The sequence below is a fragment of the Pluralibacter gergoviae ATCC 33028 = NBRC 105706 genome, from assembly GCF_001598855.1.
GTDB classification, from domain to species: Bacteria; Pseudomonadota; Gammaproteobacteria; order Enterobacterales; family Enterobacteriaceae; genus Pluralibacter; species Pluralibacter gergoviae.
Genome location: NZ_BCZS01000008.1, coordinates 1 through 113,590, shown reverse-complemented (window position 1 = coordinate 113,590; position 113,590 = coordinate 1). Strand labels below are relative to the sequence as shown.

At 59.7% G+C, this 113,590-nt stretch carries 110 protein-coding genes and 1 pseudogene (1 of these 111 cut by a window edge); 38 read left to right on the top strand and 73 right to left on the bottom strand.

Annotation, left to right across the window (positions count from 1 at the left end; translation table 11 throughout):
- From clpX to bolA, 4 genes are all read right to left on the bottom strand, one after another.
- Positions 1-357, bottom strand: partial view of an ATP-dependent protease ATP-binding subunit ClpX gene (gene clpX / locus ENGE1_RS10595; protein ID WP_043085623.1) — the 5' portion only. It extends 918 nt beyond the left edge of the window; only the first 357 of its 1,275 coding nucleotides appear in the window; it begins with the start codon at positions 355-357; its stop codon lies beyond the left edge, outside the window.
- 105 nt (positions 358-462) lie between these two features.
- A complete protein-coding gene (clpP, locus tag ENGE1_RS10590) occupies positions 463-1,083 on the bottom strand; it encodes an ATP-dependent Clp endopeptidase proteolytic subunit ClpP (protein ID WP_043085625.1) in 621 nt (206 codons plus the stop codon).
- A 256-nt stretch (positions 1,084-1,339) separates the two neighbouring features.
- Positions 1,340-2,638, bottom strand: coding sequence for a trigger factor (gene tig, locus ENGE1_RS10585; RefSeq protein ID WP_048253686.1), 1,299 nt, complete (start codon positions 2,636-2,638; stop codon positions 1,340-1,342).
- Positions 2,639-2,963: 325 nt separating this feature from the next.
- Complete coding sequence (bolA, locus tag ENGE1_RS10580) at positions 2,964-3,281, bottom strand: transcriptional regulator BolA (RefSeq protein WP_043085627.1); 318 nt, start codon at positions 3,279-3,281, stop codon at positions 2,964-2,966.
- A gap of 298 nt (positions 3,282-3,579) precedes the next feature.
- Here bolA and ENGE1_RS10575 point away from each other — a divergent pair, with 298 nt between their 5' ends.
- From ENGE1_RS10575 to ENGE1_RS10540, 8 genes are all read left to right on the top strand, one after another.
- Positions 3,580-4,158, top strand: a complete 579-nt coding sequence (locus ENGE1_RS10575; RefSeq protein WP_043085628.1) for a lipoprotein — start codon at positions 3,580-3,582, stop codon at positions 4,156-4,158.
- A gap of 45 nt (positions 4,159-4,203) precedes the next feature.
- Positions 4,204-5,685, top strand: a complete 1,482-nt coding sequence (gene ampG, locus ENGE1_RS10570; RefSeq protein ID WP_048253687.1) for a muropeptide MFS transporter AmpG — start codon at positions 4,204-4,206, stop codon at positions 5,683-5,685.
- A gap of 458 nt (positions 5,686-6,143) precedes the next feature.
- Positions 6,144-7,088, top strand: coding sequence for a cytochrome o ubiquinol oxidase subunit II (gene cyoA / locus ENGE1_RS10565; protein ID WP_045288190.1), 945 nt, complete (start codon positions 6,144-6,146; stop codon positions 7,086-7,088).
- A 19-nt stretch (positions 7,089-7,107) separates the two neighbouring features.
- Positions 7,108-9,099: a cytochrome o ubiquinol oxidase subunit I gene (cyoB, locus tag ENGE1_RS10560; RefSeq protein WP_043085631.1), complete on the top strand. Its 1,992-nt coding sequence runs from the start codon at positions 7,108-7,110 to the stop codon at positions 9,097-9,099.
- Positions 9,089-9,706, top strand: coding sequence for a cytochrome o ubiquinol oxidase subunit III (locus tag ENGE1_RS10555; RefSeq protein ID WP_043085632.1), 618 nt, complete (start codon positions 9,089-9,091; stop codon positions 9,704-9,706). Before cyoB ends, ENGE1_RS10555 begins: the two co-directional genes overlap by 11 nt.
- A complete protein-coding gene (locus ENGE1_RS10550) occupies positions 9,706-10,032 on the top strand; it encodes a cytochrome o ubiquinol oxidase subunit IV (RefSeq protein ID WP_043085633.1) in 327 nt (108 codons plus the stop codon). Before ENGE1_RS10555 ends, ENGE1_RS10550 begins: the two co-directional genes overlap by 1 nt.
- 11 nt (positions 10,033-10,043) lie before the next feature.
- Positions 10,044-10,931 carry a heme o synthase gene (cyoE, locus tag ENGE1_RS10545; protein ID WP_048253688.1) on the top strand — a complete coding sequence of 296 codons (888 nt, stop codon included), beginning with the start codon at positions 10,044-10,046 and terminating at the stop codon, positions 10,929-10,931.
- A 147-nt stretch (positions 10,932-11,078) separates the two neighbouring features.
- On the top strand, positions 11,079-12,443 hold the full coding sequence (locus tag ENGE1_RS10540; RefSeq protein ID WP_048253689.1) for an MFS transporter: 1,365 nt from the start codon (positions 11,079-11,081) through the stop codon (positions 12,441-12,443).
- A gap of 45 nt (positions 12,444-12,488) precedes the next feature.
- On the opposite strand, the gene ENGE1_RS10535 is transcribed toward ENGE1_RS10540, so the two are convergent.
- Positions 12,489-12,980 carry a YajQ family cyclic di-GMP-binding protein gene (locus ENGE1_RS10535; RefSeq protein WP_043085637.1) on the bottom strand — a complete coding sequence of 164 codons (492 nt, stop codon included), beginning with the start codon at positions 12,978-12,980 and terminating at the stop codon, positions 12,489-12,491.
- A 143-nt stretch (positions 12,981-13,123) separates the two neighbouring features.
- Between ENGE1_RS10535 and panE the strand changes: the two genes are divergently transcribed.
- Together panE and yajL are read left to right on the top strand one after the other, a co-directional pair.
- Positions 13,124-14,035 carry a 2-dehydropantoate 2-reductase gene (panE, locus tag ENGE1_RS10530; protein ID WP_048253690.1) on the top strand — a complete coding sequence of 304 codons (912 nt, stop codon included), beginning with the start codon at positions 13,124-13,126 and terminating at the stop codon, positions 14,033-14,035.
- Positions 13,998-14,588: a protein deglycase YajL gene (gene yajL, locus ENGE1_RS10525; RefSeq protein WP_043085639.1), complete on the top strand. Its 591-nt coding sequence runs from the start codon at positions 13,998-14,000 to the stop codon at positions 14,586-14,588. Before panE ends, yajL begins: the two co-directional genes overlap by 38 nt.
- Positions 14,589-14,717: 129 nt before the next feature.
- Here yajL and inaA read toward each other — a convergent pair whose 3' ends face one another.
- Both inaA and thiI read right to left on the bottom strand, forming a co-directional pair.
- Positions 14,718-15,368: a lipopolysaccharide kinase InaA gene (inaA, locus tag ENGE1_RS10520; protein ID WP_048253691.1), complete on the bottom strand. Its 651-nt coding sequence runs from the start codon at positions 15,366-15,368 to the stop codon at positions 14,718-14,720.
- A 124-nt stretch (positions 15,369-15,492) separates the two neighbouring features.
- Positions 15,493-16,941: a tRNA uracil 4-sulfurtransferase ThiI gene (gene thiI, locus ENGE1_RS10515; RefSeq protein ID WP_045288197.1), complete on the bottom strand. Its 1,449-nt coding sequence runs from the start codon at positions 16,939-16,941 to the stop codon at positions 15,493-15,495.
- A 196-nt stretch (positions 16,942-17,137) separates the two neighbouring features.
- On the opposite strand from thiI, the gene xseB reads away from it, so the two are divergent.
- The 4 genes from xseB to ENGE1_RS10495 are packed head-to-tail and all read left to right on the top strand — an operon-like array spanning position 17,138 to position 21,194.
- Positions 17,138-17,380, top strand: a complete 243-nt coding sequence (xseB, locus tag ENGE1_RS10510; protein WP_043085644.1) for an exodeoxyribonuclease VII small subunit — start codon at positions 17,138-17,140, stop codon at positions 17,378-17,380.
- Complete coding sequence (gene ispA, locus ENGE1_RS10505) at positions 17,381-18,280, top strand: (2E,6E)-farnesyl diphosphate synthase (RefSeq protein ID WP_043085646.1); 900 nt, start codon at positions 17,381-17,383, stop codon at positions 18,278-18,280.
- A gap of 21 nt (positions 18,281-18,301) precedes the next feature.
- The gene (gene dxs, locus ENGE1_RS10500) at positions 18,302-20,164 is read left to right on the top strand and encodes a 1-deoxy-D-xylulose-5-phosphate synthase (RefSeq protein WP_048253692.1); all 1,863 of its coding nucleotides are present in this window, start codon (positions 18,302-18,304) and stop codon (positions 20,162-20,164) included.
- A gap of 55 nt (positions 20,165-20,219) precedes the next feature.
- On the top strand, positions 20,220-21,194 hold the full coding sequence (locus tag ENGE1_RS10495) for an aldo/keto reductase (RefSeq protein WP_048253693.1): 975 nt from the start codon (positions 20,220-20,222) through the stop codon (positions 21,192-21,194).
- 23 nt (positions 21,195-21,217) lie between these two features.
- Here the strand turns inward: ENGE1_RS10495 and pgpA are convergent, their stop codons facing one another.
- From pgpA to nrdR, 6 genes are all read right to left on the bottom strand, one after another.
- Complete coding sequence (gene pgpA, locus ENGE1_RS10490) at positions 21,218-21,739, bottom strand: phosphatidylglycerophosphatase A (protein WP_043085652.1); 522 nt, start codon at positions 21,737-21,739, stop codon at positions 21,218-21,220.
- Positions 21,723-22,694, bottom strand: coding sequence for a thiamine-phosphate kinase (gene thiL / locus ENGE1_RS10485; RefSeq protein ID WP_048253694.1), 972 nt, complete (start codon positions 22,692-22,694; stop codon positions 21,723-21,725). Before thiL ends, pgpA begins: the two co-directional genes overlap by 17 nt.
- Positions 22,695-22,766: 72 nt before the next feature.
- Complete coding sequence (gene nusB / locus ENGE1_RS10480) at positions 22,767-23,186, bottom strand: transcription antitermination factor NusB (RefSeq protein ID WP_043085654.1); 420 nt, start codon at positions 23,184-23,186, stop codon at positions 22,767-22,769.
- Between the two features lie 21 nt (positions 23,187-23,207).
- Positions 23,208-23,678, bottom strand: a complete 471-nt coding sequence (gene ribH / locus ENGE1_RS10475; protein ID WP_043085656.1) for a 6,7-dimethyl-8-ribityllumazine synthase — start codon at positions 23,676-23,678, stop codon at positions 23,208-23,210.
- Positions 23,679-23,765: 87 nt separating this feature from the next.
- Positions 23,766-24,869 (bottom strand): bifunctional diaminohydroxyphosphoribosylaminopyrimidine deaminase/5-amino-6-(5-phosphoribosylamino)uracil reductase RibD, encoded by a 1,104-nt coding sequence (gene ribD, locus ENGE1_RS10470; RefSeq protein ID WP_048253695.1) that lies wholly within the window; start codon positions 24,867-24,869, stop codon positions 23,766-23,768.
- A gap of 3 nt (positions 24,870-24,872) precedes the next feature.
- Positions 24,873-25,322 carry a transcriptional regulator NrdR gene (gene nrdR, locus ENGE1_RS10465; protein WP_043085659.1) on the bottom strand — a complete coding sequence of 150 codons (450 nt, stop codon included), beginning with the start codon at positions 25,320-25,322 and terminating at the stop codon, positions 24,873-24,875.
- A 144-nt stretch (positions 25,323-25,466) separates the two neighbouring features.
- On the opposite strand from nrdR, the gene ENGE1_RS10460 reads away from it, so the two are divergent.
- Together ENGE1_RS10460 and ENGE1_RS10455 are read left to right on the top strand one after the other, a co-directional pair.
- Positions 25,467-26,009, top strand: a complete 543-nt coding sequence (locus ENGE1_RS10460; protein WP_043085661.1) for a SadB/YajI family lipoprotein — start codon at positions 25,467-25,469, stop codon at positions 26,007-26,009.
- 274 nt (positions 26,010-26,283) lie between these two features.
- Positions 26,284-27,177, top strand: a complete 894-nt coding sequence (locus ENGE1_RS10455; RefSeq protein WP_043085662.1) for a nucleoside-specific channel-forming protein Tsx — start codon at positions 26,284-26,286, stop codon at positions 27,175-27,177.
- Positions 27,178-27,314: 137 nt separating this feature from the next.
- Here the strand turns inward: ENGE1_RS10455 and secF are convergent, their stop codons facing one another.
- The 5 genes from secF to queA are packed head-to-tail and all read right to left on the bottom strand — an operon-like array spanning position 27,315 to position 32,778.
- The gene (gene secF, locus ENGE1_RS10450; protein WP_043085665.1) at positions 27,315-28,286 is read right to left on the bottom strand and encodes a protein translocase subunit SecF; all 972 of its coding nucleotides are present in this window, start codon (positions 28,284-28,286) and stop codon (positions 27,315-27,317) included.
- Positions 28,287-28,296: 10 nt separating this feature from the next.
- A complete protein-coding gene (gene secD, locus ENGE1_RS10445; RefSeq protein WP_071883428.1) occupies positions 28,297-30,144 on the bottom strand; it encodes a protein translocase subunit SecD in 1,848 nt (615 codons plus the stop codon).
- Between the two features lie 27 nt (positions 30,145-30,171).
- Positions 30,172-30,504 carry a preprotein translocase subunit YajC gene (gene yajC / locus ENGE1_RS10440; protein ID WP_043085668.1) on the bottom strand — a complete coding sequence of 111 codons (333 nt, stop codon included), beginning with the start codon at positions 30,502-30,504 and terminating at the stop codon, positions 30,172-30,174.
- 22 nt (positions 30,505-30,526) lie between these two features.
- The gene (gene tgt, locus ENGE1_RS10435) at positions 30,527-31,654 is read right to left on the bottom strand and encodes a tRNA guanosine(34) transglycosylase Tgt (RefSeq protein ID WP_043085671.1); all 1,128 of its coding nucleotides are present in this window, start codon (positions 31,652-31,654) and stop codon (positions 30,527-30,529) included.
- 53 nt (positions 31,655-31,707) lie between these two features.
- A complete protein-coding gene (queA, locus tag ENGE1_RS10430) occupies positions 31,708-32,778 on the bottom strand; it encodes a tRNA preQ1(34) S-adenosylmethionine ribosyltransferase-isomerase QueA (protein ID WP_043085673.1) in 1,071 nt (356 codons plus the stop codon).
- Positions 32,779-32,869: 91 nt separating this feature from the next.
- Between queA and acpH the strand changes: the two genes are divergently transcribed.
- Entirely contained in the window at positions 32,870-33,451 is a 582-nt protein-coding gene (acpH, locus tag ENGE1_RS10425; protein WP_048253696.1) for an ACP phosphodiesterase, read from the top strand.
- A 179-nt stretch (positions 33,452-33,630) separates the two neighbouring features.
- Positions 33,631-34,233, top strand: a complete 603-nt coding sequence (locus ENGE1_RS10420) for a peroxiredoxin C (RefSeq protein WP_043085677.1) — start codon at positions 33,631-33,633, stop codon at positions 34,231-34,233.
- Positions 34,234-34,292: 59 nt separating this feature from the next.
- Here the strand turns inward: ENGE1_RS10420 and ENGE1_RS10415 are convergent, their stop codons facing one another.
- The 12 genes from ENGE1_RS10415 to ENGE1_RS10360 form a co-directional block, all read right to left on the bottom strand.
- Positions 34,293-34,619 carry a hypothetical protein gene (locus ENGE1_RS10415; RefSeq protein ID WP_048253697.1) on the bottom strand — a complete coding sequence of 109 codons (327 nt, stop codon included), beginning with the start codon at positions 34,617-34,619 and terminating at the stop codon, positions 34,293-34,295.
- 157 nt (positions 34,620-34,776) lie between these two features.
- On the bottom strand, positions 34,777-36,174 hold the full coding sequence (locus ENGE1_RS10410) for a DUF3999 family protein (protein ID WP_048253698.1): 1,398 nt from the start codon (positions 36,172-36,174) through the stop codon (positions 34,777-34,779).
- A complete protein-coding gene (locus ENGE1_RS10405; protein ID WP_048273145.1) occupies positions 36,171-38,798 on the bottom strand; it encodes a DUF2339 domain-containing protein in 2,628 nt (875 codons plus the stop codon). Before ENGE1_RS10405 ends, ENGE1_RS10410 begins: the two co-directional genes overlap by 4 nt.
- An 81-nt stretch (positions 38,799-38,879) precedes the next feature.
- Positions 38,880-39,275 (bottom strand): nickel-responsive transcriptional regulator NikR, encoded by a 396-nt coding sequence (nikR, locus tag ENGE1_RS10400; protein WP_048253700.1) that lies wholly within the window; start codon positions 39,273-39,275, stop codon positions 38,880-38,882.
- 8 nt (positions 39,276-39,283) lie between these two features.
- Positions 39,284-40,057: a nickel import ATP-binding protein NikE gene (gene nikE, locus ENGE1_RS10395; protein WP_048253701.1), complete on the bottom strand. Its 774-nt coding sequence runs from the start codon at positions 40,055-40,057 to the stop codon at positions 39,284-39,286.
- Complete coding sequence (nikD, locus tag ENGE1_RS10390; protein ID WP_048253702.1) at positions 40,054-40,818, bottom strand: nickel import ATP-binding protein NikD; 765 nt, start codon at positions 40,816-40,818, stop codon at positions 40,054-40,056. The genes nikE and nikD overlap by 4 nt, the downstream gene beginning before the upstream one ends.
- The gene (gene nikC / locus ENGE1_RS10385; protein WP_048253703.1) at positions 40,818-41,651 is read right to left on the bottom strand and encodes a nickel ABC transporter permease subunit NikC; all 834 of its coding nucleotides are present in this window, start codon (positions 41,649-41,651) and stop codon (positions 40,818-40,820) included. The genes nikD and nikC overlap by 1 nt, the downstream gene beginning before the upstream one ends.
- A complete protein-coding gene (gene nikB / locus ENGE1_RS10380) occupies positions 41,648-42,592 on the bottom strand; it encodes a nickel ABC transporter permease subunit NikB (protein ID WP_043085689.1) in 945 nt (314 codons plus the stop codon). The genes nikC and nikB overlap by 4 nt, the downstream gene beginning before the upstream one ends.
- Entirely contained in the window at positions 42,592-44,169 is a 1,578-nt protein-coding gene (gene nikA, locus ENGE1_RS10375; protein ID WP_048253704.1) for a nickel ABC transporter substrate-binding protein, read from the bottom strand. Before nikA ends, nikB begins: the two co-directional genes overlap by 1 nt.
- Positions 44,170-44,312: 143 nt before the next feature.
- The gene (locus ENGE1_RS10370; protein ID WP_048253705.1) at positions 44,313-46,181 is read right to left on the bottom strand and encodes an amidohydrolase; all 1,869 of its coding nucleotides are present in this window, start codon (positions 46,179-46,181) and stop codon (positions 44,313-44,315) included.
- 23 nt (positions 46,182-46,204) lie between these two features.
- Positions 46,205-46,750: an antibiotic biosynthesis monooxygenase gene (locus ENGE1_RS10365; RefSeq protein ID WP_048253706.1), complete on the bottom strand. Its 546-nt coding sequence runs from the start codon at positions 46,748-46,750 to the stop codon at positions 46,205-46,207.
- Between the two features lie 47 nt (positions 46,751-46,797).
- Positions 46,798-47,439: a hydrolase gene (locus tag ENGE1_RS10360; RefSeq protein ID WP_043085696.1), complete on the bottom strand. Its 642-nt coding sequence runs from the start codon at positions 47,437-47,439 to the stop codon at positions 46,798-46,800.
- A 256-nt stretch (positions 47,440-47,695) separates the two neighbouring features.
- Between ENGE1_RS10360 and ENGE1_RS10355 the strand changes: the two genes are divergently transcribed.
- Entirely contained in the window at positions 47,696-48,598 is a 903-nt protein-coding gene (locus tag ENGE1_RS10355) for a LysR substrate-binding domain-containing protein (RefSeq protein ID WP_048253764.1), read from the top strand.
- Here ENGE1_RS10355 and malZ read toward each other — a convergent pair.
- A complete protein-coding gene (malZ, locus tag ENGE1_RS10350; RefSeq protein ID WP_048253707.1) occupies positions 48,595-50,412 on the bottom strand; it encodes a maltodextrin glucosidase in 1,818 nt (605 codons plus the stop codon). The genes ENGE1_RS10355 and malZ overlap by 4 nt on opposite strands.
- 361 nt (positions 50,413-50,773) lie before the next feature.
- Here malZ and ENGE1_RS10345 point away from each other — a divergent pair, with 361 nt between their 5' ends.
- Positions 50,774-51,904, top strand: a complete 1,131-nt coding sequence (locus tag ENGE1_RS10345) for a porin (RefSeq protein WP_043085699.1) — start codon at positions 50,774-50,776, stop codon at positions 51,902-51,904.
- Between the two features lie 4 nt (positions 51,905-51,908).
- Here the strand turns inward: ENGE1_RS10345 and proY are convergent, their stop codons facing one another.
- The 4 genes from proY to phoB form a co-directional block, all read right to left on the bottom strand.
- Positions 51,909-53,285 carry a proline-specific permease ProY gene (gene proY / locus ENGE1_RS10340; RefSeq protein ID WP_043085700.1) on the bottom strand — a complete coding sequence of 459 codons (1,377 nt, stop codon included), beginning with the start codon at positions 53,283-53,285 and terminating at the stop codon, positions 51,909-51,911.
- A gap of 82 nt (positions 53,286-53,367) precedes the next feature.
- Positions 53,368-54,687 carry a branched-chain amino acid transporter carrier protein BrnQ gene (brnQ, locus tag ENGE1_RS10335; RefSeq protein ID WP_043085701.1) on the bottom strand — a complete coding sequence of 440 codons (1,320 nt, stop codon included), beginning with the start codon at positions 54,685-54,687 and terminating at the stop codon, positions 53,368-53,370.
- A gap of 415 nt (positions 54,688-55,102) precedes the next feature.
- On the bottom strand, positions 55,103-56,380 hold the full coding sequence (gene phoR / locus ENGE1_RS10330; RefSeq protein WP_048253708.1) for a phosphate regulon sensor histidine kinase PhoR: 1,278 nt from the start codon (positions 56,378-56,380) through the stop codon (positions 55,103-55,105).
- Between the two features lie 22 nt (positions 56,381-56,402).
- Positions 56,403-57,092 carry a phosphate response regulator transcription factor PhoB gene (gene phoB / locus ENGE1_RS10325; protein ID WP_043085703.1) on the bottom strand — a complete coding sequence of 230 codons (690 nt, stop codon included), beginning with the start codon at positions 57,090-57,092 and terminating at the stop codon, positions 56,403-56,405.
- A 182-nt stretch (positions 57,093-57,274) separates the two neighbouring features.
- Between phoB and sbcD the strand changes: the two genes are divergently transcribed.
- Positions 57,275-58,477: an exonuclease subunit SbcD gene (gene sbcD / locus ENGE1_RS10320; protein WP_048253709.1), complete on the top strand. Its 1,203-nt coding sequence runs from the start codon at positions 57,275-57,277 to the stop codon at positions 58,475-58,477.
- Positions 58,474-61,617, top strand: a complete 3,144-nt coding sequence (gene sbcC / locus ENGE1_RS10315; RefSeq protein WP_048253710.1) for an exonuclease subunit SbcC — start codon at positions 58,474-58,476, stop codon at positions 61,615-61,617. The genes sbcD and sbcC overlap by 4 nt, the downstream gene beginning before the upstream one ends.
- A 394-nt stretch (positions 61,618-62,011) precedes the next feature.
- Here sbcC and mak read toward each other — a convergent pair whose 3' ends face one another.
- A complete protein-coding gene (gene mak, locus ENGE1_RS10310; protein WP_048253711.1) occupies positions 62,012-62,917 on the bottom strand; it encodes a fructokinase in 906 nt (301 codons plus the stop codon).
- A 94-nt stretch (positions 62,918-63,011) separates the two neighbouring features.
- On the opposite strand from mak, the gene rdgC reads away from it, so the two are divergent.
- Complete coding sequence (rdgC, locus tag ENGE1_RS10305; RefSeq protein WP_048253766.1) at positions 63,012-63,923, top strand: recombination-associated protein RdgC; 912 nt, start codon at positions 63,012-63,014, stop codon at positions 63,921-63,923.
- A gap of 39 nt (positions 63,924-63,962) precedes the next feature.
- On the opposite strand, the gene ppnP is transcribed toward rdgC, so the two are convergent.
- From ppnP to aroL, 4 genes are all read right to left on the bottom strand, one after another.
- Entirely contained in the window at positions 63,963-64,247 is a 285-nt protein-coding gene (gene ppnP, locus ENGE1_RS10300) for a pyrimidine/purine nucleoside phosphorylase (protein WP_043085708.1), read from the bottom strand.
- A 78-nt stretch (positions 64,248-64,325) separates the two neighbouring features.
- Positions 64,326-65,003, bottom strand: coding sequence for an AroM family protein (locus ENGE1_RS10295; protein ID WP_048253713.1), 678 nt, complete (start codon positions 65,001-65,003; stop codon positions 64,326-64,328).
- 183 nt (positions 65,004-65,186) lie between these two features.
- Positions 65,187-65,378, bottom strand: coding sequence for a YaiA family protein (locus ENGE1_RS10290; RefSeq protein WP_045288238.1), 192 nt, complete (start codon positions 65,376-65,378; stop codon positions 65,187-65,189).
- 31 nt (positions 65,379-65,409) lie between these two features.
- Positions 65,410-65,976: a shikimate kinase AroL gene (aroL, locus tag ENGE1_RS10285; RefSeq protein WP_043085714.1), complete on the bottom strand. Its 567-nt coding sequence runs from the start codon at positions 65,974-65,976 to the stop codon at positions 65,410-65,412.
- 336 nt (positions 65,977-66,312) lie between these two features.
- Between aroL and ENGE1_RS10280 the strand changes: the two genes are divergently transcribed.
- The gene (locus ENGE1_RS10280) at positions 66,313-67,050 is read left to right on the top strand and encodes a DUF2076 domain-containing protein (protein WP_048253715.1); all 738 of its coding nucleotides are present in this window, start codon (positions 66,313-66,315) and stop codon (positions 67,048-67,050) included.
- Here the strand turns inward: ENGE1_RS10280 and ENGE1_RS10275 are convergent.
- Positions 67,047-67,505, bottom strand: a complete 459-nt coding sequence (locus ENGE1_RS10275) for a YaiI/YqxD family protein (RefSeq protein ID WP_043085717.1) — start codon at positions 67,503-67,505, stop codon at positions 67,047-67,049. The two genes, ENGE1_RS10280 and ENGE1_RS10275, sit on opposite strands and share 4 nt — an antisense overlap.
- Positions 67,506-67,618: 113 nt before the next feature.
- Between ENGE1_RS10275 and proC the strand changes: the two genes are divergently transcribed.
- Entirely contained in the window at positions 67,619-68,428 is an 810-nt protein-coding gene (gene proC, locus ENGE1_RS10270; RefSeq protein WP_043085719.1) for a pyrroline-5-carboxylate reductase, read from the top strand.
- 35 nt (positions 68,429-68,463) lie between these two features.
- Here the strand turns inward: proC and psiF are convergent, their stop codons facing one another.
- The 4 genes from psiF to ENGE1_RS10250 form a co-directional block, all read right to left on the bottom strand.
- Positions 68,464-68,778, bottom strand: coding sequence for a phosphate starvation-inducible protein PsiF (psiF, locus tag ENGE1_RS10265; protein ID WP_048253768.1), 315 nt, complete (start codon positions 68,776-68,778; stop codon positions 68,464-68,466).
- Between the two features lie 165 nt (positions 68,779-68,943).
- On the bottom strand, positions 68,944-69,204 hold the full coding sequence (locus ENGE1_RS10260; protein WP_043085721.1) for a sigma-S stabilization anti-adapter protein IraP: 261 nt from the start codon (positions 69,202-69,204) through the stop codon (positions 68,944-68,946).
- Between the two features lie 221 nt (positions 69,205-69,425).
- The gene (locus tag ENGE1_RS10255; protein ID WP_043085723.1) at positions 69,426-70,631 is read right to left on the bottom strand and encodes a multidrug efflux MFS transporter; all 1,206 of its coding nucleotides are present in this window, start codon (positions 70,629-70,631) and stop codon (positions 69,426-69,428) included.
- A gap of 167 nt (positions 70,632-70,798) precedes the next feature.
- Positions 70,799-71,482, bottom strand: a complete 684-nt coding sequence (locus tag ENGE1_RS10250; RefSeq protein WP_043085725.1) for an extensin-like domain-containing protein — start codon at positions 71,480-71,482, stop codon at positions 70,799-70,801.
- A gap of 96 nt (positions 71,483-71,578) precedes the next feature.
- Between ENGE1_RS10250 and ddlA the strand changes: the two genes are divergently transcribed.
- On the top strand, positions 71,579-72,673 hold the full coding sequence (gene ddlA, locus ENGE1_RS10245; protein ID WP_048253718.1) for a D-alanine--D-alanine ligase: 1,095 nt from the start codon (positions 71,579-71,581) through the stop codon (positions 72,671-72,673).
- A 30-nt stretch (positions 72,674-72,703) separates the two neighbouring features.
- On the opposite strand, the gene ENGE1_RS10240 is transcribed toward ddlA, so the two are convergent.
- Positions 72,704-72,913 (bottom strand): DUF2754 family protein, encoded by a 210-nt coding sequence (locus ENGE1_RS10240; RefSeq protein WP_043085730.1) that lies wholly within the window; start codon positions 72,911-72,913, stop codon positions 72,704-72,706.
- Between the two features lie 253 nt (positions 72,914-73,166).
- Here ENGE1_RS10240 and ENGE1_RS10235 point away from each other — a divergent pair, with 253 nt between their 5' ends.
- Positions 73,167-73,469, top strand: coding sequence for a DUF2755 family protein (locus ENGE1_RS10235; RefSeq protein ID WP_048253719.1), 303 nt, complete (start codon positions 73,167-73,169; stop codon positions 73,467-73,469).
- Here the strand turns inward: ENGE1_RS10235 and ENGE1_RS10230 are convergent.
- The 3 genes from ENGE1_RS10230 to ENGE1_RS10220 form a co-directional block, all read right to left on the bottom strand.
- Complete coding sequence (locus tag ENGE1_RS10230; RefSeq protein ID WP_048253721.1) at positions 73,460-74,557, bottom strand: DUF1615 domain-containing protein; 1,098 nt, start codon at positions 74,555-74,557, stop codon at positions 73,460-73,462. The genes ENGE1_RS10235 and ENGE1_RS10230 overlap by 10 nt on opposite strands.
- Before the next feature lie 15 nt (positions 74,558-74,572).
- Positions 74,573-75,793 carry a peptide antibiotic transporter SbmA gene (gene sbmA / locus ENGE1_RS10225; protein WP_043085735.1) on the bottom strand — a complete coding sequence of 407 codons (1,221 nt, stop codon included), beginning with the start codon at positions 75,791-75,793 and terminating at the stop codon, positions 74,573-74,575.
- Positions 75,794-75,913: 120 nt separating this feature from the next.
- Positions 75,914-76,447 (bottom strand): isochorismatase family protein, encoded by a 534-nt coding sequence (locus tag ENGE1_RS10220; protein ID WP_048253725.1) that lies wholly within the window; start codon positions 76,445-76,447, stop codon positions 75,914-75,916.
- 199 nt (positions 76,448-76,646) lie between these two features.
- On the opposite strand from ENGE1_RS10220, the gene ampH reads away from it, so the two are divergent.
- Positions 76,647-77,801, top strand: coding sequence for a D-alanyl-D-alanine-carboxypeptidase/endopeptidase AmpH (ampH, locus tag ENGE1_RS10215; protein ID WP_048253726.1), 1,155 nt, complete (start codon positions 76,647-76,649; stop codon positions 77,799-77,801).
- Between the two features lie 5 nt (positions 77,802-77,806).
- Here ampH and ENGE1_RS10210 read toward each other — a convergent pair whose 3' ends face one another.
- On the bottom strand, positions 77,807-78,424 hold the full coding sequence (locus ENGE1_RS10210; protein ID WP_043085739.1) for a helix-turn-helix domain-containing protein: 618 nt from the start codon (positions 78,422-78,424) through the stop codon (positions 77,807-77,809).
- Between the two features lie 74 nt (positions 78,425-78,498).
- Positions 78,499-81,327: an autotransporter outer membrane beta-barrel domain-containing protein gene (locus ENGE1_RS10205; protein WP_048253727.1), complete on the bottom strand. Its 2,829-nt coding sequence runs from the start codon at positions 81,325-81,327 to the stop codon at positions 78,499-78,501.
- A gap of 471 nt (positions 81,328-81,798) precedes the next feature.
- Between ENGE1_RS10205 and hemB the strand changes: the two genes are divergently transcribed.
- Positions 81,799-82,773: a porphobilinogen synthase gene (hemB, locus tag ENGE1_RS10200; RefSeq protein WP_043085742.1), complete on the top strand. Its 975-nt coding sequence runs from the start codon at positions 81,799-81,801 to the stop codon at positions 82,771-82,773.
- Between the two features lie 39 nt (positions 82,774-82,812).
- Here the strand turns inward: hemB and tauD are convergent, their stop codons facing one another.
- The 7 genes from tauD to idnO form a co-directional block, all read right to left on the bottom strand.
- Positions 82,813-83,664: a taurine dioxygenase gene (gene tauD / locus ENGE1_RS10195; protein ID WP_048253728.1), complete on the bottom strand. Its 852-nt coding sequence runs from the start codon at positions 83,662-83,664 to the stop codon at positions 82,813-82,815.
- Positions 83,661-84,488, bottom strand: coding sequence for a taurine ABC transporter permease TauC (gene tauC / locus ENGE1_RS10190; protein ID WP_048253729.1), 828 nt, complete (start codon positions 84,486-84,488; stop codon positions 83,661-83,663). The genes tauD and tauC overlap by 4 nt, the downstream gene beginning before the upstream one ends.
- Positions 84,485-85,252: a taurine ABC transporter ATP-binding subunit gene (tauB, locus tag ENGE1_RS10185; protein ID WP_048253730.1), complete on the bottom strand. Its 768-nt coding sequence runs from the start codon at positions 85,250-85,252 to the stop codon at positions 84,485-84,487. Before tauB ends, tauC begins: the two co-directional genes overlap by 4 nt.
- 12 nt (positions 85,253-85,264) lie before the next feature.
- Entirely contained in the window at positions 85,265-86,227 is a 963-nt protein-coding gene (gene tauA, locus ENGE1_RS10180) for a taurine ABC transporter substrate-binding protein (RefSeq protein ID WP_043085747.1), read from the bottom strand.
- 153 nt (positions 86,228-86,380) lie between these two features.
- On the bottom strand, positions 86,381-87,373 hold the full coding sequence (gene idnR, locus ENGE1_RS10175; protein ID WP_048253732.1) for a DNA-binding transcriptional regulator IdnR: 993 nt from the start codon (positions 87,371-87,373) through the stop codon (positions 86,381-86,383).
- A 61-nt stretch (positions 87,374-87,434) separates the two neighbouring features.
- Positions 87,435-88,724 carry an MFS transporter gene (locus ENGE1_RS10170; RefSeq protein ID WP_043085750.1) on the bottom strand — a complete coding sequence of 430 codons (1,290 nt, stop codon included), beginning with the start codon at positions 88,722-88,724 and terminating at the stop codon, positions 87,435-87,437.
- 77 nt (positions 88,725-88,801) lie between these two features.
- Positions 88,802-89,566, bottom strand: a complete 765-nt coding sequence (gene idnO, locus ENGE1_RS10165) for a gluconate 5-dehydrogenase (RefSeq protein WP_048253734.1) — start codon at positions 89,564-89,566, stop codon at positions 88,802-88,804.
- Positions 89,567-90,602: 1,036 nt separating this feature from the next.
- On the opposite strand from idnO, the gene ENGE1_RS10160 reads away from it, so the two are divergent.
- Both ENGE1_RS10160 and ENGE1_RS10155 read left to right on the top strand, forming a co-directional pair.
- The gene (locus tag ENGE1_RS10160; RefSeq protein ID WP_048253769.1) at positions 90,603-91,547 is read left to right on the top strand and encodes a transcriptional regulator; all 945 of its coding nucleotides are present in this window, start codon (positions 90,603-90,605) and stop codon (positions 91,545-91,547) included.
- Positions 91,519-92,040, top strand: coding sequence for a hypothetical protein (locus ENGE1_RS10155; RefSeq protein ID WP_048253736.1), 522 nt, complete (start codon positions 91,519-91,521; stop codon positions 92,038-92,040). The genes ENGE1_RS10160 and ENGE1_RS10155 overlap by 29 nt, the downstream gene beginning before the upstream one ends.
- Before the next feature lie 42 nt (positions 92,041-92,082).
- On the opposite strand, the pseudogene ENGE1_RS26930 reads toward ENGE1_RS10155, so the two are convergent.
- The 5 genes and pseudogenes from ENGE1_RS26930 to ENGE1_RS10135 form a co-directional block, all read right to left on the bottom strand.
- Positions 92,083-92,181 (bottom strand): annotated as a pseudogene (locus tag ENGE1_RS26930) (LysE family translocator); the annotation flags it as partial.
- 107 nt (positions 92,182-92,288) lie between these two features.
- On the bottom strand, positions 92,289-93,059 hold the full coding sequence (locus ENGE1_RS10150; protein ID WP_048253737.1) for a DeoR/GlpR family DNA-binding transcription regulator: 771 nt from the start codon (positions 93,057-93,059) through the stop codon (positions 92,289-92,291).
- Between the two features lie 13 nt (positions 93,060-93,072).
- Positions 93,073-94,719 (bottom strand): ABC transporter permease subunit, encoded by a 1,647-nt coding sequence (locus ENGE1_RS10145; protein ID WP_048253739.1) that lies wholly within the window; start codon positions 94,717-94,719, stop codon positions 93,073-93,075.
- Positions 94,716-95,714, bottom strand: a complete 999-nt coding sequence (locus ENGE1_RS10140) for an ABC transporter ATP-binding protein (RefSeq protein WP_048253740.1) — start codon at positions 95,712-95,714, stop codon at positions 94,716-94,718. The genes ENGE1_RS10145 and ENGE1_RS10140 overlap by 4 nt, the downstream gene beginning before the upstream one ends.
- Positions 95,715-95,733: 19 nt before the next feature.
- Positions 95,734-96,750, bottom strand: coding sequence for an ABC transporter substrate-binding protein (locus ENGE1_RS10135; protein ID WP_043085760.1), 1,017 nt, complete (start codon positions 96,748-96,750; stop codon positions 95,734-95,736).
- A gap of 381 nt (positions 96,751-97,131) precedes the next feature.
- On the opposite strand from ENGE1_RS10135, the gene ENGE1_RS10130 reads away from it, so the two are divergent.
- The 3 genes from ENGE1_RS10130 (at position 97,132) to ENGE1_RS10120 (ending at position 99,846) form a co-directional block, all read left to right on the top strand.
- Complete coding sequence (locus ENGE1_RS10130; protein WP_048253741.1) at positions 97,132-98,475, top strand: aspartate aminotransferase family protein; 1,344 nt, start codon at positions 97,132-97,134, stop codon at positions 98,473-98,475.
- A gap of 252 nt (positions 98,476-98,727) precedes the next feature.
- Positions 98,728-99,486, top strand: coding sequence for an aspartyl/asparaginyl beta-hydroxylase domain-containing protein (locus ENGE1_RS10125; RefSeq protein ID WP_043085763.1), 759 nt, complete (start codon positions 98,728-98,730; stop codon positions 99,484-99,486).
- A 99-nt stretch (positions 99,487-99,585) separates the two neighbouring features.
- Entirely contained in the window at positions 99,586-99,846 is a 261-nt protein-coding gene (locus ENGE1_RS10120) for a hypothetical protein (protein WP_043085765.1), read from the top strand.
- 72 nt (positions 99,847-99,918) lie between these two features.
- Here ENGE1_RS10120 and betI read toward each other — a convergent pair whose 3' ends face one another.
- Positions 99,919-100,518: a transcriptional regulator BetI gene (gene betI, locus ENGE1_RS10115; protein ID WP_043085766.1), complete on the bottom strand. Its 600-nt coding sequence runs from the start codon at positions 100,516-100,518 to the stop codon at positions 99,919-99,921.
- Between the two features lie 162 nt (positions 100,519-100,680).
- Here betI and ENGE1_RS10110 point away from each other — a divergent pair, with 162 nt between their 5' ends.
- Together ENGE1_RS10110 and ENGE1_RS10105 are read left to right on the top strand one after the other, a co-directional pair.
- The gene (locus ENGE1_RS10110) at positions 100,681-102,303 is read left to right on the top strand and encodes a BCCT family transporter (protein WP_230682739.1); all 1,623 of its coding nucleotides are present in this window, start codon (positions 100,681-100,683) and stop codon (positions 102,301-102,303) included.
- A 356-nt stretch (positions 102,304-102,659) separates the two neighbouring features.
- Positions 102,660-103,565 carry a hypothetical protein gene (locus tag ENGE1_RS10105; protein ID WP_225823499.1) on the top strand — a complete coding sequence of 302 codons (906 nt, stop codon included), beginning with the start codon at positions 102,660-102,662 and terminating at the stop codon, positions 103,563-103,565.
- 34 nt (positions 103,566-103,599) lie between these two features.
- On the opposite strand, the gene ENGE1_RS10100 is transcribed toward ENGE1_RS10105, so the two are convergent.
- Both ENGE1_RS10100 and ENGE1_RS10095 read right to left on the bottom strand, forming a co-directional pair.
- Positions 103,600-104,778 carry an amidohydrolase gene (locus ENGE1_RS10100; protein WP_048253742.1) on the bottom strand — a complete coding sequence of 393 codons (1,179 nt, stop codon included), beginning with the start codon at positions 104,776-104,778 and terminating at the stop codon, positions 103,600-103,602.
- A gap of 11 nt (positions 104,779-104,789) precedes the next feature.
- The gene (locus tag ENGE1_RS10095) at positions 104,790-105,980 is read right to left on the bottom strand and encodes an MFS transporter (RefSeq protein ID WP_043085784.1); all 1,191 of its coding nucleotides are present in this window, start codon (positions 105,978-105,980) and stop codon (positions 104,790-104,792) included.
- A gap of 125 nt (positions 105,981-106,105) precedes the next feature.
- Between ENGE1_RS10095 and ENGE1_RS10090 the strand changes: the two genes are divergently transcribed.
- Positions 106,106-107,014: a LysR substrate-binding domain-containing protein gene (locus ENGE1_RS10090; RefSeq protein ID WP_048253744.1), complete on the top strand. Its 909-nt coding sequence runs from the start codon at positions 106,106-106,108 to the stop codon at positions 107,012-107,014.
- Positions 107,015-107,089: 75 nt separating this feature from the next.
- Positions 107,090-107,521, top strand: coding sequence for a hypothetical protein (locus tag ENGE1_RS10085; RefSeq protein ID WP_043085786.1), 432 nt, complete (start codon positions 107,090-107,092; stop codon positions 107,519-107,521).
- 163 nt (positions 107,522-107,684) lie between these two features.
- Here the strand turns inward: ENGE1_RS10085 and ENGE1_RS28420 are convergent, their stop codons facing one another.
- The 7 genes from ENGE1_RS28420 to ENGE1_RS10060 all read right to left on the bottom strand — a co-directional run.
- Positions 107,685-107,945: a hypothetical protein gene (locus ENGE1_RS28420; protein WP_131632088.1), complete on the bottom strand. Its 261-nt coding sequence runs from the start codon at positions 107,943-107,945 to the stop codon at positions 107,685-107,687.
- Positions 107,935-108,237 (bottom strand): tlde1 domain-containing protein, encoded by a 303-nt coding sequence (locus ENGE1_RS26925; RefSeq protein ID WP_072065287.1) that lies wholly within the window; start codon positions 108,235-108,237, stop codon positions 107,935-107,937. The genes ENGE1_RS28420 and ENGE1_RS26925 overlap by 11 nt, the downstream gene beginning before the upstream one ends.
- A 101-nt stretch (positions 108,238-108,338) precedes the next feature.
- Positions 108,339-108,902 carry an invasion associated locus B family protein gene (locus ENGE1_RS10080; RefSeq protein ID WP_045290308.1) on the bottom strand — a complete coding sequence of 188 codons (564 nt, stop codon included), beginning with the start codon at positions 108,900-108,902 and terminating at the stop codon, positions 108,339-108,341.
- The gene (locus tag ENGE1_RS10075; RefSeq protein WP_043085792.1) at positions 108,899-109,444 is read right to left on the bottom strand and encodes an invasion associated locus B family protein; all 546 of its coding nucleotides are present in this window, start codon (positions 109,442-109,444) and stop codon (positions 108,899-108,901) included. Before ENGE1_RS10075 ends, ENGE1_RS10080 begins: the two co-directional genes overlap by 4 nt.
- 73 nt (positions 109,445-109,517) lie before the next feature.
- Positions 109,518-110,051, bottom strand: a complete 534-nt coding sequence (locus ENGE1_RS10070) for a DUF4019 domain-containing protein (RefSeq protein ID WP_048253745.1) — start codon at positions 110,049-110,051, stop codon at positions 109,518-109,520.
- 117 nt (positions 110,052-110,168) lie between these two features.
- On the bottom strand, positions 110,169-110,588 hold the full coding sequence (locus tag ENGE1_RS10065; protein ID WP_052097973.1) for an outer membrane protein assembly factor BamE: 420 nt from the start codon (positions 110,586-110,588) through the stop codon (positions 110,169-110,171).
- Positions 110,589-110,619: 31 nt separating this feature from the next.
- The coding region (locus ENGE1_RS10060; protein WP_064360614.1) for a YadA family autotransporter adhesin at positions 110,620-113,590 on the bottom strand (2,971 nt) is incomplete at its 5' end.

Here is a 113,590-nt window from a genome sequence, read left to right as displayed (position 1 = left end):
GCCAATCAGCAGAATGTTGCTTTTACCCAGCTCGACGCCGTTGCTGGTATCGCCGTTGCGCAGGCGCTTGTAGTGGTTATATACCGCAACCGCCAGCACTTTTTTCGCCCGCTCCTGGCCGATGACGTAGTCATCCAGGTGGTGGCGAATTTCGTGCGGCGTCGGCAGCGCGCTGCGCTCGCGGTGCGGCGCGACCTCTTTAATCTCTTCGCGAATGATGTCGTTACATAAGTCAACGCATTCGTCGCAGATATACACGGATGGGCCGGCGATGAGCTTACGCACTTCATGCTGGCTTTTGCCGCAAAAAGAGCAGTACAACAGTTTGCCCGAACCATCTTTGCGTTTATCTGTCATGACCAAACCTCTTTCTAAGTTCTTTGTGCCGCATATGACGACGCAAATGCCAGTCGTATAACGTGCCGCCCAATAGACAGTATAGCGGCACCCCACTCACCGGCATTAATTACGATGGGTCAAAATCGAGTCTACCAGACCGTACTCAACCGCCTCTGGTGCAGAGAGGAAGCGATCGCGCTCGGTATCGCGCTCAATCTGCTCAAGGGATTGACCCGTGTGCTGCGCCATAAGTTCATTCATGCGCGCTTTAACTTTCAGGATCTCTTTGGCGTGGATTTCGATGTCCGTCGCCTGTCCCTGATAGCCGCCCAGCGGCTGGTGAATCATCACCCGGGAGTTCGGCAGGCAGAAACGCTTGCCCTTAGCCCCCGCCGTCAGCAGGAATGCGCCCATGGAAGCCGCCTGCCCCATACAAATCGTGCTGACGTCCGGCTTGATAAACTGCATGGTGTCGTAGATGGACATTCCCGCGGTGATCACGCCGCCCGGCGAGTTGATGTACAGGTAAATATCTTTTTCCGGGTTTTCCGCTTCCAGAAACAGCATCTGCGCGACGATCAGGTTTGCCATGTGGTCTTCCACCTGGCCGGTCAGAAAGATAACGCGCTCCTTGAGCAGACGGGAGTAGATATCAAAAGAGCGCTCACCGCGTGAGGTCTGCTCAATAACCATCGGCACCAGGGCCATATGGGGTGCATTTTCTCGTTCGCCACTGTATGACATATCCGTCTCCTGGATAAGAATTAAAATACCTGCTGTACTGATTGTAACCTTGCGGACGGAGTATCAGCCAGTCTGAATGTTCATCCCCTTCATATGGGGACGACCATGCTCTGGTTCAAGCATAACAATCTTTTGCTGTTACGCTAACCCCGAAACGCCGTTTTGGCACGCTTCGTCACCAGGTTATGCAATAAAAAAACCCGTTGCCGGAGGGCAACGGGTTTTTTGCTCAAACTTTAAACGCGCGGGGCGATAATTACGCCTGCTGGTTCATCAGTTCGTTGAAGGAGGTTGCTTTTTCAGACACTTTCGCCTGGTTGAGAACGGCTTCAACCGCCTGTTCTTCCAGAGCGACATTGCGCATGTTGTCCATCAGCTCTTTGTTTTTGCCGTAGAACTCAACAACTTCTTTCGGATCTTCGTAAGCGGAAGCCATCTCTTCGATCAGCGCTTTCACGCGATCTTCGTCAGCTTTCAGCTCGTTGGTGCGGATCACTTCGCCCAGCAGCAGGCCGACAACCACGCGGCGCTTAGCCTGCTCTTCGAACAGTTCGCGCGGCAGCTCCATTGCCTGCTTGGCGTTGCCGCCGAAGCGCTGAGCCGCCTGCTGGCGCAGAACGTCGATTTCGCTGTCGATCAGGGCAGCCGGCACGTCGATGTCATTGGCATTCACCAGACCGTCGATAGCCTGAGCTTTGATGCGGTTACGTACCGCGCCTTTCAGCTCGCGCTCCATGTTTTTACGCACTTCTGCGCGCAGGCCGTCAACGGAGCCATCTTCAACGCCAAAGCGGCTGATGAATTCAGCGGTCAGTTCCGGCAGTTCGCGCTCTTCCACTTTCTTCAGGTTGATAGCGAACTTAGCGGCTTTACCCTTCAGGTTTTCAGCGTGGTAGTCTTCCGGGAAGGTCACGTCGATGGTGAACTCTTCGCCCGCTTTGTGACCTTTGATACCGTCTTCGAAGCCCGGGATCATGCGGCCCTGGCCCATGGCCAGAACGAAATCAGTGGCTTTGCCGCCTTCGAACTCTTCGCCGTCGATAGAGCCGGTGAAGTCCACGGTCACGCGATCTTCTGCGTCAACGGCGCCTTCTTTATCTTTCCAGGTCGCCTGCTGCTTGCGCAGGGTGTCCAGCATGCCGTCAACGTCAGCGTCGGTGACTTCAACAACCGGCTTTTCCACTTCGATGGTGTCGAGGCCTTTCAGCTCGACTTCCGGGTAAACTTCAAACTCTACTGCGTAGGTGAAATCTTCACCCAGCTTGTATTCGCCCGGAACGTAGTTCGGGGCACCGGCCGGATTGATTTTCTCTTTGATGATCGCGTCAACGAAGTTGCGGCTCATCAGGTCGCCCAGCACGTCCTGGCGAACAGAGGCGCCATAACGCTGAGCAACAACATTCATTGGTACTTTGCCCTTACGGAAACCGTCGATGCGAACTTTTTTCGCAACGTTGACCAGCTCGCTTTTTACAGCGTTTTCGATGCTGTCAGCAGCGATAGTAATCGTTACACGGCGGCCAAGGCCCTGAGTGGTTTCAACTGAAACTTGCATCTTGTTACCTCAAAAAAATCACAATGCCCGGTCAACTCTGAATTCGACTGCGCGGTCGCGGGATGTGGCAAAATCACCGTCCCTGTCGCCAGAATCATCCCGAAGACGTTCCTAAATAAGACGCAGCATTATAGCGGCATCACTGTGGTGAGTCGAGAACGGGAATGGTGCATCGGTGCGCCACTTTTCACAACTCTGAGGCAATTCTGAGCTGAAAATCGCCTTTACTGCTCAAATTCCGCGCAAAACAAAACGGCCCGCAGGCCGTTTTCACATAATCGGTACGCAACATACTGGAAAAGCTCCGGCTGTTGCAAATGTCAATTCACGCCAGGCTTCCGGCACCTCGACAGGGCGGCGAGGCGAAGACCGTGTCCTGCAGGCCTTCCCACTCCTTTACGGTATAAGTGTGCAGCGCCAGAGCGTGTACGGTTGTGGACAACTCTGCAGTTAACGTGCTGTAAATCATACGATGGCGGTTGAGAAAACGTTCTCCGGCAAAGCGATCGCTGACCAGCACAACCTTGAAATGGCTTTCAGAGCCTGCCGGGACGTTATGGCGATAGCTTTCATCGGTGACTTCGAGGAATAAGGGTTCAAACGCGGCCCTTAATTTTTCTTCTATCTGTTCACGTATCATCATGAATTTACTCCTCCGACAACGCTAAGATGCCGTCTTCCCTTTAGATATTAGCCGCTTTTACCGTTTCTATTACATAAAAACAACAAAAAATTAGCTTTTGTTGCGATTTATTGCTTGAGGCAGGACTTTATAACATTTGCCATCCGAATTGTCGGAAATGGCCGGTAAGCGCCTCTGCCAGGAAAAAGCCTCAAGATGATGAATTTACCTGCGCCGCCTACTTCCCCTCGCCGTTGGCGATGATATGATGGCGGGAATTTTTCGCTTACTGAATACCAGGAACGTTGAGAGCCTCACCATGCTAAAGAAAATTCTCTTCCCGTTGGTTGCGATGTTTATGCTGGCAGGCTGCGCCAAGCCGCAGACGACCATTGAGGTGTCGCCCAAAATTACGCTGCCGTCTCAGGATCCGAGCCTGATGGGCGTCACCGTCAGCATTAACGGCGCCGACCAGCGTCAGGATCAGGCGCTGGCAAAAGTGACCCGTGATAATGAACTGGTCACACTGACCGCCTCCCGCGACCTGCGCTTCCTGCTGCAGGAAGTGCTTGAGAAACAGATGACCGCGCGCGGCTACATGATTGGCCCGAACGGCGCTGTCGATCTGCAGATCATTGTAAACAACCTCTATGCCGACGTGTCTCAGGGCAGCGTGCGCTACAACATTGCTACGAAGGCCGATATCGCCATCATCGCTACCGCTCAGAGCGGCAACAAGATGACCAAAAACTATCGCGCCAGCTACTCGGTTGAAGGCGCCTTCCAGGCCTCTAATAAAAACATTGCCGATGCGGTTAACAGCGTGCTGACGGATACCATCGCCGACATGGCGCAGGACACCAGCATTCACGACTTCATTAAACAGAACGCCCGTTAAGGCAGTGGGACCCGGCCAAACCGCCGGGTCCGCGACTTATTGTCTATGCCCAACCGCTACCTGCAATTTTTCCAGCAGCCAAAGTCCTTCATTCTCCTGATGCTGGGCTTTGCCTCCGGCCTGCCGCTGGCCCTGACATCGGGCACGCTGCAGGCGTGGATGACCGTCGAAAATATCGATCTCAAAACTATCGGCTTCTTTTCGCTGGTCGGCCAGGCCTACGTCTTTAAGTTCCTCTGGTCGCCGATGATGGACCGCTATACACCGCCGTTTCTCGGCCGCCGCCGGGGCTGGCTGCTGACGACGCAGATACTCCTGCTGGCGGCTATCGCGGCAATGGGCTTCCTGGAGCCGACGTCGCAGCTGCGCTGGATGGCAGCGCTGGCGGTGATTATCGCCTTCTGCTCAGCCTCGCAGGATATCGTTTTTGACGCCTGGAAAACCGACGTCCTGCCGCCGGAAGAGCGCGGCAGCGGCGCGGCGATCAGCGTGCTCGGCTACCGGCTGGCGATGCTGGTCTCCGGCGGGCTGGCGCTGTGGCTGGCAGACCGGTGGCTCGGCTGGCAGGGCATGTACTGGCTGATGGCGGCGCTGATGGTGCCGTGCATTATCGCTACCCTACTGGCGCCGGAGCCCAGCGATGCCATACCGGTGCCGAAGACCCTCGAGCAGGCGGTGGTCGCGCCGCTGCGCGACTTTTTTGGCCGCAACAACGCGTGGCTTATTCTGCTGCTCATCGTGCTTTATAAGCTGGGCGATGCTTTCGCCATGAGTCTGACCACCACCTTTCTTATCCGCGGCGTTGGCTTTGACGCCGGCGACGTCGGGGTGGTGAACAAAACGCTCGGCCTGTTTGCCACTATTATCGGCGCGCTGTACGGCGGCGTGCTGATGCAGCGGCTGTCGCTGTTCCGCGCTCTGCTCATCTTCGGCATTCTGCAGGGGGCGTCGAACGCCGGCTACTGGCTGCTGTCGGTAAGTGACAAAAATATTCTGACGATGGGCGCGGCGGTCTTCTTCGAGAATCTCTGCGGCGGCATGGGAACCTCGGCATTTGTTGCCCTGCTGATGACGCTGTGCAACAAGTCCTTTTCCGCCACCCAGTTTGCCCTGCTGTCGGCGCTTTCGGCCGTTGGCCGCGTCTACGTTGGCCCGGTAGCGGGCTGGTTTGTCGAAGCCCACGGCTGGCCAACTTTCTATTTATTTTCCGTATTTGCCGCCGTCCCCGGTATTCTGCTGCTGTTGCTATGCCGGCAAACGCTGGAGTACAGTTGGCAGAGCGAGGACTTTATGCCGCGGGTGCATTACCGGAACGCCTATTCGCTGGCGATAAAAATTCTCGGGGCGGGTGTCCTGCTGCTGGGGATCTGGCTGGTGCTGCTCATCCTTAATGCGCTGAGCCTTGCCCACTTCGGCTTCCTCAACGCGCTGCTGGAATGCGGTGCGCTTATCGCTATCGCCGGAGTGCTGCTGGGCGCACTGCTGGACGCCCTGGCGACGCGCAAAGCCATCTTCAGGCAGACTTAAATGTCACACAGGGTGCTAATTACTATTCGCAATTATTTCTTCTGTTGTTTATTCATGTTTTTCGATTGATCATTTGTGCTTTACAATTTATCGGAAATTATAGGTAACCGCCGAAAATATCATTTCGCTGTTAACCGATTCAGCTATGCTTAAATATTTTAATATTGTTCCAATTGTCTCTTTATTGATACTTAATTGTTAATTTTTTGTACCTTTTACTTTTCAGTTATACCTCTTTTCGGCTATCCCCTCCTATGGCACACGGTTTTGTTATAAAACTGCTGCAAAAGCCGCCACCCCTGACTTTCGATACAATCCGCAACATCTGAGACATCAGCCGCCGGACCCGGTAACAGCACAAAGACACTTCTGTATTCATGTTTACAGTAATGTAACCTTACCGTAAAATGCCCCCACACTTTAAACGCCACCCGATCCCGTGGAATTGAGGTCGTTACATGAGACTCAGGAAATACAATAAAAGTTTGGGATGGATGTCATTAATCGCAGGATCTGTATTACTCAGCGGCTGTGATTCGGCACTCCTTGACCCCAAAGGACAGATTGGACTGGAGCAACGTTCTTTGATTCTGACGGCCTTTGGCCTGATGATGATTGTCGTTATTCCCGCCATCTTGATGGCTGTTGGTTTCGCCTGGAAGTATCGTGCGAGCAATAAAGATGCGAAGTATAGCCCCAACTGGTCACACTCCAATAAAGTGGAAGCTGTGGTCTGGACGGTGCCGATTCTGATCATCCTGTTCCTTGCCGTTCTCACCTGGAAAACTACCCACGCTCTCGAACCCAGCAAACCGCTGGTCCATGACGAGAAGCCAGTGACCATAGAAGTTGTTTCTATGGACTGGAAGTGGTTCTTCATCTATCCGGAGCAGGGCATTGCTACCGTTAACGAAATTGCCTTCCCGGCAAACGTTCCGGTGCACTTCAAAGTGACCTCCAACTCCGTGATGAACTCGTTGTTTATTCCGCGTCTGGGCAGTCAGATTTACGCGATGGCTGGTATGCAAACCAACCTGAACCTGATCGCCAACGAAGCGGGCACCTACGACGGTATCTCCGCCAGCTATAGCGGCCCGGGCTTCTCCGGCATGAAATTCAAAGCTATTGCTACTCCGGATCGCGCCACCTTTGATCAGTGGGTCGCTAAGGTTAAACAGTCGCAGAGCAGCATCAGCGATATGGCAGCCTACGACAAGCTGGCCGCGCCTAGCGAGTACAACAAGGTGGAATACTTCTCCAGCGTGAAACCCAATTTGTTTACCGATGTTATCAACAAATTTATGGGTCATGGCCACATGAACATGAGCCAGCCTGCCGGCGAGCACAGCTCGCATGACGGGATGGAAGGCATGGACATGAGCCACGCGGAAACCGCTCACTAAGGGGCCGAGGAAGAAAACGATGTTCGGAAAATTAACACTGGATGCAGTGCCCTACCATGAACCGATTGTCATGGTTACGGTGGGCGCGATTATCGTCGGGGGTCTGGCGCTGCTGGCGCTTATCACTTACCTCGGTAAGTGGGGCTACCTGTGGAAAGAGTGGCTGACTTCGGTTGACCACAAAAAGCTGGGCGTCATGTACTGCATCGTCGGTATCGTGATGCTGGTTCGTGGCTTCTCTGATGCCATTATGATGCGTAGCCAGCAGGCGCTGGCATCCGCCGGTGAAGCAGGCTACCTGCCGCCGCACCACTACGACCAGATCTTTACCGCACACGGCGTTATCATGATCTTCTTCGTGGCGATGCCGCTGGTAATCGGCCTGATGAACGTGGTGATCCCGCTGCAGATCGGCGCACGCGACGTTGCGTTCCCGTTCCTCAATAACCTGAGCTTCTGGTTCACCGTTGTCGGCGTGATTCTGGTAAACCTGTCTCTCGGCGTGGGCGAGTTTGCCCAGACCGGCTGGCTGGCCTATCCGCCGCTATCGGGCATTGAGTACAGTCCCGGCGTCGGGGTCGATTACTGGATATGGGCGCTTCAGCTCTCCGGTATCGGTACTACCCTGACCGGTATTAACTTCTTTGTGACCATTATCAAGATGCGTGCGCCTGGCATGACCATGTTCAAGATGCCGGTTTTCACCTGGGCCTCTCTGTGCGCTAACATCCTGATTATCGCTTCGTTCCCGATCCTGACCGTCACTATCGCGCTGCTGACCCTTGACCGCTACCTGGGTACCCATTTCTTCACCAACGAAATGGGCGGCAACATGATGATGTACATCAACCTGATCTGGGCCTGGGGCCATCCGGAAGTTTACATCCTGGTACTGCCGGTGTTCGGCGTGTTCTCAGAAATTTCGGCGACCTTCTCCCGCAAGCGCCTGTTTGGCTATACCTCGCTGGTGTGGGCGACCGTGTGTATTACCGTCCTGTCGTTTATCGTCTGGCTGCACCACTTCTTCACCATGGGTGCCGGCGCGAACGTTAACGCCTTCTTCGGTATTGCCACCATGATTATCGCCATCCCGACCGGGGTGAAGATCTTCAACTGGCTGTTCACCATGTACCAGGGCCGCATTGTCTTCCACTCAGCAATGCTGTGGACCATCGGCTTTATCGTCACCTTCTCGGTTGGCGGGATGACCGGCGTACTGCTGGCGGTACCGGGCGCTGACTTCGTGCTGCACAACAGCCTGTTCCTGATCGCCCACTTCCACAACGTTATCATCGGCGGCGTGGTCTTCGGCTGCTTCGCAGGCGTGACCTACTGGTGGCCGAAAGCGTTTGGCTTCACCCTGAATGAAAAATGGGGCAAGCGCGCGTTCTGGTTCTGGATCATCGGCTTCTTCGTGGCGTTTATGCCGCTGTATGTCCTGGGCTTCATGGGTATGACCCGTCGCCTGAGCCAGCACATCGATCCGCAGTTCCATCCGATGCTGATGATTGCTGCTGGCGGTGCGGTGCTGATTGCCTGCGGTATTGCCTGCCAGTTCATTCAGTACTACGTCTCTATCCGCGACCGTCACCTGAATCGCGACCTGACCGGTGACCCGTGGGGTGGCCGTACGCTGGAGTGGTCAACTTCCTCTCCTGCGCCGTTCTACAACTTTGCCCACGTGCCGCACGTTCACGAGCGTGATGCCTTCTGGGAAATGAAAGAGAAAGGCGAAGCGTATAAAAAGCCGGCCAGCTATGAAGAGATCCACATGCCGAAGAACAGCGGCGCGGGCATCATCATTGCGGCGTTCGCCACGGTCTTTGGTTTCGCCATGATCTGGCATATCTGGTGGATGGCGATTGTCGGCTTCGGCGGCATGATCATCTCCTGGATTGTGAAGAGCTTCGACGAGGACGTGGATTACTACGTGCCGGTGGCCGAAGTCGAAAAACTGGAAAACCAGCATTTCGATGAGATTTCTAAAGCAGGGCTGAAAAATGGCAACTGATACTCTGACTAACGCGCACGCCCACGACGCGCATGACCATGGGCATCACGATACCGGACCGATGAAAGTCTTCGGCTTCTGGATCTACCTGATGAGCGACTGCATTCTGTTCTCGATCCTGTTCGCAACCTACGCGGTGCTGGTAAACAACACCGCAGGTGGCCCGTCAGGTAAGGACATTTTTGAGCTGCCGTTCGTGCTGGTGGAAACCGCGCTGCTGCTGTTCAGCTCCATCACCTACGGCATGGCGGCGATCGCCATGTACAAAAACAACAAGAGCCAGGTTGTCTCCTGGCTCGCCCTGACCTGGCTGTTCGGTGCAGGGTTCATCGCGATGGAAGTCTATGAGTTCCATCACCTGATTGCTGAAGGTATGGGTCCGGATCGCAGCGGCTTCCTGTCATCGTTCTTTGCGCTGGTAGGAACACACGGTCTGCACGTAACTTCTGGTCTTATCTGGATGGCGGTACTGATGTTCCAGATTAGCCGTCGCGGCCTGACCAGCACCAACCGCACCCGTATCCTGTGCCTGAGCCTGTTCTGGCACTTCCTGGACGTAGTGTGGATCTGCGTGTTCTCTGTAGTCTATCTGATGGGGGCGATGTAATGAGTCATTCAACCGATCACGGCGCTTCCCACGGTAGCGTAAAAACCTACATGACAGGTTTTATCCTGTCGATCATCCTGACGGTGATCCCGTTCTGGATGGTGATGAACGGTTCAGCCTCTCATGCAGCACTGATTGGAACAGTACTGGTGACGGCGGTGGTACAGATTCTGGTTCACCTGGTGTGCTTCCTGCACATGAACAGTAAATCAGATGAAGGATGGAACTTGACTGCATTCGTCTTTACCGTCCTGATCATCGCGATCGTAGTGATAGGTTCTATCTGGATTATGTGGAACCTCAACTACAACATGATGATTCGATAAGAGCGGCGAGTATGTTTAAGCAATACCTGCAAGTGACAAAACCGGGCATCATCTTCGGTAACCTGATCTCGGTAATCGGCGGTTTCCTGCTGGCTTCTAAAGGCAGCATCGATTATCTGTTGTTCCTGTATACGCTGATCGGCGTGTCGCTGGTCGTCGCAAGCGGCTGCGTATTCAACAACTATATCGACCGGGATATCGATAAAAAGATGGAGCGGACCAAGAATCGGGTGCTGGTTAAAGGCCTGATTTCCCCAACCGTTTCGCTGGTGTACGCCACCCTGCTGGGTATTGCTGGCTTCATGCTGCTGTGGTTCGGCGCCAACCCGCTGGCCTGCTGGCTGAGCGTGATGGGCTTCGTGGTTTACGTGGGCATCTACAGCCTGTACATGAAGCGCCACTCGGTTTACGGCACGCTGATTGGCTCTCTCTCCGGCGCAGCGCCGCCGGTGATTGGCTACTGCGCGGTGACCAACGAGTTTGATAGCGGCGCACTGATCCTGCTGGCAATTTTCAGCCTCTGGCAGATGCCCCACTCCTACGCCATCGCGATTTTCCGCTTTAAGGATTATCAGGCGGCAAACATCCCGGTTCTGCCGGTGGTGAAGGGGATCTCGGTGGCCAAGAACCACATTACGCTCTACATCATCGCCTTTGCCGTGGCGACCCTGATGCTCTCCCTTGGCGGCTACGCCGGATATAAATATCTGGTGGTCGCGGCGGCGGTCAGCGTCTGGTGGCTCGGCATGGCCCTGCGCGGCTATAAAGTGGAAGATGATAAAGTGTGGGCGCGCAAGCTGTTCGTCTTCTCTATCGTCGCCATTACCTCGCTGTCGGTGATGATGTCCGTCGATTTTATGGTGCCGGACTCACATAATCTGATGGCCGCTATCTGGTAAACTACCGAATGGCTAAAAGGGTGCTTCGGCACCCTTTTTTATTTGTGTTATCAGCGCGATAGCAATGTAATATTTGTTAAAAAACTGCATGTTTACCCTGCCCTCCCCCGCCTTTACACTGTACGCGGCTTTTAATTTGAGGTGGCAATGAACGATTTTAAAATGACGCCGGGCGAGCTGCGCGCCACCTGGGGTCTGGGGACGGTTTTCTCCCTGCGCATGCTCGGCATGTTTATGGTTCTGCCCGTTCTGACCACGTACGGCATGGCGCTGCAGGGCGCCAGCGAAGCGCTTATTGGTCTGGCGATCGGCATTTACGGCCTGGCGCAGGCCATATTTCAAATTCCTTTCGGGCTGCTCTCTGACCGCATCGGCCGCAAGCCGCTGATCGTCGGCGGCCTGCTGGTGTTTGTGCTCGGCAGCGTTATCGCCGCGCTGTCCGACTCTATCTGGGGCATTATCCTCGGCCGCGCGCTGCAGGGCTCCGGGGCGATTGCCGCCGCCGTGATGGCGCTCCTGTCTGATCTTACCCGCGAGCAGAACCGCACCAAGGCAATGGCCTTTATCGGCGTCAGCTTTGGCGTTACGTTTGCTATTGCGATGGTGCTGGGCCCGATTATTACCCACCGGCTCGGCCTGCACGCCCTGTTCTGGATGATTGCCGGCCTGGCAACGCTCGGCATCCTGATTACCCTGCTGGTGGTGCCGGACAGCAAAAGCCACGTGCTCAACCGCGACTCTGGCATGGTCAGGGGCTGCTTTAGTAAGGTGCTGATGGCGCCGCGCCTGCTGAAGCTCAACTTCGGCATCATGTGCCTGCACATCCTGCTGATGTCCACCTTCGTTGCCCTGCCCGGCCAGCTGGAATCCGCCGGCTTTGCGGCGGCGCAGCACTGGAAAATCTATCTGGTGACCATGCTGGTCTCTTTTGTCTCCGTCATTCCCTTCATTATTTACGCCGAAGCGAAGCGGCGCATGAAGCAGGTCTTTATTCTCTGCGTCGCGCTGCTGGTGATCGCCGAAATCGTCCTCTGGGGCGCCGGGCCGCACTTCTGGGAGCTGGTCATCGGCGTGCAGATCTTCTTCCTCGCCTTTAATCTGATGGAGGCCCTGCTGCCGTCGCTGATCAGTAAAGAGGCCCCGGCGGGCTATAAAGGCACGGCGATGGGCATCTACTCCACCAGCCAGTTTCTCGGCGTGGCGATTGGCGGTTCGCTCGGCGGCTGGCTGGACGGCTACTTTGATTCGCAGACGGTCTTTCTGATGGGTGCGCTACTGGCTACCATCTGGCTGCTGGTGGCGATGACCATGCAGGAGCCGCCCTACCTGCGCAGCCTGCGCATCGAACTGCCTGACGATATTGCTGCCGATGAGCGCCTCAGGACGCGGCTGCTGGCAGAGGAAGGGATTCAGGAGGTGCTGGTGGTGCCGGAGGAGCGCTCCGCCTATGTCAAAATCGACAGCAAAGTCACCAACCGCGTCAACGTCGAACAGGCCATCGCGCGGGCGTAAAAAAAGCGGAGAATCTCCGCTTTTTGTGTCGGGGCGGCGCTGCTCTCAGTCGCGGAAGTTCTTAAACTGGAACGGCTGCCCCAGATTACCGCCGCGCACCAGCGCCATGACCGCCTGCAGGTCGTCGCGGGATTTTCCGGTCACGCGGATCTCTTCGCCCTGGATCTGCGCCTGCACCTTCAGCTTGCTGTCTTTAATCAGCTTAACGATTTTCTTCTGCACCGCGCTTTCGATGCCGGTTTTCAGCTTCGCTTCCACAAACCAGGTTTTTCCGCTGTGGACAAACTCCTCCGGCACCTCGATAGAGTTACCTTCAATGCCGCGCTTGAGCAGCTTGGCGCGCAGGATATCCAGCAGCTGGTTGACCTGGAAATCTGACTCGCTGAGCACCTTGATGGTCTCATTTTTGTCGTTCAGCTCAATGGTGGCCTCAACGCCGCGAAAATCGAAGCGTGACTCGACTTCGCGGGCCGCATTGTCGACGGCATTCTTCGCTTCCTGAAGATCGACCTCAGAGACGATATCGAAAGATGGCATAGTTTATTCTCCCTCGCGTTATGTTGCGTTGCATAATACCGCCAGCGCCAGAGAACACAACCCGTTATGCCTTAACGGAGTTCGGGCAGTCAGGGCTATAATAGGCAGATAACGCCCAATCCCCCAGCAGGTGAGGAAAAAGAATGAAAGTTACCGTGCTCGGATGCGGCGCTCTTGGACAATTATGGCTGACGGCGCTGCATCGACAAGGACATGAAGTACAGGGATGGCTGCGCGTGCCCCAGCCGTGGTGCAGCGTTAACCTGCAGGAGACCGACGGCGCCATCTACAATGAGCTGCTCACCGCCAACGATCCGCAGTTTCTCGCCCACAGCGATCTGCTGCTGGTGACGCTCAAGGCCTGGCAGGTCTCCGGCGCCGTCAAAAACCTGGCGGAGATGCTGCCGGTCGGTAGTCCGGTACTGCTGATCCACAACGGCATGGGCACCCTCGATGAGCTGCAGTCGCTGCGCCAGCCGCTGCTGATGGGCATGACGACCCAGGCCGCGCGCCGAGACGGTAATCTGATTATTCACGTCGCCAACGGCACGACCCACATCGGCCCCGCGCGCCCGCTTAACGCGGACTACAGCGGGCTTGCCGACGCGCTCCACGCCGTGCTGCCCGACGTGGCCTGGCATAACAATATGGGCGCATCCAGCTGGCGCAAGCTGGCGGTTAACTGCGTCATCAACCCGCTGACGGCGATTTACAACTGCCCTAACGGCGCGCTTCGCCTCTATCCGCGCCAGGTGGAGCTTATCTGCGGCGAGGTGGCCGCGGTGATGCAGCGCGAGGGCTACCACTCCTCGCCGGAGGATCTGCTCGCCTACGTCTGGGAGATAGTGGACTCCACCGCCGCCAACATCTCATCCATGCTGCAGGACGTCCGCGCCGTGCGTCACACCGAAATCGACTACATCAACGGCTACCTGCTGCGGCGCGCCCGCGCCCACGGCATCAACGTGCCGGAAAACGCCCGGCTGTATGAACTGATTAAGAATAAGGAGAATGAGTATGAGCGCATCGGCGCTGGTTTGTCTCGCCCCTGGTAGTGAAGAAACGGAAGCGGTCACCACCATCGATCTGCTGGTGCGCGGCGGTATTCGCGTCACCACCGCCAGCGTCGCCAGCGACGGCGGGCTGACCATCACCTGCTCGCGCGGCGTGAAGCTGCTGGCCGATGCGCCGCTGGTGCAGGTGGCCGACGGCGACTTCGACATTATCGTCCTGCCCGGTGGCCTGAAGGGCGCGGAGTGCTTTCGCGACAGCCCGCTGCTGGTCGAGACGGTGAAGCAGTTTCACCGTTCCGGACGCATCGTCGCCGCCATCTGCGCGGCGGCCGGCACGGTGCTGGTGCCGCACGATATCTTTCCGATCGGCAACATGACCGGCTTTCCCGGCCTCAAGGATACTATCCCGGAAAATCAGTGGCAGGACAGGCGCGTGGTGTGGGATCCGCGGGTTAACCTGCTGACCAGCCAGGGACCGGGAACCAGCATCGACTTCGGACTGAAGATTATCGACCTGCTGGTCGGGCGCGAGAAAGCGCACGAAGTGGCATCGCAGCTGGTGATGGCGGCGGGGATTTATAACTTTTACGAGTAGCTTTGCGCCGGAGGCCCGGCTCGGCGGTTGCGCCCGGCGGCGCTTCGCTTGCACGGGCCTACGCATGACGCCGGCTCCGCCGGGAGCGTAGGCCGGGCAAGGCGCAGCCGCCGCCCGGCATGAAAGCGGCTACAGCGCGCGATAATACTGTTTCACCTTCTCCCAGTCCGCCTTCGGGATCGGATCGAGATACTTCTCCAGCTGGCGGAAGTCGTGGCTGACGGCCTTCTCGCGCACCCAGCGGCGGCGGCTCTTCTCCAGATCGAGGAACCCCGCCAGCTCCTGGCCGTCGGTGCGCACGTAGATGTGGCGCACGTAGCAGCAGCCGTGCTGGCGGTTAATGCTGTGCATCGCCTTAAACGCCTTCGCCACCGCCCGCAGCATACCTTCGCGCTGGGCGTCCGGGAACGGCGTCTGCTGGTGCAGCTTGTACCAGTCGGCGATGCAGATAAAGCCGGACATATCCTCCGTCACCAGCAGGGCGCGCCATTCGCCGTCGATCTTCATCGCCTTACCGTAGACGATTTTCGGTACGATAACGCCCGCCTTCGCCATCTCATTGATGACCTGGATTTCGCGCACGATGGTCGGACGGCCAAGCGGATAGCGCAGCGAGTGGAACAGATGCTGCGTCATCCGTTTGACATACAGGACTTTACCGTCGCGTTCAATTCGCTGCACGCCGCTCATGCCCTTGCGGCGCTGGTTCGGCTCCTCAACCCAGTCGCCTTCCGTTGCCCACCAGCGGTCAAACTGCTCTCTCTCCTGTCGGGATGCCATTGCTTACCTTAATTTTATGCAAATGAGTGTATGGTAACGATTTTAAAGCCTGCGGGGCGGAATGCTTACTGTTTCGTGGTAAAAATGCGGGATTGAACGCGCCGCCGGACGGCGGCGCGGGCGATTACGGACGATAAACCTTCACATTACTGAAGCCCTGCTCGCGCAGGTAGAGCGCCTGCAGGCGGCTCATGACGCCGCGCTCGCACCACAGCAGCCAGGTTTTGCTCTGGTCGAGGTTGCCGAACTGGGTGCTCAGCTTGTAGAACGGCAGCGATACCACTTCAACGCCGTCAAGCTTCAGCGGGCGGTCGTCCTGCTCGTCCACCGAACGAATATCGAGGACGGCGTCGTTGGCGCCAAAGCCGCTGACGGTCTCAACTTCCACCACATCCTGCTGCGTCTGCTGGGCGATATCGCGGATATCAATGTTGTTCGCCTCGGCAACCACCTTATCGAGGATTGCAAAGTCGAAATGGCTCTCTTCCTCTTCGATCTTCGCCTTCACCGCCTTCACGGTCGGGCTCTTCGAGATCACGCCGCAGTACTCCGGCATGGTGCGGGCGAAGTCTTCGGTGCCAATTTCGCGCGCCAGATCGATAATGTGCTCCTTGTCCCAAGAGATAAGCGGGCGCAGCACCAGGGTATCGGAGACGTTGTCGATCAGCCGCAGGTTAGTCAGCGTCTGGCTGGAGACCTGGCCCAATGCTTCACCGGTGACCAGCGCCTGCACGCCGTAGCGCTCGGCAATCTGCGAAGCGGCGCGCACCATCATGCGCTTGAGCACCACGCCCATCTGACCGTCGTCCACTTTTTCGAGGATCTCGCCGACCACCGGCTCGAAGTTGATCGCCACAAAGCGCACCCGGTGCGAGCTGCCGAAGCGGTTCCACAGATAGTGGGCCACCTGGCGTACGCCGATTTCGTGCGCCGCGCCGCCGAGGTTGAAGAAGCAGTAGTGCACGCGGCAGCCGCGGCGCAGCAGCATATAGCTGGAAACGCCGGAATCGAAGCCGCCGGAAATCAGCGACAGCACGTCTTCCTGGGTGCCTATCGGATAGCCGCCAATACCCTCATAGCGCCCCTTCACCAGCAGCAGCCTGTCGTTCTCAATCTCCAGATTGACCGTCACGTCAGGGTTGGTCAGCTTCACTTTCGCCGTTTCGATGTGCTGATTCAGGCCGCCGCCCACGTAGCGTTCAACTTCAATTGAGGTGAACTCGTGCTTGCCGCGGCGCTTGACGCGCACGCAGAAGGTTTTGCCTTCAAGCGTTTCCCGCCACAGCGGCAGCGTCTGCTCAAAGATATCGTGCAGCGAGGTGAACGGCACGTCCTCTACTTCCAGGATGTGGTGAATACCCGGAATGCGGGTCAGCGCGTCGCGAATAATCGGCCCCTGGCTCTCATCCTTGGCGCGCACTTCGATATTATCCCAGTGGCGGACGATGGCGATGGTTTCGCTGTACTCTTTAAGGACGTTGCGAATGTTACCGGTGAGCATTTTTATAAAGCGCAACCGCACAGATTGGCTTTTGATGGTGATTTCCGGGAACAATTTAATGATAAACTTCATGGCGGCAATGGTTCGTTGGCGGACCCGCAGAGGTCGCTGGACAAAAATTTGCCGCCGGATAAACCCGACGGCACCAGGCGCGGGAGTATACCATCATCGCGCTCAGCCTGCGCGTTACCATTGTGCGTTATTTGCTTCACGGTCCGACTCCGCTACCATAGATGGGTCGCGACACAACAAGAGCCAGACATTCACTATGCCAAAAAAAAATGAAGCGCCAGCCAGTTTCGAGAGCGCCCTGACCGAGCTTGAACAAATTGTATCCCGCCTCGAAAACGGCGACCTGCCGCTGGAAGCGGCGCTGGGCGAATTCGAGCGCGGCGTACAGCTCGCCCGTCAGGGGCAGCAGAAACTGCAGCAGGCCGAACAGCGGGTACAGATCCTGCTTGCCGATAACGAAGATGCCCCGCTGACCCCACTCACGCCGGACGCCGAGTAAATGGATTTTAGCCAACAGCTACAGGCCTGCGTTACCCAGGCCAACGAGGCCCTGCGCCGCTTTATCGAGCCGCAGCCCTTTCAGAACACTCCGCTGGTTGAGGCGATGCACTACGGGGCATTATTAGGCGGTAAGCGCCTGCGCCCGTTTCTGGTATACGCAACCGGGCGCATGTTCAGCGTCAGCCAGAGCACGCTGGACGCGCCGGCGGCAGCGGTGGAGTGCATTCACGCCTATTCGCTGATCCACGACGATCTGCCGGCGATGGACGATGACGACCTGCGCCGCGGTCAGCCTACCTGCCACATTAAGTACGGTGAGGCCAATGCGATCCTCGCCGGCGACGCGCTGCAGACGCTGGCTTTCTCTATTTTAAGCGAAGCGCCGATGCCGGAAGTCTCTGACCGCGATCGGCTGGCGATGATCGCCGAGCTGGCCCAGGCCAGCGGCGTTGCCGGCATGTGCGGCGGCCAGGCGCTGGACCTGGAGGCCGAAGGCCAGCAGGTTGATTTGGCGGCCCTTGAGCGGATCCACCGCCACAAAACCGGGGCGCTCATCCGCGCCGCCGTGCGGCTGGGCGCGCTGAGCGCCGGCGAGCGCGGCCGCGCGGCGCTGCCGGTTCTGGATAATTACGCCCAGTGCATAGGTCTTGCCTTTCAGGTGCAGGATGACATCCTGGATGTGGTGGGCGATACTGCCACTCTTGGCAAACGCCAGGGTGCCGACCAGCAGCTCGGCAAAAGTACCTATCCTGCCCTGCTGGGACTCGAACAAGCGCGTATAAAAGCGCATGATTTAATTGATGATGCCCACCGCTCGCTGTCCCTGCTGGCCGCGCAGTCCCTGGACACCTCTGCCCTTGTAGCGCTGGCGAACTATATTATTCAGCGCGATAAATAGAACACCTTAAATGAGTCTCTGATGAGTTTTGATATTGCCAAATACCCGACGCTGGCGCTGGTGGAATCCACCCAGGAGCTGCGTCAGCTGCCGAAAGAGAGCCTGCCGAAGCTGTGCGACGAACTGCGTCGCTACCTGCTCGACAGCGTGAGCCGCTCCAGCGGACACTTCGCCTCCGGACTTGGCACGGTGGAACTCACCGTGGCGCTGCACTACGTCTACAACACCCCGTTTGACCAGCTCATCTGGGACGTTGGCCACCAGGCCTATCCGCACAAAATCCTCACCGGCCGCCGGGACCGCATCGACACCATCCGGCAAAAGGGCGGCCTGCATCCGTTCCCGTGGCGCGGCGAGAGCGAGTACGACGTGCTGAGCGTTGGCCACTCATCCACCTCCATCTCAGCCGGGATCGGCATCGCCGTCGCCGCTGAAAAAGAGGACAAGCAGCGCCGCACGGTCTGCGTGATTGGCGACGGCGCGATTACCGCCGGGATGGCCTTTGAGGCGATGAACCACGCGGGCGATATTCGTCCCGATATGCTGGTAGTGCTCAACGACAACGAAATGTCGATCTCCGAGAACGTCGGCGCGCTGAACAACCATCTGGCCCAGCTGCTGTCGGGCAAGCTCTACTCAACCCTGCGCGAAGGCGGCAAGAAGGTCTTCTCCGGCGTGCCGCCTATCAAGGAGCTGCTCAAGCGCACCGAAGAACACATTAAAGGCATGGTAGTGCCGGGCACGCTGTTTGAAGAGCTGGGCTTTAACTATATCGGCCCGGTGGACGGCCACGATGTGCTCGGGCTGGTTAACACGCTGAAGAACATGCGCGACCTGAAGGGCCCGCAGTTTCTGCACATCATGACTAAGAAGGGCCGCGGCTACGAGCCGGCGGAAAAAGATCCGATCACCTTTCACGCGGTACCGAAGTTCGACCACACCAGCGGCGTGCTGCCGAAGAGCAGCGGCGGTCTGCCGAGCTATTCAAAAATCTTCGGCGACTGGCTGTGCGAAACGGCGGCAAAAGACGGCAAGCTGATGGGCATCACGCCGGCGATGCGCGAAGGCTCCGGGATGGTCGAGTTCTCGAAAAAATATCCGGACCAGTATTTCGACGTGGCGATCGCCGAACAGCACGCGGTAACCTTCGCGGCGGGCCTCGCCATCGGCGGCTATAAGCCGGTAGTGGCCATCTACTCCACCTTCCTGCAGCGCGCCTACGATCAGGTTATTCACGACGTGGCGATCCAGAAGCTGCCGGTGCTGTTCGCCATCGACCGCGCCGGCATCGTCGGCGCCGACGGGCAGACGCACCAGGGCGCGTTCGACCTCTCCTTCCTGCGCTGCGTGCCGGATCTGGTTATTATGGCACCGAGCGACGAAAACGAATGCCGCCAGATGCTCTACACCGGCTACCACTACGCCGACGGCCCCAGCGCCGTGCGCTACCCGCGCGGTACCGGAACCGGCGCAGCGCTCGAACCGCTGGCCTCGCTGCCGATCGGTAAGGGCGTGGTGAAACGCCGGGGCGAGAAAATCGCTATCCTCAGCTTCGGCACCCTGCTGGCGGACGCCGCCATCGTGGCGGACAAGCTCAACGCCACGCTGGTGGATATGCGCTTCGTCAAGCCGCTGGATGAGGCGCTGATCCTCGAGCTGGCCGCCGGCCACGACGCGCTGGTGACCGTGGAAGAGAACGCCGTCATGGGCGGCGCGGGCAGCGGCGTTAACGAAGTGCTGATGGCCAATCGTCGCCCGGTGCCGGTGCTTAACCTCGGCCTGCCTGATAGGTTTATCCCGCAGGGCACTCAGGAAGAGGCCCGGGCCGAAATCGGCCTCGACGCCGCGGGCATAGAAGCACGTATTACCACCTGGCTTGCCTGATCCCCCTTTCGCTCCTGCTATGCTTAGAGTAGTCAGCCACTAGCAGGAGCGAAACGTGCAATATACAACACTTGGCACTACCGACCTTACGATCTCCCGCCTGAGCCTGGGGTGTATGACCTTCGGCGAACCGGACCGGGGCAATCACGCCTGGACGCTGCCCGAAGAGAGCAGCCGACCGCTGATCCAGCGCGCCCTTGAGGGCGGCATTACCTTTTTCGACACCGCCAACAGCTACTCCGACGGCAGCAGCGAAGAGATCGTCGGCCGCGCCCTGCGCGACTTTGCCCGCCGCGATGAGGTGGTGGTCGCCACCAAGGTTTATCATCAGACGCAGGGATTATCCCAGGGTCTCTCCCGGGCGCAGATCCTGCAGTCCATCGACGACAGCCTGCGCCGCCTCGGCATGGAGTATGTCGATCTCCTGCAGATCCACCGCTGGGACTATGAAACGCCGATAGAAGAAACCCTTGAAGCGCTCAACGACGTGGTGAAATCCGGCAAGGCCCGCTACATCGGCGCCTCCTCAATGCACGCCGCGCAGTTTGCCCAGGCGCTCAGCCTGCAGAAGCAGCACGGCTGGGCGCGTTTCGTCACCATGCAGGATCACTACAATCTGATCTATCGCGAAGAGGAGCGGGAGATGCTGCCGCTCTGCTGGCAGGAAGAGGTGGCGGTCATTCCCTGGAGCCCGCTGGCGCGCGGCCGCCTGACCCGTCCCTGGGGCGAGACCACCGCCCGGGTGGTGTCCGATGAGTTTGGCAAAACCCTCTACAGCACTACCGAAGAGAACGACGCGCAGATAGCCGAACGGCTGGCGGGCGTCGCCGAAGAGCTGGGCGCCACCCGCGCCCAGACCGCGCTGGCGTGGCTGCTCGGCAAGCGTGGCGTTGCGGCGCCTATCATCGGCGCATCCCGCGAAGAACAGCTCGACGAGCTGCTGGCGGCAGTCGATCTTACCCTCACGCCGGAGCAGGCAGCCGAGCTGGAAACCCCCTACCAGCCGCACCCGGTGGTGGGCTTTAAGTAATTTGCAGACAACCAGGCCGGATCCTATCCGGCCTGGATAATCCCCAGCGGCCAGTGGTTGCCTACCAGATACAGCACCCCGGCGGAGATCACGCCGGCGACGATATCGTCGATCATGATCCCCATGCCGCCGTGGACGTTGCGATCGAACCAGCGGATTGGCCACGGCTTCCACATATCGAAAAAGCGGAAAATCACGAAGCCCACCAGCACCCACTGCCAGTCGTCGGTCGGGATCGCCATCAGGGTGATCCACATACCGATAAACTCGTCCCAGACGATGCTGCCGTGATCGTGAACGCCCATATCTTTGGCGGTGCGGTGGCAGAGATACACCCCGATGCAGATGCCCAGCAGCACCACCAGATAATAGAGCTGCAGCGGCAGAAAGGTCATCAGGTACCAGAACGGGATCGCCGCCAGGGAGCCCATGGTTCCCGGAACAACCGGGCTCAGGCCGCTGCCGAAGCCGGTCGCCAGCAGGTGCCACGGATTGAGCATGCTCAGGCGGGCTTTCGCCTCATCTTTTTTACGCAAAATGGTCATATCCCTTCATGTCGAGCGTAACCGGCTTGCCGCCGCGCGTAAATTGCATCCCTTGTACATCGGCCGCGATCTGTCCGATGCAGGTACAGGCCATATTCAGGTGCCCCACCGCCACCTCCAGCGCACCGCGGTTGAGCTCCGGTACGGTGAAGCATAGCTCATAGTCCTCGCCGCCGGAGAGCGCCCAGACCAGCGCCTGCTCGGGATCCGCGCTGCGGCGCAGGGCATCGGAGCGCGGCAGCAGATCAAGATCGATACGCGCCCCGTAGCCGCTGGCAGCGAGAATATGGCCAAGATCGGAAATCAGGCCGTCGGAAAGATCGATAGCCGCGTGGGCCAGTCCGCGTATCGCCTGCCCGGTAAGCAGCCGCGGCGACGGATTGAGGTGGCGCTTAACCAGGTATTCCGCGTCAGCGCTGTCGCGCACCTGCAGACGCTGCTGCAAAATAGCCAGCCCCGCCGCGCTGTCGCCAGGCGTGCCGGTGACAAAGATCCAGTCTCCCGGCTTCGCCCCCGAGCGCTTAAGCGCCCGGCCGTGCGGCACGAAGCCGTGAATGCCGAGCGTCATCGACAGCGGCCCTTTGGTGGTATCGCCGCCGATAAGCTGCATATCGTAGTAGTTGAGCCGCTCAAACAGGCTGTCGCTAAACGCCTGCAGCCACGTCTCGTCCGCCGAGGGCAGCGTCAGGGCCAGCGTCAGCCAGGCCGGCTCCGCGCCCATCGCCGCCAGATCGCTTAAGTTGACCGCCAGCGCCTTGCGGGCCAGATCGGCAGGATCGATATCGGGGAGGAAGTGGGTGCCGCAGACCAGCGTATCGGTGCTGATGGCGAGGGTTTGCTTATCCGGCACGTTGAGCAAGGCGCAGTCATCGCCGATGCCGGTCTCCACGTCACGGCGGGAGCTTCTGACGCGATCGAAATAACGGGAAATGAGAGAAAATTCGCCGCATGCCATAGGTTATGCCTCGAATTAAAAAAGAGAAGGCCGCGGCGGGCGAACGGGTTCGCCAGCGCCCCGGCCAGCAGATTACTTCTTGCGGGGACGGATAACCGGCGCGGCTTTGTCCAGCACGCCGTTGACGAATTTGTGGCTGTCTTCAGCGCCGAAGGTTTTCGCCAGTTCGATACCTTCGTTGATGGCAACTTTGTACGGCACGTCGTCACGCTTTGAAAGCTCGAACAGCGCGATGCGCAGGACGGCTTTCTCTACCTGGCCCAGCTCTTCGAGCTGGCGGGACAGGTACGGCTTCATCAGACCGTCGAGGTACGCGCTGTTGGTCGCCACTCCCGACAGCAGTTCACGGAAGTACGGGACGTCGACGTCTTTGACGTCCTGTTCCGCCAGGAACTGGTATTCGACATCGGCAATGTCGTTATGGGACAACTGCCAGGAGTAGAGCGCCTGGACGGCGCACTCGCGGGCGCGGCGACGAGCAGCAGGTTTCACGGAATTCCCCTTACTAAAAAATCAGGCCTTGATGGCTTTCAATACATTGATCATTTCAAGCGCGGTCAGGGCAGCTTCCGCCCCTTTATTACCGGCTTTGGTGCCAGCGCGTTCGATGGCTTGTTCGATGCTTTCGGTGGTCAGTACGCCGAAGGCAACCGGGATTTCGCTCTCCTGAGCGACGTGCGCAAGACCATTGCTTGCGCCACCGGCGACGTATTCAAAGTGCGCAGTGCCGCCGCGGATCACCGTACCCAGCGCGATAACCGCGTCATATTTGCCGGTTTTCGCCAGCGCGCCTGCCGCCAGCGGCAGCTCATAGGCGCCCGGCACCCAGACTACGGTGATGTTCTCGTCTTTCACCTGGCCCACGCGCTTGAGGGCGTCAATCGCGCCGTTCAGCAGGCTGTCGTTGATGAAGTTGTTGAAGCGCGCAATGGTGATGGCAACGCGGGCGTCCGGGGCAGCAACGTTAGCTTCGATAATGTTCATACTCTTCCTTTTGGGATCTGACTTACCCCGAGGGGGGCGGATTTTATCATAATAATTCGCGCACGGCTTACCTATTTCAGGAATGCCTCACGCGGGTGTTAAATGCAGGCAGAGATCCGGCCCAACGCGCCGCACCTCGCCGAAGTTAAGTTGGGGAGCCTCGGCCAGTTTCTCAAGCCCCGGCAGCGTACAGAGTCCCCGGGCGGCGTCACCTAACAGTTTAGGCGCAAGATAGACAATAAGCTCATCCACCAGCCCCGCATGCAGCAGCGCGCCGGCAAGCGTCGGCCCGGCCTCAACCCAGAGGCTGTTAATCTGCTGCTTACCCAGCTGCATCATCAGCAGCACCAGATCGAGATGGCCGTTATGAGCCGGAATGTTAATCGTGCGCACGCTCTCCGGCCACTGGCGCCCGTCTTCGGCGGTGCGGGCAAACCACGTCTCTCCGGGTTGCTGCACGATGCGGTGCGCCGGCGTCACCCGGTTCTGGCTGTCGATAACGATGCGCACCGGCTGGCGCAGGTTCTCCTGCGGGTAGCGCGCCTGCACGTCGGGAGAGAGTTCCTCCCAGCGCACGGTGAGCGCCGGATCGTCGGCCAGCACCGTGGCGCTGCTGGTTAAAATAGCGTGGCTCTGCGCGCGCAGACGCTGCACGTCGCGCCGCGCCTGCGGCGAAGTTATCCACTGGCTTTCACCGCTGGCCATCGCCGTGCGGCCGTCCAGCGAGGCGCCGAGCTTGAGCTGAATATACGGAAAGCCGGTGCGCATTCGCTTGAGAAAGCCTTTATTAATGGCCTCCGCTTCGGCCATCATCACGCCGTGGCTGACCTCGATACCGTGCTGCTGAAGATGGTACAGGCCGCGCCCCGCCACCTGCGGGTTCGGATCCTGCATTGCGGCCACCACGCGGCTGACGCCCGCGCGGCTCAGGGCCTCGCAGCAGGGCGGCGTGCGCCCGTGGTGGCTGCACGGCTCAAGGGTAACGTAGGCGGTGGCGCCACGGGCGTTCTCACCCGCCATGCGCAGGGCGTGCACTTCGGCGTGCGGCTCCCCGGCGCGGTAGTGAAAACCTTCGCCAACGATAACGCCGTCTTTCACGATGACGCAGCCGACGCGGGGATTGGGATGCGTGGTAAAGCGCCCACGCTTCGCCAGGGTCAGCGCGCGGGCCATGTAGATTTCATCTTGCATCAATCAGTCCTGTAGGCGGGCGATCTCTTCGCCGAACTCTTTAATATCCTCGAAGCTGCGGTAGACGGAGGCGAAGCGGATATAGGCTACCTTATCCAGCTTCTTCAGCTGCTCCATCACCAGGTTGCCGATCATTTTGCTCGGCACTTCGCGCTCGCCGGTGGCGCGCAGCTGGGACTTGATGTGGCTCAGGGCCATCTCCACGTCGTCAGAGCTGACCGGCCGCTTCTCCAGCGCCCGCTGCATACCGCTGCGCAGCTTGTCTTCATTGAACGGCTCGCGGACATCGTTGCTCTTCACCACTCGCGGCATTACCAGCTCGGCCACTTCAAAGGTGGTGAAGCGCTCATGACAGACCAGGCACTGGCGGCGGCGGCGTACGGAAGAGCCTTCGCTGACCAGGCGGGAGTCGATCACTTTGGTATCTACGGCGAAACAGAATGGGCAATGCATGGCGCGTCCTGATGGTGAAAAGTCACATGCCACTACTTTACCATGACACGTAAGGCGGCGTCATTTTGAGACAATGCCTCAGTGGCGCGATGTGCAATACTGTTAGCATTAAACGCCTCTGGAACCAGTAAGGAAAAACCCGCCATGACAAGACGTTATCTGCGCCTGCTGGCGCTCGGCAGTGCGCTGACCCTCAGCGCCTGCGCCCAGCAGGGTGAAGTAAAACAGATGAAGCAGGACGTGCGCACGCTGAACAAGGCGATGAGCCAGCTGAATCAGGAAACGGTGAAAATAACCCAGCAGAACGCGCTGAATGCAAAATCCGCCAGCGGCGTTTATCTGCTGCCCAGCGCCAATACCCCGGCGCGGCTGCAGAGCCAAATCGGCATGCTGCGCATGTCGCTGGTGAACATCAGCAAATCCGACGACGGCATGCGGGCGACGCTGCGTATCGAAGGCGAGTCCAGCGCCCCCCTGCCGGCGTTCAGCGCCACCGTCGAGTGGGGCCGCATTGTCGGTACGACCCGCAGCTATGAAGAGGTTGACGTTCAGCGCCGGCTGATTAACGCCCCGAAAAGCGCGCTGTCGCCGTCCGACATCAGCATCCCGCTGCAGCTGAGCGGCATCGATCCCGCCCAGCACGTATTCGTTCGCGTGCACGATATCCAGCCCACCGACGCGCCTTAACCCTCTTCCCTGGAGCGGGCCGCCGCGGTCCGCACCGCAATCTCTCGCTGTAGCAAAAGTTCATCTTCTTAGCCTGCTTTTTCAGCATTATTACCATTAAATGCGCTAAAGCGTGAACGCAATCGATTACGCGAATGATAAAAATGCGACAAAATGCGTATTTTTGTGAGCATTGATTCTTATAATAGGCTCCGCATAAAACATACAGATACCCAAAAATGCGCCCGTGCGTCCTTTTACGCAATTTCGTGACTTTTAATCAGTGGCAAAGAACATGAAAAAAACGCTTCTTGCAGCCGGTGCTGCACTGACTTTTGCAACTTCTTTTACGGCAGGCGCTGCCGAAACGGCCAAAGCGGACGGCCCGCAGTACCTCTCCGACTGGTGGCACCAGAGCGTCAACGTCGTGGGCAGCTATCACACCCGCTTCGGGCCGCTGCTGCGCAACGACACCTATCTTGAGTACGAAGCCTTTGCCAAAAAGGACTGGTTTGATTTTTACGGCTATATGGACGCCCCGGTGTTCTTCGGCGGTAACACCGACGCCAAGGGTATCTGGAACCACGGTTCACCCATGTTTATGGAAATCGAGCCGCGCTTCTCTATCGACAAGCTGACCAACACCAGCCTGGCGTTTGGCCCGTTCAAAGAGTGGTACTTCGCCAACAACTACATCTACGACATGGGCCGTAACAAAGACGGCCGCCAGAGCACCTGGTATATGGGTCTGGGTACCGACGTCGATACCGGCCTGCCGATGAGCCTCTCCCTCAACGTCTATGCCAAATACCAGTGGCAGAACTACGGCGCGGCGAACGAGAACGAGTGGGACGGCTACCGCTTTAAGGTGAAATACTTTGTGCCAATTACCTCCCTGTGGGGCGGCCAGCTGGGCTACATCGGCTTCACCAACTTTGACTGGGGCTCGGATCTCGATAACAAAGACTTCCGCGATAACAGCGGCCGCAAGGCGCGTACCGATAACTCCATCACCTCCACGCACATTCTGTCGCTCAACTACGACCACTGGCACTACGCGCTGGTCGCCCGTTACTGGCACAACGGCGGCCAGTGGCGCGATGACGCCAGCCTCAACTTCGGCGACGGCGACTTCAACGCCCGCACCACCGGCTGGGGCGGCTATGCGATTATCGGCTATAACTTCTGATAAGCCCTATCTGTAACAACGAAAGCCAGCTTTAACGCTGGCTTTTTTATGCGCCGGGAATGGCTTTGCGGACGTGCGACAGGCAAAAAAAATCCCGACCAGCAGATCGGGATTTCTGTTTTGGACGCGCTATCCGCTTACGGCAGAATCGAAGGCTGGTCGGCCCCCTCTTTCTCCACCTTCTGCTGGATCAGATGCTCGCGCTTCATCCCGAGCTTCAGCGCCAGCGCCGAGGCTACGTAGATAGACGAACCGGTACCGATGGTGACACCGATAAGCATGGTCAGCGAGAAGCCTTCCAGCACCGGACCGCCGAAGAGGTACAGCATCAGGATCACCAGCAAGGTGGTACCTGAGGTTATCAGGGTACGGTGCAGCGTCTGGGTCAGGGAGACGTTAAAGATTTCGTAAGGCGTGCCGCGGCGAATTTTGCGGAAGTTCTCACGAATACGGTCCGAGACCACGATACTGTCGTTGAGCGAGTAGCCGATAACCGACATCAGCGAGGCGACAATGGTCAGATCGATTTCGATACGGAACAGCGACAGCACGCCCATGGTGATCACCACGTCGTGCGCCAGGGCGATAACCACCCCCGCCGCCAGGCGCCACTCGAAGCGGAAGCCAACGTAAACCAGAATCGAGATCAGCGCCGCCAGCAGCGCCATCGCGCCGCTGGTCGCCAGATCGGCACCGACGCTTGGCCCGACGAACTCAATACGCTTCACTGCCGCGTGCTGGTTGGTCGATTCATTAATGACGTTCAGTACCTTGCTGCCCAGCTCCTGGCCGCCGGTTTCGCCCTCCGCGGGCGGCATGCGTACCATGATGTCGTGGCTGCTGCCGAAGTTCTGCAGCTGCGGCTCGTCAAAGCCCGCCTTCTGCAGCGCCTCGCGCATCTGGTCCAGATTGGCGGTTTTTTCAAGGGTGATTTCAATGACGGTACCGCCGGTGAAGTCCAGACCCCAGTTAAAGCCGCGCACGCCGATAACGATAATGGACAGCACCAGCAGCAGGCCCGAGATGCCGAAGGCCCAGTAGTCCCAGCGCATAAAGTCGTAGACTTTACGGCCGTGGTTCAATTGTTCAACACTATATTCCTGTGCCACAACGCACTCCTCAGATAGACAGCTTGTTGATGCGTTTGCCGCCGTACAACAGGTTTACGATGGCGCGGGTGCCGACGATTGCGGTAAACATGGACGTTGCAACGCCGATACCGGTAGTGATAGCGAAGCCTTTAATGGCGCCGGTACCGACCGCGTACAGAATGATAACTTTAATCAGCGTGGTGATGTTGGCATCGAAGATGGAGCTGAACGCCCCGCGATAGCCTTCATCGATCGACTGCTGAACGGAGCGCCCGTTGCTGAGCTCTTCCTTAATACGTTCGTTTATCAGTACGTTGGCGTCCACCGCCACCGCAAGGCTCAGCACGATACCGGCGATACCCGGCATACTGAGCGTCGCGCCCGGCAGCAGCGACATGATGCCGACAATCAGCACCAGGTTCGCCAGCAGCGCCGTGGTGGCGATCAGGCCGAACTTCTTATAGAAGAAGATCATAAACAGGATGGAGATACCGAGACCCGCGAGACAGGCTTCCAGACCCTGCTTGATGTTCTGCATACCCAGGGTCGGGCCGATGGTGCGCTCTTCAACAATCTGAATCGGCGCAATCAGCGCACCGGCGCGCAGCAGCAGCGACAGCTGGCGGGCTTCGTTGGGGTTGCCGATACCGGTAATGCGGAAGCTGTTGCCGAGGCGAGACTGGATGTTGGCAATGTTAATTACCTCTTCCTGCTTCACCAGCACCGCGCGATCGTTGGCGTCTTTCTTACCGCTGTCCTTGTACTCCACAAACAGGGTCGCCATCGGCTTACCGATGTTGTCCTTGGTGAAGTTGGACATGATGTTACCGCCCGCGCTGTCCAGCGAGATATTGACCTGCGGCTGGTTGTACTCATCCTGGCTGGAGGTGGAGTCGGTGATGTGGTCCCCGGTGAGGATCACGCGCTTATAAAGCGCGACCGGCTGCCCTTCGCGGGTCGGCTTCACTTCCGTGTCGCCCGGCACGCGGCCAGCGGCAATCGCGGAGGGATCGACATTAGTGTTGACCAGGCGGAACTCCAGCGTCGCCGTCGCGCCGAGGATCTCTTTGGCACGCGCTGTATCCTGGATACCCGGCAGCTCAACCACGATGCGATCGGCACCCTGACGCTGCACCACCGGCTCGGCAACGCCCAGCTGGTTAACGCGGTTACGCAGGATGTTGATGTTCTGCTGCACCGCATACTCGCGCGCCTCTTTCATGCGCTCGTCGCTCATCACGGCGCGCAGCTGATTGCTGCCCTGACCGGAAAGCACCAGATCGCGATGGCGCGGCGCGAGATAGTCCAGCGCCTGCTTGCGTGCGGCTTCGTCGCGGAAGGTGATGCTCAGGCCGTAGTTGGCCTCTTTACGTACGGTAGTATACGGAATGCCTTTTTCACGCAGATCGCTGCGCAGGCTATCAATGTTCTGTTCCTGGAGTTTGCCAAGGGCGGTGTCCATATCCACTTCCATCAGGAAGTGAACGCCGCCGCGCAGGTCGAGGCCGAGCTTCATTGGTTCGGCATTGAGCGCCGCGAGCCAGCGAGGCGTAGCCGGAGCAAGGTTTAACGCCACGACGAACTTGTCACCCAGCTGGCTGACCAGCGCTTCGCGCGCGTGCAGCTGCGTGTCGGTGGAGTCGAAGCGAGCAAGAATTGCGCCCTCTTCCAGTGCCACAGACTTCGCGTTAATTTTTTCTTCTTTTAAGGTGTTCTGGACCTGGATCAGCGTTTGCTCACTGGCGGCGACGCCGCGCACGCCAGTGATTTGAACAGCCGGATCCTCACCATAGAGGTTGGGAAGTGCGTAAAGCAGGCCGACGAGAATCACGACGACCAGCATAATGTACTTCCACAAAGGATAACGGTTTAACACGGCAGTTCCCTTTGGGAAAACGAAAAATTACAGCGCCTTCATGGTGCCTTTCGGCAGAACGGCGGCTACGAAGTCACGTTTGATAACCACTTCAGTGGTGTCGTTCAGGGCGATAGCAATGTAGCCGGTTTCCGCTACTTTGGTTACGCGACCTACCAGGCCACCGTTCGTCAGCACTTCATCGCCTTTGGCGATGGAGTTCATCAGGTTCTTATGCTCTTTGGTACGCTTCTGCTGCGGGCGCAGGATCATAAAATAGAAAATCAGACCGAACACCACCAGCATCAGGATCAGCGACATCGGGCTGCTCTGTCCGGCTGCACCAGGGGCGGCAATCGCATCAGAAATAAAAAAGCTCATTCAAATTCCCTCATTATTAAAATTAATCAACGTTTAACGGCGGAACAGGTCGACCCTGACGTTGGTAAAACTCCGTCACGAAGCCCTCTAATTTACCCTCTTCGATAGCCTTGCGTAAACCAGCCATTAAGCGCTGATAGTAGCGAAGGTTATGAATCGTGTTGAGACGGGCGCCCAGAATCTCATTACAGCGATCAAGATGATGCAAATAGGCGCGCGAATAGTGCTTACAGGTATAGCAGTCGCACTCCGCATCCAGCGGAGCGGTATCGCTCTTGTGCTTCGCGTTGCGGATTTTCACTACGCCGTCGGTGACAAAAAGGTGTCCATTGCGGGCGTTGCGCGTCGGCATCACGCAGTCAAACATATCAATGCCGCGGCGCACGCCTTCCACCAGGTCTTCCGGTTTGCCCACGCCCATCAGGTAGCGCGGTTTATCTGCCGGGATCTGCGGGCAGACGTGCTCCAGAATGCGGTGCATATCTTCTTTCGGCTCGCCGACAGCCAAACCGCCGACAGCGTAGCCATCAAAGCCTATCTCTACCAGACCTTTGACCGAGATATCACGTAAATCTTCGTAAACGCTGCCCTGGATAATGCCGAACAGCGCGTTTTTGTTGCCCAGCCCGTCAAAGCGGTCGCGGCTGCGCTTCGCCCAGCGCAGGGACATCTCCATCGAGCGCCTGGCGTAGTCCCAGTCCGCCGGGTACGGCGTACATTCGTCGAAGATCATCACGATGTCGGAGCCGAGGTCGTACTGGATCTCCATCGACTTTTCCGGATCGAGGAAAATCGGATCGCCGTTGATCGGGTTGCGGAAGTGCACGCCCTGTTCGGTAATTTTGCGGATATCGCCGAGGCTGAACACCTGGAAACCGCCGGAATCGGTGAGGATCGGCCCTTTCCACTGCATAAAGTCGTGGAGATCGCCGTGCAGCTTCATGATCTCCTGCCCCGGACGCAGCCACAGGTGGAAGGTATTGCCGAGAATAATTTGCGCGCCGGTGGCTTCAACCTCTTCCGGGGTCATGCCTTTAACGGTGCCGTAGGTGCCCACAGGCATAAAAGCCGGCGTTTCCACTACGCCGCGGTCAAACACCAGCCGGCCGCGGCGGGCGCGTCCGTCGGTGGTATCCAGTTCGAATTTCATTTTTACTCCTGCGTCAGAAAGACAGTCTGACGTCAAAAACCAGCGCCGCGGACCTACTCCCCGACGCGCTCACAAATTGCCGCCGGATTGTACGTGATGAACATGGCATCCCCGTAGCTAAAAAAGCGATATTTTTGCTCTACCGCAGACTTATAGGCGTTCATGGTGTGCTGATAGCCGGCAAAGGCCGACACCAGCATAATCAGCGTCGATTCCGGCAGGTGGAAGTTGGTCACCAGGCAGTCGATAACCTGATATTTATAGCCCGGATAGATAAAGATCTGCGTGTCGCCAAAGAACGGCGCAATCAGCGCGTTTTTCGCCGCCTGCGCCGCGCTCTCCAGCGAGCGCACGGACGTCGTGCCCACCGCAATCACGCGGTTGCCGCGCGCCTTCGCCGCCAGCACCGCATCGACCACCTCCTGCGGCACTTCGGCATATTCGGAATGCATAATATGATCTTCGATGCTGTCCACCCGCACCGGCTGGAAAGTGCCCGCCCCGACGTGCAGGGTGACGAACGCCATCTCAATACCTTTCTCGCGCAGGCGCGCCAGCAGCGGATCGTCGAAGTGAAGGCCCGCCGTCGGCGCGGCCACGGCGCCCGGCTTTTCGCTGTAGACGGTCTGGTACAGCTCGCGGTCAGCGTCTTCATCCGGGCGGTCGATGTACGGCGGCAGCGGCATGTGGCCGATGGCGTTGAGAATGTCCAGCACGCTGCGCTCGTCGTTAAACTGTACTTCGAACAGCGCGTCGTGGCGGGCCACCATCGTGGCGTTAATGCTCTCATCGTCGCCCAGCAGCAGTTCGGCACCCGGCTTCGGCGCTTTGGAGGCGCGGATGTGGGCCAGAATGCGCTTGTCGTCGAGCATTCGCTCCACCAGCACTTCAATCTTGCCGCCGCTGGCTTTGCGGCCAAACAGGCGGGCCGGGATCACCCGGGTATTATTAAAGACCAGAAGGTCGCCGGGGTTGAGCTTATCGAGCAGATCGGTGAAAGTACCGTGCGTCAGCGCGCCCGTCGGTCCGTCCAGCGACAGCAGGCGGCAGCTGCTGCGCTCCGGCTGCGGATAGTGGGCTATCAGGGATTCGGGTAGTTCAAAAGAGAAATCGGCAACGCGCATGGCAGAGACTCGTGACGTAAAAACAGGCGGCTTAGTCTAGTGCTGACGCCCCTTCGCTGCAACAACTAGCCGTATCGGGAACCCAAAACGCATGAATTTCCTTGCCCATCTTCATCTGGCCCACCTCGCCGACAGCTCGCTGGCGGGCAATTTGCTGGCCGACTTTGTGCGCGGTAACCCGGAAGAGCACTACGCGCCCGAGGTGGTCTCCGGCATCCATATGCACCGCCGCGTTGACGTGATGACTGATAAGCTGCCGCAGGTCAGGACCGCCCTCGGCTGGTTCCGGCCCGAGACCCGCCGCGTCGCCCCGATAACCCTCGACGTGATGTGGGACCACTTTCTCTCCCGCCACTGGCAGACGCTCTCCCCCGACCAGCCGCTGGCCGATTTCGTCGGCTACGCCCGCCGGCAGGTCGCGCCGATCCTGCCGGCCTCGCCGGCGGGTTTTCAGGAACTCAACGATCACCTGTGGCCGGAGCGCTGGCTGGAGCGCTACCGGGAGATGGATTTTATCCGGCGCGTGCTGGGCGGTATGGCCAATCGCCGCCCGCGCCTCGGCTCCCTGCGCGACTCGTGGCAGGATCTGGACAGCCACTATCCGGCGCTTGAGGAGCTCTTCTGGCAGTTCTATCCGCAGATGATGGCCCGGGCACAGGCCCAGGAACTGTAAAAAACTTGCGCGGTTTGGCGTTTTGGCTAATCTGATAGAGCTACAGTGATAAAAATCGATAGGTAAAACCTTTAATATTAATTATCAGATTGTCAGACCCTTTTGGTGTTATCCTCTGCCTCTACCTAAACTGGTCCGCATTGCGCTCCATTCACTGATCCTATTCAGAGGAGAACCTCATGGTTCTGGTCACTCGTCCGGCCCCGGATTTCACAGCGGCAGCCGTACTCGGCAGCGGCGAAATCGTTGAAAAATTCAACTTCAAACAGCACACCAGCGGTAAACCTGCCGTCATCTTCTTCTGGCCGATGGACTTCACCTTCGTCTGCCCGTCCGAACTTATCGCTTTCGATCACCGCTATGAAGAGTTTCAGAAGCGCGGCGTAGAAGTGGTCGGCGTCTCCTTCGACTCTGAGTTTGTCCACAACGCGTGGCGCAACACCCCGGTGGAAAAAGGCGGTATCGGCCCGGTGAAATACGCCATGGTCGCCGACGTTAAGCGCGAAATTCAGAAGGCATACGGTATTGAGCACCCGGATGAGGGCGTTGCCCTGCGCGGCTCTTTCCTGATTGACGCCAACGGCATCGTGCGCCACCAGGTGGTTAACGATCTGGCGCTGGGCCGCAACATCGATGAGATGCTGCGCATGGTTGACGCCCTGCAGTTTACCGAAGAGCACGGCGAAGTCTGCCCGGCCCAGTGGGAAAAAGGTCAGGAAGGCATGAATGCCTCTCCGGACGGCGTTGCTAAGTATCTGACCGATAACGCGTCTAAGCTGTAATCAGCGCGCTATTCGCCGCAGAAAAGACAAAACCCCACGACCGCGTGGGGTTTCTTTTTTCAGCCTACCTTCAGATACTCAGGCCCGCTTTTGAGCGACAGCAGGTAATCCATCTCCTGCAGACGCGCCGCCTGGCGAATCACCTGCTCCTGCGTTTTGCGCAGCTCATCGAGCAGGGTTTCAATCGCGACTGAGGCGCTGCTTGCCACCTCGGTGATAGCTTGGGTGGTCTTAATCTGGACACCATCACCGTAGGATGAGGTGATTGAAAACGCGTCGTTCTCAATCTGGCTATCCGCCAGCTGGCGCAGTTGATGTGCAGCATCTTCAGAAATCGCCAGCAAAAGCTCGTTGCTCTCAAGTGAAAAGGTCGTATACGTGGTCATGCGGCATCTCCTCTCGCAAGAATCTTTCTTGGATTTACTGAATCTTGTTATCTATTGTGCCTGTCATTTCTTACCGTTTTCTTAAACCTTATCGCGTAGCGCTCATATTCAGGTGATAAAGATCATAAATTTTGCTGAACTCCGGTTTTAGCGCGACTTAATGTGACGACGCTCCACTCTTCGCTTCGCGCCACAGCCGCCAGGCCATCCCCGCCAGCGCCAGAACGCCAGTAATCAATATGGCCCAAACCAGCAGGGTTTGCCACCGGCTGCGCTGCGCCTCTTCTGAGGTTGCACCCAGCCGCGCTTCGCCGCCGAGGGTAACCGGCGCCACCGGCGCGGCCTCGGGCAGAGCCTCGATGTCGTGAGATTGACGCAGCGACTCGGGGATCAGCTCGTCCAGCGGCAGCGACGCCGGGCGGGCGGCGCCGTTGCCCCACGCCAGAATATACGGCCCTTTACCCTGGGCATTGAATATCAGCTGATAGCCATCGCGCAGGCCCAGCACCTTTGGCAGGACCGCAGGCAAGCGGGCGCTTATCGGCACCATGCGGATCGCCTGCACCCGCTGCCCTGACATCGCAATGGTGCCGGAAGCCTGTCCGTTAAGCTGATATATCAGCGTTCTTGTCAGCGTCTGCCACGCGGCGTCCGCATCCGGTCGCCACGCAACGATAACCGGCAACGTCCCCTCCTCAGCCAACGCAATCTGCAAAGCGGTCAATGGCTGAGGCCGCGCCCATGACCAGATCGCCTCTTTATCGGAAACGCGCCGGGCGTCAGGCGTAATACTCACCGGCGCGACCCGCGCCTCCTCCTCGCCGGGCACGGCGGACACGCCGGTTAAGCGGGGGGCTTTTCCTTTGACGTTAAGCAGCAGATAGCGCGTCCCGTCCCGGGACAGCGTCGCATTCAGCTGAATCCTGTCAATTTTAAGACGATCGTCTCCGCTTCTCAGGTCCATCAGCGGAACATCCTCTTTTAGCGAATACCAGGTCTGAGAACGTTCAGGATTATTGATAGCCCATATCGATACGCGTCCCTGCCAGCTGCTCTGCGGCTTCTCCCAGGTAAACTGTAGCTGCCTGATATCCGTCATCTCCGCCAGCGACTCGGGAAGGGCCAGCAGATAACTGCTGCCCAGACCGTCCACCATCTCTCCTTCAAGGCGGATCTCAACGCCGTTTTTCGACTGCAGCAGCAGGCGCCCCGTCCAGCCATCGTCCATTACCGCACCGGGAACGGGCGATATATCCATCGGGAAGATCCGCAGCGCCACCGGCGCATTAACCGGCGGCGTAACCTTACGCAGTTCAAGACTGAACGGGACACTCTCCCCCTGGCGATCGAATACCCGTACATCGCGCAAATCACCTGAAGTTGCCTGCCGGTAAACCGCCTCCGGCAGCGCCAGGCGATACCAGGGAGAATGCCCTGGCGCATCCAGCGTCTCGCCAAAAGCGTAATCCTGGATTGATTCCGCCCTTAGCTCGCCGCCGAACGTCGCTGATGCGATACATACCAGCGCCAGCAGCGCCCCTTTCATCCCTCTCATTTCTCTTCTCCCGGTTGCGCTGCCGGAGTCTCTTTCGGCGGCAGCGGCGAAAAATAACCAATAATCAGAACCAGTACCGCGACGCCGATAAAGGCCACCGCCCGCGCCAGGCCGCCGCCCCCGGCGCTGTCCACCAGCATTAGCTTGACAATAACCGCGCCGAGCAGCGCCGCGCCGGCAAACCACTGCCGCCGCGATGCGGCCTTCGTCGCCCGCAGCATCAGGGCCAGGGCCGCCAGCATCCAGAACAGCGCGAAGCTGGTCTGCACCAGCCGGGAGTGCCACAGCGCCTGCGCGCTCCAGACAATATCGCCGTACCAGGCCAGCGCGCGCATCAGCATGCCGTTAAGCCACCAGAACAGCAGCCCGCCCAGCGCCAGCGGCCGACACGGGCGAAGCCGCAGTCCGACCCGCGGCAGCGCGCGGCCGAAGAAGTACCACAGCGCCAGCAGCGCAAAGCCGGCGCCCTCCTCCAGCGGATTGACCAGCGGCAGATAGCCCCAGCCCGCCGTCGCCCCCTCTTCGAGGTTGGCAAACAGCAGCATCAGCGCCAGCACCGGCACCACCGGCGCGACGCCGATCGCGTTGTACAGCGCGGGCCAGCGGCTGAAGGGCCACAGGCCGCGCGCGCAGAACAGCGAGGTCGCGCCGATAGCCGCTGCGCCGGCGGCCATCACCAGCCCGCTGCGCCAGGCCTCCATGCCCCACGGCAGGGCGGCCACGAACCACCACAGCTCCGCGCCCAGCGCCAGCAGGATCAGCCAGAACAGCGTCAGGTGCAGGCCCTGCTCCGCCCGCCGGGCCAGTCCGCCGCTCTCCCGGCGCAGCAGCAGCAGCGCGGAGGGCAGCGCCGCGCACCAGGCCAGGTTATCCAGCCCGGCGGCAAACAGGCGGCCATCGGCAATCTGCATCAGCAGCACCAGCGCCATCGCGGGCCACAGCAGCCAAGCCGCGTGGCCCACTTCCGGCCACGCCAGCCGGCGGGCGGCGTAGCGCCAGCTCCACGCCGACAGCGCCAGCAGACCCAGGACGACAAACGGCGTATGGCGATTATCGCCCGCTAACAGCAGCGCCGCGCCGTGCAGCGCCGCCAGCCAGAACACGATCCCGCCGCACAGCAGCGGCAGGCTCAGCGGCAGCGCATCGCCGCGCCACAGCCGCCCGGCGGCCAGCCAGCACAGGCTGAGCACGGCAGAAACCATCAGCTGGGTCAAAGGATCTGCGGCATCGCTGTACGCCCAGCCGCCGCCGGCCACCGCCAGCAGCAGGAGCGCCGTGCCGCTGTAGCGCATCCGCCGCTGCTGCTGCTGCACGCCGAGCCAGAGCACGCCCAGCCCCTCCACGGCCCAGGCCATCGCCGTCCAGCGGGCGGAGAGCGCCAGCGGAATAGCAAGCGTGGTAAAGGCGCCGCCCAGCGCCAGGCTCGCCAGCATCGCCGTGCGGCCAAGGGAGGGGAAGCGCCGCAATGCCAGCCAGGCAAGCGCGATATAGAAGGCGCCGTAGCCCAGCGCGCTGAGCGCCGGTCCCCAGGGCATATCGCGGGTTATCGCATACTGCATGGCGAAGCCCGCCAGCGGCGGGGCAAAGAGCAGCACGCCGTCCACGATGCGCCTGCCTTTCTCCTGCGCCCGCAGCGACAGCGCCACGCTGAGGACGCCGAACAGGATGATGTTGGCGACCAGAAACAGCTGGCAGCTGAGATAGTACTCCGGCCGGTAGTCGTCGAGTCCCCACAGGGCGCCAACGCCGAAGGTGAACACCAGGCCGAGCAGATTCAGTTCGCGCCAGTGCTGGCGGGCGCTGACGGCGAGGATGCCGACGGAGAGCAGCAGATAAAAGGAGAACAGCGCCACGTGGCTGCCGCCGCCGGTGGCGAGCAGCAGCGGCGCCAGATAGCCGCCGAGGCTCGCCAGCATTGCCAGGCTGAGCGCCTTTTGCAGCACCGCCAGCCCGACGCTGGCCGCGCAGATAGCCACCAGCAGCGCAAAAGCGAGGCCCGGCGGCAGCATCTGCCACAGCCGGAAGGCGCCGAACACCGTCAGGTAGAGTACGCCGGTAGCGCCGCCCTGCAGGATCAGGGCGTACACCCGCTGGCGGTGGCGCAGCCGCCAGCCCACGGCGAGCAGCACTATGGCCGCGATGCCGGCGGCGGCCAGCCTCAGCTCCAGCGGCAGCAGGGCGTGCTCGACGCTATAGCGCAGCAGGAAAGAGAGACCGAGGAACAGCAGCAGAATGCCGAGCTTCGCCAGCGGATTGCCCTGCATAAACCAGCGCACCAGCGAGGAGATAACGCCGCCGAAAGCGGATGGCTCCGAAGTGGCCGCGGGTTTGCGGGCGGTTTTAGTTTTGGCCGGACGCGGGCGCCAGCCGTTGTCCACGGCGAGAGGCTGCTGTACCGGAGCCGCTAGCGGCGGCGGCTCAACCTTCGTCACCTCCGGCGCAGGTGCGGCGACGGCCGGTTCAGGCTGCACCGCCCGCGCCTCAAGCGCCTCAAGCCGCAGGCGCAGCCGCGCCAACTCGTCGCGCAGCGATGCGGTGCGGTTAATTGCCACGATGGCAAGGATCGGCACTACCACCAGCGCCAGGAAAAGAACTATGCAGCCAAAGACCAGCAGCTCATCCATGTGTTCACCTGTATTAACGATACGTTAAACAGATTGACACAAATTGAAGCAATTGCGGTATGACTTTTACGTACTCTTCTCCTAAAGCGGCAGACACTGCAGGTGGCCGTGCCGCACGCCGCGCTGGGCGGTAACGCCGTCGGCGAAGTGGCGGATCTCGTGCATGTTGCCCTTCAGCACGGCGACCTCCAGGCAGTCGTCGCGATTGATGTGTACGTGCAGGGTGGAGACCGACAGGTCGTGATGGTGGTGCTGGGTCGCCACGATGCGGCTCGCCAGATCGCGCTTTTCATGCTCGTAGACGTAGGAGAGCACGGCAAACCCTTCGCTCTCCTGCGCCTGCGCCGTTTCCAGGGCGAGGGCGTCGCGCAGCGTATCGCGGATCGCCTCCGAGCGGTTGTGGTAGCCCCGGCGCTGGCTCAGTTGGTCGAGGGCATCGAGTAAATCATCATCAAGGGTGATGGTAATGCGCTGCATGTCAGATCCTATTCTCTGCCGCGCCGGGGCGCGGGATACGCGGGAAGTACCGCCTGTTGTAGCACACGACCGGCCGCCGAGGAAAACTGCAGCGGTCCGCGGATATCGCAGGTTTCGACCAGCCTGCCCTCCTCCATCACCATCACCCGCTGGCAGAAGCGCTCCACCAGCCTTAAGTCGTGGGTGATAAACAGGCAGGCGGTGCCGAACTGCTGCTGGAGCCGGGCCAGCAGCCGCATAACGCCGGCCTGCAGTACCAGATCGAGATTCGATACCGCCTCGTCGAGGATCAGCAGCGACGGCTCAACCACCAGCGCCCGCGCCAGGCAGACCCGCTGCAGCTGCCCGCCGCTGAGCTGCGCGGGCAGCTTGTCCAGCACGTCCTCGTCCAGTTCGACGGCCCGCAGCATCTCTGCGGCGCGGGCCACCTGCTGCGCTTTCGTCAGCGACAGCAGGTGGCGCATCGGCTCGCGCAGGATCGCCAGCACGGTCCTGCGGCCGTTGACGGCGCTGGCGGCGTCCTGAAATACCATCTGAATATCGCGGCGAAAGGCCTTTTTCTTCGCCCGACAGAGGCCGGAGATCGCCTCGCCGCGCCAGCTCACGCGGCCTTCGGCAGGCGTTTCAAGCCCCACCAGCAGGCGCGCAAGCGTACTTTTCCCGCAGCCGCTGCGCCCCAGCAGCGCCGCCGTCTCGCCGGGATTGAGCTGCAGCGAGATGTCCTGCAGCACCGCATGCTGCGCGTAATGATGGGAGACGCCGGTCACGCTGAGCAGGTTCACAGGCTGAGCTCCTCGCCGTAGAGCGCCAGATGGGCGGCAATCAGGCTGCGCGTTACCGGATGCTGCGGCGTGCGAAACAGCGCCGCGACGTCGCGCTGTTCGACGATGCGGCCTTCGTGCATCACCGCCACATCGTCCGCCAGCCGGGCGACCACGCCCATATCGTGGGTCACCAGCAGCAGGCCGGGGCGCTGCCTGTGCATAATGGCGTCCAGCAGGTCGAGGATCCGCGCCTGCGCCACCGCGTCCAGATCGGTGGTCGGCTCATCGGCAATCATAAAGGGCGCCTCCGCCAGCAGGGCAACGGCAATCATCACCCGCTGCAGCATGCCGCCGCTCATCTCGAATGGGTAGCACTTCAGCACCCGGCCGGCCTGCTCCAGCCCGACCGCCGCCAGCGCGTGCCGTAAGGTAGCGTCATCCGCCGGTCGCCCCAGCGCCCGGCAGGTTTCCCGCAGGTGGGCGGCCATGGTCAGCAGCGGATTAAAGGCGCTGCGCGGGTTCTGCATAATGGTCGCTATCGCCGTCCCGCGAAGACGCTGCGGGCTGGCTGCCGCGCCGTCGGCCAGGATCTGGCCGCCGGTCTGGCGAACCCCGGCGGGCAGCGTGCCGGTCAGCGCGGCGCAGGTCAGCGACTTGCCGCTGCCGCTGCCGCCCACCAGCGCCAGCGTCCGGCCGCGCCTCAGGGTCAGCGACACGCCGTGCACCAGCGGGCGCCCGGCCTCCAGAATAATGTTGTCCAGTGCTATCTGCCGGATCATCAGTGGGCGTGCTCCGCAATCAGGTGGGGATCGAGGCGATCGCGCAGGGCGTCGCCGATCAGGTTAAAGGCCATGACGCTGATAAACAGCGCCAGCCCCGGCCACAGCATCTGCAGCGGCTGGGTCCAGATCAGCTGCCGGGCGTCGCTTATCATCACGCCCCACTCCGGGGTCGGCGCGGTGACGCCGAGGCCGAGGAACGACATCCCGGCGACGTGCAGCATCATGTGGCCGATATCGAGCGTCGCCAGCACCAGCAGCGGCGGCACGGCGGCGCCGGCCAGGTGGTCGGTAAAGACCCGCAGGTGGCTGGCGCCGCTGAGACGGGCGGCGTGAATAAACTCCCGCTGGCGCAGGGAGATCACCAGGCTGCGCACCATCCGCGCGTACCACGCCCAGTGGGAGAGCGCGATAGCGATAATGACGTTGGTCAGCCCGGTGCCGAGCACCCCGACCATAAAGAACGACAGTACCGAGGTGGGAAACGTCATAAAGATGTCCGCCAGCCGCATGGTGGCCCGATCGACGCGGCCGCCGAGCAGCCCGGCGCTGCCGCCGATCAAAAGCCCGAGGGTCAGCACCAGCAGCAGGCAGAGCATCACCGAGCCAAGCGACACCGAGGTGGCCGCCAGCAGGCGGGAGAAGATATCCCGCCCCAGATGATCGGTGCCCAGCCAGTGCCGCGCGCCGGGCGGCTGCAGGCGCGCGGCGAGATCGACCGCCAGCGGATCCCAGGGCAGCCACCAGCGGCTGGTCAACGCGATCAGCAGCAGCAGCGCCAGGATGACCATCGCCAGCCGCACCGGCCAGCGGCAGCTCAGAAAGAAGCTCATAGCGACACCTCTTCATGGCGGCGGATGCGCGGATCGAGGGCCGCGTTAACCAGATCCACCAGCAGGTTACAGAGCGCGAAGACCACCACCATGATCAGCGTAAAGCACTGAATCACCGGATAGTCGCGGTTGAAGATCGCCGATACCGCGTAGCGCCCGACGCCGGGCCAGGCGAAGATATTTTCGATAATCATCGTGCCGCCAATCAGCTCCCCGACGTGCATGCCGATTGCCGTCACCACCGGCAGGGAGGCGTTGCGTAAAATGTGGCGACGTTCGACCTGCCGGGCGCTCAGGCCGCGCAGCCGCGCCCAGGTGACGTGGCGCTGCCCGGCCACCTCCAGCATACTGGCGCGCAGCAGGCGGGCATTGATGGCCAGCGACATAAAGGCGATCGACACCGCGGGCAGGATCAGGTGGGCAAAGGTGCCGTAGCCCATCGCCGGCAGCCACTGCAGCCACACCGAAAAGCACATCACCAGCAGAAAGGCGAGCCAGAAGTTGGGCATCGAGACGCCGAGAAAAGCAATCAGCCGCACGATAAAGTCCGGCAGGCGGTCGCGGTGGCGGGCGGCCCAAACGCCGAGCGGCACCGAGGTGACCAGGATCAGCACCAGCGCGCTGCCCGCCAGCAGCAGCGTGGCGGGCAGGAAGCTGAGAATGTCGTCGAGCACCGGCCGCTGAGTGGCAAACGAGATGCCGAAATCCAGGTGCAGGGCGCGCCACAGCCAGTGCCCATACTGCACCGCCAGCGGCCTGTCGAGGCCGAGCAGGGTCCGGGTGGAGGCAATCATCTCCGATGTCGGCGGCAGGTTCGAGAGCCGCAGGTAGTCGAGGGCCGGATCGCCGGTGCCGAGGCGCAGCAGCAGGAAGATTATCAGCGACGCGGCCAGCACCATCGGCACCAGCAGCAGCACGCGCCGCAGAGCGTAGGTCAGCATCAGGGGGTTACCGGTACAATCTGTTCAAAAGGAATATCCGAGGCTATCGGCGCGAACGGAATGCGCCCCAGCCGCGGCGTCGCTACCGCCATCGTCGAGACGTAGCTTATCGGCAGGTAGACCGCCTCGCGGTGCAGGCGGGTAAGGATATCGCGATACAGCGCCCGGCGGCGGGTAACGTCAACGGTAGTCAACACCTCGCCAATCTCTTTGTCGATGAGCGGCTTATCCGCCAGCCCCTGCTGGGCCTGAAAATCGGCGTGCGACGGCACGCGCATCGAACTCATAAAAGCGTGCGGATCGTAGGGCGCGCCCCAGGTGCGGCTGAAGATCATGCCGAAGCGGCCGTCGCGCTGGCGGGCATAGATGCTGCTCTCCTCCTCGCCCTGCAGGGCAACGTCGACGCCAACCCTGCGCGCGTCGGCCTGAATCACCTCCGCCATCGACTTGCTCAGGGCGTCGGTGCCGATAAACGACAGCGCCACCCGCAGCGGCTGGCCGTTCTTCTCGCGAATGGCCTTCCCGGCGGGCAGCGTCCAGCCCGCCTTCTCCAGCAGGGCGGCGGCGCGGGCGGGATCGTAGCCGCGCGCTTCAAGGCCAATGTCGGCGTAGGGCACCGACGGCGCAAACAGGGTATCGGCCACCTGCTGGGTGCCGTAGAGCACGTTATCAATCAGCGATTTTTTATCCACGGCGTAGTTCAGCGCCTCGCGCACCGCCAGCTCATCGGTGGGCGCCTTGCCGGTGTTCAGGGCCAGCATCACGGTTTCCACCGGGCGCGACAGTTCGGTGTGCAGCGCCGGATTGTGGCTGAAGCGCTCGAAGGTATCCAGCGGCAGCAGGCCTTCGTTGCCGTAGAGCAAATCCAGTTCGCCGGTCTCAAAGGCCACCGCCCGGGTGGTCGGGTCCGGAATAACCTTGATGGTTATCTGCCGGATAGCCGGCTTATCGCCCCAGTAGCGCTCGTTGCGCACCAGCACGTCGTCCTGGTTCAGCCGGCTGCTTTTCAGCACCCACGGCCCGGTACCGATCGGCGCCTTAATACCGCGCATCGTTCCGCCGTCCTTAAACTGCGACGGGGCGATAAAGCGGAACGGGCGCGGCAGCGCCAGCTCCTGCAGGAACGGATAGTAGGCGCTTTTCAGCACCACCTGCAGCTGATACGGGCCGGGCGCGGTGACGCTGACTATCTGATTGGTCAGCTCAAGCCAGGCGTGGCGCTGGCGGTTGTCCAGCACGGCGCGGAAGTTCTCCACCGCAGCTTCGGCGTTGAAGGGCTCGCCGTTGGAGAAGGTGACATCGTCGCGGAGCGTAAATAGCCAGGTTTTACCCTCGGCGGAATGGGTCCAGCTTTTCGCCAGCCACGGCGCTACCGAACCGTCCTGCCGGTACTTGACCAGCGGCTCATAAACCATGCTCTGGGCGAACATCTGGTTTGGCGTATAGAGGTGGGGATTGAGGGGGCCGACGTTAACCGGCCATGCGGTAGTGATTTCATCGCCGGCTGCTGCGGCCTGCGCCAGAAACGGGGCGCAGGCCAGCAGGGCGAATAGCGTACTGCGGAGTGTGAACAAAATAGCCGTCCGTAAGAATAAAGTATGATGATTTTATAAAATCATCATACTTTTGCCCTGCCCTGGATCAAAGGAAGGCGGACGCGGCGTGCCAAAGTAGATGAAAATCCTATGGTTTAAATTTCAACCATAGGATTAACCCGGCATCAGAAGGCGAAGCAGGAGCAGCCCAGCACGCCCCAGAAGGCCTGTTCGTCGGAGACGGGAATCGACGATTTGCGCGCAATATCATGCTGATGACCGTGCACGCCGCAGCTGCCGCAGCACTGGTGCATCTGCACCATCGCACCGACTTTCGCTGCGGCCGGCGGCGCTGCGCGGTAGTGGCCGGGCACCTTCACCACCGGAGACCAGTCCGGCAGCACGGGGATCGCCGGCGGGGCGAAAGGCGTGAAGTGTCCGGCCGCGTAGACCACTTTGCCGTCAACCACCGTCAGCACCGACTCAATGCCCTTGATCTCCTCTTCCGCCACGCGGAAGTAGTCTTTCGACAGTACGACCAGGTCAGCGAGCTGTCCGGCGGCCAGGCGGCCTTTCTTGCCCTGCTCGCTGGAGAACCAGGCGCTGCCCGCCGTCCACAGCTCCAGGGCGACATCGCGCGGCAGGCGGTTGCTGTCGTCATACATCGCCATACCGCCCACGGTGCGCCCGGAAACCAGCCAGTAGAGCGCGGTCCACGGGTTGTAGCTGGCGACGCGGGTGGCGTCGGTGCCCAGCCCTACCGGAAGCTCCATCTCCAGCATTTTCGCCACCGGCGGCGTGTGCTTGACGGCCTCTTTGCCGTAGCGGTCAACAAAGTATTCTCCCTGAAACGCCATCCGGTGCTGCACCGCGATCCCGCCGCCCAGCGCCTTGACGCGCTCAATGTTGCGCTCGGTGATGGTCTCCGCGTGGTCAAAGAACCAGTGCAGGCCGTTAAAGGGAATATCGCGGTTCACCTTCTCGAAGACGTCCAGCATCCGGCTAATTGATTCATTGTAGGTGGCGTGCAGGCGGAACGGCCAGCGGTGCTCCACCAGGTGGCGCACGACGCGCTCCAGCTCATCCTCCATGCCTTCCGGCAGGTCCGGGCGCGGCTGCAGAAAATCTTCAAAGTCCGCCGCCGAGAAGACCAGCATCTCTCCGGCGCCGTTGGCGCGGTAGAAGTCGGTACCCTGCCCCGGCTTGAGCATGTCGGTCCAGCGCTCGAAATCCTCCAGCTCGTGGGCCGGGCGCTGGGTAAAGAGGTTATAGGCGATGCGCACGGTCATCTGGCCGCTGGCGTGCAGCCTCTCCACCACTTCGTAGTCGTCGGGATAGTTCTGGAAGCCGCCGCCCGCGTCGATAGCGCTGGTCAGCCCCAGGCGATTGAGCTCGCGCATAAACTGCCGGGTCGAGTTGACCTGCATCTCCAGGGGCAGCTTCGGCCCTTTCGCCAGAGTAGCGTAGAGGATCATGGCGTTAGGTTTGGCGATCAGCATCCCGGTCGGGTTGCCGAACTTGTCGCGAACGATCTCGCCGCCGGCGGGATCGGGGGTCTCTTTGGTATAACCTACCGCCTTCAGCGCCGCGCGGTTCAGCAGGGCGCGATCGTAGAGGTGCAGAACAAACACCGGCGTATCCGGCGCCGCCTCGTTCAGCTCCTCAACGGTCGGCATTCTGCGCTCGGCGAACTGAAACTCGCTCCAGCCGCCCACCACCCGCACCCACTGCGGCGACGGCGTGCGGTCGGCCTGGGCCTTCAGCATTCTCAGGGCATCGGCCAGGGAGGGCACGCCCTCCCAGCGCAGTTCGAGGTTGTAGTTCAGGCCGCCGCGGATCAGGTGCAGGTGGGAGTCGTTGAGTCCCGGGATGACCGTGTGCCCTTTTAAATCAATAATCTGCGTACCTTCAGCGGCGTAGCGCATAACGTCATCGTGACTGCCCGCAGCCAGGATCTTACCGTCGGCAACGGCAACGGCCTGGGCGAGCGGATTTTGCTTATCCAGCGTGTGAATATCACCGTGGGTCAGGATCAGTGTGGCATGTTGAGACATAGGAACTCCTCGACAGGAGAGGGTCAGGCTTTTTTCAGCCAGCCCGCGAAAATTTGGGTAACTATTGGCATCCAGAGCCAGACCACCAGCGCTACCACGCAGGCATCATTGATCAGATGCAGCAGCAGGCTTCCCTTCAGCATCGGCAGCAGCGCGCCCGTGACCGCCGGGACAAGGTTGGTGCTGGGAAAGATAACCATCAGCGTTATCAGAAACTGCTTCCAGCGCGCGGGCTGGCGAACGTGCGGCTCCGCAGGCGTGAACCAGAAGGCGGACTCCGTGTGGACCTCGGTTCTGTCACCTTCGCTGAGCAGCGGCGTGATTTCCACCATCAGCTGCTTGCGGACCTCAGACTGCATCCAGCCGTACAGATGCTCCAGGGAATCAAAGCGAATAATCACATTCCAGTTGCCCTGGCCGTGAACCGGGCGGATGACGCTGGCGCCGAGATGACCCGGAGAGGCCGCAGCAACCGGCATGATCCTGCTAAGCCAGGCCTCGTAAATATCACCGTCCTCAGGCCTGAGCACGTGGGAAATCACCAGCGTTACATGTTTTTGCTGCGCCATCTCAGGGGCTCCTTGGGGCGGCGTCGGGGGGACGACGCCGCCGGGGGTTATGCTTTGCGCGCAGGGGCACCGTGAACCATAGTATAGGCGTAGTCCACGCCAATGCCGTATGCGCCGCTGTGCTCGCGCACCAGATCCATCACCGCGTCATAGGTTTCTTTGCGGGCCCAGTCGCGCTGGTACTCCAGCAGCACCTGCTGCCAGGTCACCGGCACCGCACCCGCCTGCACCATGCGCTCAACGGCGCGCTCGTGGGCATCTGCCGACGTGCCGCCGGAGGTATCCGTTACCACATACACCTCAAAACCTTCGTCGAGGGCCATCAGCGCCGGGAAAGTCAGGCAGACTTCGGTCCACAACGCGGAGATGATCAGTTTCTTACGCCCGGTCGCTTTCACGGCCTTGACGAAGGCCGCATCTTCCCAGGAGTTCATCGAGGTGCGTTCAATCGGCGTAACGTCCGGATGCACGGCCAGCAGCTCGGGCCAGATGTAGCCGCTGAAGCTCCTGGTTTCCACGGAGGTATAGATCACCGGCACCGAGAAAATTTTGCCCGCTTTCGCCAGGGCGACGGTGTTGTTTTTCAACGTCTGACGATCGATGTTCGCCACGCCGAATGCCATTTGCGGCTGATGATCGATAAAAATGAGCGCTGAGTTGGAGGGGTCAAGCAGTTCGCGGATAGCCATATCGCACCTTCAGGGTTGGTTAAATAAGCAGCAACGTGCTGCCATTGATGGCCCGCATAGTGAAGGGAGATATCCGTTAAAGATAGGCGGTTATTTCTAATAACTCATTTAAGAAATTTACCTTCAGAAATGCTTACCGATCGCGGTGAAATAAGTCAGTCAAAATCTTGCACCGTGGCGTTCTAATTATTTCGCTGTTCGCCGTCGGTGCCTTTCGGTACAACGTACGCACACAACTCAACGGGGTATTATGCCTGTGCGATTAAATCTTGAAGCGCTCCAGATCCTCGATGCGCTGGAAAAACACGGATCCTTTGCGACCGCAGCAGCATCGCTTTTTAAAACACCCGCGGCGCTGAGCTATATGATCCAGAAGCTGGAGAGCGATCTGAATATCGTCATTCTCGACCGCTCCGGGCATCGGGCAAAATTTACCGAAACCGGGCGCATGGTGCTGAAAAAGGGGCGGCTGCTGCTGAGCGCCGCCCGGGACCTGGAAAAGCAGGCCGAGCAGGTCCAGGCGGGCTGGGAAAAAGAGCTGACCATCGTGCTGGATGCCGCCTTTCCTTTCGAAACGCTGCTGCCCGCCGTCGGCCGGTTCCACGAACTCAATACCCCTACCCGGCTCAACTTCAGCCACCATACGCTGGCGGGCGCCTGGGAGGCGCTGACCCACTGCGGCGCCGATATTGTCCTGGGCGCCATTGATACCCCGCCAACCTCGGCGGCGTGGTCCTATAAAATGCTGGGAACCCTGGACAATATCTTTGTGGTGGCGCCCGGGCATCCGCTGGCGGCCGCGCAGGGGCCGCTGAGCAATGAGCAGATCTGCCGGCACCGCGGCGTGGTCATTAAAGACAGCGCCCGCAGCTGTCCGCCCATCAACAGCAACCTGCTGGAAGAACAGCCGCAGATGGTGGTCGATAACTTTCACGCCAAGGTCGCCCTGCTGCGCGCCGGGCTGGCCTGCGGCTTTCTGCCGCGCCACATTGCCCGGCAGTGGCTCAGCCGCGGCGAGCTGGTAGAAAAAGCCGTCTCGTCATGCCGCGAGAAAGATGTTGCCTACATGGCCTGGCGCGATAATCACGAGGGCCTGGCGCTGCGCTGGTGGCGCGAAGCGCTGCTCAGCAGCCACGCCTCCTGCGACCTCTACCGCTAGCGGCCAAACCACACGGACGCAGAAACGCCGGGCAGTGTCAGGACGTTATCCTGCAGCGTCGCGCTCCCCACTTTCCGCGTCCAGCGCGCCACATTCAGCAGCACCGTATCCTCCAGCACCGCTTCGCAGGCCTCGCTGCGGTTGATGGCCACCAGCACGCGCTGCTGCCCCAGCCCCCGCACAAAGACCACTACGTTATCTTCGGCGTAGATAACCTGACAGCCGCCGCGCCTCAGGGCCTGGCTGCGCTTGCGCAGCGCCGCCATCTGCCGGTACAGCGCGAGGAGCGCCCTATCCTGCAGCTCTTCGCGCCACGGAAAGGGCTTGCGGCAGAAGGGATCGTTGGCGCCGTCGAGTCCCACTTCGTCGCCATAATAAATGCAGGGCACGCCCGGCCAGCAGAACAGCCACACCACCGCCAGAGGCAGCCGGGCAACGTCTTTGCCCAGCAGGGTTTTAAAGCGCGCGGTGTCGTGGCTGTCGAGCTGGTTAAACATCCTCAGCTGCTGCTGGTGGGAGAGCCCGGCGCGGTAGTTGTCCATCCACGCCGCGCAGGTTTGCGCATCAATGCGCTGCGGATCGTATGAAATATCGGTATTGGCGAGGAAGCCCCACAGCGGGAAGGTAAAGCCGCGATAGTTCATCGCCGCATCCTCCGCGTCCGCCTGCAGCCACTGGCGGGCGTCGCCGAAGTGCTCACCGAGGATATAGGCCTCCGGCTGCGTCTCCTTCGCCGCGCGGGTCATGCCGCCCACGTGCTGTAAATTGTTCTTCGCCCCGCCCTCCTCGCCGAGCATGTGCACCACGTCCAGCCGCCAGCCGTCCATGCTCCACGGCGCCTTCAGCCAGTGGCGCACGATGCTCTGCTCGCCGCGGTAGATCTCGTCCACCAGCGCACCGGCGCGGAAGTCGAGCTTCGGCAGGCTGGCATAGCCGAGCCAGTCCAGCGCCTGCCCCTCGGGCGAGAAGCTGTACCACGTCCGCCAGCGGGAGTCCGGATTATGGCAGGCGCCGCCCTCTCCGCGCCGGTGCCTGTCGAACCAGGCGTGGGAGTCGCCGCTGTGGTTGAACACCCCGTCGAGGATCAGGCGCATGTCCAGCTGCCGGGTGGCCTGGCGCAGGCGCAGCAGCGCGGCGTCGCCGCCGAACTGCGGATCGACGCGGCGGTAGTCTTCGGTGTCGTACTTGTGCACGCTGGGGGCGACGAATACCGGATTGAGGTACAGCGCGGTGACGCCGAGCTTTTTGAGATACGGCAGTTTCTCACAGATGCCGTCGAGATCGCCGCCGTAAAAGGTCGAACCGCCCGCCTCGGCGGTCAGCGGTTCGTCCCAGCCTTTGCGCACGATATCGCGACCGGCGGCGTGATGGTGGTAAATACTGTCCTGCTCCGGCGCGCGGCGGGCGCTGCGGGCAAAGCGGTCGGGAAAGATCTGGTAAAAGATCTGGTCCGCCACCCACGCGGGCCCGCCGTCGGGGGCATCGACCGCGAACTGCTCCAGTCGGGCGGGCGGAAAGTCGCAGAGGCCCTGAGGCGTAAACCAGCGCTGGCGGTCCTGCCACAGCAGCTTAAAGGCATAGCGGCGGCGCGGCTGGCCGCCGTCCAGAGCGATCTCCGCCCGCCAGGCCCGGACGCCCGGCGCAGGCGCGGCCCGCAGGCGGCGCATCGCCAGGGAGATCTCTTCGTTATCCCGCTCCGCCCGCAGCGTCACGCGCGCAGGCGGCGCCTCGCTCTTTACCCACAGCGTAATGATGAGATTGTCATCCTGCTGCCTGACGAATGGCGCAGCCGGAAGGTGCCAGACTTTCAACATGGTAATGCTCCCCCGCAAAGTTTCCGTCACCATGCCACAGCGCGCCCGGGGATGGCTCATCATTTTTCACCGCCAAGGGGGAGGAGCCAGGGGGAGGAGCGGACTTGTTTAATATGATTATTTTATGTTCATATTTAGACAAAAAGGAATATCCTATGAAATATGTTGATATACAAATATTTACATTTAATTATTTAATAAAAACGCTAATTAACATTACTCTCGGGATATCAAGCCTGCAGCCATATATTCGACAGGTATTGCTTTTAAGCACTTTAATTATTACTTTTTATCAGATTGAACACACTTATTAAAAAACCATAAAAAACAATAGCAAAACACATACATCACGAGGGAAACAATGCGATACGCTTATTTAGCGGCAATCGGCAGCGGATTATTTTCCGCTATCGCCCCAGGCCTGGCTCACGCCGAAATAACCATTCTCGATAAAGACAAACAGGGTGACAGACTGTTAGCACCGCTTAGCGTCAGCGTCGGTGGCAGTATTCGTCCGGAGTGGATCTGGACCAACGGCCCTAATCCAAATAAGTCCGACAGCCGCGGCCACGACGGTGGAACGCGCTTTCGTTTTAATACCGATTATGCGCTCAGCGACCGGACGTCGATTATTGCCCAGTACGAGTGGGGCGTCGATATCGCCCACGCCCTGGGGATGCGCGGCAACTATGTGCCCGGCAGCGACCGGGACCGCCAGCGCAAGCTGTGGGCGGGGATTAAGGATGCGCGCTACGGCACCCTGACCTACGGCCACCAGTACGGGGTCTACTATTCGGTTGTCGGGATCAAGAGCGACGTCTGGGATAACGACGGCCACGCGGGGGCTACGGCTATCGGCTTCAACGGCGACTACGACGGCGCCAACCGGCCGAAGAACAGCATCATGTATAAGAATACCTTCGGGCCGGTGACGCTGTACGCCAACTACCTGCTGCCGGAGGACGATGCCCACGACGGCAGCGGCTACGACTACCGCCGCAACCACGGAGCGGGTATCGGCTTTGACTACGCCATCACGCCAACGCTGGTGTGGGGCGCCGCCTTCAGCAATACCGAAGCGACCATCAAGCGCGATCCCGAGCAGAAAAAGTCGCAGCAGCAGGTGTCGGGCACGGCGCTGACCTGGCAGCCGGGCAACTGGTATCTGAACAGTACCGCCAGCTACTATAAGGACTTCGTGCCCTCAACCCGGGAACGCAGCGTGGATCGCTATTTTGCCGGCAGCGGCTACGGCCTGGAGGCCTTCGGCGGCTATACCTTCAATATTGATAAGCCGTTCCTGAAGGCCATTCAGCCCTACGTGGCGGCGGATACGCTGCGCCTGAAAAGCGACGAGAACTACCAGGTTAACCACGTTTATCTCGGCGCCGGGACGACGATCACTAAGCGCCTGTCGGTCTACATCGAGCGGACAATTGCCTCCAGCGAAGAGGCCGACAGCACCTGGATGACCTTCTTCTACGACTTCTGAGTCTCTACCGGCCGGTCTGCGCGCGCAGGCCGGCCCGCCTTCCCTTCACCCACCAGCCGATCAGCAGCAGGGCTATCCACGCAAAGCCGACGTACAGCGAGATGCGGGTCTCCGGATGCCAGCCGATAAGCGCAATGATAAAGACCAGGAACAACAGGCCCACGGTGGTGGTCGCCACGCCGCCCGGCACTTTAAACTTCAGCGCCTTCGCCTCTTCCGGCGGCAGACGGCGGCGGAAGGCTATCTGCGACAGCAGGATCATGATCCACACCCAGACGGTGGCGAAGGTCGCCAGCGAGGCGATCACCAGGAAGACGTTTTCCGGCATGATGTAGTTGAGATAAACGGCAAACAGCAGCGCCACGGTCATCACCACCACGGTAACCCACGGAATGCCCCGCTTCGAGGTTCTGGCGAAGATCTTCGGCGCGCTCCCCTGCTCCGCCATGCCGTGCAGCATCCGGCCAACGCCGAACACGTCGGAGTTAATGGCGGACAGCGAGGCGGTCAGCACCACGAAGTTGAGGATGCTGGCGGCAAAGGTAATGCCCAGATGCTGGAAGGTCAGCACGAACGGGCTGCCGGCGGTGCCCACCTGGTTCCACGGGTAGATAGACATGATCACAAACAGCGTGCCGACGTAGAACACCAGGATACGCATCGGCACCGAATTGATGGCGCGCGGAATGGACTTCTCCGGATCCTTTGCCTCGCCGGCGGTGATGCCGATAATTTCAATGCCGCCGTAGGCGAACATCACCATCTGCAGCGACATGACCATCCCCAGCCAGCCGTGGCTGAAGAAGCCGCCGTTGCTCCACAGGTTATGAATTCCCGTCGGCTCTCCGCCGTTGCCGATGCCCCAGATAATGATGCCGAAACCGGCGACGATCATAATGATGATGGTGGCTACTTTAAAGAACGAGAACCAGAACTCCAGCTCTCCGAACACCTTGACGCTCATCAGGTTAATGGCGCAGATGAGCAGCACCACACTCAGCACCCAGATCCAGTGCGGCACGGTCGGAAACCAGACGCCCATGTAAATGCCGAAGGCGGTGACGTCGGCGATGGCGACAATCAGGATCTCAAAGCAGTAGGTCCAGCCGGTAATGTAGCCCGCCAGCGGCCCGAGGTTCTCCTGGGCATAGCGCGAAAAGGAGCTGGCGGAGGGGTTGTGCACCGACATCTCGCCCAGCGCGCGCATGATGATATAGGCGACGGCGCCGCCGATGATGTAGGCCAGCAGCACGCTCGGGCCGGCCATTTTGATGGCGTCTGCCGAGCCATAAAAAAGGCCCGTGCCGATGGCCGACCCCAGCGCCATAAAGCGAATGTGGCGGGCGCTCAGGCCACGCTTCAGCTTATTTGTCGTTTCCATTAATTAACATCTTTCCCGTGCCATACAAAAAACAAAACCACGGGGCCCAGCGGCCCCGTGGTTAAAAACCTGTTCGCGTCGATTAATGCGCGTTAGAGGTGACCTGACGGCCCGCCGCGCGATCCCAGACGACCGCCAGCACGGTGGCAATGACGGTTGGCATCAGCCAGGCCAGACCCTGCTCCGCAAGCGGCAGGTGGGTGCTCCAGGCCGGAAGTATACCAGCGAAGGCCGAGGCTTTAATACCGTCCAGCAGGCCAAATACCAGGCTGATGAACATCGCCGGGGCGATAATCCGCGACGAGTTGTGCCACCAGCCGCGGGTAAAGCTCAGCAGCACCAGCACGATACACGGCGGATAGATAGCGGTCAGCACCGGGATCGACACCTGAATCAGATGGCTCAGACCGAGGTTGGAGACCACCATCGAGAACAGGCCGAGGATAAAGACCAGCGTGCGATAGGAGAGCGGCAGGTACTGGGAGAAGAACTCGGCGCAGGCGGTGGTCAGGCCCACGGCGGTCACCATGCAGGCGATAAAGATCAGCGCCGCCAGCATAAAGCTGCCCGCACCGCCGAAGGTGTGCTGGACGTAGGCGTGGAGGATCGCCGCACCGTTAGCGCTCTGCTCAATCAGCGAACCGCTGTCGGAGCCGAGGCGGAACAGCGCCAGGTAAAGCAGCGTCAGGCCGACGCCCGCCATCAGTCCGGCCCACACGGTATAGCGGGTCAGCAGACGCGCTTCGGTCACGCCGCGGGAGCGGGCGGCGTTGACGATAACGATGCCGAATACCATCGCGCCGAGGGTATCCATCGTCAGGTAACCGTTGACGAAGCCGTTGGAGAACGGCGCGGTCCGGTAGGCCTCAAGCGCATTGCTGAGCGTGCCGGCAGGCCACATGATGGCCGCCACCGACAGCACGGTCAGGGCCAGAATTTTCAGCGGCGCAAGGAAGTTGCCGACGGTATCCAGCAGCTTGCCTGGGTAGAGCGAGACGAGGATAACCAGCGCAAAGTAGACCAGGCTGTAGATAAACAGCGGCAGCGGGCCCTCGCCGGTCAGCGGCGCAATGCCCATTTCAAAAGAGACGGTCGCGGTACGCGGGGTAGCGAACAGCGGCCCCACGGCCAGGTAGCACACCACCGCCAGCAGAAGACCGGCCACTTTGCCAATCGGCGTGCTCAGGCTATCCACGCCGCCGCCGACTTTCGCCAGCGCGACGACCGTCAGCACCGGCAGACCGACTGCGGTGATAAGAAAGCCGACCGCCGCCGTCCAGACGTGCTCACCGGCCTGCAGGCCAACCATGGGAGGGAATATGATGTTACCGGCGCCAACGAACAGCGCAAAGGTCATAAAGCCCAGAGCGATGATGTCGCGAGATTTCAACTGATGGGTCATAAACGCTTTACTGCCTGTGGATGTGGTGTTGAAAACAAAACGTCGCGTAGCGCATTGTAAAATCGGGCTATCGCTTGCGTACTTATGAAGCAGGAAATGCTTCGTTTGTTTGCGTGCAAAGAATTGTTATTGGGTTTGTCACGCATATGCAGATTTTATGTGGCTGCATGGGGGGCAATTTAAACGCTTATAACGTTTCAAAGCAACAAGGGATCGTAAAACCAGAGGAATATTCTGGTAATCAGTTTTGCTCAGGAGTTATCAACCGGCCATTAGAAAAATGAATGGATAATAATGCGAACAAAAAAGCATCAGACGTTGGATTGTTATTCGGCCGCACATTGACATTAGCGCCCAAAAACCCGCCAGAGCGGGCTGTTGTCAAGCTGGCATTACAGCCGGCGGCCAAACGCGCCTAACCGGCAAGCAAACGTTCCGGCAGCAGAAAGCTAAAGCGCGTGTGCCCCGGCTCGCTGCTTATCTCCAGGCGGCTATCGTGGTGGCTGACGGCGTGCTTGACGATAGCCAGCCCCAGCCCGCTGCCGCCGGTCTGCCGCGATCGCGCTTTGTCCACGCGATAGAAGCGTTCTGTGAGGCGCGGAATGTGCTGCGGCGCAATCCCCGGCCCGTCGTCCTCGACGCTGAACAGCGCTCCGCCGGGGGCGCGCTGCCAGCGCACCGTAATGGCGGTTCCTTCCGGCGTGTGGTTGACTGCGTTGTACACCAGATTGGACACCGCGCTGCGCAGCTGCTCTTCGCTGCCGAAGACCTTTAATCCCTGCTCCACCTCAAAGTGCAGCGGCTGCCGGCCGCGGCTCAGGGCCAGCGCCTCCTGCTCAACGACCCGCAGCATCAGCGGCACATCCACCGTCTCGCGCAGCGGCCCCTGCGGCGAAGCCTCGATCCGCGACAGCGTCAGCAGCTGATTGACCAGGCTCTCCATGCGCTGGGTCTGCTCGCGCATGGTGTGCAGCGCCTTCTCCTGGGCGCTGCCCTCCAGCTGATCCATCATCTCCATATAGCCCTTCAGCACCGTCAGCGGCGTGCGCAGCTCGTGGCTGACGTTAGCAAAAAAGCTGCGCCGCGCCCCCTCAAGCTGGTGCATCTGGGTCACGTCGCGGGCCACCATCAGCAGCTGCTTTTTGCTGTAGGGCATCACCCGCAGTTCAAGATGGCGACCGCTGTTGAGCACCAGGTTGAGCGGGCGGCTGAAGTCGCGGACGCTAAGATAGTGGGAAAATTCGGGATAGCGCAGCAGGTTGAGGATATTCTGCCCGTTATCGTCCGGCCAGCGCAGGTTCAGCAGCTGCTGGGCCAGGCCGTTGCACCAGAAAATCGCCCCCTCTTCGGTAATAAGCACCACCGCGTCCGGCAGCGACTCCGCGCCGCTGCGAAAGCGCTTAATGAGGTTGCCCAGCTCTTTGCGGCGCTTTTTATTGCGCATCTGCATCTGGTGCAGGCCGTAAAGCAGCGGCTCCCAGCTGCCGCGGCCGGGCGGCGGCGTCATACTGCGGTCAACCCACAGCCACCAGGAGAGGCGCAGTAAATTCCAGAAGTGCCAGGCCAGCAGCCCGGTCACGGCGGCCAGTAAAAACCACGGCAGCCGGCCAAAGATAAGCCCGAGGATCAGGGCCGGAATACAGCAGAGGATCAGCTCAAAAACCAGTCTTTTCCACGACAGCCGTTCAAGCACGCGGTGATACTCCAGTCAGTTGTCAGAAGCGGGCCGAAAAACGGTAGCCCGTACCGCGCACGGTTTGCACCATCCGGTCATGCCCGCTGTGCTCCAGCGCCTTGCGCAGGCGACGGATATGCACATCTACCGTCCGGTCCTCGACGTAGACGTTGGTGCCCCAGACGTTGTTCAGCAGCTGCTCCCGGCTGTAGACCCGCTCCGGGTGGGTCATAAAGAAGTGCAGCAGCTTAAACTCCGTCGGTCCCATATCCAGCGGCGCTTCGCCGGTCATCACCCGGTGTGAAGAGGGATCGAGGCTCAGCCCCTGCATCTCTATCACCTCCTCCACCGCCATCGGCGAGATGCGGCGCATCACGGCCTTAATGCGCGCCACCAGCTCTTTTGGCGAGAAGGGTTTGGTAATGTAGTCGTCCGCGCCGGTCTCCAGACCGCGCACCCGGTCTTCCTCTTCGCCGCGCGCCGTCAGCATCACCACCGGAATATCGCGGGTCAGCGCTTCGCGCTTGAGATGCTTGATAAACTGCAGTCCCGAACCGCCGGGCAGCATCCAGTCGAGCAGGATAAGCTCGGGCCAGGGCTCGTTGAGCTGATTCACGGCGCTGTCATAATCTTCCGCCTCAATCGGCTGAAAGCCATTTTGCTCCAGAACAAAGCACACCATTTCGCGAATGGGTGCTTCATCCTCTACCACCAGAATGCGTCTCGCCATGCGTAGTCCCGTTAAACTGTTACCCAAAGATGAGGCGTCGCCATTATGCGTCAGTTTTATGACAAATTTATGAAAAAACTGACGCTTTGTTGCACTGCCGTAACGCGGTAAAAATCCGGCCATCGCCCTGTTATCTTTAAGCGTTTATACTGGTCGCCTTCTTTTACCGCCGCGGAAATCCTATGCGCATTCTCCACACCTCCGACTGGCACCTCGGCCAGAACTTTTACAGCAAGAGCCGGGCCGCCGAACATGAAGCCTTTCTCGACTGGCTGCTGGCAACGGCGGACGCGCAGCGGGTCGATGCCATCATTGTGGCGGGTGACATTTTCGATACCGGCGCGCCGCCGAGCTACGCCCGCGAGCTGTACAACCGTTTTGTTGTCAAATTACAGCAAACCGGCTGTCATCTGGTAGTGCTGGCGGGCAACCACGACTCGGTGGCAACCCTGAATGAGTCCCGCGATATTCTGGCGTTTCTTAACACCACCGTGGTGGCGGGCAGCGGCGCGCAGCCCTGCGAGCTGAAGCAGCGCGACGGCGCGCCCGGCGCCATTTTCTGTCCGGTGCCCTTCCTGCGCCCGCGCGACGTTACGGTCAGCCAGGCGGGCGCCTCGGCGGGCGAGAAGCAGCAAACGCTGCTGCAGGCCATTACCGATTACTATCAGCAGCAGTACCGGCAGGCTCTGACCCTGCGCGGCGAGCGGGCGCTGCCGATTATTGCCAGCGGCCACCTCACTACCGTCGGCGCCAGCAAAAGCGACGCGGTGCGCGATATCTATATTGGCACGCTCGACGCGTTCCCGGCGCAAAATTTTCCCCCGGCGGACTATATCGCCCTCGGCCACATCCACCGGGCGCAGAAAGTCGGCGGCAGCGAGCATATCCGCTACTGCGGATCGCCGATTGCGCTCAGCTTTGATGAGACCGGCAGGGAGAAGATCGTCAATCTGGTGACCTTTGCCGACGGAAAGTTACAGGAGGTGACGCCGCTGGCTGTGCCGGTAACCCGGCCGCTGGCGGTGCTCAAGGGCAACTTTGCCGCCATCAGCGAACAGCTGGCGCAGTGGCGGGATGCCCCGGCCGACCCCGTTACCTGGCTCGATATCGAAATAACCAGCGACGAGTACCTGCACGATATCCAGCGTAAAATTCAGACCCTGACCGAAGACCTCCCCGTCGAGGTGCTGCTGGTGCGCCGCAGCCGCGAACAGAGGCAGCGCATCATGGCCAGCAGCCGGCGGGAAACCCTCAGCGAACTAAAAGTGGAAGAGGTATTTGCGCGCCGGCTGGCGCTGGAGACGCTCGAAGAGCCGCATCAGCAGCGGCTCAGGCAGCTATTTAATCAAGCCATTCAGGCGCTGGCCGAGGAGAAGCCGTCGTGAAAATTCTGAGCCTGCGCTTAAAAAACCTTAACTCGCTGAAGGGCGAGTGGAAAATTGACTTCACCGCCGAGCCGTTCGCCAGCAGCGGGCTGTTCGCTATTACCGGTCCTACGGGGGCGGGCAAAACCACCCTGCTCGACGCCATCTGTCTCGCCCTGTACCACGAAACACCGCGCCTGAGCACCCTTTCGCAGTCGCAGAACGATCTGATGACCCGCGACACCGCCGAGTGCCTGGCGGAGGTGGAGTTTGAAGTCAGGGGCGTGGCCTACCGTGCCTTCTGGAGCCAGAATCGCGCCCGCAACCAGCCGGACGGCAATCTGCAGGCGCCGCGCGTGGAGCTGGCCCGCTGCGAGGATGGCAAAATCCTCGCCGAGAAGGTGAAGGATAAGCTGGAGCTGACGGCCTCCCTCACCGGGCTGGACTACGGCCGCTTTACGCGATCCATGCTGCTGTCGCAGGGGCAATTTGCCGCCTTCCTCAACGCCAAGCCGAAAGAGCGCGCCGAACTGCTGGAGGAGCTCACCGGCACTGAAATTTACGGCCACATCTCGGCGATGGTGTTTGAAAAACATAAAGAGGCCAAAGCCGCCCTCGACGCGCTGCAGGCGCAGGCCTCCGGCGTGCTGCTGCTCGACGACGCCCAGCAGCAGGCGCTGCGCGAGCGTTTGCAGGCGCTCACTGACGAAGAGAAGCGGCTGCTTGAGGAGCAAGCACAAGCGCAGGCCTGGCAGCAGTGGCTGCAGCAGGATGGCGAAAAATCTGCCGCCCAGACCCGGGCGCACAGCGCGCAGGCCGCGGCGCGGCAGGCGCTTACCGACTCCGGACCAACGCTGGCGGCGCTGGCGCTGGCCGCGCCCGCCGACAGGCTGCGCCCGCTGTGGCTGCGCCTGCAGGACCAGACGGCGACGCTGGCGCAAACCGACGCGCAGGTAGAAAAAGTAAATACTCGCTTACGCCAGCAGCTGGCCCTGCGCGACCGGGTGCGCCTCAGCGCCCTGGCGGAACATCGGCGGCTCACCGCCGGACAGCAGCAGATTGACAGCTGGCTGGCGGCGCATCCGCACTACCGGCAGTGGCAGCAGGAGCTGGCGGGCTGGCGGGCACTGTTCACCCAGCAGCGCCGGGACCGGTCGCAGCTCGATAACCTCGGCAAACGCCGCGCCACCCTCGCGGCCGAGCTGGCGGCGCTGCCCGCCACCGGTCTCTCGCTCGATGCCGCGGCGGTGGCGCAGGCCATCGAACAGCACGACGCCCGCCGCCCGCTGCGCCAGCAGCTTAACCAACTGCAGGGCCGCTTTCAGCCGCTGCGCGCCAGGCGAAACCAGCTGCAGACGCTGGCGGTCAGCCGCCAGCGGGAGCTTGCGGAAAGCGAGGCGTCGCTTGCCGCTCTGCGGCTGCGCTATAAGGAGAAGCAGCAGCAATTTACCGACGTCAGCACGCTGTGCGAGCAGGAGAAGATCATTGCCGGCCTGAGCGCCGAGCGCGACCGCCTGCAGCCCGGCGCACCCTGCCCGCTGTGCGGCGCCACGGAGCATCCTGCGGTAGCGGCCTATCAGGCGCTGAAGCCGGGAGCCAACGAGGCCCGCCGCGAGGCGCTGAAAAAAGAGGTCGAACAGCTGGCCGAATCCGGCGCCGCCCTGCGCGGCCAGCGGGAGGCGCTGAACCGGCAGCACCAGACCGAACAGAGCGAGCTCGCAGGCCTGTCTGCGCAGGAGCAAGCGCTCACCCTCGACTGGCAGCGCGTTGCGCAAAGCCTGCAGATAAACCTGACGCCGGACGATGACATCAGCGGCTGGCTCGACGAGCAGGAAAACATCGGACAGCGGCTGTGGCAGCACGGCCAGCGGCTCGGCCTGGAGGCGCAGACAGCGGCGCTGGACGCCGAAGTAAAAACGCTGGAGCAGGAGCTTGCCGACCGCCAGCGGACGCTGGCCGACGCGCTGGCGTCTCTGGGCCTGACCGCCCCGGCGCCGGACGAAGAGCAGGCGTGGCTCAGGCAGCGCGAAACCGAAAGTCAACAGTGGCAGGCGCACAGCGACGAACAGCTGCAGGTGCAGCAGCAGCTTGCCCGACTGCAGCCGCTGCTGGATACCCTGCCGGAAGCGTCGCCCGACGCCGATCCCGGCCCGGCGCCGCTTGAGGGCTGGCAGCCGCTGCACGACGAGTGCGTGTCACTGCAAAGCCAGTGGCAGACCCTGGCTCATCAGCAGGCCCGGGAGCGCGAGCGCCTCGACGCGGCCGGGCGGGCGTTCAGCGACGGCCTGAGCGCCAGCGAGTTCAGCACCCGGGAAGCATTTCTCGCCGCCCTGCTGGACGACGATACCCGCCGCCGGCTCGAGGCGCTGAAGCAGGAACTGGAAAATCAGTGCCAGCAGCAGCAGGCCCTGGCCGCTCAGGCCGACGCCGCGCTGGCGCAGCATCGCGAAAACAGGCCCGGCGCGCTTGCGCCGACGGCTGAACTTAGCGCTATCGCAGAGCAGCTGGCGTCGATCACCCGCCGCCTGCGCGACGGCAGCGCCGCCCAGGGCGAAATCCACCAGCAGCTCAGGCAGGACGGCGAAAACCGCCTGCGCCAGCAGGCGCTCGCGGCGCAGATAGCGCGCGCCGCGCAGACCCTGGAGGACTGGAGCTGGCTCAACGGGCTGATCGGCTCGAAAGAGGGCGACAAGTTCCGCAAGTTCGCCCAGGGGCTGACGCTGGATAATCTGGTGTGGTTGGCGAACGAGCAGCTCTCGCGCCTGCACGGCCGCTATCTGCTGCAGCGCAAGGCCAGCGAAGCGCTCGAGCTGGAGGTGGTCGATACCTGGCAGGCCGACGCGGTGCGCGATACCCGCACCCTCTCCGGCGGCGAGAGCTTCCTCGTCAGCCTCGCGCTGGCGCTGGCGCTGTCGGACCTGGTGAGCCACCGCACGCGCATTGACTCCCTGTTCCTCGACGAGGGCTTCGGCACGCTGGACAGCGAAACGCTGGACACCGCCCTGGATGCGCTGGACGCGCTTAACGCCAGCGGCAAAATCATCGGCGTCATCAGCCACGTGGAGGCGATGAAAGAGCGTATTCCGGTGCAGATCCGGGTGCGCAAAATCAACGGCCTGGGCTACAGCAGGCTGGATAAAGGGTTTGCGGTGACAGGTTAACGTCAGTGGAAAATGCCCGGCGGCGCTTCGCTTGCCGGGCCTACGTTATCTCTATCTATTCGCACAATATCCATACACTCTGAGGGTGTTAACGTCCGGCTAAAAATCGCCTCAGATTCTGACGTCTGGCCGGGGCAGCCCGCAGGGATGCGGGCTGAGGGCGCGACTTACAGGGATGTTGCATCGCGCCCGTACCCGAAAGCCAGACGTCAGAATCTGAGGTTCCGCGCAGCGGCGATTTTTGTTGCCGGGAGCCGAGATTGTTAAGAGGGCGGCGGCGAGCCCTCTTAACACGTTCACCGCAGAAAGCCCAACAGAGGAGCAGAGTGCTACGAGTGAACGGAACCATTCCACGATCCCCGGCAGAATAGGATTGAAGACGTGCAATAAACGACTACATCGGCCACAGCCACGCCGCGCCCCTGACGCCGCTGGAGTCGCCGTGCACCGCCTTGCGCACCGGCGTTGCGCACTCGCCGCCGAACACAAATTGTTTGATCAGCGGCGGCACCGTTTTGTACAGCCGGTCGACGTTGCTCATCCCGCCGCCGAGGACGATGACCTCCGGGTCGAGAATATTGATGACGTGGGCCAGCGACTTGGCCAGCCGCAGTTCGTAGCGCGTCAGCGCCAGTCCGGCGAGCGGATCCTGCTCGTCGGCGAGGCGGATAATTTCGCTGCCCTCCCGCGCCTGGCCGCTGAGGCGCTGATAGTCAGTGGCAAAACCGGTCCCGGAGATAAAGGTTTCAATGCAGCCCTGCCTGCCGCAGTAGCACGGCACCTCTTCCCGATAGCGCAGTTCGTCTTCATCCATCCACGGCAGCGGGTTGTGTCCCCACTCGCCCGCGGTAGCGTTACCGCCGATGTGCGCCCGGCCGCCCAGCGCCACGCCCGCGCCGCAGCCGGTGCCAATAATCACCGCAAAGACCGTCTGCGCCCCTGCCGCCGCGCCGTCCACCGCCTCAGAGACCGCCAGGCAGTTGGCGTCGTTAGCGATCCGCACCTCGCGATCCAGCCGCCGGCTGAGGTCTTTATCAAACGGCTGGCCGTTAAGCCAGGTTGAGTTAGCGTTCTTTACCCGCCCACTGAGCGGCGAAATGGCGCCGGGAATGCCGACGCCGACGCTGCCGCGCTGTCCGGTCTCTTTCTCTGCCGCCTCGACCAGCCGGGCAATCACCTCAATCGTTTGCCGGTAGTCGTCGCGCGGCGTCGGTAGCCGATGACGATAAAGCGCTTCCCCCCGGCCACTGAGCGCAATGACCTCCGTTTTTGTCCCACCCAAATCGATACCTATTCGCACGCGCGCCTCTTTTATTCCGGATTAGAAATGCAAGCCCAGGGACAATTCGCTATTATGCCCGCCTGGATTTAACGACAATGCCGTGGAAATTATCATGCTGTGGTTCAAAAATTTAATGGTTTATCGTCTTAGCCGCGATATCGCCCTGCGCGCGGACGAGATGGAAAAACAGTTAGCCGGACTGGCATTCACGCCCTGCGGCAGTCAGGATATGGCAAAAACCGGCTGGGTGCCGCCTATGGGCTCGCACAGCGACGCGTTCACCCACGAAGCGAACGGGCAGATCATCATCTGCGCCCGCAAAGAGGAGAAGATCCTGCCGTCGCCGGTGGTGAAGCAGGCGCTGGAAGCCAAAATTCAGAAGCTTGAAGCCGATCAGGGCCGCAAATTAAAGAAAACCGAAAAAGACGCCCTGAAGGATGAGGTGCTCCACTCCCTGCTGCCGCGCGCCTTCAGCCGCTTCAGCCAGACCATGCTGTGGATTGATACCGTCAATGGCCTGATCATGGTCGACAGCGCCAGCGCCAAGAAGTCAGAAGATATTCTCGCCCTGCTGCGTAAAACCCTCGGCTCGCTGCCGGTGGTGCCGCTGGCGCTGGAGAATCCTATCGAGCTGACGCTCACCGAATGGGTGCGCTCCGGCACCGTGGCCCAGGGCTTTCAGCTGCTCGATGAGGCAGAGCTGAAGGCTCTCCTGGAAGACGGCGGCGTGATCCGCGCCAAAAAGCAGGATCTGGTCAGCGACGAGATCGCCGTGCACATCGAAGCGGGCAAAGTGGTGACCAAGCTTGCCCTCGACTGGCAGCAGCGTATTCAGTTTGTGATGTGCGATGACGCCTCTATCAAGCGCCTGAAGTTCAGCGACGAGCTGCGGGATCAGAATGAAGATATTGAGCGGGAAAATGTCGATCAGCGCTTTGACGCCGACTTTATCCTGATGACCGGCGAGCTGGCGGCGCTGGTCGCGGCGCTGGTTGAAGGGCTGGGCGGAGAGGCCCAGCGCTAAGTCACAACAGCCTTCCCGCCGCGGCGGGAAGGCTAAAAATCACAGGTAGCGGCACAGATAGGCGCTGGGCTCCGCCACCTGCAGATGAAACTCGCTGTGACCCGGGACGTTAAAGGCCTGACCCGGGGTAAATGTCCGCCATTCAACCTCGCCCGGCAGCAGCACGCGCAGCGCGCCGCTGACGACGGTCATCTCTTCCGGCTGCGCCGTCCCGAACGTGTACTCCCCTTCTGCCATCACGCCAACGCTGGCGCGACCTGTACTGCTGCTCTCATAACCGATGGACTTCACTTTCCCGTCAAAATATTCGTTGCTTTGAAGCATAACTGGCCCTTATTGGTTTCATTGTTGTGTTGCAATCCAATATAGGGGGGACGGTCACAGCCTGTCACGTAAAAATACTCACATCAGCAGCTCGACCGTCAGCCTCGCCAGCAGCGCGTTGGACAACAGCACCGGTACGCCCAGCGCCTTTTGCAGCAACTGGAGGTGGTGCAGATGAAAACCCTGGCTGTCGAGCATCAGGACATCGGCGCCATCATCCAGCAGCTGCCGGGCGGCAGAGATCAGCTCATCATCGCTGACGTCCAGGGGATTCGCCAGCGCGTAGCACGGCGGCGTTGGCAGCTTAAGCCAGTTATTGCGCTGGGTATTCAGTAATTCAGGAACGGGAACAATAACCCCCATCTGGTGACCGTGAACAATAGAGGAGACCAGCGGCGGGATCACCCGCTGCGGCTCCAGCAAAACCGCGTTGCGCGCAGTAAGTCCGTTCAGCGGTGCTGAGCTCATCAGCAGGATAACGTCGAATCCCTGGTTATCAAGCACTTCAATAACCGCCTGGATATCGCGCTCAATTTTAGCCTTCGAAACCTCAATGAGCTGGTTATCGTTAAGCAGGGCTATGATGCGCTCTTCACCACTTGTCGGGGTATACTCTTCTTCAACATCTTCGCGGCTTAATTTTCCGAGTAAATTCACGTAGGTAATCTGATCTTCCCTGATGTGCTCAGTTAACAGGGGCAATATCTCCCCCAGAGAAACCACGCCGATGGTAAGAATGGCCAGCGTCGTACTCATCATGTTTACCTTGTTATAACTTCTGAAATATCACGCAGGCTTGGCGCCGCCCCCCATTGGCTAAAATTCAACCTTGTAAAAGCTTAGCAGCCTCATGACCATTTGGTTTGTAAATATTACGGCGCCAGGCCGCTTTCAAGGGGGAGCGCGGACGTATCGTCAGTGGATAAAAAGTCCCGGCAGTCAGGACTTGCCGGGGTCCTCGTAACGCTTCTGCGCATCCAGCGCTTCTTCACGGGTGGGGTGTTCACTAATAAGAGAGTCCGGTTTCGGATGATCGGCCCGCAACTCGTACCAGGTCACCGGCTTCCCGGCATCACCCTTTTCGACTGCAACAACGCGGGATTCACGCGGGTAAGGGGGTTTATTCGGCATAGCGCCTCCTTTAATAGAAACAGCACCTTAATTATAGGCGCTGTCCGACCGGCGCTGATTTTTTAGGAGTTGTGGAAATCGCCCCCGGCAGCGCAATTGCCAGAATTTGCGCGACCACGGCGTCGGGGTCGCGGGCGGCGTCCACCGCGAAATGCGCGGCCTCGCGGTAAAGGGCTTCGCGCTGGGCCAGCACTTCACGCACCTCTTCGTCAATGGGCTTTCCGGTCAGGGTCGGACGCTGATCCTCTTCCGGCGAGACCTCAAGCCGGCGGGCAAGAACAGAAACCGGCGCCTGAAGGTAAAACACGCTGCCGCTGGCGCGCATGAAGGCGCGATTTTCAGCGGCAAGGATCGCTCCGCCGCCGGTAGCAATTATCGACGCTGGCCGGGTCACCGCGCGCAGCGTCTCGGCCTCCAGCGCCCGGAAAGCGTCCCAGCCCTCAAGCGCAACGATATCCGCAATACTCTTTCCCGCGCGCTCCTGCAGCATCCGATCGCTATCAACAAAGGCAAAACCGCACGCCAGCGCCAGCTTTTGACCCACCGTTGTTTTACCGCAGCCACGGGCGCCAATGAGAAAAATGGGCTCTGTGCTCACCTGAACATCCTCTTTCTACTGCGGCATAGCCGAGCGTATGGTTGAGTGCGTAGCAATAGCATGCGCAGCGCATACTGACTGTACATTAAACATTACAACTTCATTTCACCTTCGCTGTAACTACTGCTACAGCTGGATTTATAAGAATCAGGGAGTGTAAAGAAATAATGTCACTAAAATTTTGGGCCACCATACCTGAAAGCGGTGGGTTTTGACAAGCCCTCATCTGCTGCAAACCGTAACACAATTGTATACAGCTTTACGCGCGGTATATTTACAAAAGAAAGGAATGATACACACTAGGTTAATTCATCCCAGCACCAATGAGGAGTGCCCATGCAATCTGAAGAACAGCGCCTGATAGACGGGCTCTTTTCGCGCCTTAAGCAGGCGGAAGCACAAAGCGCGCCGCGCGATGCCGGCGCCGAGAAAGTCATTGCTCAGTATGTAGCAGCCCAGCCCGCCGCCCCCTACTATATGGCGCAAACCGTGCTTATTCAGGAAGCGGCCATCAAGCAGCTAAACCAGCGCATTCAGGCGCTGGAGAGCGAGGTCTCGCAGCTGCAGTCCACCCGTCAGAGCAGCGGCGGCTTTCTCGCCGGCCTGTTTGGCGGCGGCAATAGCGGCGCGAACGCCGGCAGCAGCGCGAACGCCAGCGGCGGCGGCCCGATTCCCGGCGCCCAGAACTACGCCCGCCAGGCCCCGCAGCAGCCGGGCTATGCCCAGCCCCAGGCGCCGGGATATGCACCCGCGCGCAGCGGCGGCGGCTTTATGTCCGGCGCCCTGCAGACGGCGGCCGGCGTCGCCGGCGGCGTGGTGCTCGGCAATATGCTGATGAACATGTTTTCCGGCTCTCATCCCCAGGAGATCGTCAATATTATCGAAGAGACGCCGCAGCCCGCCGCCGATGATTTGACGCCCGCCGCAGACAGCCAGTTCCTGCCGCAGGACGACGGCAACGGCGCCGACTTCCAGAATACCGGCTGGGATAACGGCGATGTCGGCGGCGGGGATTTCGGTAATGACGATTTCGGCGGTGACGATTTCGGTGGTGACGACGACGGCTGGATCTAGCCTTCTGCCCGCTGCACCGCCAGCAGCCACTTGTCGAGCTCTGCGGCAAACTGCTGGCGGTCGCGCTGGGACAGTGAATCAGGGCCACCGGTCTGAATACCGCTGGCCCGCAGAGTATCCATAAAGTCGCGCATCGTCAGCCGCTCGCGAATGGTGGCCTCGCTATAGCGTTCACCGCGCGGATTCAGCGCCGCCCCGCCCTTCGCCAGCACTTCAGCCGCCAGCGGAATATCCGCCGTAATCACCAGGTCGCCCGCCTGACACTGGCGGACTATCTCATTATCCGCCACGTCAAACCCCGACGGCACCCGCAGCGTGCGGATGAACATCGACGGCGGCACCCGCAAATTCTGATTGGCTACCAGCGTCAGCGGCGTTCGGGTTCTCTCTGCCGCCCGGTAGAGGATCTCTTTAATCACTTTCGGACAGGCATCCGCGTCCACCCATATAGCCATAACCCCTCCTCTCTGTTTACATCGCCATTGTCGCCTGCTTTCTGCCTCCGGCAAAGTCGTAAAACAGTGGTAAGCTATGGGGTGACTAAATCAGATACTGAGGGAGCGTCAAAGTGGATAAGAAAATTGGTTTTATCGGCTGCGGTAACATGGGTAAAGCGATTCTCGGCGGGCTGATTGCCAGCGGCCTGGTGCAGCCGGGCCAGATCTGGGTCTATACGCCGTCTTCTGAGAAAGTCGCCGCGCTGAGCGAACAGTACGGAATTAATGCCGCGGAGAGCGCGCAGGAAGTGGCGCAGATTGCAGATATCGTCTTCGGCGCAGTCAAGCCCGGAATGATGGTCAAAGTGTTAAGCGAAGTGGCGTCAAGCCTGCACAAAGAGTCTCTGGTTATCTCTATTGCCGCCGGCATCACCCTCGATCAGCTGGCAGGCGCGCTGGGCCATGACCGCAAGATTATCCGCGCCATGCCGAACACGCCGGCGCTGGTTAATGCCGGGATGACCTCCGTGACGCCAAACGCACTGGCCACCTCAGAAGATATTGCCGAGGTGGTAACCATTTTCCGCAGCTTTGGCGAAGCCGAAGTGATCGCCGAACCGATGATCCATCCGGTTGTCGGCGTCAGCGGCTCGGCACCGGCCTATGTCTTTATGTTTATCGAAGCGATGGCGGATGCGGCCGTGCTGGGCGGCATGCCCCGCGCGCAGGCCTATAAATTTGCCGCTCAGGCGGTCATGGGCTCGGCAAAAATGGTAATGGAATCGGGAAGTCATCCCGGTGAACTGAAAGATATGGTCTGCTCCCCGGGCGGCACCACTATTGAAGCCGTGCGCGTGCTGGAGCAGAAGGGGTTCCGCGCGGCGGTCATTGAAGCCATGGCCGCGTGCATGGAGAAATCAGAAGCGCTAAGTAAATCCTGAAGACAGGGTGAGCCTTTTCGGCTCACCCACGCCCGTTATGCGGTTTTTTTCAGGCAGGCGCTCATAAATTTCTTACGATCGGCGCCCTTCAGCGACTGCTGCGTCGCGGTCGCATTACACTCGCGCATCTTTTGCTGCTGCGGCGTCAGGCTCTTTCCATCGGATTGCGTGCCGCTGCCCTTCAGGCAGCTGCTCATAAAGCTCTTTCTTTCATCCCCCTTTAACGCTTTTGCTGTCGCCTGCTGATTACAGGTCGTCATCCGCTGCTGCTGCGGTGTTTTTTCTGCTGCGTTAGCCGCCGTCATAAATACCAGGCTAGCCGCCAAAGTCACCATTAACGTTATTTTCATAGCACAGTCCATCTTTGAGGTTAACTTCATAAGTCTGGCTCCAGGCACGAAAAAAGTCACCCCGTAATCATAAAAATAGATACAGGTAGTACTAAATAACGTTTAATTTTTACTCGCGTTCAGCAATTAAGGCGGTAGCGGCTGCTCAGTATCGTTGCTGTAACATTAGCGGTAAGACGAATGTAAAATCTTCTCTATATGCCAGTATAGCAGCTCGCGGTCGCCGTCATTCACCAGCGGCCCATGCATGAGGTCCGTCAGGGTCGATTCCACCTCGGTAGTTACTGTCAGCCGCCTGGCCTGTTTCATCTGGCGAAGAAGTGTTGTCAATACGATTTCAAGCGCCTCAACACGAATTGTCAATTTTTTTGACTCCTCTTCTTTTTCCGCAAGCGTAATCAATAATTGTGCAATGAGATTCTTCATATCGATATTTCCTTATGTGAGAGCCTGACTGGATTTCTCTATCATCCAATCAGCTCTCGATAGCGGATTTTAGTATTGCGATCTGACCATATCGCCGCTGAGAAAACGGCCGCAGGGTACACTTGCCACGTCCCCCTACAGCCCGCATTCTACAGAGCCCATTAAGCGTGGGCCAAAAGTACAGGGGGAGCAAATTATTATCTATTACGAATTTAGATGTATTACCTCGCTGCTGCCGCACGATCGCACCGGCGGAGCATAAATGCCAACTGGATGAGGTTAATAAACACGACGATTGCCGTGGCAATAAATACCCAGCGGAATCCTGCCATTGCCGATACCGATGCACCAAGCAGCGGGCCGGCCACATTCCCGAGATACATAAATGATTGGTTATAGCCAAAAATACGCCCGGTAACTCTGTCGCTGACATATTTCAGCAGCAGCGTCTGTACGGCGGGTAACATCGCGCCGTCGGCAAAACCCAGTAAAAATCGCAGTACCCCAAGCTGAAAAGGCGTTGTGACAAACGACATCGCAAAGAACATGATTACCGCACAAAAAAGCGTTGCCAGCAGGATCCGATGCGTGCCAATACGGTCTCCGAGTTTGCCCAGCCTGGGTGCGGAAATCAGCGCAGAAATGCCGGGCACTGCCGCAATCATTCCCGCCAGAAAGGCTATGTTACCGCTCTGCGGAGACATTGATTTGATAAACAGGGCCAGAATCGGACTTATCGAACCGTTACACAGTTGAATAACCAGCGTAGTAAAAAACAGGCTGATCACCAACCCAGGATACGGCAGAGAGGCAAAGACCGCTTTACCGCTGAGCCTGTCGGCTTTACTGACCTGCGGGCGCACGCCCTCTTTGATTAAAAAAAGCGTTACCAGGAAGCTGATGATAAGCAGGACCGCGGTGATGAAAAATACCGTCCGCAGGCCGACATGGTCGGCCAGAAAGCCGCCGAGCAGCGGGCCGCCAATGACGCCGCTGATTTGCGCCGTAGACAGCGTGCTCAGCGCCCAGCCGCTGCGCTCGCGGGGAACCTGTGAAGCCACCAGCGCCATCGCATTGGGAATATAGCCGGAGGTTAAGCCCATCACCGCCCGCAGCGTAAATAGCTGCCAGACATTGGTGGCAAACGCCTGCAGCAGAATGGCTACCGCCATGCCGAGGGAGGCACGAAGCAGCATCAGCTTGCGCCCCCGGCGATCGGCCAGGCTGCCCCACATCGGCGACACGATGGCCGAAACAAGAAACGTCACGCTGAAGGTGAGCCCGGACCACATGGAGAGCGCCTGGTGCGAGGTGACGCCAAGCTGGGCAACGTACAGAGGCAAAAAGGGCAGGATCTGACTGATCGCGAGGCCGGTAAAAAAGCAGCCAAACCAGACGGAGATAAGATTTACTTTCCAGGATTCCATAACTAAATGTAATGACTCATTTTCATCATATTTATCAGCATAACAAGATGCCTGTGGCCCTGCGCAGCGCGAGATGCGCTGTTATCTTAGTTTAGTGTTTTATCGCAAATTCACAGAAAATCGTGATAAACATCACAGATAAAACCCTGCTCCGCAGAATGTTATTCTCAGCGGCACACGCCGTAACCGCGCATCCCTAAATGAAAGTGGTTGCCGTGGGCTGCGTTATACGCCGGCCCCAGCCCGTTGCCGTAGTAGCCGCAGCTCGCCGACAGCAGCGCGCGCAGCCAGGGACCGCTGTCGGACGCCTGCCAGCCGCGGGCGACGGTAATACGCCGGCCATCGGCGAGGCGAAAACCGCTGATGTCCAGCGCATCCGCCGTCGCGTGCTCGCTGCGCCGGGCGTTCTCGCGATGATAAATATTACGGCAGGCAAAGCTGCCGAGGTGGTCAACCTGGCGCAGTTCGCTGTTCATCAGCGTCAGCGTCAGCGGCTTCGCCCGCTGCTGAATAAACAGAGCGCTGCTGAGCGCCAGCGGGCAGCTGGCCAGAAAACTGCTGCTGAGGCGCACCGAGCCAAAAGCGAAAACGCGCACGGCGCCGGTAAGCGGGCAAGGACCGCCGCTGTCGGCAACCGGGCGGCTGGAGAGCCAGCCGCGCCGGTTCGCGTCTTCCAGCAGCGTCGCGCATTGGGCGGGCGTGAGGCGGTGCAGCTTAAACCGGGCGATCCGCCCGGCGGGATCGTCGAGCGAAAGCGGGCTAAAAGGGTTGTAGTACCGGGGCAGCAGCAGCCAGCCCGCGTAGCCCGCGCCGAGAATGACCAGCAGCAGAATTGCTGTTTTCCCCTTCATGACGCCTCCCAAACGCAAAAATAAGATTATGGCAGAAGCGTCGCAGGTGTCGTGATAAGGTATCGGCCTTGTGTATTTCTCTGGATGGAATTTGAAATGGCTAAGTTGCGGGTTGGGGTCGTCTTCGGCGGTAAATCAGCGGAGCATGAGGTGTCGCTGCAGTCGGCGAAAAACATCGTTGACGCAATTGATAAAACGCGTTTCGACGTCACGCTGCTGGGGATTGATAAGCAGGGGCAGTGGCACGTCAGCGACGCCGACAACTATCTGATCAACCCGCAGGATCCTGCCCGTATCGCCCTGCGCCCGTCGGCGGTCACCCTGGCGCAAATTCCGGGCAGTACCACGCAGCAGCTGATTGATGCCCGGACCCGCGAGGCGCTGCCGAATATCGATGTTATCTTTCCCATCGTCCACGGCACGCTCGGCGAAGACGGCTCGCTGCAGGGTCTGCTGCGGGTGGCCAATCTGCCGTTCGTCGGCTCGGACGTGCTCAGCTCCGCCGCCTGCATGGACAAAGACGTCACCAAGCGCCTGCTGCGCGACGCCGGCCTGGCGGTAGCGCCTTTCATCACCCTGACCCGGGCCAATCGCAGTTCGATCGGCTTCGCCGATATTGAGGCCCGCCTCGGCCTGCCGCTGTTCGTGAAGCCGGCCAATCAGGGCTCTTCGGTGGGCGTCAGCAAAGTCAAAAACGCCGAACAGTATGAGGCCGCGGTCGCGCTGGCCTTTGAATTCGATCATAAGGTGATTGTCGAACAGGGCATCCAGGGCCGCGAAATCGAGTGCGCGGTGCTCGGCAACGACGAGCCGCAGGCCAGCACCTGCGGTGAGATAGTGCTTAACAGCGAATTTTACGCCTACGACACCAAGTATATAGACGATCGGGGCGCCAGCGTGGTGGTTCCCGCCGACCTGCCCGCCGCAATCAACGACCGGATCCGCGATATAGCCGTCGCCGCCTATCAGACGCTGGGGTGCAGCGGCATGGCGCGGGTTGACGTCTTCCTGACGCCGGACAATAACGTGGTGATTAACGAGATAAACACCCTGCCGGGCTTTACCAATATCAGCATGTATCCCAAGCTGTGGCAGGCCAGCGGGCTTGACTATACCAGTCTGATAACCCGCCTGATTGAGCTGGCGCTGGAGCGCCATCGGGCGAATATGGCCCTGAAAACAACGGTCTGATAACGGGCCGGGCGTCGCCGCCCGGCTCGCTTATTCCGCCGGCTGCTCCGCCGGACGTCGGCGGATAATCTTCCCGGCAAGCCAGAAACTCACCACCCACGTCACCAGCCCAACCGCCCAGCTCTGCCAGCCTTTTGCCTCAAAGCCCGCCACGCCGATGATCCCGTTTAAGATGAAGATGAGCCCGATAGCAAAGGCGTAATAGTGCCAGTCGCGGCGAAGTTTATCCGGCAAATTCATACAGGCTCCAGAGATGAAAAAGTTAAGCATCGCATATGGCGCCGGCGGCGTCTGCGCGCCGGTTAGCAAATCCGCCATCGCATTAATATGGCGGGGAAAAAGCTGTGATCCGTTTGGGATAATAAACAAATCGGAGCATTCCCTAACGGAAATTCCCATAAATCCGATATTGACAATCGGCGGCAGCTGCCAGACTTACGGCTAATATTCTCGCTGGCCTCCGCCGGCGCTGAACAGGTTTGGAGCTTTCTTTATGACTGAATTCACTTTCTCCAGGCCGCTTACCGCCCGGAAAAATAAGGACTCTTCCGTGCCGGGTAACGTGGCCTACGCGCTGTTTGTGCTGCTCTGTTTCTGGGCAGGCGCCCAGCTGCTGAATATGCTGGTGCACGCCCCGGGTATTTTTGAACACCTGATGCAGCAGCAGGACAGCGGCCGCCCGCAAATAGAGATGGATCTTGCGGTCTGCACGCTGTTCGGCCTCGTCCCCTTTCTGCTGGGCGCCGCCCTGCTCGGCGCCGTTGCGCTGTTTCTGCGCTGGCGTCGCTACCTCTGACCGAGCGCCATGCAGCGCGCGCGCCGCTCATCAACGCGTTTGGCAAACCAGGCCGTGGTGAGATTTCGGGTGATCTTCGGGCTCTCCAGCTGGATGCCCGGCAGCATCTCTCTCGGTAACGTCCTGCCGCTTTTGGCCTCTGCCAGCTTATAAACGCCTTTGTACACCGCCGTCTCCTCAAACGCCTGGCTGTCGCCCTTCTGCAGCTGGCGGTGTATCGCATCGTCGCTGAGCGAAAGCTTATCCGCCAGCCTGCGCACCGCCAGTTCAGTTTTGCCCGGCTTATCGCTGCCGTAGAGCACGGCATCGCCGTCCAGGGCCAGCTTGACGCCGCTGGCTTTGCTGACCGCATTCTGGAAAGCGGCATTGCGGCTGGCGTACCAGCCGGCGTTGAAATCGGCAAAACGGTAGAGCGGCGCGCTGTAGCTGGCCGGATAGTTCAGCAGATGATAGGTCCCGAACCACAGGCCGCCGCGCAGGGAGAAGACCTCCTGACGCACGGTGCCCTCTATCTTCCACGGATAGCCGCGCTCGTGCGCCTCGGCGAAGGCGATGCTGACCTGCATCGGCCCGCCGGTGTGGACCGGGTTCAGGGAACCAAACAGGGTCTGGCCCATAGGCACCATGCCGATAAAGTCGTCGAAAATGGCGCTGAGCTGCTTCTCGGTCTTCACCGTATCGAGCCGCTCGCTGTAGGATTTGCCGTTCGGCGAGGTGATTTTCAGCGCGGTATGCACTAAAAATGCCGGGACGTGGACCCGCTCCGCCCGGCGGTCAATCTCCTGCCAGGCGATTTTGCTCAGGCCCGGCACCGCCGGATCTGCCTGATAGTTCGACTCCTGCTGGGCTACCGCCAGCACGGAGCAGACGTTCTCCTCCGTGGGCGCCAGCTTCTGGCTCTCGAACGCTTTGGCGATGCTGTGCGCCCATTCGTCGCGGTCCTTAACGCTTGCCGGCATCTTCTGCCGCACAACCTGCGCGACGTCCACCGGCTTCTCGCCTTTCTTCAGTACCGGCTCTTTGCTGCTGCAGCCCGCGACGATCGCGATGGCGAGCAGCGTCAAGGTGCGTTGTCTTTTCCCCGTCACCGCATGTTCCCTGTATTAGCTGTAAGACTGCCTGGGCTCCGCCGCCGGCTCGTCATCGAGCACGCGCTCGAAGCTGCGCAGACGTTTGTAGATGGACATCAGCTCCACCAGCGTCGTCCACGAGCTTATCAGATACTGGAAGGATCCGCGCACCTGGCCAAAGGCGTTACTCACCTGCGACATGATGCCAAGCGTAATGGTGCCGGCCACAATCGACGGGAACATCAGCACCAGTCCGAAAACATTATCCGCCTGCAAATAGAGAATGCGCGCGATGTTGAAGTAGGTGTAGTGAAAATAGAGGCGGAAGTAGTTGCGGCGCACGGCGGTGAACAGCTCTTTGACGGTCGGCGGCGTGGCGCGATCCGCGTGGTCCTCGCCGTATACCAACTCCTTACGGTAGGCGGCCTCGACGCGCTGGTTTTTAAAGTTCAGGCCGGGGAGCTTGATGCCCACCACCGCCAGCAGTCCGGTACCGACAATTGACCAGATAATGGCGGCCCAGACCAGGCCATAGGGCACCGCGCCGACCACGGGAAGCTCCTTGATGTGAGGCGAGAGCGAAACCAGCACCGGCAGGAAGGCAATCAGCGTCATCATGGCGTTGATAAAGCCGACGCCGACGTCCTCAAGCGTCGAGGAAAAACGCATGGTGTCCTCCTGTACGCGCTGCGCGGCGCCCTCAATATGCCGCAGCTTCGACCAGTGGGCCATATAGTGGTCGTTCATCGCGGTGCGCCAGCGGAAGACGTAGTGACTGACGAAGAAATTGGTCAATACGCCAATCACCACGGCAATCAGCGCGATATAGAGAAAGACGCAGATCTCCTGGTAGAACTGGGTTATCTGGATCTTGTGCGGCGAGGCCAGAGCTTCCTGAATCAGGTTATAGAACGGGCCGTACCAGGCGTTGATGGCCACGCCAACCTCAACCTGAAACCAGGTCACGAAGATAATGGCCGCCGAGCCGAGCACCGACCAGAGCTGCCACGGGTGCGGGCTGTAGAGAAACCAGAACAGGGCAAAGGCGCCAACGACGACGAAATAGTAGGCGTAGAACACCAGATAACTGGGCGCGATAAACTGCGACGCCCCCACCGGTACATCGCTTTTTGCCCCCGCCAGGTGCAGCAGCCACTTGCCGCCGTCGGCCTGCCAGAAAATGACGGCGATCAGCGCCCAAATTGCCGCCGAGATGAAAAAAGGCCCCGGCCTGGGGAAAAAAGACTTAAACATACTGCACTCCTGCTTCGTTCTTATGCTTTGCGGCTGCGGACAACAAAAACCCGGCGCGACGGGCGTCGCGTCCGTGAGTCCGGCTTAATCAACAGGTTAATGAGACCAGATGCACGGGGGTTAGTTCGCCCGCCACTGTGTAACAATTGTATCGACGGATTTCACCACAACCGGGTTGCCGGGCACCGTGAGGTTGCGCCAGACATCGTTATGATGGGCTATCAGCACCGGGGCATCGGCCGCGGGGCGGTTAGCGGTGGTGTGGGCATCTTCGGCCACGGTAATGCGGTAGCCTTTGCTGGCGCCGACTCTTAAGGTGGTATCCACGCAGTAGTCGGTGGCGCAGCCGCAGATAACGAAAGCGCGAATGTCGTGCTGCGCCAGTACCTGCTCAAGGTCGGTGCGATAGAACGCGTCGCAGGCGGTTTTGGTCACATACAGCGCGCCGGACGGCTGTTCAAGCTCGGGGAGCAGCGCAAAGCCCTCGCTCCCCTCCTCCAGACCACCGGCCTGCGCGTGGCGGATAAAGATGACAAGGTCGGCTTGCCGGGTAAGGCGATTGATCTGCCTCACGCAGGCGTCACGCTGGTAGCGCGGCGTCGCAAAAACGCCATTTTGCATATCAACAACCATTACAACCCGCGGCTCAGTCATTTTCGCTCCGTAACCGTTTGTGAAAGAGGGACTATCATACCTGCCCGCGCCCGGGCGGAGGTAGTGACCGCCGGGAAAAAAAGTTTTTACCCCGCGTTACGCTTTTGTTTCAGAAATAGCAATCAATGCCGCTTGGCAGGTCGCGGATTAATAGTATAAATACCTTATACCACTCTCCCATTTGTTCACGGACGCGCTCTTGAAATTTCGTCAGCTTCTCCTTGCGGCATTTTGCCTTGCCGCGCTGCCCGCTGCGGCAGCACAAACCTCGCCGGATCCCATTTTTGCTTCAGACATTGTCGAGCGCTATGCCGACCATATCTTCTACGGCAGCGGCGCTACCGGCATGGCGCTGGTGGTTATCGACGGCAACCAGCGGGTATTTCGCAGTTTTGGCGCCACGCGGCCGGGCAGCAACGTCCGGCCCCAGCTCGACTCGGTTATTCGAATCGCTTCGCTCTCCAAGCTGATGACCAGCGAAGTGCTGGTGAAGCTGCTCGACCAGGGCGTGGTGAAGCTCAACGACCCGCTGAGTAAATATGCGCCGCCGGGGGCCAGGGTGCCGAGCTACCAGGGCTCGCCTATTCGCCTGGTTAACCTCGCCACCCACACCAGCGGGCTTCCCCGCGAACAGCCCGGCGGCGCGGCCCATCGCCCGGTGTTTGTCTGGCCGACGAAAAATCAGCGCTGGAGCTGGCTCAGTACCGCCAAACTGACTAAAGCCCCCGGCACCCAGGCCGCCTACTCTAATCTGGCTTTCGACCTGCTGGCCGATGCGCTCAGCAATGCGGCCGGGAAACCCTATCCCCAGCTGCTTGAGCAGTTGGTAACCCGCCCGCTGGGGATGAAGGACACCACCTTCACGCCATCACCGGATCAATGTAAACGCTTGATGGTGGCGGAAAAAGGCGCCAGCCCGTGCAACAACACGCTGGCGGCAATTGGCAGCGGCGGGGTTTACTCCACGCCGGGCGATATGATGCGCTGGATGCAGCAGTTTCTCTCTTCCGATTTCTACTCGCGCAACCAGCAGTCAGACAGAATGCAGACGCTCATCTATCAGCGTAGCCAGCTGACGCGGGTTATCGGCATGGACGTTCCCGGCAGGGCCGACGCGCTGGGGCTGGGCTGGGTCTATATGGCACCGAAGGACGGCCGCCCGGGCATTATTCAGAAAACCGGCGGCGGCGGCGGCTTTATTACCTACATGGCGATGATCCCCCAGCAGAACATCGGGGCCTTCGTGGTGGTGACGCGTTCGCCGCTTACCCGCTTCACCAGTATGAGCGACGGGGTTAATAATCTGGTCACGGAGCTGAGCGGCAATAAGCCGCTGGCGGTGCCCTCGTCCTGAGGAGCTCAATATTCAAGGGGCAGGCGGTTTACGGAAAGCAGCTTGCCCTTTGACATTTCGATATAGTTTCCCGCCCGCAGGGCCGCCAGTACCTCGGCAATGACGGAGCGTGAAATATGCGTGCGCTGCTGAATATAGTTAATCACCCCAACCTTCGCCCGCAGCGATTCATTCCAGTTGGCCATCAGCTGTAGCGAGGCTCTTATCTGCTTGTAGGTGCTCTGCCCCACCAGCTGCGTGTCGCGCATCTCCAGCGCGTGAAACTGCCAGCTGACCCACTGAAAAGCTTCTTTCCACAGACGATGCTTATCCAGAATAGCCCAGCAGGTCTTCACATCCAGCTGGTACATCTCGCAGGGCGTCAACGCCGTCAGCTGCCTGTCAACCTCGCTGGTGACGCAGATATCCGGCAGGCCAATAATCAGCGGAATGGTGGTGATACTCATTAAGATATCGTCCGGCTGACGCGTTATTTTCAAGGTGCCGCTACGCACTACGGTGACCTTGCGTTCGTTAGCGCCCAGCACAATAGACGCCTGCGCCAACAGGGTAAAGGGATTCGATTTCGGCAGGAAATGCTCGTCCATAACAGCAAAGAAAGGTAATGGGTTAACCGCTAACATGCGTTAGTCACATCCAGTGCTAATTTATGTTAAAAGGCAGGGAACAGGCTCCCTGCCTTTACTTTTACAAGGTCTTACCAGGTGTATTTAACACCTACGTTCGCCCCCCAATCCTGATCGACGTCGCCGCCGCCAAGGTAGTTCACATCAGTGTAGGCACCAAAGTTTTTAGTGAAGCTAAACTGCGTACCCGCACCCACGCGCACGGCAGAGCCTTTCTGACCGTTGCGGATCTTATCGCCGTTAACTTTGGCATGGTTGCCGGCATCGTCGTAGACATACGCCAGCTTGAAGAACGGCGTCAGCGCCTGATCGTTGCCGTAGCTGAAGGTATAGCCGGTATCAACGCCAAGCTCGTAGCGCATGCTGTCATAGGACTGGCCGCCAACGCGCATGTCGTTGCTCAGACGATAGCTGTCGCCATTCTGGAACAGGCCGCTGATAGCGCCGTAAGGCGTCACATAACCAGCTTCATTGTATTTCCAGTCATAACCAAGCTTCAGGCCAAAGCCCCAGGCATTGTCGCGGTCCTTGCCATCAACGTATTCGCCGTTGCTCATATTGGCAGACAGATCGTTGTCGAAGTGGCTGTAGCTCAGGTTACCGTCGAGGAAAACGTCGTTGGCGAAGCGGGCAGACGAGTAGAGGAACGCGGACTGCGCGTCCTGATCCACTTTGCCGCTGCGTTTCTTGACGTCGGCCTTGCCGAAGCCTGCGGCCGCACCCAGCAACCAGTTGGCGTAGTTACCCTGAACCTGCTTGTCCAGACCGACCATGATGCCGTTAACGTCCTGCTTATAGTCAACTTTGCCGCCGTCGCCTTTGAAGTGGCCACCGAAGTAGCTTACCCAGGCACCGCCGCCGTCAGCCAGGCCGTGGCGGGCATTGGCGAGGCGCGTTGACAGGGTATCCTGCTGCAGATGCCAGATGTTGGTATTGGCAGACGGAATGCTCAGCGCCATGTTGGCGTAGTCGGTCAGGCGATCCTGACGCAGCACCACCGTGTCGCCCTGCTGCTGAGCCTCATAGGTGTACGCACCCAGGTCGGCGCGATTGGCCGCCGAGAAGGTCGCCGACGTATCCGCATTCTGATCGTACAGGCGAATAAGCTCTTTGCCCTTATAGTCGCCAATCGATCCTTTACCGGTTGCGTTATCCACGCGTACCTTATAGTTACCGGCGACGTCGCCGTTAACCGCCAGGTGGCCGTCAGAGTTCATCGCGATCACGCCATAGCCGTAGTTCGCCTGGTGAACGTCATTGGTGTGGCCGTTGGTCAGGTTGGCGTTCAGCGTGTAGTCGCGGCTGTTGAGATCGAAAGTACCGCCGTTGGTCAGATGGACATCGGCAACGTCAAGCGTGCCGGTTCCCAGGCTCAACTGCGCGTTGCTATCAACGTTAAGCGTGTTGGTATACAGCTCGCCGTGCTCCTGGGTCAGCGCCAGCAGGCTGTTGCTGTTCAGGTTTACGCTATCGGCAGCCACCCAGCCGTCATCACCGATGTTCATCACAGAACCGGTGTTGAGGGTGATGCTGTCAGAGACCAGGCTGGAGTCATTGACGGTGACCAGAGAGCCGTTATTCACGGAGAGAGAGTCAATCAGCGACTCTTTGCGGGTTTCCCATGATGAGCCGTGATCCAGCGTGACGTTGAACAGGCCGCTCTGGTAAACCTCATTCCCGACGACGTGGGTGCCTTCACCAAATTGCGTATCGGTATTATCAACGCCATAGACGGAGTTCGGCCACAGGCTGTTTGCCGCAACGTCGTAAAGGCTTGAGGTGGCGTCAGTGCCCGGCGCATAGGTGACGGCACCGGTATCCGGATTCACGACCTGATGAACAGACATCGCCGCACCGACCCACTTGCTGCCGTTATCCAGGGTCAGATCCAGGCGATCGGTCCCGTCCCAGCCGTTAGTATCAATGGCGCCATTGACACTCTTCCAGGAGGCCGTGCCATCGGGGAAGAAGTTATGATCGAAGTTGCTGGAGAAAACCACGTCGCCGGTCAGCGTTGAGTGGTTAAACGTTGCCGTGGTTTGCATCGCATTGTCGGCATCCGGGTTAGCAATAACCGCTAACGCAACGTCGTCGAAGTTGATCGCGCCAAGACCGCCGGTATTGTCATAATCACTGGCGCTATCAGAACGTCCAAACCATCCGTGTGTCCCTTCATCACTCCACGAGCCCGAGGTGACGGCGGAATCATTAACGTTAATGGTGTTAGTAAAGACATGACTGTTGTTAACTCCGGTACTGACGGTCACATCGTCGGTATCCGGCCAGTGGTAGCCCTGAGTCAGAGTAATACCGGCCACCCGCGAATTATTGCGAATTGCCAGATCGACTTCCTGATCCAGCGTAATTGCCGTACCCAGATTATAGACATCGACAACGTGTGAATCCGGCGTGCCGTCGGCATTTACGCCGTTATAGGTATAGTGCTCATAATTGTCATCAATGGTTGAGCGATCGATAGTCAGCGCCAGGCGGTCATAAACATAGCCGCTTGTGCGGTTGGCATCATCAGCACACTCTGTTGTCATACAGGCTGATGTAATCATGCCGTGAATGGTACTGTTGCTGATCGTTAAACTGTTCGGATTCGTATTTGACGCGAGGCCATTATCCAGATAGTAGGTAGAAATAACGCCGTTGACGACAGCATTATTGATAACAGGATAGATATCACCGTTATACAGGCTGTCCGTGCCGTAGTTATTCCAGCCCACGTATCCTTTATAGTATACGCCGTCGGCGGTGATACCGTCGTTGATGTGCTCAAAGGTAAGGTACTTACCGTTAGAGACATCAATACTAGCATTAGCCTGAGAGGCGATTGCTAAAGCGCATGCTATTGTTAGTTTTGATACAGCCAGTTTATTTTTCCACGATTGCATTCGGCATCCCTCCTCAGGGACATAATTATGTTGGTCCATCAATACACAAATTGCAGTGGAATTATGCTGTGCTATTGCGGGAAAGTTCAATTAATCCATACAAAAAGTCCGGATGCGCACATATTAATAACGAGAAGGTTTTTTATCCGCGACGCATGTCAAAATAAAAATCATTTAATTAAAGAATAGTCTTTCTTAAATCATATTAAATATAAATACATCAAGGCACTATTCTTACTATAAGGGACTGCAGTCATATTAAATATTTTAAATACTCTCTCAAGTTTACTAAATTCCGACAGCGTATAATTCTGCAGTAATTGAGATTCAACGGCGTATTTTCTCCTCACCATGCGGGGCCACCTCTTGGGCCAGTCCCTTGCCGGAAAACATTAGCACAACTTTAGTGAAACATTAGGCAGCGGAATACGGTAAACTGATGCGTAATGTCCCACTCATATCAGGCCTATCATGACAGATTTGATCACTCGCCCCCGCCGCCTGCGTAAATCTCCCGCACTGCGCGCCATGTTTGAAGAGACAACCCTGACCTTAAACGATCTGGTGCTGCCCATCTTTGTTGAAGAAGAGATTAGTGACTACAAAGCTATCGAAGCGATGCCCGGCGTCATGCGCATCCCGGAAAGGCACCTTGCCCGCGAGATCGAGCGCATTGCCCGCGCCGGCATTCGCTCGGTAATGACCTTCGGTATCTCGCACCACACCGATGCTACCGGCAGCGATGCCTGGAAAGAGGACGGCCTGGTCGCCCGCATGTCGCGCATCTGTAAAGACGCCGTGCCGGAGATGATCGTCATGTCCGACACCTGCTTCTGCGAATATACCTCGCACGGCCACTGCGGCGTGCTGTGCGATCACGGCGTCGATAACGATGCGACCCTGGAGAACCTCGGCAAGCAGGCCGTGGTCGCCGCCGCTGCCGGCGCTGATTTTATCGCCCCCTCCGCGGCGATGGACGGCCAGGTACAGGCGATCCGCCGGGCGCTGGATGCCGCAGGCTTCACCGACACGGCGATCATGTCCTACTCCACCAAGTTCGCCTCCTCCTTCTATGGTCCGTTCCGCGAAGCCGCGGGCACGGCCCTGAAGGGCGATCGCAAAACCTATCAGATGAACCCGATGAACCGCCGGGAGGCGATCCGCGAATCGCTGCTCGACGAAGCCCAGGGCGCAGATGCGCTGATGGTTAAACCGGCGGGCCCTTATCTGGACGTGCTGCGCGAGATCCGCGAGCGTACGGAACTGCCGATCGGCGCCTATCAGGTCAGCGGTGAATACGCGATGATCAAATTTGCCGCCCTGGCGGGCGCCATCGACGAAGAGAAGGTTGTGCTGGAAAGCCTGGGCGCCATCAAGCGCGCGGGTGCCGATCTTATCTTCAGCTATTTTGCGCTCGATCTGGCCGAGAAGCAGATCCTCCGCTAGTCCCCTCGCCCGGCGGCAGCGCCGCCGGGCTACTACTACCTAACCAGCCCGATAAAACGGCCTGTCGCCGAGGATCGTCGCCCGGTGCATGATCCGCCGCTGCGGCATGTAGTCGGCGTTGGCATAGTGCTGCGTCACCCGATTGTCCCAGATAGCCAGATCCCCCTCCCGCCAGCGCCAGCGTACCTGAAACTCCGGCTTGACCGCGTGCTCCAGCAGAAAGCCCAGCAGCGCCTCGCTCTCTTTTTCCGCCAGATCGACAATTCGCGTGGTAAAGCCATTATTGACGAACAGCGCCTGCCTGCCGGTGACCGGATGGGTGCGCACCACCGGATGCAGCACCGGCGGATTTTTTTCCACCGCCGCCAGCCAGCGCCGGTGCTCCTCTTGCGTATTGCGGTATTTCCACTCCGGGAAGGATTTGCGGAAATCGTGCTCGGCGCGCAGGCCGCCCAGCAGCGCCTTAAGCGGCGCGGAGAGCGTCTCCCAGGCGGCGATACCGCTGGTCCACAGCGTATCGCCGCCAACCTCCGGCAGCTGTTTTGCCGCCAGGATCGCCCCAGCGGGCGGCGTGTCGATAAAGGTGACGTCGGTGTGCCAGTTGTCGTTATCCGGCGGATTGTCGTTGTGGGTATCCAGCACGATGATCTCCTCCACCTCCTTAACGTGCGGATAGATCGGATGGATATGCAGATCGCCGAAGCGCCGGGCCAGGTCGCGCTGCTGCTGCGGGGTGATATCCTGCCCGCGCAGGAACACCACCTGGTGGCGCAGCTGGGCGTGATACAACTGCTCAAACTGGTTATCGCTCAGGGGGCGGGTCAAATCGAGGCCGGAAATCTCGGCGCCGATGTAAGGTCCCAGTGGGGTAACAGTAATGCGTTCGCTCATGAAATCTCTCCATACCACGGCGTCAGGCGGCGCTGCAGCGCCCGCAGACCCAGTTCTAACGTAAAGGCAATCACCGCAATCACCGCGATCCCCGCCAGCACCACGTCGGTGGCGAGGAATTCACCGGCTGACTGCACCATAAATCCGAGGCCGCGCGTCGCCGCAATCAGCTCCGCCGCCACCAGCGTCGACCAGCCGACGCCCAGCCCGATGCGCAGGCCGGTAAGAATGTCCGGCAGCGCGCCGGGCAGGATCACAAACCACAGGATCTGCCCCCGGCTGGCGCCCAGCGACTGCGCCGCCCTGACGCGCACCTGCTGCACGCTCTTTACGCCGGCAAGCGTCGCCATCGCCACCGGGGCAAAAATCGCCAGATAGATCAGCAGGATCTTCGAGGTTTCGCCGATACCAAACCAGATAACCATCAGCGGCAGGTAGGCCAGCGGCGGCACCGGGCGATAAAGCTCGATCAGCGGATCGAGAATGCCGCGCGCCGTCGGGCTCAGTCCCATGGCGATACCGACCGGAATGCCAATCAGCACCGCCGCCGCCAGCGCAATTAAAATTCGCGTCAGGCTGGCCGCCAGGTGCTGCCACAGCGTGGCGTCCATAAAGCCCTGCGGGCCGGCAATGGTCAGCAGCTTGTCCAGCACCGCCCCCGGCGGCGGCAGAAACAGCGGCGCAATCAGCCCAAGCCGCGTCACCGCCCACCACAGCGCGAACAGCGCCGTCAGGGTCAGCAGGCTCAGCGTCAGCTGGCGGGAGAGCGGCCAGCGCCAGCTCGCGCGCAGCCGCTTCGGCTTATCGTTGACGATGGCACTCATGAGAAAGCCTCCCGGTGCTCAAAGACCCGGCCCAGCACGTACTCGCGCCGGGCGATAAACTCAGGATCGGATTTAATGCTGCGGCTCGACTCGCCCGCCACGAAGCGGCGGGCAAAATCGAGCGACAGGCGCTCGCTGACGCGCCCCGGCCCGGCGGAAAGCAGCACCAGCTCGGTGGCCATAAACACCGCCTCTTCAATATCGTGGGTGATGAGCAGCACCTGCTTGCCGGTCTCGTGCCACAGGTTGAGCAGCAGAGTCTGCATCTGATCGCGGGTAAAGGCATCCAGCGCGCCGAAGGGCTCATCCAGCAGCAAAAGCTGAGGATCGTTCGCCAGCGCCCGGGCGATACCAACGCGCTGGCGCTGGCCGCCGGACAGCTGCCAGATGGCGCGCTTTTCCGCGCCCTCAAGCCCGACTCGCTTCAAGAGACGCCCGGCAATCTGCTGCCTCTCGACTTTGCTTTTCCCGGCAAGCTGCGGCCCGAAAGCGACGTTATCGAGCACGTTGCGCCAGGGCAGCAGCCCTTCGTTCTGAAACACCACCCCGCGATCGGCGCCCGGCCCCGTGACTCTGGCGCCGTTGAGCGTAATGCTGCCGGAGCCATAGGGGAGAAAGCCGGCCACCAGGTTCAGCAGCGTGGTTTTGCCGCAGCCCGAGGGTCCCAGCACCACCAGCAGCTCGCCGCGATCGACGCTCAGCGTAATGTCGTCCAGCACCTTTTTGTCGCCGTAGCCCGCGCTAAGGTTAGATATCTGCAGCATGCTGCCTCCCCGCTATTTGACGAATTTATCGGTCACGTACTGGCCGTAGTCCGCGGCGACGGCAGGCACTTTGCCCTGCTCCTTCAGAAACGCCGCCGTATCGACGATGGCCTTATTGACCGGGCCGTTGAGCTGCCGGGCCTGCTGTTCGGCGGTAAGATAGGTGTTGCCCTTCACCAGCCCCGGCACATCGGCCTCGGGCACGCCGCTCAGCCGGGAGAGCTTTTGCAGATTTTCCGGCTGCTTCAGCCAGCCGTCGGGATCGTCGAGGTACGCCTTCTGCGCGGCGAGCGCGCTGCGGGCAAAGGCCTTCACGATATCCGGATGCTGCTCCGCGAAATCTTTTCGCACCACCCACACGTCCAGCGTCGGCGAGCCCCACTCGCCCACTTTCGATGAGTCGGTCAGCACAGCGCCGTCTTTCTCCAGCTCATTAACCGCGGGCGCCCAGACGTAGGCGCCGTCAATATCGCCCCGCTGCCAGGCGGCAATAATGGCCGGCGGCTGCAAATTCACTATCTGCACCTGACCGGGCTTAATTCCCCAGTGCTTCAGCGCCGCCAGCAGGCTGTAGTGGGTGGTAGAGATAAAGGGAACCGCGATGCGCTTGCCAATGAGATCGTCCGGCTTGCTAATGCTCTTTTTGACGACCAGCGCTTCCGAGCTGCCCAGCTGCGAAGCCAGCAGAAAGACCTCAATCGGCACCTGCTGGCTGGCGGCCACCGCCAGCGGGCTGGAGCCGATATTGCCAATCTGCACATCGCCGGAGGCCAGCGCGCGCACTACGCTTGAGCCGCTGTCGAACTTGCGCCAGTCAACGCTGGCGCCGCTCTCTTTAGCAAAGGTATCGTCGGCCTGCGCCACTTTCGCGGGCTCCGCCGAGGTCTGATAAGCAATCGTGACGTTAACCGCCTGCGCCTGAAAGGTGATAAAGGCCAGCGCGGCGAAAAGTGAAAGAGGCGTTCTGCGACCCATTGAATCTGCTCCCGTTGTTATGATGGGAGCAGTATTTACGGCAGGCCGGCGTTGATAAAGGAATTAAAACGCATGGCTAATAGCGAACCGTTTTTAGAAAAAAAGCGGTAAAGCTTAGCGATTTACTCGCTTAGCCGTGCGCTAAACAGAGCGTTAAAGCGTATCCCCGTAGTAAATCTGATAGCCCAGATCGATGCGGTCCGCCGCCTCCCCGCCGCTCAGGCGCTTAATCAGCGCATCGCCCGCCGCGCGACCTATCTCATAGCGCGGGGTAACGACGCTCGCCAGCTTCTCCAGCCGCGCCCGCCCGAGCTCCAGGCCGTGAAATCCGGCGATGGCAATCTCCTGCGGTACGGCAATCCGCTGCGACTGGCACTCCAGCAGTACCCCTACCGCCAGATCGTCGTTGGTGCAAAAGATAGCGTCGGTCTCCGGGTGCGACTGGCGCAGCTGCTGGAAAAGCTGGCGGCCGAGCGCGACAGACGAGATGGCGTGCGGCACGATGTGCACAGGCGTAAGCCCCCGAACCGCCAGCGCCCGCTCAACGCCGCGAAAGCGGCTAATATCGCGGGGATCGTCCATCGAGCCGAAGAAAGCAATATGCCGCTTACCGCTATCAATGAAGGCGTTGGTCATCTCCATTGCCGCCTGTTCATTATCAAACCCGACCTGAATATCAATCGGCTCACCGCCGAGATCCATCAGCTCCGCCACCGGGATCCCGCTGGCGCGCACGTACTGGATCAGGCGTTCGGTGTGGTTGCGGCTGGTGAGGATCAGGCCGTCAATATTGTAAGAGAGCAGATTGAGCACTTCGCGCTCTTCGCGGGCGGGATCGTACTCGTAGTTGGCGATCAGCGTCTGATACTGATGGGCGGACGCGGCCGACTCCACGCCGGCCAGCAGATCGGCGAAGATCTGATTGCGAAAGGAGGGGATCAGCACGCCGAGGGTTTTACTGCGGGCATTGAGCAGGATCTCCGGTGCCCGGTTGGGGATATAGTTATTCTCCTCCATCACTCTGGAGATGAGTTCCCGACTGCGCTGCGACACCTGGGCCGGGTCGCGCAGATAGCGGCTCACCGTCATCTTATTCAACCCGGCCAGGTTAGCGATATCCTGCAATGTCATCCTGCTGTTTTTCATCGGCTTCTCTGCGGCAAGCGTACGTGCGTCGTCCGCACCATACCACGCAGCGCAGGTTCTGTTAACCCGCCGCGGCGCCGCCCACCGCCGGGGCCGTCGGCCGCGCACTGCCGGCGCGTACGTTATACATCAGCACCACCGAGGCCAGCAGGGCGATAGCCATAAAGGTATAGGAAGCCCCCGGTCCGCCGGTGACGCCGTTGAGGTAGCCCACCAGCCACGCGCCGAGGAACGCGCCCAGCGCGCCGAAGCTGTTGATAAGGCCCATCGACACGCCGGAAACGTTGCGCGGCAGCAGCTCGGGGATCAGGGCAAAGAAAGGTCCGTAGGGCGCGTACATGCAGGCGGCGGCCACCACCAGCAGAGCGTAGGAGACCCAGAACGCCTGATTGCCCAGCAGCCACGAGCAGAAGAAGGCCACCGCGGCGACCAGCAGCAGCGGCCAGACGAACAGCTTGCGGTTCTGCAGCTTATCGGAAAGCCACGACACGGTCAGCATCAGGCAGATAGCCGCCAGGTAAGGCACGGCCGCCAGCCAGCCCACCGCGACGATATCCATCTGCGCGGCGCTCTTGAGAATAGAGGGCATCCACATCATGAAGCCGTAAACCCCGATGCTCCACAGGGCGTGCACGGCGCAGAGCATGATGACGTTGCGCGAACGCAGCGCCTCGCCGTAGTTGCGCACCGGCTTAATGTTGCCCTGCTCGCTGTCCATCGCCTGCTGCAGGACGCGCTTCTCCTCGCCGCTGAGCCAGTCAACGTCAGCAGGCTTGTCCCGCACCAGCAGCCACCAGCATATCGCCCACAGCACGGCGGGCACGCCTTCGATGATAAACATCTCCCTCCAGCCGAAGGACTGGATCAGATAGCCGGATACAATCGACATCCACAGCACGGTGACCGGGTTACCGAGGATCAGGAAGGTGTTGGCCCGCGAGCGCTCGGTTTTGGTAAACCAGTTGCTGATGTAGATGAGCATCGCCGGCATCACTGCGGCCTCCACGACCCCCAGCGTAAAGCGGATCGCCATCAGCATCGGAATATTGCTGACAAAGCCGGTCGCCGTCGCGCACAGCCCCCAGAGGATCAGGCTGCAAAAGATCATTTTACGCACGCTGCGCTTGACGGCATAAATAGCGCCGGGCACCTGAAAAAAGAAATAGCCGAGAAAAAAGAGTGCGCCAATTAATGATGCGGTGCCTTTGGTAATACCTAAATCATTTTCAATGCCTGCCGCTGCCGCAAAGCCATAATTTGCGCGGTCGAGATAGGCCAGGCTATAGGTAATAAAAATAATGGGCATTAAATACCACCAGCGGCGTGCCGGTAATTTCGCGAGCGTTTGCATAATTAATCCTCAGAGGACGGTATTACTTTTATAATCCGGCGATAACGATTCATTCTCAGCTATCGCCGGAGACACGGTTATACGGCGGCAAGCATCCCACCGTCGACGAACAGCAGATGGCCATTAACAAAATCGGCGGCCGCCGAGGCGAGGAAAACCGCCGATCCGATAAGCTCCTCCGGCTTGCCCCAGCGGGCGGCCGGCGTGCGCTGGTAGAGCCAGGACGAGAACGCCTCGTCATTGACCAGCGCCTCAGTCATGTCCGTGGCAAAATAGCCCGGCGCAATAGCGTTAACCTGAATATTATATTCAGCGAGCTCCGCGCACATGCCGCGGGTGAGCATTTTCACCGCGCCTTTCGACGCCGCGTAGGGCGTAATGGTTTTACGGCCCAATTCACTCTGCATCGAACCAATATTAATAATTTTCCCGGCACGGCGCGCCATCATATATTTGGCGACCTGCTGCGACACAATAAAAACGCCCTTCTGATTAACGTCGATAACCTCATCCCACTCCTGCTCGGGAAATTCGGTAAACGGATGGCGGCGCTGGATCCCGGCGTTATTGATCAGAATATCGATTGGGCCGATATCATTCTCGATATGGGCAATCGCGGCACTCACTTCGGCAGATTTAGTCACATCAAACGCCACGCCCCCGGCGCGGTAGCCTTTATCCCTCAGCGCCTGCGCCGCCGCATCGGCCTTCTCCTGGCGGCGATCGTTAATGAGCACATGCGCACCGTACTCCGCCAGCCCCCCGGCCAGCAGGTTGCCAATGCCCCGCGCCGAACCGGTGATCAGCGCCCGCTTCCCCGTCAAATCGAATAAATTTTTCATACGACCTCTTTTTTCACTGCTGTTACGCGTAACTGTATACGCGTAACAGTGAACTTTAGAAGAGGGGAAAAGAGAAAAATGGTTAATTTGTGATCTGGGAGTGGTTTAGGGGGTATAGCGGGATGTTCACTTGCACAGCAAACGGGCTTGCCGTGACTTTTCAATAGTCCCTCTAAGAAGTGAGCCTTACCGCGAAAGCTATGCGCCTGCGACCAAACATATTCATGACTCTGAGGATCACATCAGAAGCCTCGCGGTTGAACCAGAAAGCACTTTTGCTTTTCGTGCTGCCCTCATCTCCAGGTGCTCTGGATTACCAAGCAGATATAAAATAATACATCGACCACCAGGTGGAAATAAAATTTTCCGCTTAACAAATTTTCCAAATCCCCCGTATGGGTTGACTAACACAAATTCCGTAGCTCGCTCATAAAAATATATCACGCGCAATATCATTTTATTTCAACACAGCACGAATGCTTAATCGCACACTTACTTATAAATTAATTTTATCTTTATCTATCAGCAAGTTAAATTTTTCACACACTTAAAACCATTGAATGAAATACACAAACAACTCACAATTGGTGTATAGTGGTTAACATTGCTGCCTTATTTTGAACACACATAGAATCGTCGCAATTTTATTTGTGATTACAGTTTATGTTCCCACAACGATGTATTGCGTGAAAAATCTTAATAGCGTAAAATCGAATCCCTGATGAGAGAAACTACAGATGATATCCGGATCAACAGTTCTCAGGCCAATCCTTTAGCCTTTTTATCTGGACATCCTCATTGTTCTGTTCTTTCTGATATAACCCCTTAATATCGCCGAGATATATCATGATTATTTCGTGCGCACGCACATCTTTACAAACGCGTTGCATCAAGGCAGCAGCCGGACTCGTCCAGGCAAGTTTGACCTCTGTGAACGACTGGTCGAGGGATGACTTGCGGCAGAGAGGCAAGCAAAAATGTGTACAGAGCCAAATTGTGCCCCCATATTTTTGACGAGATGAGTGGTACTGCAATAATGAAGAAACGTTATGGCTCCGTGAATAATTGGCTAGTCGATCTCTCCTCTGGTTCTATACTCCACTTGATCACCGGTGAGCGCCGGCGGCTCGGTGAATATCAGATTAAGCTACTGAATGTACTAGTGCAGGAAGCTGGCAGAATACTCACCCGCGATGAACTCACCCAGCTGGTATGGGAGCGCCGGGTTATCGGCAACAATAGCCTCCCTAACGCCATTCATGCGCTACGTGCTGCACTTGAGGATGACGGTAAGCAGCAGAAGATAATCAAAACCATCCCCCGCAAAGGCTATTTGATGGAGCCGGAATACTGCGGTTTTGTCGATAGAGAAGAAGAAGAGATCGACGCAGAACTGCATCAGTACGACTCTGAGACTGAATCTGAGAATCAAATGGATGAAACTCCAGAAACGGAAAAGACAGTCGCATCTTCTGCTGAGAACCCCACCACTACTATCCTGCGAGCCCCTGCTCCCGAAATAAGCCGAAGTCGTTACCGCCCTCTGATCGTAGCAGGACTGCTAGTCGTACTGACGGCCTTTCTCAGCATTACGCTGGGTGGTCAACTGGCAAAAAATTATGAAGGCGATGCCCTGCACGTACAAGAAACTCAGCCCGGCGTCTATAGCAATATTCGCCTCTTCGCCCTCCACCATGCCGGTAACCCTGCCTGGCTACAGGACAATCCTTATAACAAACTCAAAGATTCATTCTACATCCTTAACCAGCGTCTGCAGGCAGATTCCGTCAAGATGAACCTTTTTTACCTGAGCGAGAACCAGACCCTCAACTACACCTTTTCGCTCACGAATGCCTGCGACAAAAAACAGTTGGTAATGACCGTCTACCACTGGCGCATTGATGTGCAGCGGCTTAACAATCTCATCGTCCACGAGACCCGGAGAAAACTTGATGAAATGGCTACTTGCAAAGCACATTAACGCATTGATCGCGGTACTCAGTCTTCTGGTTATCGCCGCAGGCTATAGCACGTGGAAAACCTTCTCTCCACAGGAACCCCAAGTCACGTTTAATGCCAAAGGCAGCTTTGAGATAGGTTTTTACGATCTGATGTCGGGGGACAAAGAGATTTACGACTCAGAAATGCGCGTCGCGAATACGACCCTCTTTTCAACCATCACCAGTCCGGAGGACAACCGATTTATCTTTAAGGGTAAATTTGCTCAGACTCTGGCCCGCCACGGCAAACATTACTATACGCTATCGCCGATTTACTACAGCACGCCGCAAAGAGGACTGATGATCGACGGACTGATGGATCTTCTGATGCAAACCCGCTTCTGGATAATGCCGCTACAAACCAACGTCGAGTCGCTGGTGGTCGCCCAGACCGGCGCGATCATCATCTACCCACCGCGCCTGACGACTGACCTCAGCCCAGCAGACTCCTTACCGCCGCCGGATGAAGATTAAATGCCAGCGGCATCGGTATAAGCAGCCCCGCCAGTAGCCTACTCAGCGCCTGCTGCTCGCCAACTTAATCGCAAACAGCAGAAACAGGCAGCCCGTAGCCCTGTCCATCCACTGCACGACGCCCGGCTTTTTCAGCGCGCCGGGCGGCGAAGATCGGGATCAGTGACCAGAGCGCAGCGTGAAAGGATGTGCGGCCACCTTCGGCGGCGGCGGTGCGCATATCAGGGATGTCTCGACAATGCCCTGAGTCAGGCAATGATAGCCTGCGGACCACTGTTGTGCAGCCGCTGCCACTCCGCAAGACCGGCGCCCGCGGCGTCGGTGATAACCATATCAATGTCCGGCGTCGGGGCATAAATCACCCGGCTGGTAACGCCAATCTTGCTGCTATCGGCGAGGATAATGCGCGTTTTGGCGCAGGCCACCATTGCGCCGGCGACAGCCGCTTCGCGGTGGGCGAAACTGCTGGCGCCGTCGCGGGCGCTGACGCCCACCGGCGACAGCAGGGCGACGTCCGCCCGGTAGCGGTTAATTTCGCTGACGGTCAGCTCGCCGCAGGTGGCCTGCTGCGACGGCCCCATGCTGCCGCCGAGCAGGATCACCTCATGCTCAAGGGTGGTTTCTGCGCCGCTGAGCTTGAGGGCAACGTTAAGGCTGTTGGTGATGATGGTCAGGCCGGGCATCGACAGCAGCTCGTCGGCCAGCAGCGAGGTGGTGCTCCCGGCGTCGATAAACAGCGTCTGCCCCGGCGTCAGCAGTTGCACCGCCGCGCGGGCGATATCGCGCTTCTCTTTCTCGCGCACCGTATTGCGCACCGACAGCGGCGGCTCGGCCTGCTGGGCGGTGGAAACAATGCCGCCGTGCACCCGCCGCAGCGCGCCCATCGCCTCCAACTTCAGCACGTCCCGGCGCACCGTTTCGCGGGAAACGCCCAGGTGCTGGACAATCTGCTCGGTGCTGACCCGGTTGAGGGTGGAAAGCAGCGCGCAGATGCGGTGGAGGCGGGTCTCTTCTAACATGAATAGCGGTTCTCTATCGGCGCTTGCCGGTTAACAGATGTAGGGCCAGCGCCATTATAGCGACAATCCCCATGATGCACGTAGAAAAAGCCGCCGCCTGAGAGGTGAAGCCCGCCTCGTCAAGGCGCATCACCGTCACTGCCCCGAGCGGCAGCGCGGGCGTGACGAGGAAAATCACCGCCGAGAGCGTGACCATCGAGCGCATAAACAGGAACATCGCCACCGAGATAAGCGTCACCCGCATCGCCGGCAGGTAGACGTCGCGCAGGATGCGCCCTGTCCCGCCGCCGAGCACGCTGGTGGCGTCCTCCATGGCGCCGGGCACCTGGCGCATCCCCAGAATCATGGTGGTGAAGCCCTGGGTGTGATAGTGGTAGTAGTTGCACAGCGCCACCAGCAGCGCGGTGCCGTAGAGCATGCCCCAGGGCAGATCGGCGCTGTTGAAGGTGAAGACGTAGGCCAGCCCCAGCACTAGCCCCGGTACGCCCACCGGCAGGGCGCTGAGCAGCGTGGCGAAGTCGGCGGCGCGTCCCGGCTGGCGGCGAATGCCGAAGGTAAGCAGGAACAGCAGCAGCGTGCCGACAATCGCCGCCAGGGCCGAGATCCAGATGGAGGTCCACAGCGGCGCGTAGCCCCCGGCGAGATCGATGTTGTAGTGCTTAAAGGTCAGGTCCAGCCTGTAGGGCCAGAGCCGGATCAGACTGGCGACGACCACCGTAGCGATGGTGGCGACGATCGCCAGGGCAATCAGCATATTCAGCAGCCAGAACAGGAGATCGCGCGTTCGCTGCGGCGCCGGGACGTAGGGCAGCGCCGCGGCGGTGCCGATGGTCTTCTGTCGCCGGGCCGCCGCCCGTTCGATCCAGATCGCCGCCGCCGCCGGGAGCAGCAGCAGGATGCCGACCACCGCACCCATGCCAAACTTCATCTGCCCGCTGACCTGGCTGTAGATCTCGGTCGCCAGCACCGGGAAGTCGCCGCCGATCACCACCGCGTTGCCGAAATCAGTAATGGTGATGGTGAACACCACGAACCCGGCGCTCATCAGGCCGAAGCGCACGCCCGGCAGGGTAATATCGAGAAACTGCCGCCAGCCGCCGGCCCCCAGCACGCCGGCCGCCTCATACTGGCGGGCGTCGCTGTGGCGCAGCGCGGCCTGGATAATCAGCACCGCCTGCGGCAGGGCGTAGAGCACGTCGGCGATCAGCAGGCCGTGAAAGCCGTAGATGTCCAGCCGCACGCCGAGCATATTGCCGACGATGCCGTTGCGGCCGAGCAAAAAAATCAGCCCCAGCCCGAGCACCAGCGAGGGCGCCAGCACCGGCAGCGCGGTGGCGAAGGCGATAAAGCGCTTCGCGGGCATCGCGGTGAACTGCAGGCCGTAGGCGACGATAAAACCCAGCAGCAGCGTAATAAGGGTGGTCGCAGTGCCCAGCAGCAGGCTATTGCCGAGCGCGCGCCAGACACCGGGGGCGTCAAACAGGGTTACATAGTTGGCGAGGCCGACGGCGCCGCTGCGGTCATCCACCAGGCTGTGCCAGAGGATGCTGAGCATCGGCCCACCGAAGAAGGCCAGCAGCGCCAGCAGCGGCAGCCAGAGGCACAGGCGCGACAGCCAGCGGTCTGCCGCCGATTGCGGAGGAAGCAGAGCGCGGCTCATGCCTGCACCCACGCGCAGTCCTGCGCGGCAAAAGAGAGGTCAACCCGGTCGCCCGCCGCCAGCCCGACGGCGCTGCTGGTTTCCACCAGCAGCGGCTGGGCGCGCCACAGCACCTCTACCCGCTGAATGCTGCCGAGGAAGCTGGTGCTGACCACCTCCCCTTCCGCATCCTGCGCCCGACGAATATCGATGCGCTCCGGGCGGATAAACAGCTCGGCGCCCTCCGGCTGCCCGCCGCCGAGCAGATCCGGCATCCAGCGCTTCACCACCGACTGCGGCAGCAGGTTGCTGTGGCCCATAAATTCGGCCACGAAGCGGGTGCGCGGCGCGGTGTACAGCTCGCGCGGCGTGCCCTCCTGCATAATGCAGCCGCCCTGCATGCAGACGATTTTGTCCGCCATACTCATTGCCTCTTCCTGATCGTGGGTCACCATCAGCGTCGGGATGCCGAGGCGCTGCTGCACCTCGCGCAGCTCCTGTCGCAGCCCGGCGCGCACCCGCGCGTCCAGCGCGGAGAGCGGCTCGTCGAGCAGCAGCAGCGAGGGATTGACCGCCAGCGCGCGGGCGATGGCCACCCGCTGCTGCTGGCCGCCCGATAGCTGGGCCGGATAGCGGTGGCCGAAGCCGGCGAGCTTCACCATCGCCAGCAGCTCGCTGACCCGCACCTCAACGTCGGCGGCGGGCGTATTGCGGATCTTCAGACCGTAGCCGATGTTCTGGGCAATGGTCATGTGCGGAAACAGCGAATAGGACTGGAAGACAATGCCAAACCCGCGGTCGCGGGCCGGGACGTTGACCAGGTCCCGGCCGTCGAGGCTGATTTTGCCGCCGTCCGCCGCGAGCAGACCGGCGATAATGCGCAGCAGCGTCGTCTTGCCGCAGCCGCTGGGGCCGAGCAGGCAGACAAACTCCGCCTTATCGACCGTCAGGTTGATGCGGTCCAGCGCAGCGTAGCCTTCAAAGGTTTTGTAGAGATTTTCAATGACCAGCGCCATAGCGTCCCCTCTGCGTCTCTTAGCGGCCGATGGTTTTCTGCCAGGTGGCGAGGATCGCATCGCGCGCTTTGGCGCTTTTGGCGAAGTCCACCGGATAGAGTACCTTCGAGAGATCTGCCGGCAGGCCCGCGGCCTTCGCGGCCTGCGACTGCGGCACGCCCGGGATGGTGACGATCTCTTTATATTTGGTGTATTGCGCGGCGGCGCTGCTGGAAAGCGTCCAGTCGAGGAAGCGCTTAGCGTCGGCCTTATTTTTCGACGCCGCCATCAGGCCCGAGGCCTCCAGCTCGTAGCCGGCGCCGTCTTTGGGGATCACCATCTCAACCGGATAGCCCTCTTCAATGGACTGCATCGCGGCAAAGGCCAGCGACACGCCGATAGCGTACTCGCCGGTGCGCGCCGCTTTGCAGGGGCGGGAGCCGGACTTGGTGTACTGGGCAATATTGCCGTCCAGCGACTTCAGAAACGCCCAGCCCTTCTCATCGCCCTTCGACTGCAGCAGAGCCGCAATCTGCAGGTAGCCGGTGCCGGAGGAGACCGGGTTGGGCATCACCACTTCGCCTTTATAAATCGGGTTGGTCAGATCCTGCCAGGTCTTCGGCACCGGCAGATTCTTCGCCTTCAGCGCCTCGGTATTAACGCAGAACGCGGCCATATAGCCGGTGGCGGCAAACCATTTGTTGTCCGGCGCGCGGTAGCTGGCGTCGAGCCTGTCGCTGCCCTTCGCGGCATAGGGTTCGAGCAGCCCCTCAATGCGCGGATCCATGACGTTGGTCAGCGCCCAGCCCCAGATAACGTCGTTCTGCGGATTTTTGGCTTCCGCGAGGATGCGCGGACCCAGATCGCCGGTGGAGAGGCGCAGCACGTTAATGGTCAGATCCGGCATATCCTTCTTCGCCTGATCGACGTAATCCTTAATTTCATCCTCTTCCAGCGAGGTGTAAACCGTAATGGTGCCCGCGTGCGCCGCTCCGGCGAGCGCGGCGAGCGCACAGGCGGCCATCAGGCCGGTGCGGCGAAATGAAAAGCGTTTCATTGAACTCCCCCTAAATGCGGTTAACGATGATGGTGCGCTGCGCCCTGCGCGGCGGTGAGTTTTTTTGTGCATTCATTGATTACCGGCATTTGCATAAATGCGGCCTTGTGGATTTGATAGCAGTTATCGTGCCAGGCCAGTCACGCCAGAGTAAAATCAATTAAAACACAAATAAAACAATAAAATAAAAACATTCCCTCACAAGCAGCATCTATCATCACATGCTTTTATGTGGCTTTTATTGCACTTTTTTGGCGTTTTTATGTCACCACAAGAGTGCATTAAAATGTATTTGTGTATTTTATTGCATTACTCTCTTCACCGCGTGTAGGCTATAGCCCATGCACTACACCAGCGAGTCAACTCAAATCGGGAGTTATCATGGCGACACGTTCCACCATCATGGATACCAACAGCTTTCGCGCCGAGCACGCGGATGCGCTGGATGCCCGGACCCGCAGCCTGACCGACAGGCGCGGCCAGCTGCTGGGCGAATCCTACCGCCTGTTTTACCGCAATCCGGTGCACCTGGTGCGCGGCGAAGGGCAGTATCTCTGGGATGCGGCGGGAGAGAAGTACCTCGACGTTTACAATAACGTCGCCAGCATCGGCCACTGCCACCCGGCGGTCATTGCCGCCGTACACGAGCAGATGAGCCAGCTCAATACCCACACCCGCTATCTGCACGAGCGCATCCTCGACTACACCGCCGACCTGCTGACCACCGTGCCTGACGCCATCAATAAGGCGATGTACATGTGTACCGGGTCGGAGGCCAACGACCTGGCGATCCGCATTGCCAAAGCGTGGAGCGGCGGTAGCGGGATCATCGTGACGCAGGAGGCCTATCACGGCACCAGCGAACTGACCTCCGGCGCGTCTCCGGCGCTCGGCAGCGGCCAGCCGCTGGCGCCCACCACCCGGCTGGTGCCGCCGCCTGACCGCTATCGGGTGGATGCGCCCGACCTCGGCGCCTGGTGGGCGCAGGAGATCCAGAAGCAGATCGACGATATGGCCGCCCACGGTATCAAGTTCGCCGGCCTGCTGGTGGACTCCATCTTCTCCTCCGACGGCGTCCTGCCCGGCCCGCAGGGCTTTCTGAAGCCGGCTCTCGAGGTGGTCCACGCCAACGGCGGGATCTTTATCGCCGATGAAGTGCAGCCTGGCTTTACCCGCACCGGCGACAGCTTCTGGGGCTTCGGCCGCCACGGCATCGTGCCGGACGTCGTGACGCTCGGGAAACCGATGGGCAACGGCATCCCGGTCTCCGGGCTGCTGGCAAAGGCCAACGTGCTGGCCGCCTTCAGCGACGATATTCCCTACTTCAACACCTTCGGCGGTAACCCGGTGTCGATGGCCGCCGCCCAGGCGGTGCTGCAGGTGATCCGCGAAGAGAAGCTGCAGGAACACAGCCTCAAGGTCGGTGGACAGCTGCGCAACGAGCTGGCGCTGCTGGCCGATCGCCATCCGAGCGTCGGCGATGTGCGCGGAGCGGGCCTGTTTACCGGCTTCGAGCTGGTGAGCGATCGCGAGAACAAAACGCCGGATAAGGCGCTGGCGCTGGACGTAATCGAACGGCTGCGCGCCGAGCGGGTGCTGACCTCCGTTGCCGGGCCCTACGGCAACGTGCTGAAGCTGCGTCCGCCGCTGGCGTTTCAGGTCGAAGATATCGACTGGCTGGTAGGCTCCCTGGATAAAGTGCTGACGGCGTGCGCAGTAAAATAACGCGCAGCGCGGATGCACAAAGAAACGGGCCGGAGCGAAAAGCGCGGCCCGTTTTTTTATGCGTCTCCGTCTGGTGGAGGCGGCACTAATTGTTAATAATAAAGTTACTGTTCCCGGGATTAATGATTACAATTATTTAAATTTTTCGCACTTATCCCCCCACCCGGGATTTTTTTTCAGGTTTGCATTGATTGAGCGTTAACGGACTGCCCGACGGCAGTCGGTATGTAATTGATAATACGGATACTATCTATGCCTGATACAACATCATCTTCTTCATCATCCCGGCGCCCTTTCTTCCGCCGCCTGCTGGTCAAAACCGGCAAGCGCTTTCTGCGCTGGAACGGCGAGTTTCAGTCCCGCCACTCACTGGTCTCTACCACGCCGCAGATTGGTAACCACGAGTTCGACTGGGTTGAACGCCTGGAGGCCAGCTGGCCCGCTATCCGCGAGGAGCTGGACCATATTCTACAGCACCCCGAAGATATTCCCTCTTTTCACCAGATCTCGCCGGACCAGAAGCGCATCTCAAAGGGCGATAACTGGAAAACCTTCGGCATGTACGTTTACGGCCAGCGGGTAGAAGAGAACTGCGCCATCTGCCCGCGCACCGCGCAGGTAGTCAGCTCCATCCCCGGCATGCGCACGGCGATGTTTTCGATCCTCAAGCCCCACTACCATATTCCGCCGCACAAAGGGCCGACCCGGGCGGTAGTGCGCGCGCATCTCGGGCTTATCGTCCCGAAAGAGAAAGAGAAGCTGTGGATCCGCGTTGACGATCAGATCCTGCACTGGGACGAAGGCAAAGTTATTCTGTTTGATGACTCCTACGAGCACGAGGTGCGCAACGACACCGACGAACTGCGCGCAGTGCTGTTCCTCGATATCGACAGACCGATGGATAAAGTCGGCACCGCGGTGAATAACCTGCTGTTCAGCCTGATCAAGGCCAGCCCCTACGTCAAGCAGCCCCTGCAGAATCTGGCGAAGTGGAACAAGCGGAATAAATAGCGATTGTCGGGAATCATCACGACACCGTAAAACGGGGATACCCATCCCCGTTTATTTTCAATGGCAGCGTAACGGGCATTCAGGCGGGATAAATTCAGCATGAACAGCTATGTTTTTTATATTAATGATATCTCCGTCAACGTGTATCAAAAAAAACGCCTCACGCCCGAGCTAAAAAAGGCGCTGAGAGAAGACGGATTTCACAAAATGCCTTTTGAAGCCCCGGCGGAGAACGAATCTGCCGCGACCGATCTTATGTTGCGGCACTTTAAAGATAACGCGGATATGCTGAAAGTCTTTGCAGAGGACAATGCCATTTCGCATACCATCTTTGCCACGCTCTACGCGTCATCTTCATGAGTGCAGGCGACTGGCGCGGGTTATACCGCATCAGGACGCGCTTCATCTTTGCGCTGGCGGCAACAGCCGCCATTAACCTCTCGCCGCATTCTCTCCACCCAGCGTCTGCCTGACGTAATCCCGGGCGATAGCGCAGGCCAGCCCGATATCAAAACCTCCTCCGGCCAGGCTGCCGCGCAGCCACAGGCCGTCGATCATCGCCGCCACGCCCATTGCCGCCTTGCGCGCCTGGGCGACGGGAAGCCGGCGCTTAAACTGACAGCAGAGATTGGAGTAGAGCCTGCGGTCGTTGATGCGCTGCAGGCGGCGCAGATCGGCGCTGTGCATGCTGGCAGCCCAGAAGTCGAGCCACGCCCGCATGGTGGTTTCGCTGGTCTGGCTGGGAGCAAAGTTGCCGTCGATGATGGCAAAAATCTGCGCCTGAGCGTCCGGCGCAGCGCGGGCGCGGCAGTCGGCCACCGTATCGTGGAGGTCGCCCAGCACTTTACGCATCGTCGCCAGCAGCAGACCATCCTTATCGCCAAAATAGTGGCTGACGATACCCGTAGACATACCCGCTTCTTTCGCGACCTGCGACAGCGTTATCCCCGCCAGCCCCACTTCGCCGATGGTTTCGAAAGCAGCGCTGATGAGCTGCTCCCTACGCTGCTCAGGGATATTCTTGCGTAACATCTCATTTCTCCTCGCTTTTTTACCGCCGACCGATCAATTGATTGAACGACCAATCAATAACGCATATGCTGCAAAAATGTCAAAATAAAGTTAAATCATTACATTTTATTCACATTAACCATACAAAATCCACGCCTATTTGCGGTAGCCAGGTGAACTATCATGACAGAGATGCGTCATTCTGCTGAAGAGAGCCTTCAGCCCATTGAAGGCCTTCAGCCCGTTAAGAGCCTTCAGCCCGTTAAGAGCCATCCGCCCGTTCGGGTCAATCTGCCCGTCTTTCTTGGTTCCGCCTCAGTGATCCTGCTGCTGGGGCTGCTGACGGTACTGTTCCCCCAGGGCAGCCAGCGGTGGCTGAGCCACGCCCAGAGCTGGGTATCGGATGTGTTTGGCTGGTATTACATGCTGCTGATGGTGGCGTGCATGCTGTTTGTCTTCTGGCTGGCGATGTCGCGCTACGGCCGGCTGCGGCTGGGGCACGATGACGAGAGCCCGGCCTTCTCCTATCTCTCGTGGGTGACCATGCTTTTTTCCGCAGGCATCGGCATCGCGCTGGTCTATTACGGCGCCTATGAGCCGCTGGACCACTTCCTGCGCCCGCCGGAAGGCCCCGGCGGCACCGTTGAGGCAGCCCGCCAGGCGATGGCGATCACCTTCCTGCACTGGGGCCTCCACGGCTGGGCGCTGTACGCGCTGATTGCCACCGCGCTCGGCTGGTTCGCCTACCGCCGCGATCAGCCTCTGGCGCTGCGCTCCGCCCTCTATCCGCTGTTCGGGGAGCGCATCCGCGGCGGCATCGGCCACCTGGTGGACGCGTTCGGCATCCTGGTGACCGTTATCTCGATGGTGACCAACCTGGGGATCGGCGCCCTGCTGGTCAACTCCGGGCTTAACTATCTGTTCCACGTTCCGCAGACCACGCAGCTGCTGATGGCGATCATCGTGGTGATGATGATCGTCGCCACCCTCGCGGCGGTGACCGGCATTGAGAAAGGGATCGCCATGCTCTCTAACATCAACGTCGGCTTCCTCTGCCTACTGCTGCTGTTTATCTTCGTCGCCGGGCCCACTCTGAACCTGATTAACGGCCTGCTGCAGAACACCGGCGACTACCTGACGACGATTATCGGCAGAAGCTTCGACGTCTATCTGTACGGCAAGGCGCGCCAGTGGCAGGGCGCGTGGACGCTCTTCTACTGGGCCTGGTGGGTCGCGTGGGCGCCGTTCGTCGGCCTGTTTATCGCCCGCATCTCGCGGGGACGCACCATTCGCGAACTGATCCTGGGCGTGATGCTCATCCCGCTCGGCTTCACCCTCGCGTGGCTGTCGCTGTTCGGCAATACCGCCATCAGCCTGGTGCTGGAGCACGGCCAGACGCTGCTGGGCAAAGTGGCGCTGGCCGATCCGCCGATGGCGGTCTACAAGCTGCTGGAGTATCTGCCGGGGATTAACATCACCGCGGCCCTGACCATCATCCTGAGCTTCGTCCTGTTCCTGACCCCGGTGGACTCCGGGACGCTGATGATTGCCAACCTCTCAAGCGTCGGCGGCACGGTCAGCGACGACGCCCCGGCTTGGCTGCGCGTCTTCTGGGCGGTGGTCACCACGGTGGTGTGCGCCGGGCTGCTGCTGGCGGGCAACTTCAGCGCCATGCAGACGGCGGTGGTGCTCTGCGGTCTGCCCTTTTCGCTGGTGATCGTGCTCTATATGTTCAGCCTGCTCAAAGATCTGCGGCAGACGGACGCCGCCGGCGCGGACCCGCACCGGCGCGCGAGCCTCAGTTAAGCCTACAGGAGCCGACGCCGGCGCCCGGCAGGCGACCGGCGTCGGCGATAGGGGGCTCGCGGATGGCGCAGGAGAAGGTCAATCCCGCCCTGCGAAGTAGCGCCGCCGCCGGAAAAATCTAATTGCAGTACGTTTATCTCTCGTTTCACTAAATCTTACGGGAATTAAGAATTCGTTAAGACATGACTGCCAGAATAGGCACTACAGAACGAATGGCTGAACTATTCGCCCCTGACTACCCACAGCAAGCTGCACTGTCATGAGGCAAAGCAATCAGCTTAACTCCCGTATCGCCGCCGTCACTACAGATAAAAAAATAATTACTGTAAACGTCGGGTTAAAATAGAGTGAAAAGTATGAGCGAACTCACTACTGCAGCCCGTAAAAATGCTTTTTATGATGATAGCAAAATAGCCAATTCCGGCCCCGGTTATGTCAATTTCGGTAAATCAATCAGCGATGCTGAACGACGCCTGTTTATCGCTATTGATGAAGACGACATTGCCGACAAGCAGGTCAGCCTGCCGCAACGCATTGATTTATCATGCAGCGCGGCGCGGATTAAGGAAAACTATGACCTGTGCCTTAAGTACTGGGAAGACGGCGTCAGCCGCCAGGCGCTGCTTGCGCTAATTAATAAGCAGCTGACCACCGGCGAATTGTCAGAGGACGAACGAAAGGAATACAAATATATACGTTCGCGCTACAAACATTTACGTTTTGCGCTGATGCTATATACCAAAACTCATAAGGTACCGTTTCTCTTCAGAAAGACCACGGTATATCTCGGGCGATTCCAGGATGCATTTCGCAATAATAATGCCGCTATGACCGCCCGCTGGGGAAAATTGCTTAAGGTACTGCTCAGCGCACCGGTGTGGAATATGGTGAACTATTCCCTGCGCCATGCTCACCTGGTCAGCGCGGATAAATTTATAACCTATCGCCAGGAGCAAATGCGCAAATTGCAGGAGATGATCTCCCGCCAGCTGCTGACCGGGCGCGAATTTCACGACGTGCGTAAAATCATCAGCCAGCAGGTCTCTTTTTACGATACCCTGCGCTCGATTAACCCCGGCAACGGGCAGGCTTATCAGGTTTCGCGCTTTATGGCGGCCATCAACGGCATGATGGGCGACAAGCACGATGAGCTGGTGGCGGACGATCTGGCGGGCGTGAGGGCCTACAGTGAAAAGGCGCCGCTGGATGCCGACATCCGCTGGCGGCTGGAGATGCTGCTGGAGCGGTACCCGGCTTACTAAAGCATCCGCCCGGCCTGCGCCGGGCGTTTTTTTATCAGTCGCCCAGCAGGCCGCTCACCAGCGCAACATGCGCCTTCACGCCCACCGCCAGGGCGTCTTCATCAATGCGGAAGTTGGGGTTGTGCAGCCCCCACGTCGCGCCCTTCTCTTCGTTCCCGCAGCCGATAAACAGAAACGCCCCCGGCACCTTCTGCTGATAGGAGGAGAAATCCTCGCTGCCGAACAGCGGAGCGTCGGCCATCGTCAGCGTCCCGTCGGCAAAGTGGCGATGGATCGCGTCGATAGCGATGCCGCAGGCCTCTGGATGGTTATTGCCCACGGCATACCCCTCCTGCCAGCGGATGTCGCAGCCGGCACCGTGCGCCGCAGCCACGCCGGAGAGAATGCGCTGCATCAGGTGCTGCACCTGCTCCCGCACCTGCGCATCGTGGGTGCGCACCGTCCCGGCAAGCCGGGCGCTGTCCGGGATCACATTGTAGCTATCACCCGCCTGGAAAGTCGCGACGGTCAGCACCGGCGCCTTCAGCGGATCGATATTGCGGGCTACCACGTTTTGCAGGGCCATCACCATTTCGGCACCGATAACCAGCGGGTCAATACACAGGTGCGGAACCGAACCGTGCCCGCCGCGCCCGGAAATGGTGATATCGAAGTTATCGCTGGAGGCGACGTAGACGCCCTCTTTGAGGACGATTTTGCCGGTCGGAAAGTTGGGCGCCATATGCAGACCGAAAATATGCTCGACGTCATCCACAACGCCGCCCGCCACCAGCTCGCGGGCACCGCCCGGCGGTACTTCCTCTGCGGGCTGGAAGATAAACTTAATGCTGCCCCGCAGCCGATCGCGCAGCCTGCACAGTACGCTGGCCGCCCCCATCAGCATGGCAGCGTGGGCATCGTGCCCGCAGGCGTGCATGACGCCAGGCTTACCTGAAGCGAACGCTTCACCGCTGGTCTCCTGCAGCGGCAGGGCGTCAATATCGGCCCTCAGCGCCCAGGTCGGGCCGGGATAGTCGCCCTTCAGCAGCGCCACCACGCTGTTCTCCAGCGGCCGGGTTATTTCCAGCCCCGGAAACCGGGCCAGCTCGGCGGCGATATAGTCCGCCGTCGGCTTTTCATGGAACGAAAGATCGGGACTGGCGTGGATGTGCCTGCGCCAGCGGATAACGTCGCCGTGCGCGTCGCCGATCATCGTCTGAATGTCGTTATTCATGCTGCTCTCCTTTAATCAATAGCGGGTACAGAAGGCGCCGCCTTCTGCCGCATTAGCGGTAAAATAGCCAGCCCGGCGCAGAGCATCGCCAGGGCAAGGAAGATAAAGGTGCTCTGATAGCCGCCGCCCTGGCCGAGCAGGAAGCCAATCACAATCGGTGAGACAAAACCGCCCAGCGTACCGCCGGTATTAATGAATCCCATCGCGGCGCCCATAATATTTTCCGGCAGCCGCTTCATCGGCAGCGTAAAGGCGGTCACGAAGGTGGCCATCAGGAAAACTTCGCCGATAAACAGCAGCACCCCGGCAGCCAGCGCCGTGGTGGTATAAAAAAGGGCGAGGATCGCCGCCGCGCTCACTGCCGCACAGACGAGGATCACCTGCGGCTCGCGGCCGAAAAAGTATTTGCCCACCAGCCAGCCGGTACACAGGGAAGAAATCCAGATCCCGGCGCCGCCAACGGCGAAAATGTAGCCCGAGATATCCATCGACATCCCGCGGCCGTCTACCAGAAAGCGCGGCAGCCAGCTCATCAGCCCGTAGCTGGGGACGTTGACGCAGAAGATGGCGATAAACAGCAGCAGCACGGTTGGGTTGCGCCACAGCGCCGGCGCGCTTCGCTGCACCTGCACCTTCTCAACCTGCGCGGGCGCGGGCACCCGCAGCCAGATAAGCACCGCCATCGCGCAGGCCGCGACGCCGAGAACGGTAAAGGCGCTGTGCCAGCCGAGTTTCTCCAGCGCCATTACGGCGACAATCGGCCCGGCGGTCATCGCCAGTCCCGCCGAGGAGAGCAGCACCGACTGGGCAAAAGTGCGTTTCTCAACGCTGAAGTTGCTGACCACCGCCTTCGCGCAGGAGCAGGGATAGCCCGAGTGGCCGATCCCGGCGAGGAAGCGAAACAGCAGCAGCAGGCCGAAGCTCAAGCCGAGCGCGCCGAAGAAAATGGCGCACAGTCCGAGACAAGTCAGCGAGAGGATCAGCATAGTTTTGTAACCGATGCGGTCGTTCAGCCAGCCCGCCGGCACCTGAAACAGCGAATAGGCGAGGAAGAACACGCCGGTAATCAGCCCCAGCTGCGAGGTGCTGAGGCCGAACTCCTTTTCAATCGGCAGCAGCGCGAAGCCGGTCACCGTTTTGTCGAGGTAAACGAACACGTAACCAATAAAGAGCAATAAAATCATCTGCGGCTGGCTTTTCATTCTTCGCATCCTGAGGCAAGGGAAAGGAACGGTTGCGCATAGCAGCAAAAAGATTATGGCTTTACCCGGATCGCGGGAAGATGTAGTTTTTTTATAGGCGATGCATTTTTGTTATAGGGAAAAGGATGAAATATTTACCCAAAACGGCGCAATTGCAGGCGTTCAGAGCCGTAGCCCGCAGAGGCAGCGTACGCTCGGCGGCGAGGGAGCTCGGCGTCACTCAGCCCGGGTTAAGCCGCACGCTGCGTGAGCTGGAGCAAACTTTAGGCACGCAGCTTTTTTTGCGCAGCAGCGAAGGTGTGACGCTGACCGAAGCCGGGCTGGCCTTCTCCCGCCGCACTGAATGGATCATGGAGGAGCTGCGCCGGGCCGCCGAAGAGGTGGAGCAGATAAATTACTTCACCCACGGTCGCCTGACCGTCGGCCTGTCGTCGCTTATCTCGCTGACGGTATTTCCGCAGATCGCGCAAACCTATAAGAGTGCGCTGCCCCAGGTGACGCTGACGGTCAGGGAGGGACAGCTCAACTCCCTGCTGCCCGGCATCCGCAGCGGCGAAACCGATCTGGCTATCGGCAGCATCGATCCGATGCGGCCGCCGGAGGGCGTAATGATCGAGCCGCTGTTTACCGCCCCCTTCTGCGTGATCGCCCGCAAAGGTCACCCACACGCGCAGGAGCGCGATCTGTTCGCGCTGAAAGATGCCAGATGGCTGCTGCCGGAGTCCACGGAGGGCTACTACCATCATCTGCAAAACGAGCTGGCGCACTTTTACCGGCAGATTTCGGTGACGCCGCTGCGCACCGACTCGGTGATAACAGGAATGAATATGGTGCTGGGTTCCGATTATCTGACCATCGTCGCCCGCGCCGCGGCAAGCCCGCTGCAGATGGCGGACAAACTGGTGACGCTGCCCATCAGCCAGCTTCCCGCCGCCCAGTACTGCGCGGTGTGGTCGCAGAAGTCGGCGATGACCACTAACGCCCGCCGGTTCCTGGACCTGCTGCGCGAAGCGTGCCGGAGCTACGCGTGGTAGCTCCGGTATCTTTTGGCTATTTCCGGGGCTATAGTAGATTTTCACGTTTTTGACACTCTGACCCGCGAGGCACTTATGGACGAGCCCACCTTTTCAATCGGCGAAAACAGTCTGCAGTTTAGCCAGCCGGCCATCGCCCTGCCGATAGGCTACGCCGCGATCGCCGGGCACTATTTCCGCCACCCGCCGCGCCCCACGCCCTATGAAGTCGAGCTGGCGATCGCCGCCGTTGAAGACTGCATCCAGGCAACCCCGGCGCTGCACGGCGTGAGTGAACGCTTCACCTGCGCCGACGACACCCTGCGCGAGATCGCCCGCATCGCCGGAGCGGAAGGGACGCTGACGCAGTGCCGGCTAGAGGATCTCTTTAACCGGGTGGCGGACGTTATTTCCGGCAGCCCGCTGCGCGAGGGAGAGTTTGCCGACGATCCGCACTTTTACGGCTACCTGATTATCCTGCGCGAGATGGCGCACCATTTGGGGATTGAGGAGATTGAGGTGGGGTGAGTACGATGATAAGCCGGTATCCGCGAGGGGTCAGATACCGGCATGGCCCTTATGCCGGGCGGCGCTTCGCTTGCGCCGGCCGCAGCAACCGGGCGTTTGATGCCGCTTACCGCCTGAGGAGCACGTTTTACGCCTTAAGTATCCAATGCGTTCTGGCGAACTCTTAAGATGTTTTTCGCACCGTATGAACAATCTTCGCAATAATGCTAACCAGTATGAACCCCGCGATACCATTAATAATCAGCGCGGTGACCAGCAGCGCTGAATTGTAATCGCTGCCGGTACATTGCATGGATAAAGTCCTGCACGTCCGATCGATAGAGACGAGTATTTCATCAGCCACGCCGAGCAGGATTCGGCTTCTGATCAGACAAAGCGTGATGACAACCCAAAGCAGCGGATAGAGGCGTTTTTTACCTGACATAACATGGCCCCGTAACTGAACCTTTTACCGTCACTATTCCATATGCCATCAAATTTGTACCATTAACCTTGCACTTCTGTATCCTGAGTAAGGAATTGCGAAATGCGCTGAACTCGATACTTCGGAAGAAGGTAATACAGCCCCACGACGTACCGGAGCCATCCGGCCTTAGAGGATGTATCCTGACGTTTGAGCGCCGTACACCGCTGATAAAAATATAATCATCAATACTTCCATCATCCCTGTACAGACCAAACCAGTTCGTTAGCCAGAGCCTGCCACTCTTTTTCATCCATAATTAACCTGGTTTTGACGTTAAATCGAACATAGCAAATTCAGGCAATGACGCAAATTTGTGTGCAGGCTCTCAGCCTCAGTCCTCCCGTTAATGCCCTACTGCCACGCATTCATCGCCAGCAGGGCGGGTGCCAGACCGGCTGCGGAACAGTTCAGCGTTATCTGCGGGCCGTTGTGCAGCATTCTGACCCGGGTTCTGATCTCGCCAATTTCGCTAAGGCTGTTAAACAGCGGCTGGGGGAGATCCAGAATACTCAGACAGCCTTCGGCGTCGCAGCGGCTGACGCTCAGTTGCTTACTGCCTTCCGTTTTCCGACCCAGCAGGGTAAATATCACTCCGGACTGAACGTCAATTCCCAGCGGCAATCGCAGCATCAGCTTCGCGCCGTGCGGATTGGGGACCAGCGTAATGTTGCCCAGCGTCCGGCCCTGCTCCACGAGGGAAGCGGAGACCTCACAGGGTGCGCTCTCCGGGCCGCGGGAGGCGCAGTTCAGGTGCCAGGATTGATAGCGGGCATCGAGCGCGTCCGGGCGATTGGCCTTCGGCGCCGCAGTCTGCACGCTCGCGACGGGCGCAGCGGATCTGCTCAAGGCGTAGCCTGCGAGACATCCTATCACCAGCGCCACCGGCAGCAGCGCAACTCCCCCTATTCCTTTCATTGCTCAGTTCCCGATGCGTGACGCTCAAAGTGACGCTGGGCCATCGTCAGCGCAGCAGATAATCCCTTCAGATTCAGGGAAAAATTGACGGGCGTCTGCCCCTGCAGATAGCGAATATCCATGCTGGTCAGGCCCTCGACCGCCCGGGCTCCGTCAATGTTAGCCTCGGCGAGGCACCCCTCATGGAGACAGCCGCTGAAAGGGAGTACCGTAGGCAGGAGGTTGTGATCCGGCGTAAAGGCCACGCCGTTCTCCAGATTCACGCCCAACGGCGTCCCGACGATCATGCGCACTTTTTTCATGCCGGAGGGGACAAATTTGACCAGCAGCGCGCGCCTGCCGGTGTCGGTGCGGGTCAACTCCTGAAAGACCTGGCAAGGCTGCTGCGCACCGGTACAGTCCAGTACCCAGGACTCAATCTGCAAGGGCCTCTCGCGCGCCTGAGCAATACTCCAGTGCTCATGCGAAGCACCTTGTGCAGTGGTCAGCAGAGTGCCCGCGGCTATCAGCAGCGCTGACAGTACGTATTGCCATTGCGGCATGTTATTACTCCGTAAATACCCTGGTGGTTGCATTGTGCGGATAACGCTATGTATTTGAGGGTTCAGCAGGCACTTACATATTATTTAAAATACTGTAATCCGCCATTCGCCACTGTTTATTCAGAAAGATAAAAACAACTGCCTCTTTACGCGTTTTTTTTTCATTGCTGAACTGCGTCAAATAATTCACGGTAATATACTGCCCGGCAGGGATATCGGCGGTACCGGGAAAGTTTTTATAAAGCGTATTCACGTACTGGCGATTGACCAGACTGCCTAACTCCTGATGTATCGCAGTTACGCTATTAATAAATGTATTGCGGGGCAGGTTCCTTTTAGCAAGATCAGAGGCGGCGTCCCAAACCTGGCCGATTTTAACCGGGTCATAAGTATCAATATCATGGACCACATTGTCAGCTACCTGATGAATTTGCAGGGTAATATCCTCCAGCTTCGCCTCCGGGAAAGGCGTATTGTCTGGGGCGGCCGCCTCGGCAGTGGTCGCCTGTGCTGAAGGTTGCGTATAATAGTGGTTGACCCCATATCCCGCGCAGGCCAAAAGCACCAGTGCAGCCATACCGGCCACGATTTTCAGGGATTTATTCATAACGACTCACTTAATTAACAAAAAGTAGTGCGCGTGGACCGCAGGGCCCACGCTCAGGTCATCGCAGCAGGAATATATTCTGCACCGCTACGATTCAGTTATGCGGACAGAGAGTCCTTACATCGCTTTTTTGACAAATACGCTGCAGGCCTCATCCCTCCAGTAATAATGCTGTGCGAGATAATCCTTATCAAACACCACCTTAAACTGACAGGTACGCACAAGGCCATTGCTCGGGAAGTGGAAGATATAGTCCCACTCGCGCACGAAATAGAACCCCTCTTTAAAGTGCGGCGACCCAATGAGCTGGCGCACCTGGGCTTTGGTCATGCCCGGGCGCAGTTTGGCCAGCGCCGCACCGTCCGGATAGCTCCCCTCTTTTTGCCCCATGGCGACTTTGCTGTCCGGATCGGGATAAATGATCTGTTCCGGCTTGCCGCTGTCGCTGATGTTGCGGCTGGTGTGCATGGTGCAGCCGGCCATCAGCAGGCATGCGCCGAGCGTCAGGGTCAGCCGGCGAAAATGTGTTGTTTTCATAAATACTCTCACTCCAGTTAAGGCCGCAGACTTACCACTGATACCCGATACCAATGGTGGCGCCCGTATCATCGCGGGTGTTAGTGCTGGCAGCGGCTTTATAGATCCACTTACCGTTGTCCGACGCGGTGGAATAGCCCATCGACATCGCCGACTCGCCCGCATAGGTGCCGCCACTCATGCTGAACATGCTGGCGCCCGGCTGATAGGCCTGAGGCAGACCGGCCATCGCCATCGCACTGGCAACGCCAGCCCGCAGTTTGTTCTGGACATGGTCAATGTGGCTCATCGCCTGACCAAAGCGGTTGTCGGTGTAGTTGGTGGCCGCCGCAACGCCGGCTTTGAGCTGAGCAACGTTCGCCGCATCATCATCGTTACGCCCCGGCGCCACGCCGCTGAGGGTCCGGGAGCCGATATTCACCTCGCCAAGCGAGCTGCTCTGGCCGACAAACGCCGCCTGATAGTTGCTCTGGGCACCCTCGCGGGTACGGGACCCGGCACCCAGCGCGACGCTGTTCGCATGGGTGGCCTGCGCACCGTAGCCCACCGCCAGCGCGCTCTCCGCGCTGGCCTGGGCGCGGTTGCCCACGGCAGTGGCGTTATTGGCGGTGGCCCGGCTGTCGTTACCCACCGCCAGCGTGTTGTCGCCGCTGGCCAGCGCGTTAGCGCCGCCCGCAGCCGCGTTGTGCCCGGGAACGGTTGGCCGCCTGGATTTGGCTGGCGTATCGACCTGGAAGAAGCCCGACTCAGTCTGCAGATTCGCCACCCGCTGATTGGTCTGATAGAGCTGGGAGCCATTCACGACGTCCTGACTGTCGGCAGTGAGCTGGCCGCCGCTGACGTGAGTGATTTTATTCCCACCGTTATCCAGCCCCTTATCCGTCAGGGTAACCGTCGAGGTGTCTCCGGTAATGGTGACACCGCCGTTGTTCACCGTGGTCGATCCGGCGGTAAGGGTATCTGCCGTGACGCTGCCGACCTTCAGATCGTTGCTCAACGCAATCTGCACCACACCGTTATTGTCCTTGCCGGTCTGGGTCACTTTGATGTTGTCATCCGCGCCGGTGAACTGCACTGAACCGTTATTGGCAATTTTGGCGTCGCTGCCGGATTGCGCTTTTACGGTCCAGCCGGAGTTGTTGACCGCCTCATTGACCTGACCGATCGCCTGGCTGAGCTGATCTTCCGTTGCCGCCTGACCGCTGGTCGCGGTGCCGGTCCAGGTGGTATTGGCGAGCCCGCCGATTGTATTGGTGCTGCCATCAACGTGAACATTGCCGACGGTGACATCCCCGGCATTGACCGTGGTTGACGGACCGCTGCCGTTGGAGACCGTCATACCGGAGGCGGAGACCTCCGTGGCGTGCCCCGCATCGTCTTTCACCGCCACGCCGCCGGTGTTCACCGTCGTATTGCCGGTGGTGACGCTGTCCGCTGTGAGGTTCGGCGCCAGACCGAAGGTCAGATCGGTGCCGCCCTGCTCGTCGCGCTGCTGCACGATGCTCAGGTTGCCGTCTGTGTTGATCACGGTCAGCCCGCTGGTCGGCGAGACCTGGGCGCTGGCGCGCGCGCCGCGAGTGGTTTGGGTGGAGATATTCCAGCCGCTGTCGGTGACATTTTTGATGTTGCTGACGTCCTGGCTGACCTTGTACAGCTGGCTACCGTTTACCGCGTCGGCGCTGTTTTCGCTCAGCTCCCCGGCCGCGACGTTAATGATTTTGTTACCGCCGTTGTTAAGGCCCGCGCCGCTTAAGATAACGGTTCCCACACCGCCGCCAATGGTCAGACCGCCGTTATTCAGCACGCTGCTGCCGGTGGTGATGCTGCTGAAGGTGGCATCCTTCGCCAGCTCGATGGTCAGCCCGTCATCGGTGGTTTTGGTGATGACGTTTTCACCTGACGTTTCACCGCTGCCCTGATAGGCACCCGTTACCGCCAGCGTCGTGCCGAGATCTTTATGCACCGGCGCGCCGGTATTGGCGGTGAAGTTCAGCCCCTTACTCTCGGTATTGCTCACCAGGCTGCTGATTTGTCCGCCGTTAACCGCGTCCTTGCTGTTGGCGGCAATGTCGCCGTCCGCCACATTAGTGACTTTATGGCCACCGTTGTTCAGGCCGCCGCTGCTCAGGCTGACGGCCCCCTCTCCGCTACCGATGACGACGCCGCCGTCGCTTATCACCGTACCGCCGGTGGTGAGGCTGCCTGCGGTGAGATCTTTTGCCAGGCCAAAGGTCAGCTCGGTATTGCCACTGGCATCAGCGGTGGGGGTCACGGTCAGGTTGCCATCGCGATTGGCAAACTGCACCTCGCTGCCCGGAGCCACCTGCTGCGCGGCGGTGACTGCGTCGCCGCTGCGGGTGCTCAGGTTCCAGCCTTTGCCCGCCACGGTTTTCACCTCATTCAGCTGGCCGCCGTTAACCGCATCGGTGCTGCCCTCTCCAACCTTACCGTCGGCCACATTGGTGATTTTGTTCCCACCGTTGTCGAGGCCGCTGCCGGTCACTTTCACACTGGAGCCCGACGCGGGATTGGTCACAGACAGCCCGCCATCATTGATGGTGGTATTGCCGGTTTTCACGCTGTCAAAGTTCGCGTCGCTGGCAAGCTCAATGCTCAGACCGTCCGCCGTGGTGCGGGTGATGACATTCTGGCCGGAGCTGGCCTTGTCTGCATCCAGACCGCCTTTAATCGCCAGGGTGTCGCCGAGTTTGCGCGTTACCGCGTCGCCGCTGTTCCCGGCAAAGGTCATGCCTTTATCGACCTGGGTCTGCACGGTGTTGAGCTGCCCGCCGTTCACTGCGTCGGTGCTGCCCGCGCCGACCTTACCGTCGGCGACGTTGGTGATGGTGTTGCCGCCGTTGTCGAGGCCGTCTTTGGTCAGGGTTACCGGCTTATCGCCGCCGCTCACGGTCACGCCGCCGTCGCTGACGGTGGTGGTGCCGGTGGTCAGGCTGCCTGCGGTGAGATCTTTCGCCAGGCCAAAGGTCAGCGCCGTTTTACCC

Bases quoted from the DNA above. Each gene is read 5' to 3' on its own strand.
- clpP (WP_043085625.1), bottom strand. From the start codon at position 1,083: ATGTCATACAGTGGCGAACGAGAAAATGCACCCCATATGGCCCTGGTG.
- tig (WP_048253686.1), bottom strand. From the start codon at position 2,638: ATGCAAGTTTCAGTTGAAACCACTCAGGGCCTTGGCCGCCGTGTAACG.
- bolA (WP_043085627.1), bottom strand. From the start codon at position 3,281: ATGATGATACGTGAACAGATAGAAGAAAAATTAAGGGCCGCGTTTGAA.
- ENGE1_RS10575 (WP_043085628.1), top strand. From the start codon at position 3,580: ATGCTAAAGAAAATTCTCTTCCCGTTGGTTGCGATGTTTATGCTGGCA.
- ampG (WP_048253687.1), top strand. From the start codon at position 4,204: ATGCCCAACCGCTACCTGCAATTTTTCCAGCAGCCAAAGTCCTTCATT.
- cyoA (WP_045288190.1), top strand. From the start codon at position 6,144: ATGAGACTCAGGAAATACAATAAAAGTTTGGGATGGATGTCATTAATC.
- cyoB (WP_043085631.1), top strand. From the start codon at position 7,108: ATGTTCGGAAAATTAACACTGGATGCAGTGCCCTACCATGAACCGATT.
- ENGE1_RS10555 (WP_043085632.1), top strand. From the start codon at position 9,089: ATGGCAACTGATACTCTGACTAACGCGCACGCCCACGACGCGCATGAC.
- ENGE1_RS10550 (WP_043085633.1), top strand. From the start codon at position 9,706: ATGAGTCATTCAACCGATCACGGCGCTTCCCACGGTAGCGTAAAAACC.
- cyoE (WP_048253688.1), top strand. From the start codon at position 10,044: ATGTTTAAGCAATACCTGCAAGTGACAAAACCGGGCATCATCTTCGGT.
- ENGE1_RS10540 (WP_048253689.1), top strand. From the start codon at position 11,079: ATGAACGATTTTAAAATGACGCCGGGCGAGCTGCGCGCCACCTGGGGT.
- ENGE1_RS10535 (WP_043085637.1), bottom strand. From the start codon at position 12,980: ATGCCATCTTTCGATATCGTCTCTGAGGTCGATCTTCAGGAAGCGAAG.
- panE (WP_048253690.1), top strand. From the start codon at position 13,124: ATGAAAGTTACCGTGCTCGGATGCGGCGCTCTTGGACAATTATGGCTG.
- yajL (WP_043085639.1), top strand. From the start codon at position 13,998: ATGAGCGCATCGGCGCTGGTTTGTCTCGCCCCTGGTAGTGAAGAAACG.
- inaA (WP_048253691.1), bottom strand. From the start codon at position 15,368: ATGGCATCCCGACAGGAGAGAGAGCAGTTTGACCGCTGGTGGGCAACG.
- thiI (WP_045288197.1), bottom strand. From the start codon at position 16,941: ATGAAGTTTATCATTAAATTGTTCCCGGAAATCACCATCAAAAGCCAA.
- xseB (WP_043085644.1), top strand. From the start codon at position 17,138: ATGCCAAAAAAAAATGAAGCGCCAGCCAGTTTCGAGAGCGCCCTGACC.
- ispA (WP_043085646.1), top strand. From the start codon at position 17,381: ATGGATTTTAGCCAACAGCTACAGGCCTGCGTTACCCAGGCCAACGAG.
- dxs (WP_048253692.1), top strand. From the start codon at position 18,302: ATGAGTTTTGATATTGCCAAATACCCGACGCTGGCGCTGGTGGAATCC.
- pgpA (WP_043085652.1), bottom strand. From the start codon at position 21,739: ATGACCATTTTGCGTAAAAAAGATGAGGCGAAAGCCCGCCTGAGCATG.
- thiL (WP_048253694.1), bottom strand. From the start codon at position 22,694: ATGGCATGCGGCGAATTTTCTCTCATTTCCCGTTATTTCGATCGCGTC.
- ribH (WP_043085656.1), bottom strand. From the start codon at position 23,678: ATGAACATTATCGAAGCTAACGTTGCTGCCCCGGACGCCCGCGTTGCC.
- ribD (WP_048253695.1), bottom strand. From the start codon at position 24,869: ATGCAAGATGAAATCTACATGGCCCGCGCGCTGACCCTGGCGAAGCGT.
- nrdR (WP_043085659.1), bottom strand. From the start codon at position 25,322: ATGCATTGCCCATTCTGTTTCGCCGTAGATACCAAAGTGATCGACTCC.
- ENGE1_RS10460 (WP_043085661.1), top strand. From the start codon at position 25,467: ATGACAAGACGTTATCTGCGCCTGCTGGCGCTCGGCAGTGCGCTGACC.
- ENGE1_RS10455 (WP_043085662.1), top strand. From the start codon at position 26,284: ATGAAAAAAACGCTTCTTGCAGCCGGTGCTGCACTGACTTTTGCAACT.
- yajC (WP_043085668.1), bottom strand. From the start codon at position 30,504: ATGAGCTTTTTTATTTCTGATGCGATTGCCGCCCCTGGTGCAGCCGGA.
- tgt (WP_043085671.1), bottom strand. From the start codon at position 31,654: ATGAAATTCGAACTGGATACCACCGACGGACGCGCCCGCCGCGGCCGG.
- queA (WP_043085673.1), bottom strand. From the start codon at position 32,778: ATGCGCGTTGCCGATTTCTCTTTTGAACTACCCGAATCCCTGATAGCC.
- acpH (WP_048253696.1), top strand. From the start codon at position 32,870: ATGAATTTCCTTGCCCATCTTCATCTGGCCCACCTCGCCGACAGCTCG.
- ENGE1_RS10420 (WP_043085677.1), top strand. From the start codon at position 33,631: ATGGTTCTGGTCACTCGTCCGGCCCCGGATTTCACAGCGGCAGCCGTA.
- ENGE1_RS10415 (WP_048253697.1), bottom strand. From the start codon at position 34,619: ATGACCACGTATACGACCTTTTCACTTGAGAGCAACGAGCTTTTGCTG.
- ENGE1_RS10410 (WP_048253698.1), bottom strand. From the start codon at position 36,174: ATGAGAGGGATGAAAGGGGCGCTGCTGGCGCTGGTATGTATCGCATCA.
- ENGE1_RS10405 (WP_048273145.1), bottom strand. From the start codon at position 38,798: ATGGATGAGCTGCTGGTCTTTGGCTGCATAGTTCTTTTCCTGGCGCTG.
- nikR (WP_048253700.1), bottom strand. From the start codon at position 39,275: ATGCAGCGCATTACCATCACCCTTGATGATGATTTACTCGATGCCCTC.
- nikD (WP_048253702.1), bottom strand. From the start codon at position 40,818: ATGATCCGGCAGATAGCACTGGACAACATTATTCTGGAGGCCGGGCGC.
- nikC (WP_048253703.1), bottom strand. From the start codon at position 41,651: ATGAGCTTCTTTCTGAGCTGCCGCTGGCCGGTGCGGCTGGCGATGGTC.
- nikB (WP_043085689.1), bottom strand. From the start codon at position 42,592: ATGCTGACCTACGCTCTGCGGCGCGTGCTGCTGCTGGTGCCGATGGTG.
- ENGE1_RS10370 (WP_048253705.1), bottom strand. From the start codon at position 46,181: ATGTCTCAACATGCCACACTGATCCTGACCCACGGTGATATTCACACG.
- ENGE1_RS10365 (WP_048253706.1), bottom strand. From the start codon at position 46,750: ATGGCGCAGCAAAAACATGTAACGCTGGTGATTTCCCACGTGCTCAGG.
- ENGE1_RS10360 (WP_043085696.1), bottom strand. From the start codon at position 47,439: ATGGCTATCCGCGAACTGCTTGACCCCTCCAACTCAGCGCTCATTTTT.
- malZ (WP_048253707.1), bottom strand. From the start codon at position 50,412: ATGTTGAAAGTCTGGCACCTTCCGGCTGCGCCATTCGTCAGGCAGCAG.
- ENGE1_RS10345 (WP_043085699.1), top strand. From the start codon at position 50,774: ATGCGATACGCTTATTTAGCGGCAATCGGCAGCGGATTATTTTCCGCT.
- proY (WP_043085700.1), bottom strand. From the start codon at position 53,285: ATGGAAACGACAAATAAGCTGAAGCGTGGCCTGAGCGCCCGCCACATT.
- brnQ (WP_043085701.1), bottom strand. From the start codon at position 54,687: ATGACCCATCAGTTGAAATCTCGCGACATCATCGCTCTGGGCTTTATG.
- phoB (WP_043085703.1), bottom strand. From the start codon at position 57,092: ATGGCGAGACGCATTCTGGTGGTAGAGGATGAAGCACCCATTCGCGAA.
- sbcD (WP_048253709.1), top strand. From the start codon at position 57,275: ATGCGCATTCTCCACACCTCCGACTGGCACCTCGGCCAGAACTTTTAC.
- rdgC (WP_048253766.1), top strand. From the start codon at position 63,012: ATGCTGTGGTTCAAAAATTTAATGGTTTATCGTCTTAGCCGCGATATC.
- ppnP (WP_043085708.1), bottom strand. From the start codon at position 64,247: ATGCTTCAAAGCAACGAATATTTTGACGGGAAAGTGAAGTCCATCGGT.
- ENGE1_RS10295 (WP_048253713.1), bottom strand. From the start codon at position 65,003: ATGAGTACGACGCTGGCCATTCTTACCATCGGCGTGGTTTCTCTGGGG.
- ENGE1_RS10290 (WP_045288238.1), bottom strand. From the start codon at position 65,378: ATGCCGAATAAACCCCCTTACCCGCGTGAATCCCGCGTTGTTGCAGTC.
- ENGE1_RS10280 (WP_048253715.1), top strand. From the start codon at position 66,313: ATGCAATCTGAAGAACAGCGCCTGATAGACGGGCTCTTTTCGCGCCTT.
- ENGE1_RS10275 (WP_043085717.1), bottom strand. From the start codon at position 67,505: ATGGCTATATGGGTGGACGCGGATGCCTGTCCGAAAGTGATTAAAGAG.
- psiF (WP_048253768.1), bottom strand. From the start codon at position 68,778: ATGAAAATAACGTTAATGGTGACTTTGGCGGCTAGCCTGGTATTTATG.
- ENGE1_RS10260 (WP_043085721.1), bottom strand. From the start codon at position 69,204: ATGAAGAATCTCATTGCACAATTATTGATTACGCTTGCGGAAAAAGAA.
- ENGE1_RS10255 (WP_043085723.1), bottom strand. From the start codon at position 70,631: ATGGAATCCTGGAAAGTAAATCTTATCTCCGTCTGGTTTGGCTGCTTT.
- ENGE1_RS10250 (WP_043085725.1), bottom strand. From the start codon at position 71,482: ATGAAGGGGAAAACAGCAATTCTGCTGCTGGTCATTCTCGGCGCGGGC.
- ddlA (WP_048253718.1), top strand. From the start codon at position 71,579: ATGGCTAAGTTGCGGGTTGGGGTCGTCTTCGGCGGTAAATCAGCGGAG.
- ENGE1_RS10240 (WP_043085730.1), bottom strand. From the start codon at position 72,913: ATGAATTTGCCGGATAAACTTCGCCGCGACTGGCACTATTACGCCTTT.
- ENGE1_RS10235 (WP_048253719.1), top strand. From the start codon at position 73,167: ATGACTGAATTCACTTTCTCCAGGCCGCTTACCGCCCGGAAAAATAAG.
- sbmA (WP_043085735.1), bottom strand. From the start codon at position 75,793: ATGTTTAAGTCTTTTTTCCCCAGGCCGGGGCCTTTTTTCATCTCGGCG.
- ENGE1_RS10220 (WP_048253725.1), bottom strand. From the start codon at position 76,447: ATGACTGAGCCGCGGGTTGTAATGGTTGTTGATATGCAAAATGGCGTT.
- ENGE1_RS10210 (WP_043085739.1), bottom strand. From the start codon at position 78,424: ATGTTAGCGGTTAACCCATTACCTTTCTTTGCTGTTATGGACGAGCAT.
- ENGE1_RS10205 (WP_048253727.1), bottom strand. From the start codon at position 81,327: ATGCAATCGTGGAAAAATAAACTGGCTGTATCAAAACTAACAATAGCA.
- hemB (WP_043085742.1), top strand. From the start codon at position 81,799: ATGACAGATTTGATCACTCGCCCCCGCCGCCTGCGTAAATCTCCCGCA.
- tauD (WP_048253728.1), bottom strand. From the start codon at position 83,664: ATGAGCGAACGCATTACTGTTACCCCACTGGGACCTTACATCGGCGCC.
- tauC (WP_048253729.1), bottom strand. From the start codon at position 84,488: ATGAGTGCCATCGTCAACGATAAGCCGAAGCGGCTGCGCGCGAGCTGG.
- tauB (WP_048253730.1), bottom strand. From the start codon at position 85,252: ATGCTGCAGATATCTAACCTTAGCGCGGGCTACGGCGACAAAAAGGTG.
- tauA (WP_043085747.1), bottom strand. From the start codon at position 86,227: ATGGGTCGCAGAACGCCTCTTTCACTTTTCGCCGCGCTGGCCTTTATC.
- idnR (WP_048253732.1), bottom strand. From the start codon at position 87,373: ATGAAAAACAGCAGGATGACATTGCAGGATATCGCTAACCTGGCCGGG.
- ENGE1_RS10170 (WP_043085750.1), bottom strand. From the start codon at position 88,724: ATGCAAACGCTCGCGAAATTACCGGCACGCCGCTGGTGGTATTTAATG.
- idnO (WP_048253734.1), bottom strand. From the start codon at position 89,566: ATGAAAAATTTATTCGATTTGACGGGGAAGCGGGCGCTGATCACCGGT.
- ENGE1_RS10160 (WP_048253769.1), top strand. From the start codon at position 90,603: ATGAAGAAACGTTATGGCTCCGTGAATAATTGGCTAGTCGATCTCTCC.
- ENGE1_RS10155 (WP_048253736.1), top strand. From the start codon at position 91,519: ATGAAATGGCTACTTGCAAAGCACATTAACGCATTGATCGCGGTACTC.
- ENGE1_RS10150 (WP_048253737.1), bottom strand. From the start codon at position 93,059: ATGTTAGAAGAGACCCGCCTCCACCGCATCTGCGCGCTGCTTTCCACC.
- ENGE1_RS10145 (WP_048253739.1), bottom strand. From the start codon at position 94,719: ATGAGCCGCGCTCTGCTTCCTCCGCAATCGGCGGCAGACCGCTGGCTG.
- ENGE1_RS10140 (WP_048253740.1), bottom strand. From the start codon at position 95,714: ATGGCGCTGGTCATTGAAAATCTCTACAAAACCTTTGAAGGCTACGCT.
- ENGE1_RS10135 (WP_043085760.1), bottom strand. From the start codon at position 96,750: ATGAAACGCTTTTCATTTCGCCGCACCGGCCTGATGGCCGCCTGTGCG.
- ENGE1_RS10130 (WP_048253741.1), top strand. From the start codon at position 97,132: ATGGCGACACGTTCCACCATCATGGATACCAACAGCTTTCGCGCCGAG.
- ENGE1_RS10125 (WP_043085763.1), top strand. From the start codon at position 98,728: ATGCCTGATACAACATCATCTTCTTCATCATCCCGGCGCCCTTTCTTC.
- ENGE1_RS10120 (WP_043085765.1), top strand. From the start codon at position 99,586: ATGAACAGCTATGTTTTTTATATTAATGATATCTCCGTCAACGTGTAT.
- betI (WP_043085766.1), bottom strand. From the start codon at position 100,518: ATGTTACGCAAGAATATCCCTGAGCAGCGTAGGGAGCAGCTCATCAGC.
- ENGE1_RS10110 (WP_230682739.1), top strand. From the start codon at position 100,681: ATGACAGAGATGCGTCATTCTGCTGAAGAGAGCCTTCAGCCCATTGAA.
- ENGE1_RS10105 (WP_225823499.1), top strand. From the start codon at position 102,660: ATGAGCGAACTCACTACTGCAGCCCGTAAAAATGCTTTTTATGATGAT.
- ENGE1_RS10100 (WP_048253742.1), bottom strand. From the start codon at position 104,778: ATGAATAACGACATTCAGACGATGATCGGCGACGCGCACGGCGACGTT.
- ENGE1_RS10095 (WP_043085784.1), bottom strand. From the start codon at position 105,980: ATGAAAAGCCAGCCGCAGATGATTTTATTGCTCTTTATTGGTTACGTG.
- ENGE1_RS10090 (WP_048253744.1), top strand. From the start codon at position 106,106: ATGAAATATTTACCCAAAACGGCGCAATTGCAGGCGTTCAGAGCCGTA.
- ENGE1_RS10085 (WP_043085786.1), top strand. From the start codon at position 107,090: ATGGACGAGCCCACCTTTTCAATCGGCGAAAACAGTCTGCAGTTTAGC.
- ENGE1_RS28420 (WP_131632088.1), bottom strand. From the start codon at position 107,945: ATGTCAGGTAAAAAACGCCTCTATCCGCTGCTTTGGGTTGTCATCACG.
- ENGE1_RS26925 (WP_072065287.1), bottom strand. From the start codon at position 108,237: ATGAAAAAGAGTGGCAGGCTCTGGCTAACGAACTGGTTTGGTCTGTAC.
- ENGE1_RS10080 (WP_045290308.1), bottom strand. From the start codon at position 108,902: ATGAAAGGAATAGGGGGAGTTGCGCTGCTGCCGGTGGCGCTGGTGATA.
- ENGE1_RS10075 (WP_043085792.1), bottom strand. From the start codon at position 109,444: ATGCCGCAATGGCAATACGTACTGTCAGCGCTGCTGATAGCCGCGGGC.
- ENGE1_RS10070 (WP_048253745.1), bottom strand. From the start codon at position 110,051: ATGAATAAATCCCTGAAAATCGTGGCCGGTATGGCTGCACTGGTGCTT.
- ENGE1_RS10065 (WP_052097973.1), bottom strand. From the start codon at position 110,588: ATGAAAACAACACATTTTCGCCGGCTGACCCTGACGCTCGGCGCATGC.